This window comes from Ornithinimicrobium avium, assembly GCF_003351765.1.
GTDB classification, from domain to species: Bacteria; Actinomycetota; Actinomycetes; order Actinomycetales; family Dermatophilaceae; genus Ornithinicoccus; species Ornithinicoccus avius.
In genome coordinates this window covers 1,990,336-2,100,531 of sequence record NZ_CP031229.1, presented here as the reverse complement: position 1 = coordinate 2,100,531, position 110,196 = coordinate 1,990,336, and the positions used below count along the sequence as shown (strand labels likewise).

The following is a 110,196-nucleotide window of genomic DNA, read 5'->3' as shown; positions in this document are numbered from 1 at the left end:
CCTGCCCGTCGAGCAGGACCCGTCCGTCCTTCGGCCGCAGCAGTCTGGAGACGCCGCGCAGCAGGGTGGACTTGCCGCACCCGTTGGGGCCGACGATCGCGGTCACCCGGCCCTCGGGGACGGTCAGGTCGAGCTCGGGCACGACGGTGCGCGCACCGTAGCCCAGCGTGAGCCGCTCGGCGGTGAGGGTGGTCATCAGGAGGCCCTTTCACGGGTGAGGAGCCAGAGCAGGAAGGGGGCGCCGATCAGCCCCGTCACCACGCCCACGGGGATGTTGGAGCCGGGGAGGGCGTTCGCGCCGACATGGTCGGCGGCCACCACCACGACCGCGCCGACGAGCGCGGCCGCGCCGATGGAGGCCCGGCCGCCCAGGCGGCGGGCGATGGGGCCGGAGAGGAAGGCGACGAAGGCGACAGGACCGCAGACCGCGGTCGTGGCGGCGACGAGCAGCACGACGAGCAGCAGTGCCCTGGCCCGGACCGGCTGCGGCGGGGCGCCGACCCCGGCGGCGAGGTCGTCGCCCAGCTCGACCAGGTGCAGCTCCCTCGCGGTGGCCAGCAGGAGCGGGAGGGTGAGAGCCACGACCACGGCGAGGACGCCGATCTGCCTCCAGGTGATGCCGTTGAGGCTGCCCGTCAGCCAGACCATCGCCTCGCGGGCGCGGTAGACGTCGGCGCGCAGCAGCACCCAGTGCACGACGGAGGTGAGCATCGCGGTGAGGGCGACGCCGACGAGGATCAGCTGGGTCGGCGCGGAGCCCGGACGGGAGCCGGACAGCGTGAGCAGGGCCACGGCGACGGCCCCCGCGCCGACCAAGGCGGCCACGACCACCAACCCCGGCGTGCCGATTATCCGGTGGGTCCCCGCTGCGCGCTCGACGGCGCTACAGTGGGCCGCGGTGCGCCGGGAAGTCTGGTCGGCAGGCAATGTCACCGAGCCCAGGGAGACGACGATGTCGAGCACCGAGCACCAGCCGCCGGACCCTCCGGCCCGCCCGACCACGCTGGGCCGCGGCAGCTACGCCGAGACGCTGCGCGTGGCGGACCTGCTGCGCAAGGAGACCATCGGCGGGATGCTCCTCGTCGCGGCCGCCGTCGTGGCGATCGTCTGGGCCAACTCCCCGTTCGCGGGCAGCTACGTCGCGCTGCGCGACCTCGAGGTCGGCTACGAGCCGTGGCACCTGAGGCTGAGCCTGGGCGCCTGGGCCTCCGACGGGCTGCTGGCCATCTTCTTCTTCATGGTGGGACTGGAGCTCAAGCGCGAGGTGATGATCGGCGACCTGCGCCGCTGGGACCGGGCGGTCGTGCCGGTCGCCGCGGCCGTCGGCGGGGTGGTCGTGCCGGCCCTCGTCTACGTCGCGGTCAACCAGGGCTCGCCGGACGCCCTGGTCGGGTGGGCGGTCCCGACGGCGACCGACATCGCCTTCGCGGTGGCGGTGCTGGCGATCATCGGCTCGCACCTGCCGCCCGCGCTGCGGATCTTCCTGCTCACGCTCGCCGTCGTCGACGACCTCATCGCCATCCTCATCATCGCCCTCGTCTACTCCTCGGGGATCGAGCCGCAGATGCTGCTGTGGGCGCTGCTGCCGCTGGCCGCCTACGCCCTGCTCGCTCGGCGGCGGCGGCTGATCTTCCGGTCCGGCCAGCTGCCGGCCTGGCTGCTGCTCCTGCCGGTCGGTGCCGTGTTCTGGGCGCTGGTGCACGCCTCCGGCATCCACGCCACCATCGCCGGCGTCGTGCTGGGCTTCGCCGTGCCGGCCCGGCTGCGCCCCGAGGCCGGCGAGCCGGACGGCCCGGACGACCACGGTCTGGCCGAGATCTTCGAGCACCGGCTGCGGCCGCTGTCCGCGGGCCTGGCGGTGCCGGTCTTCGCCTTCTTCTCCGCCGGCGTCACCGTCGGCGGCTGGGACGGTCTGACCACCGCGCTGGCCTCCACGGTCACGCTGGGCATCGTCGCGGGCCTGGTCGTCGGCAAGATCGTCGGCATCACCGGCACCACCTACCTCGTCACCCGGCTGACCCGCTCCGAGCTGGACCCCTCGCTTCGCTGGATCGACGTCGTCGGCGTCTCCGCGCTGGGCGGCATCGGCTTCACCGTCTCCCTGCTCGTCGCCGAGCTCAGCTTCGGTGCCGGCACCGAGCTGGGCGACCACGCCAAGGTCGGCATCTTCCTCGCCTCGCTGGTCGCGGCGCTCCTCGGGGCCGCCGTCCTCACCGCGCGCAACCGCCACTACGCCCAGCTCGCGGAGGCGGACAGCGTCGACCTGGACGCGGACGGCATACCGGACGCCTATCAGTAGCCTGGCCGGATGCACCACATCCTGGTCGTCGAGGACGAAGAGGGCATCGCCCGCGTCATCGACCGCGGCCTGCGGGGAGCGGGCTACCGCACGACGGTCGTCGGCGACGGCCTGGCCGCGCTCGAGGCGGTCGCCGAGGCCGACGTCGACCTCGTCGTGCTCGACGTGGGCCTGCCCCGGATGGACGGCCTCACCGTGCTGAGGATGCTGCGCACCATGGAGGACCCGGTGCCGGTCATCATGTGCACCGCCCGCGACTCCCTCGAGGACACCGTGACCGGGCTGGAGAGCGGCGCCGACGACTACCTGGCCAAGCCGTTCCGTGTCGAGGAGCTGCTCGCCAGGGTCCGCGCCCGCCTGCGCCGCCCCTCCGGAGGCGGCGGCACCGAAGCCCAGCAGGTCTCGGCCGGCGGGGTCACCCTCGACCTCGTCGCGCACACCGCCGTCGTCGAGGGTGAGCCGGTCGAGCTGTCCGCCCGGGAGTTCACCCTCGCCCGCGAGCTGATGGAGCACGCCGGGCAGGTGCTCAGCCGCCAGCAGCTGCTCGACCGGGTCTGGGGCTACGAGGTGACCGGCGCCTCCAACGTCGTCGACGTCTACGTCCGCTACCTGCGCACCAAGCTCGGCGTCGCGCGGATCACCACCGTCCGGGGGGTCGGCTACCGCTTCGAGGGCTGAGCCCCGTCCATGAGAGCACTCTCACCGTCGTGTCATCGACGGCTCATCCGGCGGTAGTTCACTCGTCACCAGGTCGCATCCCCGCGGCCGGAGACGAGGAGGCGGACCATGGCCCCGACCACGACACACGCGAGCGAACCCCTGCGCGTCGTGTTCTACTCCCACGACAGCCAGGGCCTGGGGCACTTCCGCCGCAACCGGGCCCTGGCGCACTCGCTGTCCCGCCGCCTGCCGGTGCTGCTCGGCCGGCCGGTCACCGGCCTGCTGATCAACGGTGTCGCCGGGACCAGCGCGTCCTCGGTGCCGGAGGGCTTCGACGTCGTGACGCTGCCGGCGGTCGGCAAGTCCGGCCGCAGCTACGGCCCCCGCAGCCTGAGCGTCGGCCTGGCGGCGGTCACCTCGCTGCGCGGCTCGATCGTGCACGCCACCCTCTCCTCCTTCGCCCCGGACCTCGTCGTCGTCGACCGGCACGCGCTGGGCGTCGGCGGCGAGCTGGCCCCGGCGCTGGCCGACCTGCGCGCCGACCGGCCCGGCGCCCGCGTCGTGCTCGGCCTGCGCGAGGTCCTCGACGCCCCGCAGACCGTCGCCGCGGAGTGGGACCGCACCCCGCCGGAGGTCGTCCGCGAGCTGTTCGACGAGATCTGGGTCTACGGCGACCCCCGCGTGCACGACCTGCGCCGCACCGGCGAGCTGCCCGCCGCGCTGCACGACCTGGTCCGCTACCAGGGCTATCTCGCCCACGGCCGCGCCGAGGACCCGCCCGGCGTCGACCCCGACCGCCCCTACCTGCTCACCACCGCCGGCGGCGGCTCCGACGGGACCGCGCTGTGCCTCGCCGCGGCCGCGGCGCCGCTCCCGACGGGTCACAGCCACCTCGTCGTCACCGGCCCTCAGATGAGCGACGCGGACCACCGCCGGGTCGAGCGCGCCGCCGGCCCCCGGACCCGGGTCGTCCGCTCCGTCCCCGACGCCGCCGGCCTCATCCGCCGTGCCGCCGCGACCGTCTCGATGGCCGGCTACAACACGGTGACCGAGAGCCTGGCCACCACGGTCCCCGCCCTGCTCGTCCCGCGCGAGTGGCCCCGCCGGGAGCAGCTCATCCGCTCCCACGGCCTGGCCGCCGCGGGCGCCACCGACCTGCTGCGCCAGGGCGACCTGTCGTCCCGGGCCCTCGGCGCGTGGTTCGCCGCCCGCGCCGGCGACCGGATCGACCGCCGCCACCTCGACCTCAACGGCCTGGCCGCCGTCGCCCGCGCGGCCGCCGACCTCACCGCACACCCGTCCGTCCCCCACCAGGAGCAGCACCATGCCGTCGCCGTCTGAGCCCGCGCGCACCGCCTACCTCGTCAAGGTCTACCCCCGCTTCTCGGAGACCTTCGTGGTGACCGAGATCCTCGCCCGCGAGGCGGCGGGGGAGGAGCTGGCGATCTACGCACTGCGCCCCACGAGCGACACCCGCTTCCACCCCCAGCTCGCGCAGGTCCAGGCGCCGGTGACGCACCTGCCCCGGCCGCACCGGCTGTCGGTGGAGTGGGACGTCTTCGCCCGCGCGCAGGAGCAGCTGCCCCGCTTCGGGGCCCGGCTCGGCGAGCTCATGCCGCTGCTCGTGCGGATGGACGCCTCCGACGTCGCCCAGGCCGTCGACGTGGCGACGCGGCTGCGGCGCGACGGCATCACCCATGTGCACGCGCACTTCGCCTCCCTCGCCGCCCGCACCGCGATGGTCGCCTCGGCGCTGACCGGCATCCCCTACACCGTCACCACGCACGCCAAGGACCTCTTCCACGAGGACGTCGACCTGGTCCTGCTGCGCGAGGTGCTCGCCCGCGCGCACAACGTCATCGCGATCAGCGACTTCAACCGGCGCTTCCTGATCGACCTCGAGCCCGCCCTGGCGGACACCGTCCGGCTGGTGCGCAACGGGCTGGACCTGCCGCGCTTCGCCTACCGCGACCCCGCGCCTGCGCGCACCCCGCTGCGGGTGCTCGCGGTCGGCCGCCTGGTCCAGAAGAAGGGCTTCGCCCACCTCCTGCGCTCCCTCGCGCTGCTCCGCTCCGAGGGTATGGGGTGCAGCCTCCGCCTCGTCGGCGACGGCGAGCTGGCCGCGCCGCTCGCCGCGCTCGTGGACGAGCTGGGCCTGGGCGGCAGCGTCGAGCTGCTCGGTGCCCGCAGCCAGGCCGAGCTGGTCGAGGAGCTGGACCGGGCCGACGTGCTCGCCGCACCCTGCGTGGTGGGCGCCGACGGCAACGCCGACGGTCTGCCCACCGTCATCCTCGAGGCGATGGCCAGCGGCCTGCCCGTGGTCGCCACCGACGTCACCGGCATCCCCGAGGCCGTCACGCCCGGCACCGGCATCCTGCTCTCCCACGAGGTCGAGGGCCTGGAGGAGCGGCTCGCCGGGGCGCTGCTCACGGTGGCCGACCCGACCTGGCCCCGCGTCGAGGTCGCGCGCGCCGCGCGCACCCTGGTCGAGCGCGAGTTCGACACGGTCCGGCAGAGCAGGATGCTCGCCGAGCTGGAGGGCGCGGCCCGCGGCGGCGTGCTCGCGGAGGTGGCCCGGTGAACCGCGTCGCCTACGTCTGCGCCGACCCCGGCATCCCGGTCTTCGGGACCAAGGGGGCCAGCGTCCACGTCCAGGAGCTGGTGCGTGCCTGGCACGCCCGCGGCGCCGAGGTCGAGGTCTTCGCGGTCCGGCGCGGCGAGGAGGTCCCCGCCGACCTGGCCGACCTGCCGGTGCACGTCGTGGAGGTGACCAACGGTTCGGGCCCCGCGGCCCGCGAGGTTGCCCAGCGCGAGGCCGCCGCCGAGCTGGCCCGGCTGGTGACCGCGTGGGGCCCGGACGTCGTGCACGAGCGCTACTCCCTCTTCTCCACCGTGCTGCCGCAGGTGCGCGCGGCGCACCCGGTCACCGCGGTGCTGGAGGTCAACGCCCCGCTCATCGACGAGCAGCGCGACCACCGCGTGCTCGTCGACGAGGCCGGCGCCGGGCAGGCGCTCGCCGCCCAGCTGGCCGCCGCCGACGTCGTCGCCTGCGTCTCCGAGCCGGTCGCGGACTGGGTGCGCGGCCGGCTCGACGCCGCCGAGGACCGTCGTGCAGGAATGCCGTGTCACGGTGGTTCGCCCGCCGACCACCGTGTCACGGCAGAAGTGCACGGTGGTGCGGAGCACGCAGCGCCCGCCGTCGTCGTCACCCCCAACGGCGTCAACACCGACCGGATCCGCCCGGTCAGCCCCGAGACCGGCACCCTCGGCGGCCCCGTCGTCGTCTTCGTCGGCACGCTCAAGCCCTGGCACGGCGTCGAGGACCTGGTCCGCGCCGCCGCCCTCGCCCAGGTGCCGTGGCGGCTGCGGCTCGTCGGCGACGGCCCGCAGCGGGCCGGCCTGGAGGAGCTGGCCGGCGATCTCGGCGTCGACCTGGAGCTGGTCGGCGCACTCGCGCCCGAGCAGGTCCCCGCCGCCCTCGAGGGCGCGCTCGTCGCGGTCGCGCCCTACCCGGACTTCGGCGACCACTACTTCAGCCCGCTCAAGGTCTACGAGTACGGCGCCGCCGCCCTGCCCGTCGTCGCCTCCCGCCTCGGGCAGATCCCCGAGGTCGTCCGCGACGGCGTCACCGGCCTGCTCGTCCCGCCCTCCGACCCGGCCGCGCTCGCCGCCGCCGTCGACCGGCTGGCCGCCGACCCGGCCACGGCGCGCACCATGGGCGCCGCCGCGCGCGCCCTGATGGAGCAGCACCACTCCTGGGGCCGCGTCCTGGAGGCCACCCTGGCCCCCGTGCCGGCACCCGTCGCCTAGCCCCACCCCATACCCCGAGAGGAACCCCGTGGCACCGTCCACCCGACTGCGCACCTCCGCCCTGCGGCGGACCCTGGCCCTGGTCGGCCCCCACCTGGCCGGGCAGCGGCTGCTGCTCATCGGCGGCGTCGGCCTGCTGCTGCTCGAGGTGGCCTTCCGCGTGCTCGAGCCGTGGCCCACCAAGCTCGTCGTCGACGCGGTCACCCGCAGCCTGGGCGCCGACCTTCCCGGTGCCGGCCCGACGGCCAGCGTGCAGCTGCTCGTCGCGCTCGCGCTGGCGACCATCTCGATCATCGGCATGCGGGCGGCGTGCAACTTCGGCGCGACCGTGCTCTTCGCGCTCGGTGGCTCACGGGTGGCCACGGTGCTGCGCGCGCGGGTGTTCGAGCACGTGCAGACGCTGTCGCGGGGCTACCACGGCAGCTCGCGCTCCGGCGACCTCGTCCAGCGCCTGGTGACCGACGTCGGCCGGCTGCAGGACGTGGCGATCACCGCCGGCATGCCGCTGCTCGCCAACGTCGTCACGCTCGTGGCGATGCTCGGGGTGCTCACCTGGATCGACCCGGTGATGGCGCTCGTCGCGCTGCTCGCGGTCCTGGTGTTCGCGACCTTCTCGCGCCGCTCGACCCCGGCGATCACCAGTGCCGCCCGCAGGACCCGGCGCAGCGAGGGCGACCTGGCCAGCATCGCCCAGGAGACCCTCGGCGGGATGACGCACGTGCAGGCCTACGGGATGGAGGCCGACCGGGCCCGCCACTTCGGCGGGTCCAACCAGAAGTCCCTCAAGGACGGGGTGAGGGCCAAGCGCCTCGCGGCCGGCCTGGAGCGGCGCACCGACGTGCTCGTCGGGATCTCCACCGCGGCCGTCCTCTTCCTCGGCGGCACCCGAGTGCTGCAGGGCGCGATGACGCCGGGGGACCTGGTCATCGTCCTGACCTACCTCAAGACCGCGATGAAGCCGCTGCGCGACCTGGCCAAGTACACCGGCCGCATCGCCCGCGCCACCGCCTCCGGCGAGCGCGTCGCCGACCTGCTCGACGTGCGGCCCGAGATCGTCTCCCCCCCGGAGCCGGTCGAGCCGTGGGCCGTGAGCGGCGAGCTGTCGCTGTCGGCCGTGGACCTGGCCTACGAGCCAGGCGTGCCGGTGCTGTCCGGGCTGGACCTGACCGTGCGCCCCGGCGAGCACCTGGCTGTCGTCGGTCCCTCCGGCTCCGGCAAGTCGACCGTCGCCGCGCTCGTGCTGCGCCTGCTCGACCCCGACGCCGGGTCGGTGCGTCTGGACGGCGTCGACCTGCGCGAGGTCGACCTCGCCTGGCTGCGCTCCCAGGTCGCGCTCGTCCAGCAGGAGGCCGTGCTCCTCAGCGGGACGGTCGAGGACAACATCCGCCAGGGCCGCCCCGACGCGACGGACCGCGAGGTGCAGGAGGCGGCGCGGCGCGCGCGGGTGAGGGAGTTCACGGACTACCTGCCCGACGGGCTCCAGACACCGGTGACCGAGCGCGGCAGCAACCTCTCCGGCGGCCAGCGGCAGCGGATCTCCCTGGCCCGGGCGTTCCTGCGAGACGCGCCGGTCCTCGTGCTCGACGAGCCGACGACCGGGCTGGACCCCGACAACGTCGTCCTCGTCACCGAAGCGATCGCCGACCTGGCCCGCAGCCGCACCTGCCTCGTCATCACCCACGACGCCGCCACCGCGCGGCGCGCCGAGCGGGTGGTCGTCGTCGAGGACGGCCGCGTGACCTGGGAGGGCGACCCGCTCGACGCGCCGCTGGAGCGGGTGCTCGACGAGTCGGGTGCGCCGGTCGCGGCGCCGGTCGCCGCGGGGAGCGCGTCATGAGCCTGGCCGACCCGGGACTGGCGCTGGTCCTCGACCCGGGACGGCTGGCCGAGCTCGTCGGCCGGGAGGTGCGGGCGACCTACGTGCGGCCCAAGCTCGGCGTCTCCACCACCGCCGCCCTCACGAACCCCGACGGCACGCCGTGGGGCTGGGTCCGCACCCTCACCGGCGGGGCGGCCGCCAAGGCGGGGAAGGCCCGGCGGTCCGCCGAGGAGGCCGGTCTGGGGCGGGTCGTCGGCGAGGCGGACCTGCCCGGCCGTGACACGCTCGTCCAGTGGGGGCCCGTCGTCAGCGACCCGCGCCTGGTGGGGATCGCCGCGGCCCTGGACCCCGCGCCGGGGGACGTGCTGCGGCACAACCCGCTGCGTCGCCTCGTCGTCCGCGACGGTGACCGGGTCGTGCGGGTCACCTCCGCCGCCCACCGCTCCCGGCTCGCGCACGTCACCGACGACCTGGCCGCCGCGGGCGTCCCGGTCCTGACGTGCACCGCCGCGCCCGACGGCCGTCCGGCCGGGCGCCGGGTGAGCTGGTGGCCGTGGGTCGAGGGGACGGACGCCGCCTCGCTGCCGGACGGCGCCGAGGACGTGCTGCACGAGGCGGGCCGGGGCCTCGGGCGGCTGCACTGCGTCGACCCCGCGCGCGTCCGCGGGCTGGTGGTACGCGGCTGGGCGGAGGCGCTGGCGGCCGCGCGCTCCTCGGTCGAGCTGCTCGAGGAGGTGGCCTCGGGCGCTGCAGGCGGGGCGCGCCGGGTGCTGGACCGGCTGCCCGCCGACGTCCCGGCAGATGGGCTCGTGGTCTGCCACGGCGACCTCTCCCCGGACCAGCTGCTCGTGAGCGCCGGCTCCGGCGAGGTCGTCCTGACCGACCTGGACCGGGCCGTCGCGGCTCCCGCGGTGCTCGACCACGCCTCCCTCGTCGCGGTCGACCTGCTCGACGGCCGAGCCACCCTCGGCCCCCTCGCCCAGGGGTATGCCGGGACGGCCGGCACCCGCCCCAGCGCCCCCGGGCCCTGGGTCGCCGCGGCCCTGCTGGGGCGGATCGCCGAGCCGTGGCGCCACCAGGTGCCCGGGTGGCCGGGGGAGACCGTGCGGCGGGCGCTGCTCGCCGCACGGGTGCTGCCGGTGGAGGACGTCTGGGCCTTGCGGGAGCCGCTGCTGGAGGTGGCCCGGTGAGTGCGCCCGGTGCGCCCCGGGCCGTCCCGGCCAGCGTCACCGACGGTGGCGACGTCGTGACCGTGGCCCGGGCCTGGCCGGGACGCGAGGACCTGGTCACCGTGGAGGGCCGCGACCAGCACGGCCGGCTGCGGGCCGGGGCGCTCGACGGGACCGGCGCCGTGAGGCTGCTCCCGTACGGGACCGACGGGAAGCTGCCCGCGCTCGAGCCTCTCGTGGCTGCCGAGGCCGGCGGCGAGGCCGCCGAGCTCGTCGTGCACCGCGCCGGGCGGCGGGCCGTGGTGCGGCACGCGGGCGGCTACACGAAGGTGGTGCGGCCCGGCCGCGCGGCCGTCCTGGCGGCAGCCTCGCGCACCGGCGGCCTGCTCGCCGCCGCGGCAGGCCTCGGCGCGCCGCAGGTGCTGCACGAGGACCGGAGCACCGTCACCTGCGACGTCCTCCCGGGCCGGCCCGTGCACGCGCTGTCCGAGGAGCCGAGCTGGGACGCCGTCTGGGGCGGGTGGGCCGCGGCCTGGAGCCGGCTCCAGGACCTGGGGGCGGGGGCCGCGGAGGGGCTGGCACCGCACACCGACGAGGACGAGGCAGAGGTGCTGCGCACCTGGGCGCGCCGGGCCGGGGACGCCGGCGTGCTCCCGGGCATCTGGCAGGAACGGGTCGAGGAGGTCGCGCGGCGCCTGGAGGGGCAGGGCACCCCGGTGCGGCTGGCACCGACCCACCGCGACCTGCACGACAAGCAGCTGCTCTGGGACGGCTCGACGCTCGGTGTCCTCGACCTCGACACCGCCTGCCTGGCCGCGCCCGAGGTCGACCCGGCCAACCTCGCCGTGCACGCCGACCTGCGCCGGGCGCAGGGGCTCTGGGCCGCCGGCGCCGCCGCGACCGTGGCCCGCACCGCGCGCGACGTCGCGCTCGCCGGCGGCGCTGCCCCCGAGCGGCTGGCTGCCGCCGAGCTGGCGACCGTGGTGCGGCTGGCCTGCGTCTACGCCTTCCGGCCGGCGTGGCGCGGCGTGGTGCTGGAGTGGGCCGAGGCGCGCTGGTCGCGACCCGCGGATGAGAAAACTCTCATCGTCGTCTCATGGCGCTCTCCTGCCGAGGGCCCATGCTGGTCGGCATGAAGCTCATCGCCTCCGTCGCAGCCCTGGTCCTGACCGGCCTGGTGGCGGGCTGGCTCTGGCTGGGCGCCACCGCCGACGCGCGCGGCGACACGGCCGGCGTGGCGATCACCGGCACCGTGGACCCGGCCCGGATGAGCGGCGCCGCGCTGGTCGTGGACGGCACCGCGGCCGAGGACGGTCTGGACGCCGGCGTCGTCTCCGTGCTGCGGGCCTCCGCCGGCGAGCTGGTCGACCGCGCCGAGAAGCAGGTGAAGGCCGACAGGAAGGCCAGGGCGGATGAGAAGGCCAGGGCGGATGAGAAGGCCAGGGCGGACAAGAAGGCCGTCGAGGTCCAGCCCGCCCCGGTCAACCCCGGCGGCTGGTGCGAGTGGGACGACGACGGCTGGGAGTGCGACGACTACGACGACTGGGACGACGACGGCGACGACGACTGACCGATGGTCAGCCGCACCGGCGACACGGCCGGTGCGGCATACCCTGGGCGGGTGACCGCCCAGCCCGCCCGCCGCACGCTCCTGGTCGAGACGGTCCTGGTCCTGGGCGTCTCGCTGGGCGCCTCGGCCGTCTGGTCGGTCCTCTCGCTGATCCGCAAGCTCACCTACGAGGCGCCGCTGGCCGCGCAGACGACCAGCATGAACACCAGCGTCACCCCCGACCGTCCCTGGCTGGACCTGGCCTACAAGCTGGCCGGGATCGTCATCGCGCTGGTCCCGGTGCTCCTCGCGCTGCACCTGCTGGCCCGCGACTCCCGCCACCCGGGGGGGCCGCGGCACGCGATGGGGTTCGACCTGCGCCGACCGGTGCGCGACCTGCTGCTCGGGCTCGGCCTGGCCGCGGTGATCGGCCTGCCGGGGCTGGGCCTCTACCTGCTCGCCCGTGAGCTCGGCCTCAACACCACCGTGGCGGCCGCCAACCTGGCCGACGTGTGGTGGGCGGTGCCGGTGCTGGTCCTCGCCGCCGCCCAGAACGCGGTGCTCGAGGAGGTGATCATGGTCGGCTACCTCTTCAGCCGCTGGGCCCAGGCCGGCTGGGGCACCTGGACCGTCGTCCTCACCTCGGCGCTGATCCGCGGCAGCTACCACCTCTACCAGGGCTTCGGCGGGTTCATCGGCAACGTGGCGATGGGGCTGCTGCTGGGCTGGGTCTACACGCGCACGCGGCGGGTGATGCCGCTGGTCGTCGCGCACACCACCCTCGACGTGGTCGCCTTCGTCGGGTATGCCGTGCTCGCCCCCCGCGTCGACTGGCTCTAGGGCGGCCGGATCTGGTCGACCGGCCCCGGACGGGCCGCCCCGTTAGGCTGGAGGCATGACCAACGTCGCAGTCGTGCACCACCCTGCCGAGTCCCGCTTCATCGCGATGAGCGGCGAGGACGAGGTCGGCCGCCTGGACTACACGCTCAACGGTGGCACCGTCGACCTGCACCACACCGAGGTCGACACCGCCATGCGCCACCAGGGGATCGCCGGCCGGCTCGCCGAGGAGGCGCTGCGCGAGATCCGCGCGCAGAAGCTCCACGTGCGTCCCAGCTGCCCCTTCGTGCGCGCCTACATCGACCGGAACGAGGAGCACCAGTCGCTGCTGGAGCCCTCGCTGGTCCCCGAGGACGAGGGCCCGTGACCGACCCGCAGCCGCAGCCCGTCCCGATCCGGGACGAGGCCATCCGCCTGGGCCAGCTGCTCAAGCTGGGCAACCTCGTCCAGGACGGGGCGATGGCGCGCATGGTGATCGAGAACGGCGAGGTCACCGTCGACGGCGAGACCGTCCTGCGCCGCGGCACCCAGATCCGGGCGGGACAGGTCGTCACCTACGACGGACAGGCGGTCACGCCCGTCGGCGGATGAAGACGTGGCACGATCGGAGGATGAGCACCACACCAGTCGTCCTCACGATCGCCGGCTCGGAGGCCACCGGAGGCGCCGGGGCGCAGGCCGACCTGCGCACCTTCCAGGCGCACGGGGTCTTCGGCTGCGTCGCGCTGACCTGCATCGTCTCCTTCGACCCCAAGGAGGACTGGAACCACCGGTTCTCCGCCGTCGGACCCAAGGTCATCGCCGACCAGCTCGAGGCCATCACCGCCGCCTACCCCCGCGACCAGCTCGACGTGGTCAAGATCGGGATGCTCGGCACCCCCGCCACCATCGAGACGGTGGCCGGCGCGCTGCGCGGGCGCGGGTTCGGCCACGTGGTCCTCGACCCGGTCCTCATCTGCAAGGGCCAGGAGCCCGGCGCCGCGCTCGACACCGACGAGGCCCTCAAGGCGCAGGTCCTGCCGCAGGCCACCTTCGTCACGCCCAACCACTTCGAGACGATGTCGCTGTCCGGGATCGACGAGATCGGCACGGTGCCCGAGCTGGTCGAGGCGGCCCGCCGGATCCACGAGCGCTCCGGCGCGGTGGTGCTGGCCAAGGGCGGGGTGCACCTGCCCGGGGAGGAGGCGGTGGACGTCTACGTCGACGACGAGCGGACCGAGATCCTCGCCGCGCCCAAGCTCGGCGACGGCGTCCAGGTCGCCGGCGCCGGCTGCACGCTGGCGGCGGCCGTCGCCGCCCGGCTGGCCCTCGGGGACCGCCCCTTCGACGCGGCGCGCGCGGCCAAGGAGTTCGTCACCCGCGGCATCGAGCAGCGCCTCGCCAGCGACGCCCCCTACGACGTGGTCCGCCAGGGCTCCTGAGCGTGTCCCTCTCCCCGCGCGGCTCGACCGCGGTCGTCACCGGCAATCCCGGCAAGGGCTGGGTGATCATGCTCGTCGGCGGGGTGCTGGCGTGGATCTCCGGGCAGTCCTGGAGCGTGGGCCGCGGGTTCGGGGAGCCCTTCCAGCTGGTCATGGCCTACGGCACCCTCGTCGCGATCGCCGTCCCCGCCACGCTCGTGGCCGGCAAGACCTCGATGCCCTGGTTGCTCGGGATCGCCGGCATGCTGGGCATGACCACGCCCTGGTTCTTCGACCTGGCCGTGGAGTTCGAGGGCCAGGGCATCTGGGCCGCCTCGCTGGTGATCCTGGTGACCAGCTGGGCGGTCAGCTACGCCGCCTGCTGGGTCACCCGCGCGCTGCTGCGGTGGGCCGACCGGCACGGCTCCTGACGGGTCAGCGGCTGCGCAGCCACTCCGCCGCGATCGCGACGAACCGGTCGTTGGCCTCGCTCTCCCCGACCGAGACGCGCACGCCGTCGCCGGCGAACGGGCGCACGGTCAGCGCCCGGGCCTGGCAGGCCTGCGCGAACGGCACCGCGTCCTCGCCGAGCGGCAGCCACAGGAAGTTGCCCTGCGCCTCCGGGACCGTCCAGCCCTGCTCGCGCAGCGCCGCGACCACCCGCTCGCGCTCGGCGACGATCTGCTCGACCCGCACCTCGAGCTCGTCGTAGGCGGCCAGGCTGGCCAGCGCCGCCTGCTGCGCCAGGTCGCTGACGCCGAAGGGGGTGGCCGCCTTGCGCAGGGCGGTGGCGACCTCCTCGTGCGCCACGGCATACCCGACCCGCAGCCCGGCGAGGCCGTAGGCCTTGGAGAAGGTGCGCAGCACCGCGACGTTGGGGTGGTCGCGGTAGATCGCCAGCGCGTCCGGCACGGTGTCCTCGGTGGTGAACTCCAGGTAGGCCTCGTCGACGACCACGAGCACGTCCCGGGGCACCTTGGCCAGGAACTCCCGCAGCTCGTCCTCGCGCACGGCCGGCCCCGTCGGGTTGTTCGGAGTGCACACCACGACCAGACGCGTGCGGTCGGTGATCGCGGCGGCCATCGCGTCGAGGTCGTGGCGGGCCTCGGCGTCCACCGGCACCTGCACCGACGTCGCGCCGGAGAGGGCGACCACGATCGGGTAGGCCTCGAACGACCGCCACGCGTAGACGACCTCGTCGCCCGGCTCGCAGGTGATGCTGAGCAGGTGCCCCAGCACCGCGACGCTGCCGGTGCCGGTGGCCAGGTGCGAGGCGGGCACGCCGAGACGCTCGGACAGCGCCGCGGTCAGCGCGGTGACGCCCATGTCAGGGTAGCGGTTGAGCGAGGAGGCCGCCCCCGCGACCGCCTCCAGCACCGAGGGCAGCGGCGGGTAGGGATTCTCGTTGGAGGAGATCTTGTAGGCCGTCACGCCCTCCACCGGCGTGGGTGGCCGGCCCGGCGTGTAGGCGGGGACCGTCGCGAGGACGGAGCGCAGTCGGACGGGGCTGGCGGACGGCTCGGTCATGTCCTCAGGGTAGTGAAGGCGCTCCCGTGCCACGATGGGCCCATGAAGATGATCCTGACCATCGTCGCCAACGCCGTGGCCATCTGGGTCGCGGCCTACCTTCTCGACGGGATCCAGATCGGGGGAGAGGGCAGCCGCTTCTTCCTCACGCTGCTGGGCGTCGCCGTGGTCTTCGGAGTGCTCAACGCGATCGTCAAGCCGATCCTCAAGCTGCTCTCGCTGCCGCTCATCGTGCTCAGCCTGGGCCTGTTCCTGTTCATCCTCAACGCCCTGATGCTCGCGCTCACCTCCTGGCTGGCCGGGGCGATCGGGCTGGACTTCCACGTCGACAGCTTCTTCTGGGACGCCGTGCTCGGCGCGATCATCATCTCGGCCGTCTCGCTGGTGGTCGACATGCTGCTCCCGGACGCCAGGGACTGACGTGAGCGTCACCGGCGGACCGGTCGCCCACGAGATCCCCGGCGCGGACGGGCCCCTGCCCGGCCTGCTGTGGCTGCCGGACCACTCCTCCTCGGAGGCTCCCGTGCCCGGTCTGGTGGTCTTCCAGGAGATCTTCGGGCTCAGCGACTACGTGCGGTCCCGGTGCAAGGACCTCGCGACCCTGGGGTATGCCGTGCTCGCCCCTCAGGTCTACGCCCGCCTCGACCCGCCGGTGGAGTCCCTCGAGGACGACGCCGACGACCTGCTCGGCACGGCGATGGGCCTGGTCGGGCAGCTCGACTGGGACCTCGCGGTGCGCGACGGGCTCGCCGCCCGGGACGCGCTCGCCGCGCTGCCCGAGGTGCTGGCGGACCAGGTCGGGCTCGTGGGCTTCTGCTTCGGCGGCGGACTGGCCTTCAACGTGGCCGCCGCGGCCGCCCGGGCGCAGGTGCCGCCGGCCGCGCTGGTGAGCTTCTACGGCTCGGCGCTGCCGAACCTGCTGGGCCTGGCGGAGGACGTGCGGTGCCCGAGCCTGCACGTCTTCGGCACGCAGGACACCTACCTGCCGATGGAGACGGTCGAGCAGATCCGCGAGGCGGTCACCGGGGGCGGGACCCGCGAGGAGGTGCGCTTCGAGCTGCACGAGGGCGCCGGCCACGCGTTCGACAACCCCAACCCGATGTTCCACCACGAGGCCGCGAGCCGGGCCGCCTGGGCGCAGACGCAGGACTTCCTCGCGGACGTCCTGCCGACCCGCCGAGGTTCGGGGGTAACCTGACGACGAACAGCTGTCCCGTCACGCTGCGGCGTCTGCCGTGAGATGAAGGAGCCTGCGTTGAGCGACGAGGAAGTCGCGCGGCCCGCCGCGCCAAACACCCTCGAGGGCACCCAGCCCGACGGCACCCCCGCGCGGGGTGCGCACGAGCCGCCGGAGAAGGACATCACCGACGGCGGCCCGGACATGGTCCAGTTCCTGGACGGCGAGGGACGCCGCGTGCCGGTGACGGAGGTGAGCAGCCCCTACGCCGCCTACCTCGACGACCTCGACGACGAGGCGCTGAAGGGGATGCTGCGCGACCTGATCCTGGTGCGCCGCTTCGACGCCGAGGGCTTCGCGCTGCAGCGCCAGGGCGAGCTGGGCCTGTGGCCGAGCCTGCTCGGGCAGGAGGCCGCCCAGGTCGGCGCCGGCCGGGCGATGCGCCCCCAGGACTACGCCTTCCCGGGCTACCGCGAGCACGGCGTGGCGTGGTGCAAGGGGGTGCCGCCGGAGAACCTGCTCGGCATGTTCCGCGGGGTCAACCACGGCGGGTGGGACTCCGGGGAGCACAACTTCCACCTCTACACGATCGTCATCGGCAACCAGATGCTGCACGGGGTCGGCTACGCGATGGGCGTGCAGTTCGACGGCGACTACGCCACCGGGGACCCCGAGCGGGACACCGCGGTGATGGCGTTCACCGGCGACGGCGGGACGGCCCAGGGCGACTACAACGAGGCGCTGGTCTTCGCCGCGGTCAAGAACGCCCCGGTCGTCTTCTTCGTGCAGAACAACCACTGGGCGATCTCCCAGCCCAACGACAAGCAGTTCACCGTGCCGCCCTACCGGCGTGCCGACGGTTTCGGCTTCCCCGGCGTGCGGGTGGACGGCAACGACGTCATCGCCTCCTACGCCGTCTCGCGCGCCGCGCTCGAGCGTGCCCGCTCCGGCGGGGGACCGACGCTGATCGAGGCCTTCACCTACCGGATGGGCGCGCACACCACCTCCGACGACCCGACGAAGTACCGCATCTCCGCCGAGGTCGACATCTGGAAGAAGAAGGACCCGATCGACCGGATGAGGAAGTACCTGCTGGCCGAGGGCATCGTCGACGACGACTGGCTGGCCGCGGTCGAGGAGGAGGCCGACGAGCTGGCCCGGCGGATCCGGCACGCCTGCCAGACGATGCCCGACCCGCCGCACGAGGAGATGTTCACCTACGTCTACGCCGAGCAGCACCGGCTGGTCGAGCGCGAGGCGGCGGAGTTCGCGGCCTACCAGGCCGGCTTCGAGGACGAAGGAGAGAGATGACCAGCACCACCACCCCCGGCGCGGCGCCCGCCCCGACGTCCACCGCGCAGCGGACCACGATCGCCAAGGCTCTCAACGCGGGCATGCGCGCCGCCATGGAGCGCGACCCCAAGGTCCTGCTCATGGGGGAGGACATCGGCAAGCTCGGCGGCGTCTTCCGGATCACCGAGGGACTGCAGAAGGACTTCGGCGAGGACCGGGTCATCGACCCGCCGCTGGCCGAGTCCGGCATCCTGGGCACCGCGGTCGGCCTGGCGCTGCGCGGCTACCGCCCGGTGGTGGAGATCCAGTTCGACGGCTTCGTCTACCCGGCGTTCGACCAGATCGTCAGCCAGGTCTCCAAGATGCACAACCGTTCGCTGGGCAAGCTGAAGGTGCCGATGGTCGTGCGCATCCCCTACGGCGGGGGCATCGGCGCGGTCGAGCACCACAGCGAGTCCAACGAGTCCTACTTCGCGCACACCGCCGGGCTGCGCGTGGTCTCGGTGTCGACCACCGACGACGCCTACTGGATGATGCAGCAGGCGATCGCCTCGGACGACCCGGTGATCTTCTACGAGCCCAAGCGCCGCTACCACGAGCGCGGCGTGCTCGACCTGGGCGGCGGCGTGCCGGACCTGGCCGACGCGCCGCACCGCCTCGACGAGGCCGTCGTGCGCACCGAGGGCAGCGACGTCACCGTGCTCACCTACGGCCCGATGGTCAAGGTGGCGCTCGCGGCGGCGCAGGCCGCAGAGCTGGAGGACGGCCCCTCGATCGAGGTCGTCGACCTGCGCTCGCTCTCGCCGATGGACACCGACACGATCGAGGCGTCCGTGATCAGGACCGGCCGGTGCATCACGCTGTCGGAGGCGCCGACCTTCACCAGCATCCACGCGGAGATGGCCGCCTGGGTCCAGGAGCACTGCTTCTACCACCTGGAGGCGCCGGTGCTGCGGGTCGGGGGCTACAACATCCCCTACCCGCCCAGCCGGCACGAGGAGGTCTTCCTGCCCGACCTCGACCGGGTGCTGCACGCCGTCGACACCGTCCTGAACTACTGACCCACCGACCCCGCGGCCCACGTCGCCGCCGCTGACCGTCGCCGCCGCCCGAAGGAGTCCTCCATGCCGCAGTTCAAGCTCCCCGACCCCGGTGAGGGCCTCGTCGAGGCCACCATCATCCAGTGGAAGGTCGCTGTCGGCGACACGGTCAAGATCAACGACATCGTCGTGGAGGTCGAGACCGCCAAGTCCCTCGTCGAGCTGCCGATCCCGTGGGCGGGCGAGGTGACGGCGATCCTGGCGCAGGAGGGCGACGAGGTCGAGGTCGGCACCCCGATCGTCGTCATCGACAACGGCGACGGTGCCGGTCGGGACGGTGCCGGTCGGGACGGTGCGGACTCCGGTGCCGACGTCGACGCCGCGGCCCCCACCGGGGCCGAGGCGCAGGCCGCCGGCGCCGACCTGGTCCCCGAGGCGCCGGCCAAGCCGGAGCGCGAGGCGGTGCTCGTCGGCTACGGCGCGATCGAGACCGCGACCTCCCGCCGCCGGCGGCGGGGGACCGAGGCCGCCGCGGAGGAGGCCGACCAGGTCGGTGCCCCGCGCCGCGCCAAGGCCGCGCCGCCCGTGCGCAAGTACGCCAGGGACAAGGGCGTCGACCTCACCGCGGTGACGCCGAGCCGCGAGGACGGCGTCGTCACGAGGTCCGACGTGGACGCCTTCCTGCAGAGCGGTGCGGCCGCCGCGCCGGCAGCACCGAGACAGCAGCCGACCGCGCAGCCGACGGACCGGCCGACCCCTGCCCCGGTGGCAGCGGCCCCGGCGACGGGTGCGACGGCATACCAGCGTCCTGTCCTGGACCGCTCGGGTCCCCGCGAGGAGCGGATCGACATCAAGGGCGTCACCAAGATGATGGCGCAGGCCATGGTCGCCTCGAAGTTCTCCGCGCCGCACGTGACGGAGTTCATCACCGTCGACGTGACCCGCACGATGGAGCTGGTCGAGCGGCTCAGGAAGGACCGCGACCTGCGCGAGCTGCGGATCAACCCGCTGCTGATCCTGGCCAGGGCGATGACCATCGCGGTGCGCCGCAACCCCGGCATCAACGCGGCGTGGGACGAGGAGGCGCAGCAGATCGTGCGGCGCAACTACGTCAACCTCGGGATCGCCGCGGCCACCCCGCGCGGGCTGATCGTGCCCAACATCAAGGACGCCGACCTGATGGACCTGCGCCAGCTGGCCGAGGCGATGGCGGACCTGGTGGCCACGGCCAAGTCCGGCCGGACCCAGCCCGCCGACCAGTCCGGCGGCACCATCACGATCACCAACGTGGGCGTCTTCGGGGTCGACACCGGCACCCCGATCATCAACCCCGGCGAGTCGGCGATCGTGGCCTTCGGCGCGGTGCGGCGGATGCCGTGGGTCGTGGGCGAGGGCGCCGAGGAGCGCATCGAGCCGCGCTGGGTGACGCAGCTGGCGGTGGCCTTCGACCACCGGCTCGTCGACGGCGAGCTCGGCTCGAGGTTCCTGGCCGACCTGGCCGCGCTGATGGAGGACCCGGCCAGGGCGCTCGTCTGGGCCTGACGCACGTCGTCGGACGGCGGCGCCACCGCATACCCTTGCGCCCATGGCCTCCCGCCCCCGTCTCAAGGACCGCCTGTTCACGCTGCTGTGCACGGCCGGGGCGGCGGCGATCCTCATCGCCGGCGCGTCGCGCGGAAACCTCAAGGTGGGTCTGGTGGGTGCGGCGTTCTTCCTGGGCTACGGGGTGCTGCACTCCGTGACCCGGCGGCTGACGCCGGCGGCTCGGCTGCTCACCGGCTCGGAGGCGGACCGGGCCGAGCGGCTGGCGCAGTTCAGGGCGACGCGGCTGGCCGGTCAGGTGGCGCTGGCGCTGGCCGCGCTCGGGGTGGTGCTGGAGCTGGCGACCGGCTGGGTGCCGGCGCTGTGGGTGGCCGGCACGGCGCTGGTGATCGTCGGGACCTTCACCGCGGCGCTGTGGTTTCACGGGCGTCGGGCGGCACCGGCTCCGTCGCGTCGCTGACCTCCTCGACGGCCCCTCGCCCGAAGATGCGCGCCAGCTCCTCGCGCCGGTCCAGCGCGGCGCGGGCGCCCGCGGCGATGGCGTGGCGCGCCCGGTGGAAGTCGGTGATCTCCATCCCCTCGATCTGCGGGTCGAGCAGCAGGTCGGGCGGGTAGAACGAGAGCCGCGACATCGTCAGCTGCGCCTGCATGACGTCCACCGCCCGCATGACCTCGCGGAAGGACTCCAGCGCCGAGATCCGCAGCCGGCCGCCGTCCTCGGAGCCGTCGAGCTCGGTCAGCGGCGTGGCGTTGACGGCCAGCACCCGGCGCACGCCGTGCAGCAGCGCGCCGTCCACCGGGATCTGGTTGAGCAGTCCCCCGTCGACCATCAGGTCCTCACCGACGCGCACCGGCTCGATGGCGCCGGGATAGGCGGTGGTGGCGCGCAGGGCCCGGTAGAGGTCGCCGCTGCGCGCGTAGAAGATCCGCCCGTCGGTCAGGTTCGTCGCGGTGAGGACGAGCGGCAGCTCGAGCTCCTCGAAGGTCGGCGGCAGCAGGCCCTCCAGCCAGTGCATGAACGCGCGGGTGCTCAGCAGCCGTCCGGACAGCGGGCTCCAGCTGATCATCGAGCGCCAGCGCAGGTCGGTGGCGATCTCCTCCAGCTCGGCGGCGTCGTAGCCCGCGGCGACGAACGCCCCCACCAGCCCGCCCATGCTCGTCCCCGAGACGACGTCGGGGTGGATGTCGAGCTCCTCCAGCACGCGCAGCACGCCGATGTGGCACAGCCCGCGCGCGCCCCCGCCGCCCAGCACCAGGCCCATCTTCGCCTGGGGCGCCCGGTCCGTGCGCTCGCGGTGTGCCACGGCAGTCCTCCTAGGGGGTGATGACCAGCGCGTCGAGCAGCCGCCGGGCCAGGTCCTCGTCACCGACCACCTGGTATGCCGTCTCCTGCGTCGGCACGCGCCCGGCGGCCCGGCGGCCCAGGAAGAAGGTGGACAGCGCCACCGTCGTGGCCTGCTCCTCCGGCTCGGCCTGCTGGGGAGCGCCGTTCGGGGCGTCCTCACCCTCGGCCGCGTCGCCGGCGTGCCCGGTGAAGAGCTCGTGGGCGACCAGCCGGTCGTCGGCGTCCAGGCCGATCCGCACGCCGCCGCGGGCGGTGACCGGGCCGGTGCTCTCCAGGATGAGGACCGTGCCCGGCTCGGGCGCCAGCCGCTCCAGCACGATGCGCGGCAGCTCCCCGAGCAGGGTCTCCAGCAGCTGGCTCGCACCCGGGGAGTCCAGCGACCCGGGCCGGTCGACGACGCCGCGCAGGTCCTGCTCGTGCACCCAGACGTCGATGATCCGCATCCGGGTCAGCGCCTCGAAGGTGGACTGCCGGCCGCGCACCGAGCGGACCGGGGTGTCCAGCTCGAGGTCGGCGTCGTACATGCCGGCCGAGCGCACCTCCAGCAGCCCGCGCAGCTCCTCGACCAGGTCTGCGGGGGAGCGGTCGGCGCGGGCGAGGACCCCCTCCTCGATCCACACGCCGAAGGAGTTGCGCACGTGCTCGGGGTGGTCCACGGCGACCTTCGCCCCCTCCTCGGCCTCCTGGGTCCAGCCCTGGACGGGGTGCTCGGACCCGGAGAGGTAGTCCTCCACGTGCACCACGTGGGCCAGCACCTCGCGGGCGGTCCAGCCGGGGAGCACGGGGGTGCTCCAGTCCTCCTCGCGCAGGCCGTCGGCCACGTCGGCGAACGAGGTCAGGGTCTGGCGGTAGGCGGCCACCAGCTCGGTGAGGTCGGCGGGCGCGGCGGGGTGGACAGGCATGAGGACAGGGTATGCCGACGCCGCCCGGGCGTGGGGCCCGGGCGGCGTCGGCGGTGGTCGGGCCGCTCAGCCGGCGCAGGCGGTCTCGAGCTCGTCCTGGGCCGCACCGGAGTCGGCCACGTCGATCTCGGGGACGGTGATCTCCTCGTCGGTCGGGCTCTGGTCCTCGTCGGAGAGGACCGCGTCGGTCGCCTCGACGAAGGGGGCGTTGATGCGCTCCAGGAGGTCGGCCTGGTCGCCCTCCGCCTGCGCGCCCAGCTGCGTGATGCGCTGGTTGAGCAGGCTGATCTCGCCCCAGGAGGCGGGGTCGAGGGTGTCGCCGGAGGCGAGGAGGTCACGGTCCTTGGTGGCCCGGTCGGCCAGGGTCACCGCGCCGGTCTGGAAGAAGCCGGCGCAGACCGGGTCCTCCATCGCGGCGGCTGCCCCGGTGGTCTCCGCCCCGGCCTCGGTCGCCGCGCTGCTCGCGCTGGCGTCGGTGCTGGCACTGGTGGTGCTGTCGGTGGTGCTCCCGTCGCCGCTGCCGTCGGAGGAGCAGCCGGCCAGGACCAGGGCCATGCCGAGGGCGGCGGTCAGGGTGGTGCGTCGCATGTGTGTCTCCGTCTTCGTCTGTGTTCGCTCGTCTCGTCCTTGCGTCGCAGGCGAGGGTCGGCGCGCACGGCGGAGACGTCCGGATGACGCTGGAGCCGAGGCGTCGTCCTTGTCGTCTGCAACCATCCATTGTGACGGGTGGTCCTGGCAGGCGCACGGCGGGGTGGCCTCAGGATCGCGACCTAGCATGGGCCCCATGTCGAGCCCGCTGACCTCCACCGCGCCCCGCTGGCTGCTCGCGACGGTGGTGCTGGCGGTCGCGGTGCTGGTGGCGGTCCCGGTCGCGGCCGCGTCGGGCGCCACCACGCCCCTCGTCCTCGGCGACGCCGGGGCCGTCGTGCGGTGGGGGCAGCCGCTGGTGCGGATCCTGCACGACCTCGCCGCCTCGCTCACCCTCGGGCTGCTGCTCGTCGGTGGTCTCCTGGCCCGCGAGTCCACCGACGGGAAGGGCTTCCGGCGGACGACCGCGGCGCAGGGCGCCTTCGCCGGCGGCGTGGTCTGGATGCTGTCCGTGCTCGTCATGCTCTACCTGACCTACGCCGAGCTGGCCGGCACCCCGCCGTCCGCGCCGGGCTTCCTCGAGGACCTCATCGGCAACGTCTGGGCCCTGGAGGTGCTGCGGCTCCTGCTCGTCGAGGCGGTGATCGTCGCGGCGCTGGTGGCGTTGTGCGCCTACGCGAGCAGCCGCGCCACCCTGACCTGGGCCCTCGCCGTGGGTCTGAGCGCCCTGCTGCCGCTAGCGTTCACCGGTCACGCGAGCTCGACCCTGGGGCACGAGACGGCCGTCAACGCCCTGGCCCTGCACCTGGTCGGGATCACGCTGTGGGTCGGCGGGCTGCTGGCGATCGCGGTGCTGCTGCCGGTCCTCGGCCCGGCCCTGCCCGACACCGTCGCCCGGTTCTCGACGCTGGCGGCCTGGTGCTTCGGCGCCGTCGCGGTCTCGGGGATCCTGTTCGCCACGGTCTCCGTGGGCACCCCGGCCAACCTGTTCACCCCCTACGGCGCGGTCGTGGTCGCCAAGGTCACCCTGCTGCTCGTGCTCGGCGGCGCCGGCTGGCTGCAGCGCCGCCGGGTCGTGGCCCGGGGCGTCGACTCCCCGCCACGCTTCGCGCGGCTGGCCCTCGGCGAGCTGGTCCTGATGGGCGCCGCCGTCGGCCTGGGGGTGGTGCTCGGCCGCACCCCGACGCCCGAGCCGGTCGCCGTCGACGTGACCCCGGTCATCTCGCTCACCATGCACCCGATGCCCGAGCCGTGGAGCTGGGCCCGGATGTTCACGACCTGGCGCCCGGACTGGCTCTTCGTCCTCGCCGCTGTCGTCGCCGTGGGACTCTACGCGGCGGCGGTGGTGCGCCTGCGCCGGCGCGGCGACCGTTGGCCGCTGCACAAGCTGCTGCTGTGGACGCTGGGCTGGGCGGCCTTCGTCTACGTCACCAGCGGCGGGCCGGGGGTCTACGGCCGGGTGATGTTCTCGGTGCACATGGTCTCGCACATGGCGCTGATGATGGGGGTGCCGATCCTGCTCGTGCCGGCCAACGCCATCACCCTGGCGATGCGCGCGCTGCCCTCCCGGCGCGACGGGACGCTCGGCCCGCGCGAGCTGCTGCTCTCCGCGGTCCACTCGCGGTGGGCCTCCTTCGTGGTCAACCCGGTCGTCGCCGGGATGCTCTTCTTCGGCAGCCTGGTCGGCTTCTACTGGAGCGGCATCCTGGGCTGGGCGCTGAGCACCCACGCCGGGCACGTCTTCATGATCGTGCACTTCACGCTGGTCGGCTACGCCTTCGTCTGGGCCCTCGTCGGCACCGACCCCGGCCCGGCGAAGTGGCCGGCCCCGCTGCGGATGATCGTGCTGCTCGTCACGCTCGCCTCGCACGCCTTCTTCGGGCTGTCGATCTTCCAGGGCGGCTGGCTGCTGGCGCCGGAGTTCTTCAAGACCATCGACGTGCCCTGGGTGCAGGACCTGCTGGCCGACCAGCAGCTCGGCGGCGGCATCGCCTGGGGCCTGGGCGAGCTGCCCACGCTCCTGCTGATGCTCATGGTCGCGGTGGACTGGATGCGCCGCGACGAGCGCGACGCGGCCCGCTCGGACCGGCAGGCGGAGCGGGACCACGACGCGGAGCTCACCGCATACAACGCACGGTTGGCGCAGCTCGCCAAGCAGGACCGGACGGCCGGCCGGACCCGCTAGGCCCTCGGGACGACGATGCGCACCCGTGCCGGGGCACGGGTGCGCATCGTCGTCAGCCGGTGAGGGCTAGCCGCGGTCGAAGTCGTGGCTGGAGCCGACGACGTCGCCGGCCTTCCACTCCGCCCAGCCCGGGCGTCCCGCCATGAACGCCTCGACCTGCGCCTTGTCGGCCTCCAGCTTCGGGTCGTTCTTGAGGTACCAGCGGGTCTCGCGCGCGACCAGGCCGGAGAGCACCAGCAGGCCGACCAGGTTCGGCAGCGCCATCAGGCCGTTCATGATGTCGGAGAAGGTCCAGATGGGCTCCAGCTGCAGCGTCGCGCCGGCGAAGACGACCAGGGAGAAGACGATGCGGTAGGGCATCACCGTCCGGCGCCCGAAGAGCCGCTCCATGTTGCGCTCGCCGTAGTAGCTCCAGCCCAGGATCGTGGAGTAGGCGAAGAGCACCAGGCCGAGAGTCACGATCCAGTGGCCCCACTCGCCGGGCAGGCCGTGGGTGAAGGCCTCGCCGGTCATCAGCGCGGCGGAGATCTGCTCGCCGGTCTCCGGGTCGACGACCTTCCACGCGCCGGTGGTGATGATCGTCAGGCCGGTGAAGGTGACCACGACGAGGGTGTCGATGAAGGTCTGGGTCATCGAGACCAGGCCCTGGCGCACCGGGTGCGTCGTCTGCGCCGCGGCCGCGGCGATCGGGGCCGAGCCCAGGCCGGACTCGTTGGAGAACAGACCGCGGGCGACACCGTACTGGACCACGATCATGATGGCCGAGCCGGCGAAGCCGCCGACCGCCGAGGTGCCGGTGAAGGCGTCGGTGAAGATCAGGCCGATCGCGGCCGGGATGCTCTCGACGTTGGCGATGAGGATGTAGAGCGCCGCGGCGATGTAGAAGACGATCATGATGGGGACCAGGTTGGAGGTGACCCGGCCGATCGACTTGATCCCGCCGACCAGGACGACCAGAGTCATCACGGTCAGGATGACGCCGGTGATGGCCACCGGCAGCCCCCAGCTGCTCTCGACGTTGGAGGCGATCGCGTTGCCCTGCGTCATGTTGCCGATGCCGAAGGCGGCGATGGTGGCGAAGATGGCGAACGAGATGCCCAGCACCTTGCCGATCGGCCCCTTGATGCCGCGCTGCAGGTAGTACTGCGGGCCGCCGGACTTCTCGCCCGCCACGTCCGTGCCGCGGAAGCGGACGGCGAGGAAGGCCTCGGTGTACTTCGTGGCCATGCCGACCAGCCCGGTGATCCACATCCAGAAGAGGGCGCCAGGTCCACCGATGCCGATGGCGGTCGCCACACCGACGATGTTGCCGGTGCCGACCGTGGCCGCCAGCGCGGTGGTCAGCGCCTGGAACTGGCTGATGTCGCCCTCGGAGTCGGCGTCGCGACGCTTGAGGATGCCCAGCCGGAAGGCGGCTCCCAGCTTGAGGAACTGCAGCCCGCCCAGCCGGATGGTCAGGTAGAGACCGGTGCCGACGAGCAGCGGGATGAGCAGGAACGGTCCCCAGATGACTCCGGAGATCTCGTTGAGGACCTCCGTGACGGCGTCCCAGTTCATGTCGATCGGTTCCTTCCGACGGTGCGGCAGGGTCGTCCGTGACCCCGCGACTGCGGGACAGGCTACCGGGTGGCGTCCTCATCCGGAACCACCCGGTAGCGCCGCCGCGCCAGCGCCGGGTTGACCGACCGCACCTGGGTGAGCCGGTCCCGATCAAGGACTGCCACGCCGATCCCGGGCACCTCGCCGACCCCGGCGAGCGTGACTCCCGCCGGGTCGACCACCGCGCTGCCGCCGATACCGGTGCGCGGGGTCTGCCCGGCGGCCATCACGTAGGCGGTGTTCTCGACCGCCCGCGCCCGCACGAGCGTGGTCCAGTGGTCCTCCTTCAGGGGGCCCGGCACCCACTGCGCCGGCACCGCGAGGACGTCCGCGCCGGCGTCGACCAGCACCCGCGAGGACTCGGGGAAGCGCAGGTCGTAGCAGGTCTGCATGCCGACCCGGAAGCCGTCGACCTCGAGCAGTTCCGGCACGCCGGGCGTCCCGGGGACCACCCGGTCGGACTCGGTGTAGCCGAAGGCGTCGTAGAGGTGCACCTTGCGGTAGGTCGCCACGACCTCGCCCCCGCGCAGACCCAGCAGGGTGTTGTGGATGCGGTTCTCGCCCGCCTCCTCGTTCACCCCCACCACGACGGCGAGGTCGAGCGCGGCGACGATCTCGCGCAGGCGGGTGACGGTCGGCCCGTCGAGCGGCTCGGCGGTCTGCACCAGACGCTCGCCCATGTCGGGGACGGTGAACACCGCATACTCGGGGAGCACGACCAGTCGTGCGCCGCGCTCGGCGGCCCGGCGCAGGAGGGACTCGATCGTGGCGAGGTTCTCCGCGGTGTCCTGGGTCGGGGAGTACTGGGCGACGGCGACGGTCAGGCTCATGCCGCCATGGTCGCACCAGCGTGCGTCCGAGGGGCAGGGCCCCGCCTGCTGGGCTACCGTGAGAACCCACACCACGGAAAGGCGTCACACATGGGCATCGGCCTCGGCATCGTCCTCCTCGTCATCGGCGCGATCCTCGCGTTCGCCGTCGACTACGCGATCAGCGGCGTGGAGCTGCAGACGATCGGCTACATCCTGATGGCGGCCGGCGTGCTCGCGCTGCTGCTCGGCCTGGTGCTGAACACCCAGCGCACGAACACCACCCACCGTGAGGTGATCGACCGCAACGCCGAGGTGCGTCGCCGCGACATCGACGAGTGAGCACCACCCTCCAGGCGTCCGCGACGCTCGCGCCGTCGCGGGACCTGACCGGTGCGGCCGAGCGCTTCGCCGTCGTGCGCGACCGCGTCCACGGCAGGCTGCCGGGCTGGGCGCGAGAGCTCGTCCCGGCCACCGCCGTCGGCTTCGCGGCGCTGAGCGCGTTCACCTACGGGGTGGACCTGGTGCTGCTCGGCGTCGGGTTCGACCTGCTCGGCCTGCCCTACCCGGTGGCGGTGACGCTCGCGTATGCCGTCGCCCTCGCCCTGGCCTTCGTGCTCAACCGCCGGCTCAACTTCCAGGTGGGCGGGCACGTCGGCCGGCAGACCGCGCGCTACGTGCTCAGCGTGCTCGCCAACTACGCGCTGTTCATCCTGCTGCTGGCCAGCACGCTGGAGGCGGTCGGCGTCAACTACCTCCTGGCCCGGCTGACCGCCGGAGCCTGCGAGGCGGTCTTCATGTACCTGATGATGCGCCTCGTCGTCTTCCGCCAGCGCCGCTAGCCCGGCCCGGCGCTCAGAAGGCCTCCTCCGGCAGCTCCATCAGCGAGGTGTCGCCGGCGGTGACGATCCGTCGGTCGGCGCCCAGGCGCGGGAGCACCTCGGAGGCGAAGAACGTGGCGGCGGCCACCTTCCCCTGCAGGTATGCGGTGTCCTGCGGTCGCTCCCCGGCGTCCAGCAGGCGGGCGGCCACCTCGGCCTGGCGCAGCAGGAGCCAGCCGATGACGAGGTCGCCGGCGGCGAGCAGGAACCGCGAGGAGTGCAGGCCCACGGCATACACCTGCTCGGGGTCCTGCTGGGAGGCGATCGCCTTCCCGGTCATGAACTCGACCATCTGCTGGACCTCGCCGAGGGCGCGCAGGACCGCGCCGCGGACCTGCTCGAGCCCGTCGTCCACCTGGGCGGTCGCGGTCTGCATGACCTGGCCCGCCACATACCCCAGGGCGGTGCCCTGGTCGCGCAGGATCTTGCGGAAGAAGAAGTCCATGCCCTGGATCGCGGTGGTGCCCTCGTAGAGGGAGTCGATCTTGGCGTCGCGGACGTACTGCTCGATCGGGTAGTCCTGGAGGAAGCCCGAGCCGCCGAAGGTCTGCAGGGACTCGGTGCCGAGCAGCACGAACGCGCGCTCGGAGCCGCAGCCCTTGACCAGCGGCAGGAGCAGGTCGTTGACGCGCGCGGCGATCTCGGCCTCGCTGCCGGGCTCGACGGCCTCGTGCCCGCTGGCGCTCTGCGCGGCGTAGACCGTGTCCTGGAAGCTGGCGGTGTAGAGCATGAGCGCGCGCAGGCCCTCGGCGTAGGACTTCTGCAGCATGAGCGAGCGGCGCACGTCGGGGTGGTGGGTGATCGTCACGCGCGGCGCGGTCTTGTCGCGCATCCGGGTCAGGTCGGCGCCCTGGACGCGCTCCTTGGCGTAGTCCAGCGCGTTGAGGTAGCCGGTGGACAGGGTGGCGATCGCCTTGGTCCCGACCAGCATCCGGGCGTGCTCGATGATCCGGAACATCTGCGCGATGCCGTCGTGGACCTCGCCGAGCAGGTGGCCGACCGCAGGGTTGTCCTCGTCCTCGCCGAAGCGCAGCTCGCAGGTGGTGGAGACCTTCAGGCCCATCTTGTGCTCGATGTTGGCGACCTGCACGCCGTTGCGGCCGCCGAGCTCGCCGGTCTCCAGGTCGGTGATGTGGTGGTCGCTGACGATGAACAGCGACAGGCCCTTGGTGCCGGGACCGGCGCCCTCGGGACGGGCGAGCACGAAGTGGATGACGTTCTCGAAGAACGGCGCGGTGCCGCTGGTGATGAAGCGCTTGACGCCGCGCAGGTGCCAGGTGCCGTCGCCGGCCTTGACCGCGCTGGTGCGGCCGGCGCCGACGTCGCTGCCGGCGTCGGGCTCGGTGAGGACCATCGTGGCGCCCCACGGCTTGTCGATGAGCAGCTGGGCGAGCTGCTGCTGCTCGATCGTGCCGAGGCGGTGCAGGACGTTGGCGAAGGTGTAGCCGGAGGCGAACATCTTCACCGCCGGGTTGGCGCCCAGGAGGTACTCCGACATCGCCCAGCTCACGGTGGGCGGGGCGGCGGTGCCGCCGAGGCCGGGGTCGATCTCCAGGCGCCACCACTCGTTGTCGACCCAGGCCTGGTAGGAGGCGGTGAAGGAGTCCGGCATCGTCACCGAGCCGGTGGCCGGGTCGAAGACGGGCGGGGTGCGGTCGGACTCCACGAAGGAGGCGGCGATCGGCCCCTCGGCCAGCGTGGCGATCTGGCGCAGCGCGTCGCGGGCGGTCTGCTCGTCGAGGTCCTCGAACGGCGCCGAGCCCAGGATCTTCCCCCGCTCGAGCACGTCGAACAGCATGAACTCGGTGTCGCGCACGTTGCTCTTGTAGTGGCCCATGGCCGCCTCCCAGGTATCCGATACTCGCAGTACTACTTCTTGGTAGCAAGTGTCTCTCAGCACGCTGCGGAAGGCAAGGCCGGGATGCCGGTTCAGGCGGGCGGTGCGCCGAGCCGGGTGCGCACCGCCTCGCCGATGCACCACGCGGTGCGCTCCCACGAGGCGTCGGGCCCGTAGGTCGCCGAGAGGTCGACCACCTCGAGGCCCGCCAGCCGGTCGGCGGGCGCGTCCGGCCGCACCGTCCCGGCGACCACCAGGGGCCGTATGCCGTGTCGCTGCGCCTCCTCGGCGACGCCGCCCACGGCCTTGCCGTTGAAGGACTCGGCGTCCAGGGCCCCCTCGCCGGTGAGCACCGCGTCGGCGCGGGCCATCGCGTCGGCCAGGCCGACCTGCTCGGCGACCAGCTGCAGGCCCGGCACGAGGCGGGCGCCCAGGGCGACCAGTCCGCCGCCCAGGCCCCCGGCGGCGCCGCCGCCGGGGACGGCGGACAGGTCGACCGCATGCTGCACGGCATACCTGTCCTGGAGCGTGGCGAGCCGGTCGGTGAGCTCGAGGACCTGGGCGGGCGAGGCGCCCTTCTGCGGGCCGAAGACGCGGGCGGCGTCGGTGAAGAGGGTCTGGACGTCGCAGGCGCCGACGAGGTCGACCCCCAGGTCGGCGGGACGGCGGCCGGCGAGGCGCGCCAGGACGGCCTCGACCGCGCCGAGGCCGCCGTCGGTCGTCGCCGAGCCGCCGGCCAGCACGAGGCCGGAGGCGGCGGAGCACTCGAGGACCGCGGTGTCGCCGTCCAGCCGCCAGGCGGCGTGGACCGGCGTGCCGTCGGGGCCGGTGACGGTCGAGGTGCGGTTGCTGCCGCCGAAGGCGTCGAGCATGCCCTCGCCCCCGTCGGCCATCGGGAGGGCGACCACCTCCCAGCCCAGCGGTGCGGCGGCGTCGGCGACCGCGCGGACGACCTCGGGCGCGGAGAGGGTGCCGCGGAACTTGTCGGGGGCGACGAGGAGGACGGGGGACATGTGCGGGGCTGCCTCAGCCGAGCTGGGGCATGACCTCGGCGGCGACGAGCTCGGTGTGCGCGAGGTCGGACAGGTCGAGCATCTGCAGGTAGATCCGCCCGGCCCCGGTCTGCTCCTGCCACTGGCCGATGCGGTCGACGACCTCGGCGGGGGTGCCGGTGAGTCCGTTGGTGCGCAGCTCGTCGACGTCGCGGCCGATCGCGTCGGCGCGGTGGCGGATCTCGGACTCGTCGCGACCGACGCAGGCGACGAGGGCGACCGAGCGCAGGATGCTGGAGGGGTCGCGGCCCACGGAGCGGCAGGCGTCGTCGATGCGGCCGTACTGCCTGATCGTGTCCTCGACCGTCGGGAAGGACATGTTGAACTCGTCGGCGAAGCGCGCCGCGAGGGCGGGGGTGCGGCGCTTGCCGCTGCCGCCCATGATGATCGGCGGGCGCGGCTGCTGGGCCGGCTTGGGCAGCCCGGGCGAGTCGGTGACGGTCAGGGTCGTGCCCGTGTGGCTGAAGGTCTCGCCGGTAGGCGTGGCCCACAGGCCCGTGATCACCTGGAGGGCGTCCTCGAGCAGGTCGAAACGGCCGGGGGCGTCGGGGAAGGGGACGCCGTAGGCGGCGTGCTCCTTGGCGAACCAGCCCGCGCCGAGCCCCAGCTCCACGCGGCCGCCGCTCATCTGGTCGACCTGCGCGACCTGGACGGCGAGCAGGCCCGGGTGGCGGAAGGTGACCGAGGTGACGAGCGTGCCCAGCCGGATGGTGCTGGTCTCACGGGCGATCCCGCCGAGGGTGACCCAGGAGTCCGTGGGACCGGGGGCGCCGTCGCCGCTGCCCATGGCCAGGAAGTGGTCGGAGCGGAAGAACGCGGAGTAGCCGGCGTCCTCGGCGGTGCGGGCCAGGGCGAGCTGGTCGTCGTAGGAGGCGCCCTGCTGGGGCTCGGTGAAGATGCGCAGGTCCATGGCGTCAGTGTGCCTGGTGGCGCGGGGCGGGGCGAGGCGGGTGAGGGGTCTGTCCACACCCCCCTGTCCTGGTGGGTGCCTCTGCGGCACGTTGTGGATATTCGAACAGATGTCTGAGTCGGTTGCTAGGGTGTTGATCGTGGTCGAGATCTGGTGGTGGACCTGCGTGGTGTGCGGGTGTGCGGCGTTCGCGTGCTGAGGCGGACCTGGTCGTGGCGGTGCGGGGCGTGGTGGAGCGGGTGCAGGAACGCGAGCGGGAGCGGCGTGCCGGGCGTGGCGAGCCGCTGACCGGCGGGTCGCGGGCGCTGTCGCGGGGGGTGCGTCTGGCCGCGATCGGCGAGATCGAGGTGGCGCTGGGGTTCTCGGCGTGGGAGGCGGGTCTGCTGGTGCGGGCGGCCACGGCCGCGGAGCCGTTGGCGGGGATGGTGGACGCGGCGCTGCGTGCGGGGGAGACGACGTGGGTGCAGGTGCGCTGGTTCTACGAGAAGACGGCCTCCTTGGAGGATGACCGGCGGCTGCTGGTCGCCGCGGCCCTGTTCGGCGACGATCCTGGCCTGGCGGCGGGGGACCGGCTGGGCCCGGAGGGTGACCTGCACGGTCGGGCGTGGTCGGTGCCCTCGTTCCGGGCCGCGCTGGATGCTGAGGTCACGGCGTGCCGGGGCAGCGACGTGGCGGCCGAGCGGGCGGCCCGGGCGCGGGCCTACGCGGCGCGCCGGACGTGGACCAGGGTGCACGAGGACGGGGTGGCGACGCTCTCGATCCGGGGACCGGTGGCCTCGGTGCTGGCTGCGGGCCAGCGGCTGGAGCGTGGTGCCAGGGGCGTGAGGGCCGCCGGTGACCCCCGCACCCTGGGCCAGCTGGGTGTCGACGTGGGTCTGGGACTGCTGACCTACGCCACCGTCGCCCTGCACGGGTGCCCGGACAAGCAGCCCGACCCGGCCACCGACGCCGTGTCCGCCGACGCCGTGTCCGGGCACCCCGTGTCCGGGCACCCCGTGTCCGGCGGGGAGTCCGCTGGCGGCGTCCTGTTCGAGGAGGTCATCGCCCCGCAGGACATGGAGCTGCTGGCCCGGGTGGTCAACGGGCTGCCGCCGGTCGCCCTGCAGGTGGTCCTGCCGTATTCGACCCGGGACACCGGTCAGCAGGAGGCTGTCCACAACCGGCCCCACGGGGCGGGGCAGGACTGTGCCCGTCGCGGGCCGCCGGGGCGGTCCGGGCGTGGCCGGGTGGGTGAGGTGCTGGGTCCGAACCCGTTCTTCGTCTCCGAGGGCCACGCCCGGGAGCTGGCGCTGATGCCGGGCAGCACCCTGCACCGGCTGGTGGTGGACCCGCGTGATGGTCGGCTCGTGGAGCGGACGATCAAGGGCTACCGGCCCGACGCCGACATGCGTCGGCAGGTGGTCGCCGCGGACGTCTACTCCCGGGCCCCGGGGGCCAGGGCCCGGACCGGGGAGCTGGACCACGTCACCCCCTACGGCTGGGCCGGTGGTCCGACGAGCGAGGTCAACCTGGCGCTGCTGGCCAAGCGGCCCCACCGGTACAAGACCGAGGGGACCTGGCAGGTGGAGATCGGCGCCCGGCGGGACCTGACGTTCACGACCCTGCTGGGCCAGGTGGTCACGACCCGGGTGCACGACTACCGCACCTACCTCAGGCGGGTCCATCCCGATGACCTGGAGGATCGCCGGGACCTGGCCGGTCAGCTCCTGCAGGCCGCCCTGGCCGAACGGGCCGGGATCCAGGGCAGGCGCCGCGGCGACGGGCTCACGACGGAGCACACCGACCCCGACACCGGGCAGACCCGCCCCGGCCCCCGCCCCGACCAGCCCACCATCGACGACCTGCTCGGGGACGAGGACGCGTGACGCCGCCCCGGACGAGCACGCCTGACCCCGAGAGGCGGGCCGCCCGACGCGCGCAGGGCGACCCGCCGGCCTCAGTGCAGCCGCACCCGGGGGTCGAGCACGGCATACAGGACGTCGACCACCACGTTGGCGACGACGACGGCGGCGGAGGCGAACAGGACGATGCCGATGATGACCGGCAGGTCCTGCTGGTTGATCGCGTCGATGGCGGTCTTGCCCATGCCGGGCAGGGAGAACACGGTCTCGGTGACGACCACGCCGCCGAGCAGCGTGCCGACGTCGATCCCGAACTGGCTCACGACCGGCGTCAGCGCGGCGCGCAGGGCGTGGCGCAGCAGGAGCCGTCCCTCACCCATCCCCTTGGAGCGGGCGGTGCGGATGTAGTCCTCGCCGAGCACGTCGAGCATGGAGGCACGGGTCAGGCGCGTGTAGGTCGCCGCCGAGACCAGCGCCAGGGTGAGCCACGGCAGGATCATGTGCTGCAGCCAGGACACCGCGTCGTCGCTCAGCGCCACGTAGCCACCCGGGGGGAAGACCGCCCAGCCCACCATCGTGAGCCGGAAGTAGACGAAGTAGAGCAGCAGCAGGCCGAGGAGGAAGGTCGGCATCGAGTAGAAGACCAGCGAGAAGACCGTCAGCCCGCGGTCCAGCACCGAGCGGGGCCGGGCCGCCGAGATGATGCCGTTGGTCACACCCAGCACGATCCAGATGATCGCGCCGCCGATGACGACCGACAGGGTGATCGGCAGGGCCTGGGCGATGATGTGCGTGACCGGGACCTGGTGGTAGTAGTCGTACCCTAGGTCGCCGTGCAGCGCCTTCCAGATGAAGTCGAGGTACTGCTTCCACACGGGCTGGTCCAGGCCGAGCCGGTGGGTGATCAGCGCGACGGTCTCCGGCGGCGCCTGCCGCCCCGCCAGGGTCCGGGCCACGTCGTTGGGCACCAGGAAGAACAGGCCGAAGACCGCCATCGTGATCAGCCACATGACGAGCACGCCCAGACCGATCCTGCGGATCAGGAAACGCACCATGGTGGACCTCCTGCCTCAGCTCTTGACCGGTTCGCCGCGTGGGTCGAACGCGTCCCGGATGCCGTCCCCCAGCAGGTTGAACGCCAGGGTGGTGATGACCAGCGCGGCCCCGGGGAAGAACACGAACCACCAGGCGACGGTGTAGTAGCCCTGCGACTCGCTGATCATCCCGCCCCAGTCGGCGGTGGGCGGGGGCAGCCCGAGCCCGAGGAAGGACAGGGTGGCCTCGACCACGATGACCACGGGGACCAGCAGCGAGGCGTAGACGATGAGCGGCGCCAGCACGTTGGGCAGCACGTCGACGAACATGATCCGCAGGTTGCCCGACCCCAGCGAACGCGCCGCCTCGACGAACTCGCGCTCCCGCAGGGAGAGCACCTGGCCGCGCACGATCCTGGCCACCGAGGCCCAGCTGAAGAACCCGATGACCAGCACCGTCACCGTCAGGCTCGGCCCGGTGATCGAGACGAGGCTGATCGCGACCAGCAGGAAGGGGACGGAGAGCACCACGTCGACGAGGCGGGCCAGGACCGTGTCGACCAGACCGCCGAGGAAGCCGGCGGCCAGCCCCACCACCGTGCCGATGACCACCGTCAGGGCCGTCGCGGCCACGCCGACCAGCAGCGAGATCCGCGCGCCGTAGGCGATCCGCACCAGCAGGTCGCGCCCCAGGTCGTCGGTCCCCAGCCAGAAGGTGCTGTTCGGACCGCGCGGCAGCCCGTCGGGGCTCAGCCCGGTGTCGTAGAACTGCTGGTTGACCCCGTGTCCGGTGATCGTCGTCGTCACCGGCGCGAAGATCGCGATGAGCAGCACCAGCACGATGACCACCGCCGATCCCATCGCGACGCGGTCCCGGCGCAGCCGCTCCCACGCGAGCCGCCAGGGGCTGCGCCCCTGGATCGTCCGCTCCTCGACCGGCCTGGCTGCCTCCGGGGCCGGCTCGGGGACGGCCGCCGGCGTGCTCATCGCTCCTCGCCCCCGCCGACCACGTCCGGCGTCCTGAGCACCTCGCCGCGCTCCAGCGGGAAGAAGCAGGCGGCCCGGTGGTCCTCGGCGTCGTCGAACGTCGGCTCCAGCGGCGGCTGCGACAACGCGCACTCCGGGCGCGCCTTGGGGCAGCGGGTATGGAAGCGGCACCCGCTGGGCGGGTCCGTCGGGCTGGGCAGGTCACCGGTGAGCACGATCCGCTCGCGGCTGTCCGCCCGGTCCGGGTCGGGCACGGGCACGGCCGAGAGCAGCGAGCGCGTGTAGGGGTGGCGGGTGGAGGCGAAGAGCTCCTCGGTCGGGGCCACCTCGACGATCTGCCCGAGGTACATGACCGCGATCCGGTCGCTGACGTGCCGCACCACCGACAGGTCGTGCGTGATGAACAGGTAGGTCAGCCCCAGGTCGTCCTGCAGGTCGACGAGCAGGTTGATGATCTGCGCCTGGATCGAGACGTCGAGCGCCGAGACCGGCTCGTCGCAGACGACGAGCCGCGGCCGCAGGGCCAGGGCCCGGGCCACCCCGATCCGCTGGCGCTGCCCGCCGGAGAACTCCGCGGGGAAGCGGTTGTAGTGCTCGGGATTGAGCCCCACCAGCTCCATCAGGTCCTGCACCTTGCGCCGGATCTCCTGACCGCTGCCCAGCCGGTGGATGACGAAGGGGTCGGCGATGATCGACCCGACGCGGCGGCGCGGGTTCAGGGAGCCGTAGGGGTCCTGGAAGATGATCTGCACCTCGCGCCGCAGCTCGCGCAGCTGCGCTCCCTGCAGGACCGTCACGTCCCGCCCGTCGAAGAGGATCCGTCCCCCGTTCACGTCGTGCAGCCGGGCGATGCAGCGCGCCAGGGTGGACTTGCCGCAGCCGGTCTCGCCGACCAGCCCGAGCGTCTCGCCCGGGGCGATCTCCAGGGAGACGTCGTCGACCGCGTGGACGGTGCCGCCGGAGCCGCGACGCAGCCCGCCCCCCAGCGGTGCGAAGGTCTTGGTCAGGTGCTCCACCCGGAGCAGCGGGGTGCTCATGACTGCGTCTCCTTGGTGCTCGCGCTCTCCGTCTCCCGCTCCCGCTCACCGGGGGCGATGGTCAGCCAGCAGGCCGACCGGTGGGCCTCGTCGCCGTCGACGGGGAGCAGGTCGGGCTCGGACCGCCAGCAGTGCTCGTAGGCGAAGGGGCAGCGCGGCGCGAACGGGCACCGGTCCGGCGGGTCGATCGTCGAGGGCGGCGTGCCGTGGATCGGGGTGAGCCGGGTGCGGCCGCCGTCGTGCGTCGGCAACGAGGCCAGCAGCCCCTGGGTGTAGGGGTGCGCGGGGTGGTAGAAGAGCGTGCGGCGGTCGGTGCGCTCCATCGCCCGACCGGCGTACATGACCACGATCTGGTCGGCCACGTCCGCGACCACCCCCAGGTCGTGGGTGATCAGGACGATGATGGTGGTGCCGGTGTCCTCCTGCAGGCGGCGCATCACGCCGAGCACCTGCGCCTGCACGGTGACGTCGAGGGCCGTGGTCGGCTCGTCGGCGATGAGCAGCTCGGGCTCCAGGGCCATCGCCATCGCGATCATCACGCGCTGGCGCATGCCGCCGGAGAACTGGTGGGGATAGTCCCCGACCCGGTCCGCCGCGCGCGGGATGCCGACCCGGTCGAGCATCTCCACCGCCCGCCGCCGCGCCGCCGCCCGCGAGGTCCGCGGCCGGTGCAGCCGGATCATCTCCACGATCTGCCAGCCGACCGGGTAGTACGGGTGCAGGCTGGAGAGCGGGTCCTGGAAGATCATCCCGATCCGCGCCCCGCGGATCGTGCGCAGGGCACGCTCCGAGGCGCCGATCAGCTCGGTCCCGTCGAAGAGGGCCGACCCGCTGACGCGCCCGTCGCGCACCAGCCCGGTGATGCTCTGGGTCGCCACGCTCTTGCCGGACCCGGACTCGCCCACGACCGCCAGGGTGGTGCCGGCCTCGACGGTCAGGTCGAGGCCGCGCACCGCCTGGACGACGCCGTCGGCGGTCGGGAAGGACACCCGCAGGTCGCGCACCTCGAGCAGTGCCATGATCCTCCTCCTTCCCGTCCGTCGACCGGTGTATGCGGTCAGTCGCCCTGCTTGTCCGGGCTCAGCCAGACGTTGGTCGGGTCGTAGTTCTGGATCGCCGGCACGTAGACCGTGTTGTGCACCTGCGAGGCGTGGTAGTTCGCCTGCTGCGGGTTGGTGATCGGGAAGAACGCCGCGTCGGTCATGACCTGCTTGTCGGCCTTGGCCCACAGCTGCGCCGCCTCGTCCTGCGTCTTGGCGCTCTCGGCCTGCTTGATCAGCGCGTTGGTCGCCTCGGAGCTGTACAGGCCGAAGTTGCTGCCGACCGGCGGGAAGGAGGGCTCGCCGGAGAACAGCGGGTTGAAGAAGGACAGCGCGGCGTTGCCGTACCAGTCCGCGCCCCAGCCGGCGATCGCCATGTCCCACACGCCGCGCCTGGCCACGGAGGGCACCTGGAGGTACTTCGTGTAGAAGTCGGCGTTCGGCGAGGTGACGCCCTCCACCTTCACCCCTGCCTTGGAGAGCTCCTGCTGCACGGTCTGGAAGACCTTGGTGCTGCCCTCGGAGGAGTTGCGGTAGAGGATCTTGACCGTCATGCCGTCGGCGCCGGCGTCCTTGAGCATCGAGGTCGCCTTGGCCGTGTCGAACGGGTAGAGGTCGAACGGCGTCTCACCACCGACGATGCTGGTCGGCAGCACCCGGCTCAGCGGCGCGTTGACGGCCTTGCCGCCGAGCACCTGGATGAGCGAGGCGCGGTCGATCGCGTAGGACAGCGCCTGGCGCACCTGCGCCTTGCCCAGCGCCCCGTCGTTGTTCGGCGAGGCGGTGTTGAAGACGAGGTAGGGGTTGGACGAGGCCGTCGGCCCGATCGTCAGGTTCGGGTCCTTCTTGGACAGCAGCCCGGGCAGCTGCGAGGGCGGCGGGAAGTTGTCGAACTCCATGTCGGCGCTCGCGGTGCCGGTCTGCAGCTGCTGCTGCGTCGAGTCCTGGGTGACGGTCTCGTCGACGACGATCTTGTCCACGTAGGCCTTGCGGACCGGGTCGCTGGAGGCTTTCCAGGCCGGGTTGCGGGTGTAGACGATCTTCTTGGTCGGGGAGTAGGACTCCACCTGGTAGGGACCGTCGGAGATCGTGTGCTGGGCCAGGTCCGAGCTGCCCGGGACGTACTGGTCGTACTCCTTGGGCGCCGGCGAGAAGGCTGGCATCGTCAGCATGTCGACGAAGTAGGCCGCCGGGTGGGTCAGCGTGAAGACGACGGTGTGGTCGTCCTTGGCCTGCACGCCCGCGATGTCGTTGTTCTCGGCGTAGTTCGCGATCTCCTTGGCGCTGGTCCCCACCTTGGCGTAGCCGTCGCAGAAGGACTGGAAGCCCTTGATGAGGTCCTCGTAGTCCGGCAGCCCGCCGAAGGGCAGGGCCGGGTTGCAGGTGCGCTTGATGCCGCGCACGACGTCCCGCGCCGTGACCGGGCGCGCCGGCGAGGTGTTCCACATCGCGTCGGGGCGCAGCGTGATCGTGTAGGTGAGCCCGTCCTGGCTCACCCCGCCGTTGTCGGTGGTCGGCAGCTCGGTGGCCAGGTCCGGCACGGCGTCGGTCGTGTGGTCCGGCGTGGCCGGGTAGGTGAACAGCTGCCGGCTCCAGGGCCGCAGCGCCAGGTAGCCGATCGAGTAGTAGCTGATGTTCGGGTCCATGTTGTCGACGTCGCCGGCACCCAGCATGTTTAGGGTGCCTCCGGTCACGGCCTCGGCGGTGCTCTGGGCCGCATCGGTCGACCCCGCGTTGTCCGGCGGAGCCTGCCGAGCCGCCCCCCGAGGAGCACGCCGAGAGGGTGAGGCCGGCCAGGACCACGGCGGTCGCCAGCCTCCTGCTTCGCGTGAGCTGTTGCATCTTCGTCCTGCCTTCCTCCGCCCGGACCGGGCGGCTCTCCGGCCACGCTAGGAAGCACCCGGGCGCCCAGGAGCAGGATCGGGGCAAAGGTCGCAGGACCGTCACAGGAGCGTCATGTGCGGATCCCCGCGCATGACGACCGCGTGACGCTCCCACGACACTCCCAGCAGACGCGCAGGGTGTCGGAGCACGCTGGAGGCGTGGCCCGCACGGTGCTGCTCGTCGAGGACGATCCCAGGGTGCGCAAGGTGCTTGCGCTGGCCCTGCAGGACGAGGGGTTCGTCGTGCACCAGGCGGCCGACGGGGCGCAGGGGCTGGAGCGCGCGGAGGAGGAGCCGCCCGACGTCGTCCTGCTGGACCTCATGCTCCCCGACACCGACGGCTTCTCGGTCTGCCGTGCCATCCGCCGGCGCAGCGACATCCCGATCATCATGGTCACCGCGCGCACCGACAGCCACGACGTGGTCGCCGGCCTGGAGGCGGGCGCGGACGACTACGTCACCAAGCCGCTCGTCGCCAAGGAGCTCGCCGCCCGGATCCGGGCCCTGCTGCGGCGCTCCGAGCCGCACCCCGCAGCCGCCGCGGGCCGCACGCGGGTGCGGGCCGGCGACCTGGAGATCGGCCTGCAGGACGGCCTCGTGCGGCTCGCGGGGAAGACGGTGCCGGTGACGCGGACCGAGTACCGCCTGCTCGTCGAGCTCGCCCTCGCCGAGGGTCGGATCTGCTCGCGGGAGCACCTGCTGGAGCGGGTCTGGGGCTACGACTACTTCGGGGACAGCCGCATCGTGGACGTGCACGTCCGCCGCCTGCGCACCAAGGTCGAGGCCGACCCCGCCTCCCCGGAGCACGTCGTCACCGTGCGCGGGCTGGGCTACCGGCTGGCGGTGCGGCCCGAGGTATGAGGTCGCTCGGCCTGCGTGCCCGCATCTCGGTCAGCTTCGCGCTCCTGGGTCTGGTGCTCTCGGTCGGGATCTCGCTGTCCGCCTGGCTGGTGGTGCGCACCACCCTGATGACGGAGCGGACGACCAGCGCGGTCGCCGAGGCCACGGTCAACGCCCAGGCCACCGACCGCCAGCTCGCCCTCGGCCGGGTCTCGCTGCCGGTCATCCTGGACGGGCTGCCCGGGCAGGACTCCAGCGCGGTCCTGGTGCGTCACGGCCGGGTCTGGGCGAGCAGCAACCCGCACATCACGCCCGACCACCTGCCCGAGGACCTGGTCACCGCGGCGAGCCGCGGGGACGCCGGCACCACGACCTACCACGAACCCGCGCTGGGGCTGAAGGTGCTGGCGGCGGCCGAGCCGATGTCCCACGGGGACGTGCTCGTCGAGCTCTTCCCGCTGGACCCGCTGCACGCGACGGTCCGCAGGCTGGGGTGGACGCTGTCCGGCGCCGCGGTGCTGACGACCCTGGCAGCCGCGCTGCTCGGGCGGCTCGCCAGCGACCGCGCCCTCCGGCCGCTGACCGCGGTGACGGACGCGGCGCGCTCGATCGCCGGGGGCCGCCTCGACGCCCGGCTCAGGCCGACCGGCGACCCGGACCTGGACCCGCTGGCGGCCTCCTTCAACGACACCGCCCAGCACCTGGAGCACCGGGTCATCGCGGACGCCCGGTTCGCCGCGGACGTCGGCCACGAGCTGCGCACCCCGCTGACCACGATGCTCAACTCGGTCGAGGTGATCCGTCACCGCGCGGGGACGATGCCGCCGGAGGTGGCCGAGACTGTGGAGCTGCTGGCCGGCGACCTCGACCGGTTCCGCCGCCTCGTCGTGGACCTCCTGGAGGTCTCGCGGCACGATGCGGGGGAGTCGCTGCACCTGGAGCCGGTGGACCTGCCCGACCTGGTGCGCCGGGCCGCCGACCGCACCGCGGGCCGGGTGGTCACCACGGTCGCCCCGGACGCCGTCGGCACCCGGATGGAGGTCGACAAGCGGCGGCTGGAGCGGGTCGTCGTCAACCTGGTGGCCAACGCCGACACCCACGGCGGCGGCTGCACCGGCGTCCACGTCGCCCGCGACGGTGGTGCGGTGACGGTGACGGTCGACGACGCGGGGCCCGGGATCGCGCAGGCGCTGCGCGACCAGGTCTTCGACCGCTTCTCCCGGGGCCGGTCGACCCCCACGCCCGGTCTGGGCCTGGGCCTGGCGATCGTCCAGCGGCACGTGGCCGCGCACGCCGGGGAGGTGACCATCGGGACCTCGCCGGCCGGTGGCGCCCGCTTCGTCCTGCGCCTTCCGCCGGGCGGACCTGGACCGCCCGCGGTGGGGCGGGTAGCGCTCGGGCCGCCCGATGCAGGATGATGCGGTGCCATGACGACGTCGAGGACGACACGCACCCGCGCCCTGGTGGCCGCCCTGGCCACCACCGCCCTGCTGGCCGGCTGCAGCGCGGGCTCCGGCACCAGCACCCGGACCAGCTCCGGGAGCACGGACGAGGCACCGAGCACCGGCCCGGTCACCGCCGCACCGCCCGAGGGCGCCGGCGACGAGACCGTGCGCGTCGGTCTGGTCGCCGAACCGGCGAGCCTGGACTTCAGCACCGCCGACGGGGCGGCGATCCCGCAGCTGATGCTGGACAACGTCTACGAGACGCTGGTCACCGTCGACGTGGACAGCGGCGAGATCGTCGGCGCGCTCGCGTCCGACTGGGAGGTCAGCGACGACCGCCTGACCTACACCTTCACCCTCCAGGACGGAGTCACCTTCACCAGCGGGGCGGACTTCACCGCCGAGGACGCGAAGTTCTCCATCGAGCGCGTCAAGTCCGACGCCTGGACCCCCAGCCTGAAGTCCCAGATGGACGTCGTCGACACCGTCGAGGCTCCCGACGACACCACGCTCGTGGTGACCCTCGCGCGGCCCAGCAACAACTTCCTCTACGCGCTGACCACCCGCGTCGGCGCGATGTACGACACCGACGGCGTGGGCAACCTGGCCGAGGAGCCGGTCGGCACCGGCCCCTACACCTTCGTCAGCTGGGACCGCGGCTCCAAGATCACCCTGGAGCGCAACGAGGACTACCACGGCGACGAGCCGTACTTCAAGACCGTGGAGATGCACTACTTCAAGGACGCCAACGCGCTCAACAACGCCATGCTCACCGACGCGATCGACATCGTCTCCACGGTGCAGGCGCCGGAGTCGCTCTCGGAGTTCGAGGGCGGCGACTACCAGATCGTCGAGGGCACCACCAACGGCGAGGTCGTGCTGTCGATGAACCAGCAGGAGGGCAACCCGCTCGCCGACAAGAAGCTGCGGCAGGCGATCCGCTACGGCATCGACCACCAGGCCCTGATGGACACCTGCTGGGCCGGGCGCGGCACGCTCATCGGCTCGATGGTGCCGCCGACCGACCCCTGGTACGAGGACCGCACCGGTGACTACCCCTTCGATCCGGACAAGGCCGAGGAGCTGATCGCCGAGGCCGGCGCTGAGGGCCAGGAGCTGCGGCTGCGGATCCCGACCCTGCCCTACGCCGTCTCCTGCGGCACGGTGGTCGAGTCGATGCTCGAGGACGTGGGCCTGGACGTCACCATCGACGAGCTGGAGTTCCCGTCGGCCTGGCTGGAGACGGTCTACACCAACAAGGACTACGACATGTCGATCGTCGCGCACGTCGAGCCGCGCGACATGGCCAACGTCTTCGGCAACCCGGACTACTACACGACCTACGGCACCCCGCAGATCCAGAAGCTCTTCGAGGAGGCCGACAGCGGCACCGAGGCGGAGCAGGTGGAGAAGATGAAGGAGGCCGCCAAGGTCATCAGCGAGGACGCCGCGGCCGACTTCCTCTTCCTGCTGCCCAACCTCATGGTCGCCGACCCCGACATCACCGGGCTGCCGCAGAACGCGATCAAGGAGTCCTTCCCGCTGGCCGCGCTGGCCCGCGGCTGACCGGACCCGACCACCGACCCCCGGCTGCACGGCATACCCGATGCTCCTGAGAATGCTGCAGCGCCTGCTCGTGCTGGTGCTGAGCGTCGCGGTGGCCTCGGTGGTGGTCTTCGGGTTCATGCGGGTACTGCCCGGCGATCCCGCACGGGTGGCGCTGGGGCTGAACGCCAGCGACGAGGCGGTGGCGCAGATGCGCGCGCAGTTCGGGCTGGACCGGCCGCTGCTGGTGCAGTACCTCGACTGGGTGCGCGGGCTGGTGACGCTGGACCCCGGGATCGAGTTCGTGTCCAGGGCGGCGATCGGCCCGCAGATCGCCGACCGCCTCCAGGTGACGCTGTGGCTGGTGGTGTGCTCGATGGTGCTGGCCGTGCTCGTCGCGGTGCCGTTCGGGGTGTGGATGGCGGTGCGGCACCGGCACTGGGACGGCGTGGTCATGTCGGCGCTGTCGCAGGTCGGCGTGGCGGTGCCGGCGTTCCTGGCCGGCATCCTGCTCATCTCGGTCTTTGCGGTGCGGCTGGGCTGGGTGCCCTCGGGCGGCTGGGTGGTGCCCGCGGAGGATCCCGTCGGGTTCCTGCGGCGGCTGGTCCTGCCGGTGGTCTCGCTGTCGCTGGTCCAGGCCGCGGTGCTCGCGCGCTACGTCCGCTCGGCGGTGCTCGACGTGCTGCGCGAGGACTACCTGCGCACCGCCCGCGCCAAGGGGCTGCGGCCCGTGCAGGCGCTGGTGCGGCACGGCTTCCGCAACGCCGCGGTGCCGGTCGTGACCGTGCTCGGCCTCCAGCTGGCCACGCTGCTGGTCGGCGCGGTCGTCATCGAGCGGGTCTTCGTGATCCCGGGGCTGGGCTCGCTGCTGCTGGACTCGGTGGCCAAGCGCGAGCTGCTCACCGTGCAGGCGGTCGTCATGGTGCTCGTCGTCGCGGTGCTGCTCATCAACTTCCTCGTCGACGTGCTCTACCTGGTGATCGACCCACGGCTGCGGACGGGCGCGCGATGACAGAGGTCGTCGTCGAGGAGCCGACCGCCAGCGGCCGCGCGCTCAACCCCAGCCTGCTCATCGGCGGCAGCATCGTCGTGCTGATCGTGGTGGCGGCGCTGGTGTCCTACGTGTGGACGCCCTGGGAGCCGATGCGCGTGCTGCCCGTCGAGCCGTACCAGACGCCCAACGCCGAGCACTGGCTCGGGACCGACAAGCTGCGCCGCGACGTCTTCACCCAGATCCTCGTCGGCGCCCGCACCACGCTGGCCGTCGGTCTCGTCGCGGTCGGCGTGGCCGCCGGGGTCGGGGTCCCGGTCGGGATCGTCGCGGCGATGTCGCCGGGGTGGTTCGGGCAGCTGGTGATGCGCACCAACGACGTGCTGCTGGCCTTCCCGGCGCTGCTGCTCGCGATCATGTTCGCCGCGCTCTACGGCGGGTCGACACGGGTGGCGATGATCGCGATCGGGATCGCCACCATCCCCGCCTTCGCCCGGATCACGCGGTCGGGGGCGCTCGGGGTGATGAGGACCGAGTATGTCGTGGCGGCCCGGTCCGCGGGCCGCTCGCCCTGGGGCATCGCCTGGCGGCACGTGCTGCCCAACGTGGCCGGGCTCGTCATCGTCCAGGCCTCGGTGTCCTTCGCGATCGCGATCCTCGCCGAGGCGGCCCTGGCCTATCTCGGCCTGGGCACCCCGACCGGCCAGGCCTCGTGGGGGCGGATGCTCTACGAGGCGCAGACCACGCTGCGCTCCGCCCCGCACCTGGCCCTCATCCCCGGCGGCGCGATCGCTCTGTCGGTGCTCGGCTTCAACCTCTTCGGCGACGGCCTGCGCGACTGGCTCGACCCCAAGCTGGAGGGGCGATGAGCGGGCGCGTCTCCTCACTTCACGACGGAAATCGTAGAGTCTGCCGGATGTATCCGTCGTTCTCTACGACGTCCGTCGGGAAGTCGCGCGGGCCGGGGGAGGTGGTGCCGTGCTGAGCCCCGGCGAGCGGGTGGTGCTCGGGGTCGAGAGGCTGTCGGTGCAGACGGCCCGCACCCCGCTGCTGGACGACGTCACGTTCACGATCGAGCGGGGCGAGCGCGTCGGGCTCATCGGCGAGTCCGGGTCGGGCAAGTCCCTCACCGCGCTCGCGGTCATGGGGCTGCTGCCGGAGGGGCTGGGCGCGACCGGCGACGTGCGGCTGTCGGGCCGCTCCCCGGCGCGGCGCAACCTGCTCGGGGTGGGCGAGCGGGAGATGGCCCGGCTGCGCGGCGACTCGATGTCGATGGTCTTCCAGGAGCCGATGACCGCGCTCAACCCGACGATGCGGGTCGGGGACCAGGTCGCCGAGGTCATGCTGCTGCACCGCACCCAGCCCTCGCGCGCCGCGGCCCGCCGACGGGTCGTCGAGCTGCTCGGGCAGGTCGACCTTCCGGACGCGGCCAGCCTGGCCCGCTCTTACCCGCACGAGCTCTCCGGCGGTCAGCGCCAGCGCGTCGTGCTCGCGATCGCGCTGGCCAACGACCCTGCCCTGCTCATCTGCGACGAGCCGACGACGGCGCTCGACGTCACCGTGCAGGCCACCGTCCTCGACCTCGTCGTCCGCGGCGTGGAGGAGCGGGACGCAGCCCTGCTGTTCATCACCCACGACCTGGGCGTGGTGGCCACGGTGTGCGAGCGGGTGCTCGTCATGTACGGCGGCCGCATCGTCGAGGCCGGCCCGGTGCACGAGGTCTTCACCGACCCGCGGCACCGCTACACCCAGGGCCTCGTCGCGGCGAGCGACCTGACCGGAGCCGCGGGGCGCCGGGGCAGGGGGGCGCTGCCGACCATCCCCGGCTCGGTGCCGCCGGCCGGCGCCTTCCCGGAGGGCTGCGTCTTCCGCAGCCGGTGCGCCCACGCGACGCAGGTCTGTGCCACGCTGCCCCCGTGGACACCGCGCGGCGAGCACCCGGCCGGCGCGGCGGCATACGGCTATGCGTGCTTCCACCCGGCCGGAGGTGAGGGCGATGACGGAGACGACGACTGAGGCGGCCGTCGAGCTGCGCGGCGTCAACCGGGAGTTCCGGCGGCGGCGCACCTCGCTGCTGACACCGCCGCCGGTGGTGCACGCGGTGCGGGACGTGACCGCGACCGTCGGTCGGGGCGAGCGGTTCGGGATCGTGGGGGAGTCCGGGTCGGGCAAGTCGACGCTGCTGCGGCTGGTCTGCGGGCTGGACCGGCCCACGTCCGGGGAGGTGCTCGTCGACGGGCGTGCGGTGCACGACCAGCCGCCCCGCCGGCTGGGCTGGCTGCGGGAGCGGCTCCAGCTCGTCTTCCAGGACCCGATGAGCAGCCTGGACCCCCGGATGCGGGTGCGCGACATCGTCGCCGAGCCCCTCGTCGCGCAGGGCCGGCACCGCGGCAACCGGGAGCGCGTCGTCGAGCTGCTGGAGCGGGTGGGGCTGTCCGCGGACGCCGCCGACCGCTACCCGCACCAGTTCTCCGGCGGTCAGCGCCAGCGGATCTCGGTCGCGCGTGCCCTCGCGCCCGGCCCGGAGATCCTCGTGGCCGACGAGCCGGTCTCGGCGCTCGACGTCTCGGTGCGGGCGCAGGTGCTCAACCTGATCGACGAGGTGGTCGAGGGCTTCGACCTCACCCTGATCTTCGTCAGCCACGACCTGTCCGTCGTGCGGCACGTCTGCGAGAGGGTCGCGGTGATGCAGCGGGGCGAGTTCGTGGAGGTGGCGCCCACCGAGCAGCTGTTCTCCGCGCCGGAGCACCCCTACACGCGCTCGCTGCTCGCGGCCGTGCCCGACCTGCAGCAGGCGCTCGCCGGCCGCAGCGCGGAGGAGCTCGCCGCCGGGGTGGAGGGCGGATGAGGATCGCGCCCCCCGCCCTCTTCGGCGCCGCCGCCCTGTCCCAGCTGTGCGTGGGCCGGCGCCCCACCGCCCTGACCACCGTGGTCTGTGCCCCTCTCGTGCTGGCCGCCGGGTGGCTGGGTGCCGGCGCGGTGCTGGAGTTCGCCCGCCACGGCACCACGGTCGACCCCCGCACGCTCGACCGGACCTCGGCCCTGGTCCGCACCGGCCCGAACGCCGTCACCCGCAACCCGATGTATCTCGGGCTGGCCACCCTGCTGACCGCCCACGCGGTCGCGCGCCGCTCACCGCTGGCCCTGCTCCCGGTCGCCGGGTTCGTCGCGGTGGTCAGCGGCTGGCAGATCCCGGCCGAGGAGGCCGCGCTGACCGCGCGCTTCGAGGAGTATGCCGACTACGTCGCGCAGGTGCCACGCTGGCTGTGACCGCGGGCACCTCACTGCGCCGCCGCCCCCCAGGCGTCCGGGCGGGGGAGGGTGCGCAGCGCGCGGCTGCTGGCCACGGCGACCACCGCCAGCAGGCAGATGACGGCGCAGACCAGGAGCGTCGGGCGCAGCCCGAGCGTGGCCAGGCCCCACCCGGCAAGGACCGGCGCGAGCGGCGTGGCTCCCGCGCCGACCAGCTCGACGGCGCTCAGCACGCGCCCCACGACGCTGCGCGGGGTCTGGTGCATGAGATAGCTGAAGACGGCCGCGTTGGCCGCCGGCGCCCCCAGAACGCTGACGGTCAGGACCGCCAGCGTCGGCCAGAAGCCGGGCACGAAGGGCAGCGCGAGCATCGACAGGCCGGCCATGGACAGGCCCACCGTCGCCACCAGGCCGGAGGGGAGGCGCTGGACGAGCGGGCCGGCCACCGTCGCGCCGAGCAGCATGCCCAGGCCCAGCGCGGTGGAGACCAGCCCGATCCGCGCCGGGTCCTCGCCGGTGGTCGCCAGGTGGTAGAGCAGGGTGGCGATGGCGGCGTTGAGCCCCAGGTTGAGCAGGAGCGCGACTGCCATGATGCGCCGCAGCTCGGGCCGCGCCCACAGCCACCGCAACCCGGCGCTCACCTCCGCGCGGACAGGGCCGGGGTCGGCGACGGGGGCGGGCCGGAAGTCGCCGCGCAGCGCCAGCGCGCCCACCGCGCTGACGAGGTATGCCGCGGCCGTCGCCGCGAGCGCGGGCACCGCGCCGATCCCCAGCAGGACGCCGCCCAGCGGCGGAGCGCCCATCGACACCGCGGCGTCCCTGGCCTGGTTGGCTGCCGAGGCGGCGGGCAGGAGGTCGGGCCGGACCACCTGCTTGAGGGCGGCGTCCGAGGCGCCGCCCAGCAGCCCGGCCCGGACCCCGGCGAGGAGGTTGAGAGCGGCGAGCACGACGATGCCGAGCTCGAGCCGGGTCGCCACCAGCATCGCGACCATCACGACCGCAGCCATGACACCGCTGAGGACCATCATGCGCCGCAGGTCGTGGCGGTCGGCGAGCACGCCGCCGACCAGGGTGGTCGCGATCCGGCCACCGAGGCCGAGGGCGGCGATCGTGCCGGCGGCCGCGGTGCTGCCGGTCACGAGGACGACGATCAGCGGGACGAGGAAGAACTGGATCGAGGAGCCGAGCGCCTGACCGGTGTCGCCCACCAGCCAGACCCAGTAGGTCCGGGAGCGCCGAAGCGGGAGGGGGACGGCGGAGGCGGCCGGGGCCGGAGAGGCGGTGGTCGTGGTGCTCATGGGGGAGACACTAGACCCGCAAGGAAAAGTGCGCAAGAGTATTTGCGCAACTATTTTTGCGGGATGTGCTTAGGTGGGTGGCATGGCTGACGCGGACTCTCCACGTAGCGGGGCAGGGCCGCTGCAGCTCACCTCCCCGATGCTCAAGGCGATGTCCCACCCGCTGCGCCGCCGGATCCTCGAGCTCATGCACGAGGACGTCCCCCGGCGGGCCGCCGACCTGGCCGAGCTCCTGGACACCCCGGCCAACTCGGTCAGCTTTCACCTGCGCCAGCTGGCCAGGGCCGGGCTGATCGTCGAGGCCCCGGAGCACGCGCGGGACCGAAGGGACCGCGTCTGGGTGGCGGCGGGCCACGGCTACGTGGTGCCCACGCCGCAGGCGCGCGTCGGCCCCGAGGACGAGCTGGTCCTGCGCTCCTTCCTCGACCAGGAGGCGCTGGACCTGCACGACCTCATCGCCCGCCTCACCGCGTGGATACCCCACTGGAGCAGCGGCCGCGAGCAGGTCCCGCGCGCCACGTTGCAGACCGCGCTGCTGGAGCTCACCCAGGAGGACGTGACGTGGCTGTCCGAGGCGATCGGGGAGCTGATGGACACGGCGATCCAGCGGTCCCGGCAGCCCACGGACGAGCCGCGCACCCTCTGGCGGATGGTCGGTATCCTCGCCGACGACACCCTCCCACCGGCACCAGGAGACAGCCCGTGACCACCCAGCCCCGTCCGGCGCCCGGCCCCACCAACTCGCTCGTCGACGTCGCCGGGCTCGCCGTCGGGCACCACCAGAAGGTCGGCGACGGCTGGCTCACCGGTTCCACCGTCGTGCTCGCCCCGCCGGAGGGCGCGGTCGGCGGCGTCGACGTGCGCGGGGGCGGGCCGGGGACCCGCGAGACCGACCTGCTCGACCCGGTCAACCTCGTCGAGCGGGCGCACGCCGTAAGCCTGTCCGGAGGGTCGGCGTTCGGCCTGGCCGCTGCCGACGGCGTCATGCGCTGGCTCCTCGCGCAGGGCCGGGGCCTGCCGATGGGAGGGCCGGGCGAGCTGGTGCCGATCGTGCCGGGCGCGGTGATCTTCGACCTCGGTCGCGGCGGCCGCTGGGAGGCCGTGCCGGACGGCAGCTTCGGCGCCGCCGCCTGCCAGGACGCCCTGCGCGGCGCGCCGCCCGCCCTCGGCTCGGTCGGCGCGGGCACCGGCGCACAGGTGGCCGGCGGGCTCCGGGGCGGCGTCGGCTCGGCCAGCCTCGTGCTGCCCGACGGCGCCACCGTGGCGGCGCTCGTCGTCCTCAACGCGGTCGGCTCGAGCGTCGACCCGGCCACCGGCGAGCTCTACGGCGCCTCCCGCCTGCTGGCCCAGGACCTCGAGGGCCTCCCGGGGGTCCCGTCCGGCGCGCGGCTGCGCACGCCCGACGCCGCGGAGGTGGCCGAGGCCCGGGCCCGGGCGGCCGGGCCGGGACCCGGAGGCATGCCCCGCAGCCTGGCGACGACGATCGGCGTGGTCGCCACCGACGCCACGCTCACCCCGGCCCAGGCCCGGCGGCTGGCGATGAGCGGGCACGACGGGCTGGCGCGGGCGGTGCTGCCGGCGCACTCGATGTTCGACGGGGACACCCTGTTCGGGCTGTCCACGTGCGGACGGGAGCCGCTCGACCCGTTCGGCCTCCACCTGCTGCTGCAGGGCGCGGCCGACGTGGTGACCAGGTCGATCGTGCGGGCGACGCTCCTGGCCGGGACGGTCACGACGCCGGTCGGGACGTGGCGGTCCTACCGGGAGGCGTTCCCCGGCGCGCTCCGCCGAGGCCCGTGCTCCGCGGACCAGCCAGGGACGGCTGACCAGCGCCGTCGAACTCGTCCCCAGGGTGGCAGACTCCGGGGATGACCTCGCTCGACTACTCCCGGATGTTCCGGCTCGACGGGCGCCACGCGGTCGTCGTGGGCTGCGGCGGCATCGGCGCCGAGATCGCCGCGGGGCTCGCCGCGCAGGGTGCCACGCTCAGCTGCCTGGACAAGGACGGCGGGGTCGCGGAGGCGACCCAGGACCGGCTGGCCGACCCGAGCGGCCGGGCGCACGCGGCATACCCGGTGGACGTCCTGGACACCGCCTCGCTGCACCGGCTCGCCGGCGAGCTGCGCGACGTCGACGTGCTCGTCCTCACCGCGGCCGTCAACGTGCGCAAGCGGCTGCTGGACTACACCGCGGAGGAGTTCGACACGGTGGTCGGGCTCAACCTGCGGGCGACCTTCGAGACGGTGCGGGCGTTCGCGCCGCGGATGGTGGAGCGGGGCAGCGGCTCGGTCGTGGCCCTCACCTCGATCCGGGCGGTCGTCGTCGAGCCCGGGCAGGGGGTGTATGCCGCCACGAAGGCCGGCGTCATGCAGCTGGTCCGCACGTGGTCGGCCGAGCTCGGCCCCGCCGGCGTGCGGGTCAACGCGGTCGCGCCCGGGGTCGTCGAGACGCCGCTGACCCAGCAGATCCGCGACGACGAGCGGTGGGGCCGGGCGTATGCCGAGAAGTCGGCCCTGGGCAGGTGGGCGCGCCCCGAGGAGATGGTCGGCGCGGTCTGCTGGCTGGCCTCGGACGCGGCGAGCTTCGTCACCGGCTCCCAGGTGATGGTCGACGGCGGGTGGACCGCGGTCGACGGGAGGTTCACGCCGCCGTTCGGCTGAGGTCCGGCGCCGGGCTCCGGGTCCTCAGGAGTCCTCGCCGAGCAGCTTCTCGCCCCGGTCGCGCAGGTCCACCTTGCGGATCTTGCCGGTGACGGTCATCGGGAAGTCGTCGATCACCTGCACGTAGCGGGGGATCTTGTAGTGCGCCAGCCTGCCGGTGGCGAACTCGCGCACCGACTCCGCGGTGAGCGGCTCGCGGCCCTGCTTCATCCGGACCCAGGCCATGAGCTCCTCGCCGTACCTCTCGTCGGGGACGCCGACGACCTGGGCGTCGAGCACGTCGGGGTGGGTGAGCAGGAACTCCTCGATCTCGCGCGGGTAGATGTTCTCCCCGCCGCGGATCACCATGTCCTTGATCCGCCCGGTGATCTCGACGAAGCCGTCCTCGTCCATCACGCCGATGTCGCCGGTGGCCATCCAGCCGTCGCGCACGACCTCGGCGGTCTTGTCCGGCTGCTCCCAGTAGCCGAGCATCACCGAGTAGCCCTTGGTGCAGAACTCGCCCGCCACGCCCCGGGGCACGACCTCCCGGGTGACCGGGTCGACGATCTGGATCTGAAGGTGCGGGGCAACCCGCCCCACGGTGCCCGTCTTCTTCTCGAAGGGGTCCTGCGGCGTGGTCTGGGTGGACACCGGCGAGGTCTCGGTCATCCCGTAGCAGATGGTCAGGTCGGTCACCCCGGCCTCGATCAGCCGCCGCATCACCGACGCGGGGCACAGCGAGCCGGCCATGATGCCGGTGCGCACGGTGGCCAGGTCCGCCTCGGAGAACTCCTCGCCCCCGTCGATCAGCTCGAACATCGAGATGAACATGGTCGGCACGCCGTAGAGCGAGGTGCAGCGCTCCTCGCGGACCGTGCGCAGCGTCACCGCCGGGTCGAACCCCGGGCCGGGGATCACCATGCAGGCCCCGTGCGAGGTCGCCGCGAGGTTGCCCATCACCATCCCGAAGCAGTGGTAGAAGGGCACGGGTATGCAGATCCGGTCCGCCTCGGTGTAGGAGCAGCCCTCGCCGACGAAGAAGCCGTTGTTGAGGATGTTGCGGTGGGACAGGGTGGCGCCCTTGGGGAAGCCGGTGGTGCCGGAGGTGTACTGGATGTTGATCGGGTCGTCGGCGGCCAGCGTGGCCGCGACCTCGGCCAGCCGCTCGGCGGTCACCTGCGTCGCGGCACCGGCCAGCTGGTCCCAGCTCTCCTGGCCGATGACGACGACGTGCTGCAGGTCGGGGCACTCCCCGCGCACCTCCTCGACCATCGCCGGGTAGTCGCTGGACCTGAAGCGCTGCGCGACGACGACCATCTTCACGCCGGACTGGTTGAGCACGAAGGCCAGCTCGTGGGTGCGGTAGGAGGGGTTGATGTTGACCAGGACCGCCCCCATCTTGGCGGTGGCCAGCTGGACGATCGTCCACTCCGCGCAGTTGGGCGCCCAGATGCCCACGCGGTCGCCGGTGCGCACGCCGGTGGCCAGCAGGCCGCGCGCGAGCCGGTCGACGTCGCGCTGCAGCTCCCCGTAGTCCCACCGCCGCCCGCTCGCCACGTCGACGAGGGCCTCCCGGTCGTGGTGGGTGCGCACCGTGCTGTCGAAGTTGTCCCCGATCGTCTCCTCGATGAGGGGTATGTCGTCCGCCCCCCGCGCGTAGGAGAGCTCCGGGGTCGCCGCCTGCGTCTGCGTCATGGCCCCATCCTGCCCTCCTGCCCCCGGACGTCAAGAGGGTGCAGCGACACGGCATACTGCACTGGCATGACCGTCATCCCACCCGCGGACCCCGCCCGCGAAGCCCGGATCCGGGAGCTGTCGCGGGCCCACGTGCTCACCTCCTGGTCGGCGCAGAAGGCGATCGACCCGCTGCCGCTCGCCGGCGGAGAGGGCGCGTGGTTCTGGGACTACCAGGGCCGCCGCTTCCTCGACTTCAGCAGCCAGCTGGTCAACGTCAACCTGGGCTACCAGCACCCCGGCCTGACCGCCGCCATCCAGGAGGCCGCCGGCCGGATCACCACGGTCGCCCCGAGCTTCTACGAGGAGTCGCGCGCCGAGGCGGCCGCCGCCGTGGCGCAGGTGGCGCCAGAGGGCCTGGAGAAGGTGTTCTTCACCAACGGCGGCGCGGAGGCCAACGAGAACGCGATCCGGCTGGCGCGCCAGCACACCGGCCGGCACAAGATCCTGGCCGCCTACCGCAGCTACCACGGTGCGACCGCGGGCGCGATCGCGCTGACCGGGGAGGCGCGCCGCTGGGGCTCGGAGCCGGCGATCCCGGGCGTGGTGCACTTCTGGGGGCCGTTCCTCTACCGCAGCGAGTTCTACTCCGCCGACGAGGAGCAGGAGAGCGAGCGCGCGCTGGAGCACCTGCGCCGCACCGTGCTGGCCGAGGGGCCGCACACCCTCGCCGCGATCATCCTGGAGACCGTCGTGGGCAGCGCCGGGCTCATCCCGCCGCCCCCCGGCTACCTGCAGGGCGTGCGCGACCTGTGCGACGAGCACGGGATCATGCTGATCCTCGACGAGGTGATGGCCGGCTTCGGCCGCACCGGCGCCTGGTTCGCGCTCGACCACTGGGACGTGCGCCCCGACCTGCTCACCTTCGCCAAGGGCGTCAACTCCGGCTACGTCCCGCTCGGCGGCGTGGTGATGTCGCAGGAGATCGCGGCCTCCTTCGACGAACGTCCCTACCCCGGGGGGCTCACCTACTCCGGCCACGCCCTGGCCACCGCCTCGGCGGTCGCGGCGATCCGCATCATGCGCGAGGAGCGCACGATGGAGAACGCCACGCAGGTGGGGCAGACCGCGCTCGGCCCCGGCCTGCGCTCGCTCGCCGACCGCCACGAGGTGGTCGGCGACGTCCGTGGCCTGGGTGTCTTCTGGGCGGTTGAGCTGGTCGCCGACCGGCGCACGCGCGAGCCGCTGGCGGCGGACCGGATGAAGGCCCTGCAGCAGGCGTGCGTCAGACGCGGCCTGTGGCCGATGGTCAACGCCAACCGCGTGCACGTGGTGCCTCCGTGCGTGATCAGCCCCGCCGAGGCCAAGGAAGGCGTAGCCCTGCTGGACGAGGCGCTCGCCGAGGTGACGTCGTGACCGCCCCGGGCGTGGACGAGCCGGCGCTGGTCGAGGCGCACGTCTCGGTCCCGGACGCCGAGTCGGCCCAGCGCATCGCCAGCGACCTCGTGGCCCGCCAGCTCTCGGCGTGCGTGCAGGTGCTCGGGCCGATGGCCTCGGTCTACACGTGGAAGGGCGAGGTGCACCAGGCTCAGGAGTGGCTGCTGCTGGTCAAGACGACGGCGGAGTCGTTCGCGCGGGTGACCGAGGTGGTGGTGCAGCAGCACCGCTACGACATCCCCGAGGTGGTGGCGGTGCCGATCACGCACGCGCTGGCGGAGTATGCGACGTGGGTGCGGAACAACTCCGACGGGATCGACGACGCGGAGCTGATGGGCGACTGACGGACCGTCGGTCGTGCTGGAGCGGGCGACGAGAATCGAACTCGCGTATTCAGCTTGGGAAGCTGATGTTCTACCATTGAACTACGCCCGCGAAGGCTGTCCGGCCAGGACCGGAGAGCCCATACTAACCGGCGCGTCCGCCCCCTCCAAGCCGACCCCCGTTAGGGTAGCTGCGTGCTCCTCTCAGACCGTGACATCCGCACCCAGATCGACTCCGGGCGGGTCGTGCTCGACCCGTGGGACCCCCGCATGGTGCAGCCCTCCAGCGTGGACGTCCGGCTGGACCGCTACTTCCGGCTGTTCGACAACCACAAGTACGCGGTCATCGACCCGGCGCAGGAGCAGCCCGAGCTGACCCGGCTGGTCGAGGTCGAGGCCGGCGAGTCCTTCGTGCTGCACCCGGGGGAGTTCGTGCTCGGGTCGAGCTATGAGCAGGTGACGCTGCCCGACGACGTCGCCGCCCGGGTCGAGGGCAAGAGCTCCCTGGGTCGGCTCGGCCTGCTCACCCACGCCACCGCCGGCTTCGTGGACCCCGGCTTCACCGGGCACGTCACCCTCGAGCTGTCCAACGTGGCGACGCTGCCGATCGTGCTGCACCCGGGGATGAAGATCGGCCAGCTGTGCTTCTTCCAGCTCAGCTCGCCCTCGGAGCACCCCTACGGCTCCACGGAGCGGGGCAGCCACTACCAGGGCCAGCGCGGACCCACCGCGAGCCGCTCCTTCGACAACTTCCACCGCACGCCGGTGTCGGGCTGACCGGACGGAGCATGAAGCACCGGGTCTTCCGGGGGGCCAAGCGGCGCGGCGGTCGACGTGCCGCGTCGGCACGCAACGCGCTCGGGCGTGCCCAGGCGCGCACGACGAGCGCCGCCATGCTCGGCGTCGTCCTGCTCGTGCTGGCCGACGCCGGACCGGCCGGCGCCGGGGCGGCCGGCGCCGTGGCCGGGCCCGGCAGCGGTGCGCGGTCGGCCGCGCTCACCTCCCCCGCGCCGGGTCCCGGGCCGGTCGTGGCCGCACCGCCGAGCGACGGTGGGTGCGGCGCGGCCGGCACCGCGCAGATCGACGGGACCGTCGGTGCGCTGCTGCTGGACCTGCAGCAGCTGATGTGCAGCCCGCTGGGCCCGGCCGCGGGTCTGCCACCGACCCCGCTGGAGGCGGAGGAGCCGCAGCGGCTCTACGCGCTCGTCGACGCGGACCGCGCCGTGCGGCCGCTCACCTACGCCCCGGACGACCTCGTCCCGCTGCGAGGAGGGCTCTATGAGGCGCGCCGCGAGGTCGCCGAGCAGCTGGACCGGCTGCTCGCGGCCGCCGCGGAGGAGGGGCACACCCAGCTCGTCGTCCAGTCCGGCTTCCGCTCCTACGACGACCAGGCCGGCAGCCACGAGGACTGGGTGCGCCGGGTCGGACCGCAGCGGGCCGAGCGCGTCTCGGCGCGGGCCGGGCACAGCGAGCACCAGCTGGGCCTGGCGGTCGACCTGACGGGGCCGTGCGGCTTCTCCTGCACCGGCGAGACCACGGACGAGCGCTGGGTGGCCGGCAACGCCCACCGTTTCGGCTTCGTCGTCCGCTATCCGCAGGGCGGGCGGGCGGTCACCGGCTACAGCTACGAGCCGTGGCACCTGCGCTACGTCGGGCCGCGGGCGGCCTGGGGGATGCACCTGCGCGGCGAGGCCTACTGGGAGCGCTTCGCCGACCTGGCGCTGGAGTCGGCCGCGAGCCTGCCGGGCTAGCTGCGAGCTGCAGCTGCTGGCTGCTGGCTCAGGCGACCGGCTCGGGAGTCTCCTCCTCGGCGGCCTCCGGCTCCTGGCCGCGCCGGACCGCGGCGAGCAGCATCTGTGCGACGTCGACGACCTCGACCTCCTCGCGCGCGCCCTGCGACTGCTTCTCGGTCAGCCCGTCGGAGAGCATGACCCGGCAGAACGGGCAGCCGATCGCGATCCGGTCCGCGCCGGTGGCCAGCGCCTCCTCGGTGCGGTTGAGGTTGATCCGGGTGCCGAGCTTCTCCTCCATCCACATGCGGGCGCCGCCGGCGCCGCAGCAGAAGGACTTCTCCCCGTGGCGCGGCATCTCGCGCATCTCCACGCCGGGCAGCGCGCCGAGCAGCTCGCGCGGCGGGGCGTAGACCTGGTTGTGCCGACCCAGGTAGCACGGGTCGTGGTAGGTCACCGTGGACGCCGTCGAGGCGACGCCGGAGGTGTCGGCAGCGTCCGGGCGGTGCACCGGGGTCAGTCGCTTCTCGCGCACCAGCTTGTTGAGCAGCTGGGTGTGGTGGACGACCTCGAACTGGCCCCCGACCTGGGGGTACTCGTTCTTGATGGTGTTGAAGCAGTGCGCGCAGGTCACCACGATCTTGGTCGCGTTGACCTCCTTGAGGACCTCGACGTTCTGCATCGCCAGCATCTGGAAGAGGAACTCGTTGCCGGCGCGCCGAGCCGGGTCGCCGGTGCAGGTCTCGCCGTCGCCCAGGACCGCGAAGGAGACGCCCGCCGTGTGCAGCAGCTCGGCCACCGCGCGGGTGGTCTTCTTGGCGCGGTCCTCGAAGGCGCCCGCGCAGCCGACCCAGAACAGGTAGTCGACCTCGGCCATGTCCTCGACGTCGCCCCCGGCCATCGGGACCTCGAAGGGCAGGTCCTTGGCCCAGTCCATCCGCAGCCGGGCGTTCATGCCCCACGGGTTGCCCTTGTTCTCGAGGTTCTTGAACAGCCCGCCCAGCTCGGTGGGGAAGGCCGACTCGATGAGGGTCTGGTAGCGGCGCATGTCCACGATCCGGTCGACGTGCTCGATGTCGACGGGGCACTGCTCCACGCAGGCGCCGCAGGTCGTGCACGACCAGAGGACGTCCGGGTCGATGACCGCGCCGCCGCTGGGGACCGTCGGGTCTCCCTCGGTGGCTCCCACCAGCTCGCGCTGGGCCGCCTCGACGGCCGAGGTGGGTATGCCGTGCAGCGCGTCCGGCCTCGGTCCGTCGCCGAGCTCGGCGAAGGCGGTGGCCGCTGCCTCGCGGTGCTCCTCGTCGGCCAGCAGCCAGGGCGCCTTGGCGTGGTGGTGGTTGCGCAGGTTGATGACCATCATCTTCGGCGACAGCGGCTTGTCGGTGTTCCACGCCGGGCACTGCTCCTGGCAGCGGCCGCACTCGGTGCAGGTGGAGAAGTCGAGCAGGCCCTTCCAGGTGAAGTCCTCGACCTTGCCGGCGCCCAGGGCTGCGTCCTCGTCCAGGTCCTCGATCGCCTCGAAGTCGACCGGCTCGCCGCCGACCGAGATCGGCGCCAGCTCGGCCAGGCTGGTGCGACCGTCGGGGTGCCGCTTGAACCAGATGTTGAAGAAGGCCAGGAACCGGTGCCAGGCGATGCTCATCGTGGGCACGAGCGCCACGGTGAGCATCCAGGTCATCGAGATGACGATCTTGACCAGCGCGACGACGACGATGGCGGTGCCGAGCGCGGCGGCCGACATCCCGGAGAAGAGGGAGCCCACCCATCCGGTCAGCGGGAAGTGCGCCAGCGTGGCCCAGGGTTCGCCCTCCGCCCGGCCGAGCGCGTACTCCATACCCCGCAGGAGGACGATGCACACGCCCACGCCGAGGATGACCGCCTCGACGAAGTAGGCCTCCCAGAACGTGGACCCCCAGAACCGCGAGCGGCGGCCCTCGCCACGCGGGTGGCGCAGCTGGCGGACCACGATGAGCACGAGGATCCCGACCACGGCGGCCCAGCCGAAGAGCTCGGCGATCCACTCGTAGGGGGGCCAGTGGCCGATGACCGGGAGCGCGAACTCCGGGTCGAAGAGCTGGCCGTAGGCGGTGACCAGGGTGAGCACGAGCAGGCCGAAGCTGACCATGACGAACCAGTGCGCCACCGCGACGACCGGCTTGCGGGCCATCCTGGTGTGGCCGAGGAACTCCCGGACCAGCGTCACCGTCCGGGTGCCCGGCTCGTCGGTGCGCCCCTCGGGCTGACCGAGACGGAACTTCGTCACGAAGCCGGCGATCGTGCGGACGAACAGCGCGACCGCGGCCAGGGTGAGGAGGCCCGCGACGACGATGGCGATGACCTGGAGGGTGTCCATAGGAAGAGGGTAGTGGTCCGGGGCGACAGACGTGGCCGAAGGGGCGCCCCGCACGGAATAACTCGAAGTTGCATGATGTATAACCGACAGGCTCTCTGTCCGCAAGACCCCGACGAAAGGTTCCACCCGTGCCCGTCCACGACGACATCACCCAGACGATCGGCCGGACCCCGCTGGTCCGCCTCAACCGCCTCACCGAGGGACTTCCCGAGGGCACCCGCGTGCTGGTCAAGCTCGAGTCGGCCAACCCCGCGGGCTCGGTCAAGGACCGGATCGGCGGCTCCATCATCGACGCGGCCGTGGCCAGCGGCGAGCTGAAGCCGGGCGGCACGATCGTCGAGGGCACCTCGGGCAACACCGGGATCGCGCTGGCGATGGTCGGGGCGGCCCGCGGCTTCCGGGTGGTGCTCGCCATGCCGGACACGATGAGCAAGGAGCGCCGCGCGCTGCTGCGCGCCTACGGGGCCGAGCTGGTCCTCACCCCCGGTGCAGAGGGCATGAAGGGCGCGGTGGCCAAGGCCGAGGAGATCGCCGCGGCCGAGGGCGGGGTCAGGGCGCGGCAGTTCGCCAACCCGGCCAACGTGCAGGTCCACCACGACACCACCGGCCCGGAGATCTGGGAGGACACCGGCGGTCAGATCGACGCCTTCGTGGCGGGGGTGGGGACCGGCGGCACGCTCACCGGGGCCGGCGGCTACCTCAAGGAGCAGAAGGGCGACCTCCACCTCGTCGCCGTCGAGCCGTCCGACAGCCCGATCCTGGCCGGCGGCCAGCCCGGCCCGCACAAGATCCAGGGCCTGGGCGCCAACTTCGTCCCGGAGATCCTCGACACGCAGCTCTACGACGAGGTGATCGGCGCCGGCCTGGAGGACTCCGTGAGCACCGCCCGCGCACTGGCCACCAAGGAGGGCATCCTCAGCGGCATCTCGGCCGGCGCCAACGTCTGGGCGGCGCTGCAGGTCGCCCGACGGCCGGAGTTCGCAGGCAAGACGATCGTCTCCGTGGTCTGCGACGTCGGCGAGCGCTACCTGTCCACGGTGCTGTTCGAGGGGCTGACCGACTGATGGCCCTTCTCGGGCGCCTCCTGGGTGGTGTCCGGGAGGACCTGGACGCCGCCGTGGCACGGGATCCCGCGACCTCGAGCCGCCTGGAGATGGCGCTGGCGTCGCCGGGCCTGCACGCGGTCTGGACGCACCGCGTCTCGCACGCGATGTGGAAGGCCGGGGCGAGGCTGCCCGCACGGCTGCTCTCGCAGGCGGCCCGGGCGGCGACCGGGGTGGAGATCCATCCCGGTGCGCAGATCGGACGGCGCTTCTTCATCGACCACGGCATGGGCGTGGTCATCGGCGAGACCGCCGAGGTCGGCGACGACGTCATGCTCTACCACGGCGTGACGCTGGGCGGCCGCTCGATGGAGCCGGTCAAGCGCCACCCGACCCTCGGCGACGGCGTCACCGTCGGCGCAGGCGCGAAGATCCTGGGGGACGTGCTGCTCGGCCACGGCGCGCAGGTCGGTGCCAACGCCGTCGTCACCAAGGACGTGCCGTCGATGGCGGTCGCCACCGGCATCCCGGCCAAGGTCCGCCGGCTCGATGCGGCGGCCGACCCGCAGGCCACGCTCTACGACGACCCGGCCATCTGGATCTAGCCAGGACAACCAGCAGCCTGACGCAGAAGGCCCGCACCCTCGCCTCGAGGATGCGGGCCTGCTGCGTCGGCGGACGGCCGGCCGGTCAGGCCTGCGCGTCGCCGTCAGGACGGAAGGCGTCGGTCGGTCCCAGCTTGGACTCGTCGACCTGCAGCCCGTCCTGCGGGGAGTAGGAGCCGGTCGCGTTCTCGTAGGTGCCGTCGGCGGCCAGGGACTCGTGCCCCGTGACCTTGCTCTTGACCTCGTCGACCTTGGCCTTCGCCTGCTCGCCGAGGGTGTGCGCCACCTCCGGCGCCTTGGCCTTGGCCTCCTCGACCTTGGTCTGGACGCGCGGGTCGGTCCACAGCTTGTTGGCCTGGTCGGCGAGCTGGTCGTAGCGCTCACGCCCGGCGCGCGCCCCGAGGACGTATCCGATCCCTGCGCCGATGAGCAGCCAGAGCTTGTTCATGGTGACTCCCTTCCGTGGGTCAGTTCTCACCACGACACTACAAGGCGCCGGGCGGGCGGTCCTGCCGGGACGCCGGCGGAGGGTGTGGGATTCGAACCCACGGAGGTTTCCCTCGGGCGCTTTCAAGGCGCCTGCACTCGGCCGCTATGCGAACCCTCCGGGCACCGGCGGCTGCGCCGGTGTCGTCCCGATCATCCCACGCGCGGGAGCGGCCTGCGGAGCCAGCCCGGCACCAGCGCGCCGGCCCGCGTCCTCAGTCGCAGACCGCGCCGACGTCCTCGAGCTTGTCCGGCGGCGTGGTGGTCCCTGGGTCCTGCGGGCCCGGCGCGGTCGTCGTCTGCCGGTCGCCGTCGGTCGGGGAGGCGGTGGCGGTGCTGCTCCCGCTGTCGCCGGGGGTGGCCGGCGCCTCCGGCGCCGGGTGGATGGCCTCCCAGACCCGGGCCCGGATGTCGGAGAAGTTGGGGTCGACCGTGTCGGTGTTGGACTCGGTGAAGGGCAGGCTCTTCATCGTCGCGCCCTGCACGAGGAGGGTCAGCTCGGCCCAGGTCGGCAGGTCCTGCCGGGGGATGTCGGTCACCACGTTGTCGCCCACCGCGCCGATGATCTGCGGGTAGCGCTGGAGCAGCGTCATCGGCTCCACCTGGTGCACGACGGCCGCGACGATGCAGCGCTGGCGGCGCATCCGGTCGTAGTCGTCGGTGGTCACGCGGGAGCGGGCGTAGCCCAGCGCCTGCTTGCCGGTGAGCCGCTGGGTTCCCGGCTGCAGCCACTCCACCTTGCTGCTGGTGTCGAGCTGGATGTTCCCCTGGGCGTTGGTGAAGGTGCGACCGTTGATCGGGATCGGGTCCTTGACCGTGACCAGCACGCCGCCGATCGCGTCGACGAGGTCGGCGAAGCCGTCCAGGTTGACGATCACCGTGTGCTGGATCGGCAGCCCCAGGACCGTCTCCAGCACCTCGCGGGTGGCCGTGAGCCCCGGGTCGGGGTCGCCGGCGAACCAGTCGGGGTGCTCCTCGGCGGTGAGGTCTGCCAGGGTCCACACGGCGTTCATCAGGCACTGGTTGCCGCAGTCGTAGCCGTTGGGGAAGAGCTGGTGCAGCGGGCTGTCGCGCGGGAAGGGCACCTTCTGCAGGTTGCGCGGCACGGAGAACAGGACGGAGTCGCCGGTGTGGGTGTCGATGCTCGCGACGATCATCGTGTCGGTCCGGGTCCCCTCCCGAGCCTCCGCGGCGTCCGAGCCGAGCAGGAGCACGTTGACCCGGGGCAGGTCGGCCCACGGGTCGTCGGGCGGGCCGAGCGCCGAGGTCGGCTCGACCCCGTCGGGGGAGCTGGGAGGCCGCGCGAAGACCTTGTCCATCGCCGCCAGGTGGCTGTCGACGTAGCGGACCGCCAGGGCGGCCGGCGCGCTGACCGCCAGGCAGAGCACGGCCGTGAAGACCGCCAGCACCGCCCGCTGGCCTCCGGTCGAGCGGCGCGGCCGGCTGGTCAGCGCGGTGAGGGCGATCGCGGCCACCCACACCAGGGTCCCGGCCAGCAGGCACCACAGGACCGTCCGCAGCAGCCTGCTGTCGGCGGCCGTCTCCAGGGCGGTCGCGGTCAGCCCGTTGTGCCGCACCACGAGAGCCAGCGCGACGGTGCCGAGCACCAGGAGGGAGACGATGAGCAGCCCCAGGCGGCGGCGCCGCGTCCCGATCAGCCCCGCCCCGGGCACCAGGGCGCTGAGCGCGGTGAGCCAGAGCGCACGGCCCAGGGTCCGTCCGCGGCCCTCGCGGTGGTCGACCCACTCGGCGCGGGACCCGAAGACGGCGTGCGAGCCGGTTCGGTCGCGGCGGGCGTTCATCAGGTGCGGTGGCCTTTCGTGACTGTCGGGGACCCCCCTGTCCTACCAGGCTCGGCTGGTGAGGTCCTGGGAGCCCGGTTTGGGTACCGGCGTCGCCGAAGGGTACATTGTGACCCGATCTGGAGGCGTCGCCTAGTCTGGTCTATGGCGCCCGCCTGCTAAGCGGGTTTGGGGTTTATAGCCCCATCGAGGGTTCAAATCCCTCCGCCTCCGCCGGTCACGCGCACGACCCCCGGCCGCTCTCGGACCGGGGGTCGTGCCAGGTCCGGACCGGGTCACGACTCACGTCGGGGTGTCGGCGTCCGGCTCGTCGGTGGTCGGGTCGTTCGCGGCGTCGGAGCGGGCGCCCGGCTCGACGCCGTCCCGCTCGGCACCGGGCTCCTCGTGCTCCCGGTCACCCTCGACGGCGTCCGCCTGCCGGTCGGCGCGCTCCACCTCCGCCGGACCGGACCGGCGGGCCCGCTCCTCGATCGCGTCGATGTCCTCGGTGAGGTCATCGACGCCCGGCGGCACGGGCTCCTCGTTGAGCAGGGGAGGACCCGAGCGCGGGATCGGGTCCTGCCCGGGGACGATGCCCATCTAGACCTCCTGACCGGCCAGGCGCTCCTGCAGCGCCGCCAGCTCCTCGCGCAGGGCTGCCGGGAGCTCGTCACCGAACTTGTCGAACCACTCCTGGATGAGCGGGATCTCAGCCTCCCACTCCTGGGGGTCGAACGCGAGCGCTGCCGCCAGGTCCTCCTCGGACAGGTCCAGCGCCTCGGTGTCGAGGTCCTCGGGACGGGGCAGCAGGCCGATCGGGCTCTCCTGCGCCCCGACCCGGCCCTCGATGCGGTCGAGCATCCACTTCAGGACGCGGGAGTTCTCGCCGAAACCGGGCCAGAGAAAACGGTCGTCCTCGTCGCGGCGGAACCAGTTGACGAGGAAGATCTTCGGCAGCTTGTCGGGGTCGGCGCCCTCGCCCAGCGCGAGCCAGTGCTCGAAGTAGTGGCTGGCGTTGTAGCCGATGAACGGCAGCATCGCCATCGGGTCGCGCCGCACCACGCCCACCTCACCGGTTGCCGCGGCCGTCGTCTCCGAGGACAGCGTCGAGGCGATGAAGGTCCCGTGCTGCCAGTCGCGCGCCTGGGTGACCAGCGGCACGGTGGTCTTGCGGCGGCCGCCGAACATGATCGCCGAGATCGGCACGCCGCGCGGGTCGTCGTACTCCGGCGCGATGGTGGGCACCTGCCGGATCGGCGTGCAGAAACGGCTGTTGGGGTGCGCGGCCTTGACCTGCGACCCCGGGGTCCAGGGGTTGCCGTGCCAGTCGGTCAGCGCGGCCGGCTCCTCCTTGGTCATGCCCTCCCACCAGACGTCGCCGTCGGGGGTGCGGGCCACGTTGGTGAAGATGGAGTGGCCCTGCTCGATGGTGTCCATCGCGACCGGGTTCGTGCCGCGGCCGGTGCCCGGCGCGACGCCGAACAGACCGAACTCGGGATTGACGGCATACAGCCGACCGTCCTGCCCGAACCGCATCCAGGAGATGTCGTCGCCGACCAGCTCGGCGCTCCAGCCGGGCATCGTGGGCTGGATCATCGCCAGGTTGGTCTTGCCGCACGCGGAGGGGAAGGCACCGGCGACGTAGTGGACCTCGCCGTCGGGGCTGGTGAGCTTGAGGATGAGCATGTGCTCGGCCAGCCAGCCCTCGTCGCGCGCCATCACCGAGGCGATGCGCAGGGCGTAGCACTTCTTGCCCAGCAGCGCGTTGCCGCCGTAGCCCGACCCGTAGGACCAGATCGCGCGCTCCTCGGGGAAGTGGACGATGTACTTGGTCTCGTTGCAGGGCCAGGGGACGTCGTCCTCGCCGTCGGCGAGGGGCGCGCCCACGGAGTGCAGCCCCTTGACGTAGGCGGCGTCCGTCTCCTCCATCCTGGCCAGGACGTCGCTGCCGATGCGCGCCATGATCCGCATCGAGGCCACGACGTAGGGGGAGTCGGTGATCTCGACGCCGAACTTGGGGTCCTCGGCGTCCAGGTGGCCCATGACGAAGGGGATGACGAACATCGTGCGGCCCCGCATGGAACCCTCGAAGAGCGGCCGCAGGGTGTCCTTCATCTCCTGCGGATCCATCCAGTTGTTCGTCGGGCCGGCGTCCTGCTCGCGGCGGGAGCAGATGAAGGTGCGTCCCTCCACCCGCGCCACGTCCTGCGGGTCGGACAGGGCCAGGTAGCTGTCGGGCTTCTTGTCCTCGGCCAGCCTGGTGAAGGTCCCCGCCTCCACCAGCGTCGCGTTGATCTGCGCGCTCTCCTCCTGCGACCCGGTGACCCAGACGACCGCCTCCGGCTGCGTGTGGTCGGCCACCCCCTTCACCCAGGCGTCGAGCTCGGCGTGCGTCGTGCCGCCGGTGATCTCCATCTGCTGCTGCATTCGGGTCCCTTTCCTGGCCTCGCTCGCCAGTCGGTGGTGAGGCCGCTCTGCCTCTCTGCCTCAACCGTAGCGCTCACGGCTGGGTTCTCCCTGCTGGGGTGGCGGGGACGGCTGCGTCGTTGCTCAGACCGGGCCCGGCCGATTTCGTCGGTGCCGGGGAGATCCGCTAGTGTTGTCCCTCGTTGCGCCCGTAGCTCAACGGATAGAGCATCTGACTACGGATCAGAAGGTTAGGGGTTCGAATCCCTTCGGGCGCGCGCTGTGTTGAGACAGTGAGGAAGGCCCCCTGCGGTGCAGGGGGCCTTCCGCTGCGCTGGGGAGGTATGCGGTGCTCGCGCGGGTCGGGCGGGCAGGCCGGTCCTGCTCACCGGGCGGACTCGATCCACCGCCGCATCCCGGTCAGGCCCTCGCGGATGCGCTCCTGCGACAGGCCGGAGTAGGCCAGGCGGATGTAGCTGCGGTCCTCGCCCGGCTGCGGCCGGCCGAAGTGGTTGCGGGTGCAGAAGCTCACGCCGGTGCGGTGCAGCGCCTGCTCGGCGAAGTCGGCCAGGTCCTCGGCGCCGACGAGGCCGACGGCCTCGGTGACGTCGGGGAAGAGGTAGAAGGTCGACTGCGGGACCTCGACCGACATGCCCGGGGTGGCGTTGACGATCTCGCACGCGGCGTCGCGGCGGCCACGCAGCACCTCGAGCATGTCCTGCACCGGCGCCTGGGTGCCCTGGAGCGCGGCGATGCCGGCCCACTGCACGTAGTGCGTGGTGCACGACTCGTCGTTGGTGTTCATCGTGGAGAAGACCCGGCTGAGCTCGACCGGCGCCACCGCGGCGCCGAGGCGCGAGCCGGTCATCGCGAACTTCTTGGAGAAGGTGTAGAGGATGACGGTGCGCTCGGCCATCCCCGGCAGGGAGGCGATCGAGGTGGACACGCCCTCGTAGCGCATCTCGAAGTAGGCCTCGTCGGAGAGCACCCACAGGTCGTGCTCGACCGCGAGCTGGGCGATGGCCTCCCGCTCGGCCTGGGTCGACTCGGCGGAGATCGGGTTCTGCAGGTCGTTGTAGATGATCGCGACGGTCCGCTCGGTGAGCAGGCTGCGGACCTGGTCGAGGTCGATCGCAAAACCGGTCTCGGTCGGCAGGTAGCGGTAGGCCTTCGCCGCGCCGCCGTGGTACTCGATCTGCGACTCGTAGATCGGGAAGCCCGGGTTGGGGTAGAGCACCTCGTCGCCCGGGTTCATCACCGCCTGGACGAACTTGGTGATGACCGGCTTGCCGCCGGTCATCACGGTCACGTTCTCGGGGGAGTATGTGGTGCCGCGCCGGGCGCCGACGTCCTCCGCCAGGGCCGCGCGCAGCTCGGGGACGCCCGCGCCGGGGCAGTACCCCGTCCGCCCGTCGGCGATCGCGGCGTTCATCGCCTCCACGATGTGCGGTGCGAGGGCGACGTCGAGGTCGCCGAGGTGGAAGGGGTAGATCTCGTTGCCGCGCGCCTTCCAGTCCGCGGCCGCCGCGGCGACCGCGAAGGCCGTCTCCGTGCCGAGGTTCTCCAGCCTGCTGGCCGTCCGCACGCCCATCACGTCCCTCGCGTCGAGCCGTCGTTGGCCGTTCAGACTAGTCCACCTCCCCGCCACCGGTGGCGGGGACCGGCGTGGCGGTGCAGACTACGGGCACCGGTCCGCGCAGCCGTGCGGACCCCGGCACCAGGAGGCGGTCCATGACCGAGCAGGACACCGGCGTCCGGGCGGGCGGCAGGGACTACGTGCTGGGTCAGGCGGTGCTGCTCGCGTCGGTGGCCGCCCTGGGCGGCTTCCTCTTCGGCTTCGACACGGCCGTCATCAACGGCGCGGTCAACGCGATGCGCGACGACTTCGGGATGGGCTCGGTCCTGACCGGCTTCGTGGTCAGCTCCGCCCTCCTGGGCTGCGTCCTGGGCGCCTACCTCGCCGGCCGGCTCGCGGAGCGGTTCGGCCGGATCCGCGTCATGGTGCTCGCCGCGTCGATGTTCTCCGTCTCGGCGATCGGCTCCGGTCTGTCCTTCGGCGCGTGGGACATGATCGGCTGGCGGGTGATCGGCGGGCTCGGGGTCGGTGCCGCCTCGGTCATCGCCCCGGCCTACATCGCCGAGATCTCGCCGGCCTCGATCCGGGGCCGGCTCGGCTCGCTGCAGCAGATGGCCATCGTCACCGGGATCTTCGTGGCGCTGCTGTCCGACTACTTCCTGGCCAGCGTCGCGGGCGGCTCGGACGCGGCGCTGTGGGGCAGCGTGGCGTGGCGCTGGATGTTCATCGCCGAGCTGGTCCCGGCGGTGGCCTACGGCGTGCTGGCCCTGACCATCCCCGAGTCGCCGCGCTACCTGGTCAGCAAGGGCGAGACCGAGCGGGCCCGCGAGGTGCTGGGCCGGGTGATGCTGCGCGGCATCCCGGAGCGGATCAAGGAGATCCAGCGCACCGTGCGTCGCGAGGCGCGCGCCTCCCTGTCCGACCTGCGCGGGAGCACCGGCAAGGTGCTGCCGATCGTGTGGATCGGGATCGGGCTGTCGGTCTTCCAGCAGTTCGTCGGCATCAACGTGATCTTCTACTACTCCTCGACGCTGTGGCAGGCGGTCGGCTTCACCGAGGAGGACGCCCTCACCCAGACGGTCATCACCTCGGTGACCAACATCGCGGTGACGATCGTGGCGATCGCGCTCATCGACCGGATCGGCCGCCGCCGGCTGCTGCTCATCGGCTCGGCCGGGATGCTCGTCTCGCTCGGGACGATGGCGTGGATCTTCGCCACCGCCCACCGGGTCGAGCAGGACGGCCAGCTGGTCCCGGTGCTCTCCGACCAGCAGGGTCTGGTGGCGCTGGTGGCCGCCAACGCCTTCGTGGTCTTCTTCGGCATGTCGTGGGGCCCGGGCGTCTGGGTCCTGCTGGGCGAGATGTTCAACAACGCGATCCGGGCCACGGCGCTCGGCATCGCGGCGGCGGCGCAGTGGCTGGCGAACTTCGCGATCTCGATGAGCTTCCCGGTGATGGCCGACGTGGGCCTGGGCTTCGCCTACGGCTTCTACACGCTGTTCGCGCTGCTGTCCTTCTTCTTCGTGCTCAAGTGGGTGCCGGAGACGAAGGGCAAGGAGCTGGAGGACATGGACTGAGCGGGGCTCGGGCCTCCTCGCTCAGACCTCGTCGGCGGTGGTGCTGGTCGGGTCCCACCTCAGGACGCCCTCGTCGGCCCAGCCGCGGTCCTTGACCGCCTCGCGGGCCTCGGCCTTGACGGGGCCGGTGAGCCGGTCGAGGTAGAGGTAGCCGTCCAGGTGGTCGGTCTCGTGCTGCAGGCAGCGGGCGAGCAGGCCCTCGCCCTCGACGACGACCTCGTTGCCGTCCAGGTCGGTGCCGGTGACGCGGGCGCGCGGGTGGCGGGCGAGCGGGAACCATTCGCCGGGCACGGACAGGCAGCCCTCGCCGTCCTCCTCGGGGTCGAGCGGGGCAGGCGTGCCCAGGCGCTCCAGCACGGGGTTGACCACGACGCCGCGCGCGTTGGGACCCTCAGGCACCGGGCAGTCGTAGACGAAGATGCGCAGCCGGGAGGCCACCTGGTTGGCGGCCAGGCCCACGCCCTCGGCGGCCTCCATGGTCTCGAACATGTCGGCGACCAGGGTGCGGACCTCCTCGGTCACCTCCCGGACCTTCTTGGTCGGGGAGTGCAGGGCCTTGTGCCCGATGACGGTGATGGGACGGACTGCCATGGCGAGGATTCTAGGGCCGGGGTTCAGCGGGCCGGACGGATGGTGCCGCTCACCTCGGCCAGCCCCACCACGGTGCCCTCGGGACCTGGCGCGGTCGCGGTGATGGTCACCGTGTCGCCGTCCTCCAGGAAGGTCCGGGTCGTCCCGTCGTCGAGGGTCAGCGGCTCGGCGCCGGACCAGGTCAGCTCCAGCAGGCTGCCGCGCGTGTCCTTCTGCGGTCCCGAGGTGGTGCCCGAGGCGAACAGGTCGCCGCTGGTCAGGGCGGCTCCGTTGACGGTCAGGTGGGCCAGCATCTGGGTGGGCGACCAGTACAGCTCCCGGTAGGGCGGGCGGGAGACGACGGTGCCGTTGATCGCGACCTCCATCGTGACGTCGAGGCCGAACACCGACCCCGGCGAGCCGCGCAGGTAGGGCAGCGGCTCGGGGTCCTGCACCGGCAGCGGCACCCGGGCGGCGTCCAGGGCGGCCATCGGCGTGATCCACGCGGCGATGGAGGAGGCGAAGGACTTGCCGAGGAACGGGCCGAGCGGCACGTACTCCCAGGCCTGGATGTCCCGCGCGGACCAGTCGTTGAACAGCGCCACCCCGAAGAGGTGGTCGAGGGCCCCGTCGACCTCGACGCGCGAGCCGACCGGCGTGGACCCGCCGACGACGAAGCCGAGCTCGGCCTCGATGTCCAGCCGCACGCTGGGGCCGAAGACCGGTGCCGGGTCGTCCTTGCCCTTGCGCTGGCCGGTGGGCCGCACGACGTCGGTGCCGGAGACGACGACGGTGGAGGAGCGGCCGTGGTAGCCGATCGGCAGGTGCTTCCAGTTGGGCGTCAGCGCCGCCCCGTCCGGGCGGAAGATGCGGCCCACGTTGGTGGCGTGCTGCTCGCTGGCGTAGAAGTCGACGTAGTCCCGGACCTCGAAGGGCAGGTGCACCTCGACCCGGTCCAGCGGGTGCAGGTGCGCGCCGAGCTGGTCCCGGCCGGCCTCGTCGACCAGCCGCTCCTGCAGCCAGCCGCGCAGCCCGGCCCAGGCCTGCGGCCCGAGCTCGAGGAACGGGTTGAGGGTCGGCCCCCGCAGCGCGGCCGCCCACGGCGTGCCCGCCGCCGCGGCCCGCAGGTCGAGCGCGTGGTCCCCGACCCGCACCCCCAGCCGCACGCCGGCCGCGTCCCCGGACGGGCTGATCGCGCCGTAGGGCAGGTGGTGCGGGCCGAAGGGATGGTCGGCGGGCAGGTCGAGCGGCGAGGTCACGTGGTCTCCTTCTCGGGGATCTCTTCGGGTATGGCGTGCGGTCAGGTCAGCAGGCCGAGGTCGAGGAGGTCGTGGACCGGGTCCAGGACGCCGCAGCAGCCGAAGGAGACGAACCGGCGCCGCAGCAGGGCGACCGCCTCCTCCTCCAGGCCGCGGACCAGCGCGGCGAGCTCCTCGGCGTCGCGCAGCTCCAGCGTGGCCACCAGCTCGGGCAGCGCGGCGCCCTCCTCCAGGTGGTGGACCGCGACCAGGACGTTGAGCGCGCCGTGCTCGTCCGTGCCGGCGACGGTGGTGTGCGCCACGGCACGGTGCAGCCCGCCGGTCAGCTTCAGGGCCAGCCCGCGGGCCCGTGCGCCGAGCAGGAACCCGGCCAGCTCCCCCGGCGTGGGCGGGGGCGCGGCGGAGGTCGCCTGGGTCCGCAGCTTGGCCAGCACGGCCACCGGGCTCTCGCCCGCGGCGGCAGCGAGGTCGTCGAGCGCGGCCTGCTGGGCGGCCGGGTCGCGGGTCACCTCGACGGCGACGCGCACCCCCAGGTCCAGCGCCCGGCGCCAGCGACCCGCCTCGTCGTCGTGGGCGAGCTCGACGCCGACGACCTGCACGTGCGGGCTGCCCCGCAGCGCCCCGACGGCGCCGACCAGGTCCGCCAGGGGCGTCCCGGCCCGGGCGACCACGGTCACGTCGACCGGCTTCGACCCGTGGGCGGTGCCGGTCCCGAGGTCCTCGGCCGGGGGCAGCTGCGCCGCCGCCGCGACCAGCTGCTCCGCGCCCGGGGTGCCGATCAGCAGCGGACCCAGCAGGTCGGCATACCTGCCCTCGCGGAGCGCGAGGTGCTCCGCCCACGCGTCGGGGACGCTCGCGCAGCCCGGCGGGAAGACGGCCGCGTCGTCGATCCACCGGTGGAAGACCGAGCGGGGCGCCGACGGCATTGACATGCCCGGCACGCTACTGCATCGTGACGAGGGAGAGGACGCTGCCGTCCGACATGCGGACAGTGGTCGTCGGACCAGCCCCACCCAAGGATCGGAGCCCCCCATGGCGCACTACCGCAGCGTCGGCGACGTCCCGCCGAAGCGGCACACCCAGCACCGCGACGAGCAGGGCAACCTCTACTACGAGGAGCTGATGGGGGAGGAGGGATTCTCCAGCGACTCCAGCCTGCTCTACCACCGCAACATCCCCTCGGCGATCGCCGACGCGAAGGTGTGGGACCTGGGCGAGATGTCCACCGTGCCCAACCACCCGCTGCTGCCGCGCCACCTGAAGCTGCACGACCTGGAGTTCGGGGGCGCGGACGTGGTCACCGGCCGCCGGCTGGTCCTGGGCAACGGCGACGTGCGGCTGCTCTACGTGGTCGCCGACACCCCCAGCCCCTACTACCGCAACGCGATCGGCGACGAGGTCGTCTACCTCGAGCGGGGCGGCGCCCGGGTGGAGACCGTCTTCGGCTCCTTCGAGGTCGGGCAGGGCGACTACGTCGTCGTCCCGCGGGCGACCACCCACCGGTGGGTCCCGCGGGTCGAGGGCGACGAGGGGTATGCCGAGCCGCTGCGCGCCTACGTCATCGAGGGCAACAGCCACATCGGCCCGCCGAAGCGCTACCTGTCCCGGTACGGCCAGCTGCTCGAGCACGCGCCCTACTGCGAGCGCGACCTGCGCGGGCCCGACGGTCCGCTGCTGGCCGAGGACACCGGCGCCGACCGGGAGCAGCCCACGGACGTCTACGTCAAGCACCGCGGCGGCGGGGAGCGCAGCACCGGCGGGCTGGTCGGCACGGTCTACACCTACCCCTACCACCCCTTCGACGTGGTCGGCTGGGACGGCTGCCTCTACCCCTACGTGTTCAACGTCTCCGACTTCGAGCCGATCACCGGGCGGGTGCACCAGCCGCCGCCGGTGCACCAGGTCTTCGAGGGGACCAACTTCGTGGTGTGCAACTTCGTGCCGCGCAAGGTCGACTACCACCCGCTGTCGATCCCGGTGCCCTACTACCACTCCAACGTGGACTCCGACGAGATCATGTTCTACGTCGACGGCGACTACGAGGCCCGCAAGGGCTCGGGCATCGGCAAGGGCTCGATCTCGGTGCACCCCGGCGGGCACGCGCACGGGCCGCAGCCCGGCGCGACGGAGAAGTCGATCGGCGTGGACTACTTCGACGAGCTGGCCGTCATGGTCGACACCTTCCGGCCGCTGGAGCTGGGCGAGGCCGGCCGGGAGGTCGATGACGGGCGCTACGCTGGGTCCTGGGGCCGTGGGCTGGCGCCCGGCGGCGCGCAGTCCGGCGAGGGCGAGATCTTCTCGACCAGCTGACCGGGCTGCCACCGTGGCGGGACCTCACCCGCCCTACTCCCAGGGCGTGGGGTCCGGGTCGACCGCGACCTGCCGACGGGTCGACTCGCGCGCCCGCCGGGCCTCGTCGTCGACCCACTCCCAGTCGGTGGGCAGCTCGTGCCGGTCGACGGCCTCCCAGCCGCGGTCGGGGCTCACGTGCTCGTCGAAGGCCTCGGTCACGGCGCGCCGACGCTCTCCCTCGTCCCGGCCCTGGGCGAAGATCGTCGCGCAGATCCGGCGGTACTTCTCGTCGGGGTCGGGCAGGTAGTCGATCTCGCGCAGCGCCTGGTCCTGCCCGGCGGACTCGAGCACGAAGCGCCCGTAGCCGAGCAGCCGGCCCGGCACGGACCGCCCGTAGTTCATGTCGGTGACCTTGGTCAGCGGCATCATCGCCACCCGCTGGGTGATGAACCCGTAGACCAGCAGCATCCGCCGGTCGGTGGCCACGAACCACTCGTTGTGCCACTCCAGCAGCCGCCACAGCGCCCTCCCGGCGACGGCGAACCACACCAGCCACAGGAAACCGCCGGCCCGCACGGCCGGCCCCTCGAGCGAGGCCGTGACCGCCGCGACCGCCACCAGGGAGAGCAGCATGGTGGCGAACGGCTCGGCCAGGCGCGCCCAGTGCTGGCGGGTGGCCACCACGGGGATCTCGTCGTCCAGCAGGTAGCGGTCCAGGATCCGTCTGCTGATCCGGACCGACTCCTGCGGAGGGGGCTGCGGCACGAGGGAGCCCGTCAGGAGCCCATCAGGCTGTTGAAGAACCGGCCGATGTTCAGGATGCTCTGGCTGATGATGTCCCAGACGGCGCGCAGGATGTCGGCGGCCCGGTCGGGGTTGGTGATGATCGCGTAGATCAGGAACCCCCACACCAGCCAGTGCAGGATCTTCTTGACCGTGGGCGGCATGGGAGTCCTCCAGGATTGCGGGCAGATCTGTGGCCAGTGTGACAGACGGGACGAGGTATGCGGTGCCGCCCCGTGCGTGTCGCCGCACCCGGGGTGCGCCTCACCCGGGCAGCAGCCGCGCCGAGACCGGCCCGGCCTCGACCGTCATCGCCTCCCCGTCGCGCAGCGCCTCGAACGTCCCGGCCCCCACCAGGACGACCGGCACCCGCAGCGCGTACAGCTCCTCGGCGACGATCGCGCCGAGCGCGACGACCGCGTCCGGCTCGGTGAGCAGGACCGCCGCGGGTCCGGCGCCGCTGCGCAGCAGCTCGGCGAGCACGCTGGAGCTCGAGCTGGACCCGCGCCCGGAGGTCATCGCCAGGACCCGGCCGGTCACCACGGCGCCGACCTGCGGGTGGTGCCGGTCGACGACGGTGCCGCCGGCGTCCACGCCGCCCCAGAAGGACAGCGGCAGGTCCAGCCGCAGGACCCGGCCGGAGCCGGAGCCCGGGTGCAGGGTGCGGCCGGTGCGGACCTCAGCCGAGGAGTCCATCGTCGAGCACCACCTCTCCGGCGCGCGCGGAGGCGAGGCACTCCTGCAGCGAGGCGATGACCACGTCGACGCCCAGGTTGCCCGGGGCGTAGTGCGCCCACTTGCCCGAGGTGGTCAGCACCACGCGGTCGTCGGGGTCGAGGATCGAGGTGACGTAGGTGCAGGTGTCCACCACGATCCGCACCCCGGCGCGCTCCAGCTCCTCGACGTGGCCCGCCGCGCGCGCCCGCTCCAGGACGCTGCGGCCGGTGGAGAGGTAGAACGCCACCCGCGGGTCCAGGGGTGCGCCGGCGCGCAGCCCGTCGGCCAGCGCGGCGATCTCCGCGAGCGAGGCGTGCGGGGTGCCCAGGCTCACGGCGTCCAGCCGGGTGCCGCGGGCGGTCGACAGCTCGGCCCGCGCCGCCCGCAGGTCGACGGAGGTGACCGTGAGGGTCGGCACGGAGCCGCCCTGCAGGGCGGCCTCCAGCGTGGGCGCCTCCGGGGTGAGGCCGACGACGTGGAAGAGCGCCACACCGCCGGAGGACGCGGCGGCCGCACCGAACGCCTTGAGCCGGTCCTCGTCGGTGCCGGCCGGCAGCCCGAGCAGCACCGGGTTGGTCCCGGCGCCGCAGCGCAGCCCCACGAGGTAGCCCAGCAGCGGGTAGGTCAGGTCGAGCGCCAGCGCCTTGTCGCCCAGGGCGCGGCAGTCGACGACGAGCCCGCCGCGCCTGTTCCCGGTCAGGTGCAGACCGGCGTGCGGGGCGCGCCCCGTCACCGCCGCGCAGATGTCCAGGAAGTCGCCGTAGCGGTCGGTGCGTGCCCCGAGCACGGAGTTGGCGAAGACGATGGCGTTGGACTCGGCCCAGGCCACGTGCTCGCCGCGGGCCGGTCGCGCGTCGAGCTGGTAGGGCGCGCACGTCCAGGTGGTGCGCGCCCCCAGCGCCACGTAGGCGTCCATCAGCGCACGGCCCTCCTCGGCGACCTCCTGCTCGTGCTCGGTGCGGCGCCGGACCATCCCCGGGTGCACGAGGTCCAGCGAGCCGACGTTGAGCGTGGTGGGCACCCGCACCCGCGCGCCGAGGTCGAGGAGCCGGCGGGCGAAGTCCAGCCCGGCCCGCCCGTGGTAGAGGCAGCTGTCGATGTGGGCGCCGGAGATCTCGACCAGGCCGGCGGCGCCGCGCACCCTGGCCACGGCCACGACGACGCGCATCGCCATCGCCACGCCCGGCCCCTCGCGGCCGTCGAGCATGCCGCGCTCGGTGTCGGTCAGGCTCGGTCCGCCCGACCGTGCTCCGGTCACCGGCCCTGCAGCAGCGGGCTGGCCGCCATCCGGTCCAGCGCCTCGTCCACCTGCGCGGTGGACCCGGCGAAGGACAGCCGCACCCTGCGGTGTCCCTCACGGGTGTCGAAGTCCACGCCCGGGGTGATCGCGACACCGCAGTCGGCCAGCAGGTCCCGGCACCAGGCCACCGAGTCGTCGGTGAGATGGCCCACGTCGCACCAGGCGTAGAAGGCGCCGTCCGGCGGGGCGTAGTCGCGCAGGCCCACCTCGGGGAGGCGCCGCAGAAGCAGGTCGCGGGTGACCGCATACCTCTGGCGGTGCCCCTCGAGCTCGGCGCGCGCCTGCGGGGAGAGGGCGCCGAGGGCGGCGTACTGGGAGACCGTGGGCGGGCAGATGTTGAGGTTGCCGGTGAGCACCTCCAGCGGACGGCGCAGGGCGGGCGGGGCGAGCAGCCAGCCGACCCGCCAGCCGGTCATCGAGAAGAACTTGCTGACCGAGCCGACGACGACCGCCTCGCGCGAGGTCTGCCAGGCGCTCGCCGTCGGGCGGCCGTAGGACAGGCCGTGGTAGATCTCGTCGCTGACGAGCAGCGTCCCGTGCCCCTCGCACCAGCGCGCCAGGGCAGCCAGCTCCTCGGGGTCGATGATCGTCCCGGTCGGGTTCGCCGGCGAGGCGACGATGAGCCCCGCGGGCGGCTCGTCGAGGGCGGCGAGCATCTCGACGGTCGGCTGGTAGCGCGTCTGCGGACCGCAGTCCAGCTCCAGCACCTCGCACCCGAGCGCCTGCAGGCTGTTGCGGTAGGCCGGGTAGCCGGGCCTGGTCATCGCCACGGTGTCGCCGGGGTCGAACGCGGCGAGGAAGAGGGTCGTGAACGCGCCCGAGGACCCGGGGAAGGTGACGACGTCCTCGGGGGAGACGTCCACGCCGGTGGTCTCCCGGTGGTGGTCGGCGATCGCGTGGCGCAGCGGCAGGATCCCGGTGGACTCGGTGTAGCCGAGCACCTGGGTCGTCGTGGCGGCGACGGCGGCGTCCAGGGCCGGCCCCGGTCCGGGCGTGGAGGGCTGCCCGGCGCAGAGCATGATCACGTCGCCGTGGCTGCGCTGGCGCTGCGCGGCGGCCTTGAGCACCTCCATGACGTAGAACGGCTCGACGGCTGACCGTCGCGAGACCCGCATCGTCAGATCACGCCGTAGAGCCGGTCCCCGGCGTCGCCCAGACCCGGCACGATGTAGCCCTTGTCGTTGAGGCGCTCGTCGATCGCGCCGGTGACGACGGTGACCGGGGCGTCCACGTCGCGCAGGTCGGCCTGGAGCCGCTGGATGCCCTCGGGTGCGCTGAGCAGGGTGATCGCGGTGATGTCGTCGGCGCCCAGCTCGACGAGGAAGCGGATCGCGGCGGTCAGGGTCCCGCCGGTGGCCAGCATCGGGTCGAGGACGTAGCACTGCCGGCCGGTGAGGTCCTCGGGCAGCCGGTTGGCGTAGGTGGTCGCCTCGAGCGTCTCCTCGTTGCGGACCATGCCGACGAAGCCGACCTCGGCGGTCGGGACCATGCGCATCATCCCGTCGAGCATCCCCAGCCCGGCGCGCAGGATCGGCACGACGAGCGGCTTGGGGGTGGCCAGGTGGATGCCGGTCGTCGGACCCACCGGGGTCTGGATGTCGAACGGCCTGACCCGCACCTCGCGCGTCGCCTCGTAGGCCAGCAGGGTCACCAGCTCGTCGGCCAGCCGGCGGAAGGTCGGCGTGTCCGTCCTCTTGTCCCGCAGGTAGGTCAGCTTGTGGGCGATGAGCGGGTGGTCGGCAACGTGGACGCGCATGGGTCAGACTCTAGGTTGTGACCGATGCGCAGGACCACCCCGCCGCACCGCTGCCCGGATGGGCCCCCGACAGGTATGCGCAGTGGGTGCGTCTTGCGCTCGCGGAGGCGAGGACGGTCGGCGGGTCGGGCGACGTGCCGGTCGGTGCCGTCGTGGTCGGTCCCGACGGTGCCGTGCTCGGTCGGGGCCGCAACGTGCGCGAGCGCGACCACGACCCGACCGGCCACGCCGAGATGGTCGCCCTCCGCGAGGCGGGCGCGGCGCTCGGCTCGTGGCGGCTCGACGGCTGCGGTCTCGTCGCCACCCTCGAGCCGTGCGCGATGTGCGCCGGAGCCTCGGTGCTGGCGCGGGTGGACCGGGTCGTCTTCGGCGCGTGGGACGAGAAGGCCGGCGCCTGCGGGTCGGTGTGGGACCTGCCCCGGGACCGCCGCGCGCTGCACCGTCCCGAGGTGGTCGGCGGCGTCCTGGAGGAGGAGTGCGCCGCTCTGCTGCTCGACTTCTTCGGGCAGCGCCGCGGCTGAGCGCCGCGGCTTGGCGGGGCGGCCCGGACGGGTCCTCGCGGTTTGGGACGTCGTCGCCCCCTCGGGTAGCCTGTCCGGCGGTGGCGTGTCCGAGCGGCCTAAGGAGCACGCCTCGAAAGCGTGTGAGGGCGCAAGTCCTCCGTGGGTTCAAATCCCACCGCCACCGCCAGCCATGGCCTTGAGTCGCGACATCCCTGACGTGCGGTGTCGCGACTCAAGGCGTTGCGGTGGCTGATCCGCCCCCCCGTCCCATTGACAATGTGTCAATAACTGGGATGCTGAGGAGCGATGTGCATCGTCGAGAGGGCCGCATGAACTACGAACAGATCACGTATGCCGTCGCCGACCGGATCGCGACCATCACCCTCGACCGTCCCCAGGCGCGCAACGGCTACACGATCCAGATGGCCGACGAGCTCGCCGACGCCGTCCGCCGGGCCGGCGCCGACGACGACGTCCGGGTCCTGGTCCTCACCGGCGCGGGGGACGACTTCTGCGTCGGCGCCGACCTCAGCGGCGGCACCCTCGACGTCACCGACGGCGCCGACGACGGCGCCTGGGTCGAGCCGGCGACGCGCGCCACCCGCCCGATGTTCGCCCTCGAGAAACCGGTCATCGCCGCCGTCCGCGGCGCAGCGGTCGGCGTCGGGTCGACGATGATCCTCGCGGCGGACTTCCGGTTCGCCTCGACCGACAGCCGCTTCGGCTTCGTCTTCGCCCGCCGCGGGATCTACCCCGAGGGGGGCTCGACGTGGTTCCTGCCGCGGATCGTCGGCCTGGGCGCGGCCCTGGACTGGATGGTCACCGGCCGCCTCGTCCCGGCCGAGGAGGCCCTCGCGAAGGGGCTCGTCACCGCGGTCCACCCTCCGGACGAGGTCCTCGACCGCGCCTACGACCTGGCCCGCGAGATCGTCGCGTCGACCTCGGCGGTCTCGGTTGCGGTCATCCGTCAGGCACTGCTGCAGATGAGCGCCCTGGACTCGCCCGAGGCAGCCTTCGACCTCGACTCCAAGCTCATCGCGAGCTGCGCGGGGAGCCCGGACGCCAAGGAGGGCGTCATGTCCTTCCTGGAGCGACGCCAGGCCCGCTTCCCGGGCCGGGTCGGCAGCGACCAGCCCGCCTTCCTGCCCTGGCATGCCGGCCGGGCACGATGAGCACCGGGCACGATGAGCACCGGGCACGATGAGCACCGGGCACGATGACCACCGGGCGGTGGGGAGCCCACGCGTGAGGGCGGCCAGCACGGCGCGCACCCGCCTCGAGCCCGACGAGCGACGCGAGCAGATCCTCAGGTGCGCGATCGAGCTCTTCGGCGAGCACCCCTATGCGGCGGTGTCGACAACCGAGATCGCCGCCGCGGCCGGGGTGACCCGTGGGCTGCTGCACCACTACTTCGGCACCAAGCGCGAGCTCTACGTCGAGGTCGTGCGAGAGATGCTCATCGTGCCCCGGATGGTGGTGCCGGAGGATGTCGGGCCCGGCCTCGACGAGCGCATCGACGCCTGCGTCACCTGGCTGCTCGACATGGTGACCGGGCACGGTCTGACCTTCGTCGCCGTGGCGGGGGCCGAGGGCGTCGGCGACGACCCGGAGATCGAGCAGCTGCTCCTGCGGGCCGACGACATCGCCGCCCGACGCCTGCTGCAGCTGCTCGGCGTCGACGAGGACCTCCTCGACACGCCTCGGGTCGGCGGCCTGGGCCGGGCCTATGGCGCCATGGTCAAGGGTGCCATCCGCGAGTGGGTGCGTGAGGGGAGCCTGTCCCGAGCCGATGTCCACCAGCTGCTCCGACGCACCCTGCGCACCATCATCACCGAGCTGGTCCGAGAGCCCGGGCCCGCCCAGGCCCCCCCGGGGCCGTGACCCGGCCGGTCGTCCGCCGGCCGGCGTCGCGACCCCGCCCGGCGGCGTACCGGGTGGATGCGCCCCTCACTATTGACATTGCCAATTAAGGCCCATCCTTGAGCCCAGGGGCCGACCCCGTCACACGATCCGGAGGTTCTCACCGTGTCTGCACGATCGCGCTGGAGCGACGACGACCTCGAGGACGTCCGCCACCTCGTGGCGACCTACTTCGCCAAGGACGTGCTGCCCTCGGCGGCCCGTCATCTCGAGCAGGGCCATCCGGACCGCGAGCTCTACCGGCGGGCCGGCGAGGTCGGAATCCTCGGCATGTCCGTCCCGGCGGCCTACGGCGGCGGTGGCGGGACCTTCGCCCACGAGGCCGTCCTGATCGAGGAGCAGGTGCGCGCCGGGGACGTCTCGATGGGCTTCGCCGTCGACGTCGGTATCGCCGCGCACTACCTGGCCGCCTATGCGACCGAGGAGCAGAAGCTGCGCTGGCTGCCCGAGGTCTGCCGCGGCGAGTCCGTCCTGTCCATCGCGATGACCGAGCCGGGCACCGGCTCCGACCTGCAGGCGATCACCACGCGGGCCGTGCGCGAGGGCGAGGAGTACGTCATCTCCGGCGCCAAGACGTTCATCTCCAACGGCCACCTGTGCGACCTGGTCATCATCGCGGCGCGCACCGGCGAGGCCGGCGCGGCGGGCATCTCGCTGATCGTCGCCGAGGTCGACGACGACACCCCGGGCTTCACCCGCGGCCGGATCCTGGGCAAGATGGGGCAGAAGGGGCAGGACACGGCCGAGCTGTTCTTCGACGGGTTGCGCGTCCCGGCCGGCAACCTGCTCGGGCCGACGGAGGGTCAGGGCTTCTACCAGCTCATGGAGCAGCTGCCGCAGGAGCGGCTCATCACCGCGGTCATCGCCCAGGCGTCGATCGAGTCCGCCGTCGCCAAGACGATCGACTACACCAAGGAGCGCCACGCCTTCGGCAAGCCGCTCCTCGCCCTGCAGAACACCCGCTTCGAGCTGGCCGAGTGCGCCACGATCTCCCGCGTCTGCCGCACCTTCCTCGACGACTGCATCGAGAAGCACGTCGCGGGGCAGCTCGACGCCACGACCGCCTCGATGGCCAAGTACTGGATCTCCGACCAGGCCACCATCGTCGCCGACCGGTGCCTGCAGCTCTTCGGCGGCTACGGCTACATGGACGAGTACCCGATCTCCCACATCTACACCGACGTCCGCGTCCTGCGGATCCTGGCCGGAGCCAACGAGGTGATGAAGGAACTCATCGCCCGTTCGCTCTGATCACTACCTGAAGGGACCGCACGTGAGCACCAGCAGCACGAACCAGAGCCCGGACGCGTTCGTCTACGACGCGATCCGCACGCCGCGGGGCCGCAACCGCGGCGGCTCGCTGCACGGCACCAAGCCGGTCGACCTCGTCGTCGGGCTCATCGACGAGCTGCGCGAGCGCAACCCGGGCCTGGACCCCCAGCGCATCGACGACGTCGTGCTCGGCGTCGTCTCGCCGGTCGGCGACCAGGGCTCGGTCATCGCCCGCACCGCGGTGCTCGCGGCCGGTCTGCCCGACACCGTCGGCGGCGTCCAGCTCAACCGCTTCTGCGCCTCCGGTCTGGAGGCCGTCAACACCGCCGCACAGAAGGTCCGCTCCGGCTGGGACCACCTCATCATCGCCGGCGGCGTGGAGTCGATGTCCCGCGTGCCGATCGGCTCCGACGGCGGCGCGTGGGCGATGGATCCCGCCACCAACTACGACACCTACTTCGTGCCCCAGGGCATCGGCGCCGACCTCATCGCCACGATCGAGGGCTTCGGCCGCGAGGAGGTCGACGGTTATGCCGTGCGCTCCCAGACTCGCTCGCCGCCCTCAGACCCTCCTTCGCCGCGATGGGGGAGGCAGGAGGCTTCGACGCCGTCGCGCTGCAGAAGTACCACGCCGTCGAGCGGATCAACCACGTCCACACAGCCGCCAACTCCTCGGGCATCGTCGACGGTGCGGCCCTGGTGCTGGTCGGCTCCGAGCTGGTCGGCTCCGAGCTGGGCCTCACCCCACGGGCTCGCATCGTGGCCACAGCGACGAGCGGCGCCGACTCGACGATCATGCTGACCGGCCCGACGCCGGCCACCCGCAAGCTGCTGGCGACCGCTGGGCTGGGCGTCGACGACATCGACCTCTTCGAGATCAACGAGGCGTTCGCCTCGGTCGTGCTGAAGTACCAGCGGGACCTCGGGATCCCCGACGAGAAGCTCAACGTCAACGGCGGCGCCATCGCCATGGGTCACCCGCTCGGAGCCACCGGCGCCATGCTCCTCGGGACCATGGTCGACGGGCTCGAGCGCCGTGGCGCGGAGCGCGCCGTCCTCACGCTCTGCATCGGCGGCGGCATGGGCGTGGCGACGCTCGTCGAGCGCGTCTGAGCGCCCCGTCCGTCCAGACCCTCCGACCTGCAAGGAGCGACACACATGGCTGACACGGTCCACTGGCACCAGGATGCCGACGGCATCGTCGTCCTCACCCTCGATGACCCCAACCAGTCCGCGAACACGATGAACGCCGACTACATCGCCTCGATGCGCACGGTGGTCGACCGGCTCGTCGCCGAGAAGGACTCCGTCACCGGCGTCATCCTCACCTCGGCCAAGAAGACCTTCTTCGCCGGTGGCGACCTGCGCGCCCTGTCCCGCGCGACGAAGGACGACGCGCAGCGGGTCTTCGGCGAGATCACCGAGATCAAGGCGCAGCTGCGCACCCTGGAGACCCTGGGCAGGCCGGTCGTCGCCGCCATCAACGGGGCCGCCCTCGGCGGTGGCCTCGAGATCGCCCTGGCCTGCCACCACCGCATTGCGGCGGACGTGCGCGGCTCGCAGATCGGCTTTCCCGAGGTCACCCTGGGCCTGCTGCCCGGTGGTGGCGGCGTCGTGCGCGTCGTCCGGATGCTCGGCATCGCCGACGCCGTCACGAAGGTGCTCGCCCACGGGCAGCGCTTCACGCCGGCGCAGGCCCAGGAGATCGGCCTCGTCGACGAGGTCGTCGGCTCGGTCGAGGAGCTCGTGCCGGCCGCCAAGGTCTGGATCGGCCAGAACCCCTCGCCCGTCGCGCCGTGGGATGCCAAGGGCTACACGATCCCCGGTGGCACTCCCGCGACTCCGGCCCTGGCAGCCAACCTGCCGGCGTTCCCCGCCAACCTGCGCAAGCAGCTCAAGGGTGCCAACTACCCCGCGCCGCGCGCCATCCTCGCCGCAGCGGTCGAGGGCGCCCAGGTCGACTTCGACACCGCCTTGACCATCGAGTCGCGCTACCTCGTCGAGCTTGTCACCGGCCAGGTCAGCAAGAACATGATCCAGGCGTTCTTCTTCGACATGCAGCACATCAGGTCCGGTGGCAGCCGCCCCACAGGTCTCCCCAAGCACGAGGCCAAGCGGGTTGCGGTGCTCGGCGCCGGCATGATGGGCGCCGGCATCGCCTACGTCTGCGCGAAGGCCGGCATCGAGGTCGTGCTCAAGGACGTCTCGCAGGAGGCTGCCGAACGTGGCAAGGCTACTCGGCGGCCCTCGTGGACAAGGCTGTCTCCCGCGGCAGGTCGACCCGTGAGCAGGGGGACGCGCTCCTCGCCCGTCTCACCGCGACGGCAGATCCCCAGGCCCTGGCCGGGGCCGACCTCGTCATCGAGGCGGTCTTCGAGAGCGTCGAGGTCAAGCACCAGGTCTTCCAGGAGATCGAGGACATCGTCGAGCCGGGCGCAGTCCTCGGCTCGAACACCTCCACCCTGCCGATCACCAGCCTCGCCGAGGGTGTCAAGCGCGCGGAGGACTTCATCGGCCTGCACTTCTTCTCGCCGGTCGACAAGATGCCGCTCCTCGAGATCGTCGCCGGCGAGAAGACCAGCGAGGAGACGCTGGCCAAGGCCTTCGACATCGCCGTGCAGATCAAGAAGACCCCCATCGTCGTGGGTGACCACCGGGGCTTCTTCACCAGCAGGGTCATCGGCACGTTCCTCAACGAGGCCATCGCCATGGTCGGCGAGGGCGTGCCCGCGGCCAGTGTCGAGCAGGCCGGCCTGCAGGCCGGCTACCCCGCGGCACCGCTGCAGCTGGCCGACGAGCTCAACCTCTCGCTGATGAGCAAGATCCAGAAGGAGACCAAGGCCGGCCTCGAGGCCGGCGCCGCCGACGGCGCCCGCGCCTACGAGCACCACCTTGCCTACGACATCGTCGATGACCTGCTCGCCGCGGACCGCAAGGGCAAGCTCGGCGGCGCGGGCTTCTACGACTACGTCGACGGCAAGCGCACCAACCTGTGGCCCGGCCTCGCCGAGAAGTTCGGCAACACGACCGAGCTCCCCTTCGAGGACATGAAGGAGCGGATGCTCTTCGCCGAGGCCCTCGAGACGGTCAGGTGCTTGGACGAGGGCGTGCTGCGCAGCGTGCCCGACGCCAACGTCGGCTCGATCCTGGGCATCGGCTTCCCCGGCTGGACCGGCGGGGTCGCCCAGTACATCAACGGCTACCAGGGCGGCGTGCCCGGCTTCGTGGCCCGCGCCGAGGAGCTCGCCGCGCGCTACGGCGCGCGCTTCACCCCGCCCGCCTCCCTCGTGGCCAGGGCCGAGGCCGGTGCGCGCCTCGAATGACCCCTCCAGTCGGTGCGCCGCCGTACCGACCCACCCGCACCAGCACGACCCGCACAGCAGGACCCGCACCAGCACGACACAGGCAACAACCCACACTGCAGCAACACGTCAGAAAGAGGAGGCCAGGATGTACCTGACCCAGGGACTGCACAGAGCCGTTCAGTCGACACCGAACAAGGCAGCAACGATCTACGGGGACCGTGTCCGCACCTTCGCCGAGCACGCGGACCGGGTCGCCCGCTTCGCCGCCGGTCTGCACGCCGTAGGCGTCGAGGCGGGTGACCGGGTCGCGATCCTGTCCCTCAACAACGACCGCTACGCCGAGTACCTCCTCGCCGTGCCGTGGGCAGGGGCCGTGGTCAACCCGGTCAACATCCGGTGGAGCCCGGCGGAGATCATCTACTCGCTCAACGACTCGCAGACCAAGGTCCTGCTCATCGACGACGCGTTCGCCCCGATGGCCCCCGCCCTCAAGGCCAACGTGCCCTCGCTCGAGACGATCATCCATTGTGGTGACAAGGAGCTGCCCGAGGGGACCATCTCCTACGAACAGCTCGTGGCCGACAACGAGCCGGTCGAGGACGCCTTCCGCAAGGGTGAGGACCTCGCCGGGGTCTTCTACACCGGTGGCACGACGGGCTTCCCCAAGGGCGTCATGCTCAGCCACACCAACCTGGTCACCTCAGCCCTGGGCACCATCGCCAGCGGTGAGCTGCTCGGCGTGGGCGCGGTCTTCCTGCACGCCGCCCCGATGTTCCACCTCGCCGACCTTGCGGCCTAGGCCGGTCAGGTCACCTTCGGCGGCACGCACGTCATGGTGCCGTTCTTCGAGCCGGCGGCGGTCCTCGCGGCCGTCCAGGATCACCAGGTCACCGACATCCTGCTCGTGCCGACGATGATCCAGATGCTCGTCGACCATCCGGACGTCGCCAAGTACGACCTGTCCTCGATGAACCGCATCCTCTACGGCGGCTCCGTCGTCTCCGAGGGTGTTCTCAGGCGGACCCTCTCCCTCTTCCCCGGCATCCGCATGACGCAGGCCTACGGCATGACCGAGGTCGCCCCGGTCGGGGCCCTGCTGCTCCCGGACGACCACCGCGACCAGTACCTCCGCTCCGCCGGCCGCGCGGCGCTGCACACGGAGATCAAGGTCATGGCCACCGACGGCAACACGGTGCCGGCCGGCGAGGTGGGCGAGATCTGCATCCGTGGCGCCAACGTCATGCTCGGCTACTGGAACAAACCCGAGGAGACCCAGGCCGCACTACGCGACGGGTGGATGCACACCGGTGACGCGGGCTACCTCGACGCCGACGGCTACCGCTTCGTCGTCGACAGGATCAAGGACATGATCGTCACCGGTGGTGAGAACGTCTACTCCGCCGAGGTCGAGAACGCCCTGTCCAAGCACCCTTCCGTGGCCGCGTCCGCGGTCATCGGCCTGCCCGACGCGACGTTCGGCGAGAAGGTCCACGCCGTCGTCGTCCTCGTGCCCGGCGCCGCGGTCAGCGACGACGAGCTCCACGCGCACTGCAAGGAGCTGATCGCCGGCTACAAGATCCCGCGCAGCTACGAGTTCGTCGAGGCGCTGCCCGTCAACGGTGCGGGCAAGGTCCTCAAGCGTGACCTCCGGGCCGCGCACGAGGCCCGGGCCGAACCCGTCCCCGGCCCGTAGTCCCTGCATCTCGGCACCGGTCTGGCGACGGGCGCCAGGGATCCGCCTGCCCGGGACCCGGGTCGGCGATCACGCCGAGGCGAGCAACGCGCCGAGGATCACCATCATCCACAGGAGCCCGATCAGGCCCAGGACGGTGCCGATGATGCCCAGGATCATGCCGGCCCGGATGCTGGAGCCGTTGATGTAGGGGCGGCCCGAGGCGTCGATCTCCCTGAGCGCGCGGTGCCCCATCACCCAGGCGAACGGCCCGAGGATCTGCATGAACGTCACGCTGAGGATGCCCAGCACCAGGATCGTCGTGCCGCGCGGGTGCAGGTTCTGCGCCGGCGGCCCCCACGGGGCGGCCGGCGCCGGGCCGGGCCGGTAGCCCTCGGCCGGCGAGGCGTAGGGGTCCACCGGCTCCTGCGGCGCGGTCGGCCACTGCGGGTCGACCTGCCTGCTGCTGCTCTTCGGTAGCGGCGGCGGCTCGAAGTAGGTCATGGTCCCAGCCTAGCTAGGAGACGTCGACCAGCTTGCCGCTCCTCGACAGCTCGGGGTCGGTGCAGGATGACAGGTCGAAGCAGCAGGGCCGGCGCTTGCCCGCGCGCAGCTTGTCGACCGTCACCTCGACCCGGCGCTCGCGCGTGGTGGCGCTGCGGGTCGAGGTGACCCAGCGCACCCACTCCCACCGGGCCATCGGCGTGATGTCGGTCCAGGTGCCGGCGCTGTCGGGGGCATCGGACAGCGCCGCGTCCAGGTCCTCTGGAACCTCCGGCTCGGGCCACACCCTGGTCGGCGTCAGCGCGCCGTGCACCCCGTCCCCGGCTTCCAGCGAGAGGGCCTCGCGCAGCTTCTCGTCCACCGAGATCCAGTGGCCCTTGCGGCCGTCCGGCTCGAGCACGGTCATGAACGCGTGCCCGCCGATCTGCGCCTCGACGGCGACCTGGCCCCGCGACGGCAGTGCCTGGCTGGCGCTCTGTGGAAGGGTCAGCAGGATGCGTTCGCCGACCTGCTGGGCGACGGCGTCGAAGGTGATGCTCATGGGGAGGACGCTAGCCGCTGGCCGCGGCAGCGGTCTTCTCGATTCCTGACCGGTCGGCCCCCAGCCCGAACCAGCTGGTCACGCCGCCGGCCGCCATCAGCACCGCGCAGGCGATCATCGAGGCCCGGTAGCCCGACGTCATGGCGACCGGGTCCAGGTAGGCCTCGCCGGAGAGCCCGGCCAGCACCGGCAGGGCGGCCACCGCCAGCAGCGACCCGGCCCGGGCGACCGCGTTGTTGATCCCGCTGGCCACGCCTGCGTGGTCGTCCGGCGCGGCGGCGAGCACCGCCGTGGTGAGCGGGGAGACGAGCAGCGCCATGCCGAGGGAGAAGACGACGAGGCCCGCGAGCACGTCGTACCAGCGGGTGCCCGCACCGGCGCCCAGGAGCAGGACGAGGCCGAGCGCGCAGACGAGCGGGCCGACGCTCATCGGGACGCGCGGGCCGATGCGCGAGGCGAGCCGCCCGGCCCACGCCGACAGGAGCATCAGCGCGAGGGTCAGCGGGACCGAGGTGAGGCCGGCCGCCAGGGCCGACCAGCCCGCCGACACCTGCAGCTGGAGCACGAGCACGAAGAAGACCACCCCGAGCGCACCGTAGACCAGCAGCGTCATCGCGTTGGCCGCCGAGAAGACCCGAGAGCGGAACAGGCCCAGCGGCATCAGGGGGTCGCGGGCGCGGTGCTCGACGACCACGAAGCCGACGAGCGCGGCCACCGCGAGGGGGCCGGCGACGAGCACCGTCCGCAGGTCGGAGGCGTAGGTCAGGGCCCAGGTGAGCGCTCCGAGCCCGACGACGGCCAGCCCCGCGCCAGCCGCGTCGAAGCGTCCCGAGTGCGGTGCCCTCGACTCCGGCGCGGCCCACCAGGCCAGGATGATGACCACGAGGCACAGCGGGACGTTGATCGCGAACACCCACCGCCAGCTGGCGTGGTCGACGATCCAGCCGCCGACGAAGGGGCCGACCGCCGCGGCGATGCCGGACATCCCCGCCCAGGTGCCGATCGCCCCTCCGCGGTCCTGCGGACGGAAGGAGGACTGGATGATCGCCAGCGCCCCGGGCGTGAGGAGCGCACCGCCCACCCCCTGCACGAAGCGCATCGTGACGAGCTGCTCCGGGTTCTGGGCGAGCGCGCAGGCCAGTGAGCCGACCAGGAACCAGCCCATCCCCACGTGGTAGATCCGCCGCCTTCCCAGCCGGTCGCTGAGGGCACCGCCGACCAGCACCAGCGAGGCGAGCGCCAGCAGGTAGCCGTTGACGACCCACTGCAGCTGCTCCAGGGAGGCGCCGAGGTCGGAGCCGATGACCTTGAGCGCGACGTTGACGATCGACCCGTCGAGGATCGCGATCCCCGACCCGATCGTGACCGCCGCCAGCGTCACCCGGCCCCGGGTGCTGGACACGGCCAGGAGCTCGGCCCCGGCAGGCGGGGGCGACGTGCCCGACATACCCGCCATTGTGCACCCGCCGGTCCTCAGCCGGACCTCGCAGGCGGAGGACGGCCCCCGGGAGCCTCATCGCGCCCAGGGGCCTTGTGTCATCCGCGCACCCCGGTAGCCACGCCACCGCCGACCTGTCCCACGGGCGGAGGGGAGCGCTGCCGCGCCGAGACCCGTCCGGGGGCGGCCAGGCAGGCCGGCCGTCGTTCGCGCCCGACCGGCCGAGCGTCCCGGGCAGGCGGCACCGGTCGCCGGGGCACCGGCGGACGCAGGCCCTGGATCCCGGTCATGCCCGGGTCGCAGTCGGCGACGATCGCGTCGAACTCGGCGCGCAGCCAGTCGTCGTCGGCGCAGACGATCTGCCAGAACTCCTCGGCCAGCCTCTCGTCCGGTCGGACGGTGCCCTGGTCAGGGGTCGCCGCGCGGAGGTACGGCATCTCGACCACCCCTGCCGGTCAGGCGTTGATCGCCTGCCGCTCGGCGGAGCCGCTGGAGATCTCCTGCGCCTGACCGTCCCGCGAGCCGGAGGAGATGCTGATCCGGCGGGGCTTGGCCTGCTCGGCGACGGGGATGCGCAGCGTCAGGACACCCGCGTCGTAGCCGGCCTGGATCCTGCCGGTATCGAGGTTGTCGCCGAGGACGAGCTGGCGGCTGAAGACACCGCGGGGGCGCTCGGCGGCGAGCATCTCACGCTCCTGGTCCAGGACGGGCCGCTCGGCCCGGACCGTCACGACGTTGCGCTCGACGTCCAGGTCGATCGACTCCGCCCGCATCCCGGGCAGGTCGAGCTCGACCACGAACGAGTCGCCCTCGCGCCAGGCGTCCATCGGCATCGCCGAGGGCCTGGCGAAGGTGCCGTCCGTGCGACCGAGCATCTGCTGGGACAGGCGGTCGAGCTCGCGGAACGGGTCGCTCCGCATGAGGAGGGGAACCATCGTGGACTCCTTTCGTCGACGTGTGATCTTCATCTGGCGACTGCCCATAACCTCAGGCAGTCACTACAGATTTAATAGCACGGGATGACGTAGGATGCAAGTCCCCGGAGGAAAGTTTCGTCTCGAAGGTGGAGGAGCGCCGGAGTGACCCAGGACCTCAACGCCCACGACCCGGCCCGCGGTGTCTACGGGATCTCGGTGGCGGCCGAGCTGGTCGGCATGGCTGCGCCGTCCCTGCGTCTGTACGAGTCGCACGGACTGCTCGAGCCGGACCGCACCCCCGGGGGGACCCGCCGCTACAGCGTCGACGACCTGGAGCGGTTGCGCACGATCGCCGAGCTGCTCGAGGACGGGGTCAACCTCACCGGGATCTCGATGATCCTGCGGCTGCGGGAGGAGAACGACCAGCTCCGCGAGGAGAACCGGCGGCTGACGGTCAGCCGTTGAGCTGTGCGGCCGCCGCGGCGATGTCGTCCAGCTCGGTGCGGATCGAGCGCTCGGTGAGCTTCAGGCCCAGCGGGCCGACGACCCGCAGCGCGAGCCGCTGCAGCCGGGAGGGGTCGTCCACGGTCGCCTGGAAGGTCGCGGTCAGCAAGGTGCCCGCGGACTCGTCGAGGGACTCCAGCAGCAGCGTGGTGCGGTAGGTCGTGCTGGCGTCGACCGTCTCGGTGACGGTGCGCCGCAGCGGGTCGTTCTCGACGACGACGAGCTCCTGGGTGTCGGAGGCGCCCATCATCCGGCGGGTCTCGCGCCACCGGGTGCCGACGGCGTAGGGGCCGTCGGTGATGACGTGCAGGTCGGTGACCTGGGAGAGCCGGCGCTGGGCCTGGTCGAGGTCGGTGATGACCTCCCACACGACCGCGGGCGGGGCGGGGATGCGCCGGCTGAGGGTGACCTCGTGGGACATGGCTGTCAGCCTTCCTCGGAGGGGTCGGCGTCGGAGGGGTCGGCGTCGGAGGCGCCGGCGGCTGGCAGGTCCTCCCACTGCGCGCCCAGCACCAGGTCGACGACCGCGGAGTCGCGACCGTCGTCGACGAGCTCGACCGACCCGGGCAGGTCGGCCCGCAGCAGCTCGGCCTCCTCGATGCCCTTGGGGCCGTGCCGGATCACACCGACGCCGGGCACGTCGGCGCCTTCCGGGTCGTTGGCGACGGTGGCGACCGAGTAGCCCCGCTCCCGCAGCGACTCCCCGGCGCGGCCCGCCGCCCCGGGGATCCCGCCGGCGTTGTAGACGTTGACGCTCACCTCGGCGACGGTCATCGCCGGTGGGGGAGCCGAGACCGCGGACGTGGCGGCCGCGTCACCGCTGCCGCCGGGCGTGCTGATCCAGCCCTGCACGAATGCCATCGCCAGCCCGAAGACCACCAGCAGGGCGAGCAGCAGCCCGCTGATGACCAGCGCGGCGCGGCGGCGTGCCCGGCGGGCGGCCGTCGACATGCCGGCGGTACGCACGTATCCCACGTCGGCTCCTCTCCGGCGTCCGAGGCTAGCGACCGGGGGCCGCGTCGAGGTCGAGGACACGCCCGTGGACCACGGGTCGGCCCTGCAGGGCGGCCCGGAGCGCCCGGTGCAGGCCGTCCTCGAGGTACAGGTTGTCCTGCCACCTGACCACGTGGCAGAAGATGTCGCCGTAGAAGGTGGAGTCCGGCGAGAGCAGCACCCGCAGGTCCAGCTCGGCGCGGGTGGTCACCAGCTCGTCCAGACGGAGCATGCGCGGGGGCAGGTGCGCCCAGTCGCGCGCGTCGTCCAGCCCGTGCGGCGGGTAGGGGCGCGCCTCGCCCACGCCCTTGAAGATCATGGCGCGCAGTCTAGAGTCTGGCGTTGTGAGCGAGCAGAGCAGCAGCCAGATCGACCGGATCCGCCAGGGTTACGCCTTCACCGGCCCGAGCATCGTGCTCGGCGGCGCGGTGCAGGACGAGGAGGTGGTCCCCGACGCGGTCGTGCGTCTGCCGCTCGGGTCGATGAACCGCCACGGACTCGTCGCGGGCGCGACCGGCACCGGCAAGACCGTCACCCTGCAGGTGCTCGCCGAGCAGCTCTCCGACGCCGGCGTCCCGGTCTTCCTCGCCGACGTCAAGGGCGACCTCACCGGCCTGGCCACGGCTGCCGGCGGCGGCGGCAGGATCGAGGAACGGATGACCTCGCTCGCGCAGGACTGGACGGGCACCGCATACCCCGTCGAGCTGCTCAGCCTGGGCGGACAGGGGGTCGGCACCCCGGTGCGCGCCACCATGACCGCGTTCGGGCCGACGCTGCTGTCCAAGGTGCTCGGCCTGAACAAGACGCAGGAGTCGAGCCTGGGCCTGGTCTTCCACTGGGCCGACCAGCAGGGGTTGGCGCTGCTCGACCTGCCCGACCTGCAGGCGGTCATCCAGCACCTGGTCTCCGACGAGGGAAAGGGCGACCTCAAGAGCCTGGGCGGCCTGGCCACGTCGACCGCCGGCGTCATCCTGCGCCAGCTGGTCGCGCTGTCGGCCGCCGGCGGCGACGTCTTCTTCGGCGAGCCGGAGTTCGACACCAGCGACCTGATGCGCACCACCGACGACGGCAAGGGCGTCATCAGCTGCCTCGAGCTGCCCGGCGTCCAGGACAAGCCGGTCGTGTTCTCCACCTTCCTGATGTGGCTGCTGGCCGACCTCTTCCAGGACCTGCCCGAGGTCGGAGACCCGGACAAGCCCACGCTGGTCTTCTTCTTCGACGAGGCCCACCTGCTCTTCGACGACGCCTCCGACGCCTTCCTGAAGTCCGTGGAGCAGGCGGTGCGGCTGATCCGCTCCAAGGGCGTCGGCGTCTTCTTCGTCACCCAGACGCCCACCGACGTGCCGGACAGCGTGCTGGCCCAGCTGGGCAACCGGGTCCAGCACGCGCTGCGCGCCCACACACCCAACGACGCCAAGGCGCTGCGCGCGACGGTCTCGACCTACCCGACGAGCGACTACGACCTCGCGGAGGTGCTCACCTCGCTGCGCACCGGTGAGGCGATCGTGACCGTGCTCTCCGACGAGGGCGCCCCGACGCCCGTCGCGCGGACGATGCTCCGCGCCCCGCAGGGGCAGATCGGCCCGTCGGAGAAGTCCGTCCTCGACGGCCTGGTCGCCGCCTCCCCGCTGGGGACGAAGTATGCGGAGACGCTCGACCGCGAGTCCGCCTACGAGGTGCTCACCGCCCGGTTGCAGAAGGCGCAGGAGGAGGCCGAGGAGTCCTCTGCGGCGCCGGCCGCGGCGCCGGCGGACGAGGGCTCGGGCAGCCGGTCCAGGTCGCGCAGCGCCAAGGAGGACGAGAGCATCGTCGAGCAGGTCGTCGGGTCCTCGGCGTTCAGGTCGATGCTGCGCTCCGCCGGCACCGTCATCGGCCGCGAGATCACCCGGTCGATCTTCGGGACCGGCAAGCGGCGCCGCTGACGGCGCCGCTCGGCCGGCCCTGGCCGCCTCAGAGCGAGACGAGCAGCAGCGTCGTGGCGAAGACCAGGCCGGAGGCGAGCAGGACCACGGTGGTGTAGCCCAGGATGTCCCGCATCTTCAGCCCGGCGATAGCCAGCAGCGGGATCGCCCAGAAGGGCTGGATCATGTTGGTCCACTGGTCCCCGTAGGACACCGCCATGATGGTGATCGCGGGGTCCACCCCGAGCTCGCCGCCGGCGCCGAGCATGATCGGCCCCTGCACGGCGAACTGGCCGCCGCCGGAGGGGACGAAGAAGTTGACCAGTCCCGCGGACAGGAAGGCCAGCAGCCCGAAGGTCGTGGGGGTGGAGACCGCCACGAAGGCGTCGGTGACGACCAGGACCAGGCCGGAGGCCGTCATCATGCCGAGGATGCCGGCGTAGAGCGGGAACTGCAGCAGGATCTCGCCGACGTTGGAGGCGGCGTCCTTGGTGAGGCGGATCAGCTCGAAGGGGTTGCGGACCAGCAGCAGGATCAGTGCCAGGAAGGACCAGTTGACGGTGTCCAGGGTCAGCGTCCCGCCGCGGCCGAAGTGCATCGCGAGGTAGGCCACGAGAGACAGGCCCACGAGCAGGGTCGGTAGCCGGCTGGCGTCCACCCGGTCGGCCGGGGTGAGGACCTCCTCCTGACCGTCGTCGGTCTTCTCACGGGCGTCGACGGTCAGCTCGACCACCCGGTCGCCCTCGCGCGGGGCCACCATGTAGAGGGCCAGCGCGACCACCACGATGGCGACCAGCGCCGCGATCATGTTCCAGGAGGAGAAGACGGTCTGGCTGATCGGCAGCGGCTTCCCGCCGAGGGATTCCATCAGGAAGGACCCCTCGGTGGCGGCGGTGAGCGGGCCGGAGGCCGAGTAGCCCATGTGCCAGACGACGAAGCCGGCGAAACCGGAGGCGACAAGCATGGGGAAGTGCAGCTTCATCCCGCGCTCGCGACCCTGGTAGGCCACCTCGCGGGCGAGCAGCCCGCCGACGACCAGGCCCAGGCCCCAGGTGATGAGGCTGGCGAGGGCGGCGACGACGAAGACGAAGACGTAGGCGAACAGCGGGGTCCTCGGCACCCGGGCCAGGACGCCCAGCAGCCTGCGGACGGGGCCGGTGCTGGCCAGGATGTGGCCCAGCAGGAGGATCAGGGCCATCTGCGTCATGAAGGCCAGCAGGCCGGCCAGGCCGTCGCCCCACTGGACCACGAGGTCCGCCGGGCCGGTGTCGGTCAGGATCAGCGCCATGACGGCGACGATGAAGGTCAGGGCGATGGAGAAGACGAGCGCCGAGGGGATGAACCGCTCGACCACGTTGTTGACGGGCCTCATGGCCCGCGACAGCGGGGTGCCCTCCTTGCGGGAGGCCTCGGTGGGGCTGGGTGCGCTGGGCATGGGGATGCTTCCTCCGGCTCGGGACAGGGTCGGGTCACCTCACCCTAGCCAGCCCGGATTTCCGGGCCGCCCGTGTCCTCGGGTATCCTCACCGGCGGAGGATTCGCATAGCGGCCTAGTGCGCACGATTGGAAATCGTGTTGGGATAAAACCCTCGGGGGTTCAAATCCCCCATCCTCCGCCACCGCGGCCCCCGACCGTCACCGGTCGGGGGCCGCGTCGTTTTGGTGGCCCCCCAGCGGTCGCCTAGACTGTCAGCGGACCCCTCGTGCGGTGGTACCTCACTGAACTCCCCCAGGGCAGGAATGCAGCAAGGGCAGGTGAGCTCTTCCAGGTGCGCGAGGGGTTCTTCATGCCCTGGTGCCGCCGGGCAGCAGGACCGTCGCAAGGGTGCGGCGCGTGCGACCCGGCGTCTCGCGGTGCTCCATGCGAGCGGTGATCGTCTCCCGCAGCTCGGCGACCATCTCCTCCAGCTCAGCGTCGGTGAGCCACATCGCCGCCTCCCGGTAGCTGATCCCGTCCCGCGCCGGGTCGATCTCCTCCCGCTCCAGGTAGCTCTCGAACCGGCCGAGGAGGCTGGCGGTGAACGTGGTGAACGCCCGCCGGTGCTGATCGCGGGTCATCGAGCGGGCCGCGTCCGGACCGACCCGCGCCGCCTCGACCTGCACCGCATACGTCCGCTCGGCGGTGCCGCGGACGGACCGTTCGCGGACCACCCGCAGGACGCCGGCGTCGGCGAGGCGGGCGACGTGCCGGTAGAGCGAGGCCGTCGGCACGTCGGGCAGCCGCTCGGCCATCTGCGAGGTCGTCAGCTCCTCCCCGGCGAGCAGCAGCTGGAGCACCCGCAGGCGCACGGGATGGAGCAGCAGATCTGCGGTGGAGGAGGTCATGGACGAGAAACTATCATGTCTGATAATATTCATCAATGATGAGAACCAAGGGGTCGCCCGACCCGCCGTTCCTGGTCCTCCAGAAGGAGCCACCATGGCGCTCGCCTCCCGTCGCACAGCCGACGTCACCTTCACCTCCGCCGGCCTCGGGCTGAGGGGCACCGTCGTCCTGCCCGGGGAGGCGCGGGACGGCACGACCTGGCCGGCCGCGCTGATCCTGCCGGGCTCGGGCCCCATCGACCGCGACGGCGACCACAGGCGGATGCCGCTGGGCATCAGCCGGGCGCTCGCCGAGTCGCTGGCCGACCACGGGATCGCCTCGCTGCGCTACGACAAGCGCGGCACCGGCAGCTCGCAGGGGGAGTGGCTGAGGACCGGCCTGCTGGACAACGTGGACGATGCCCGGGCCGCACTGCAGCTGCTCGCCGAGCAGCCCGGCGTGGACCCGCAGCGGATCGTCGTCGTCGGCCACAGCGAGGGAGCGATCCTGGCCACCTACCTGGGTGCCGACCCCCGGGTCGCCGGGCTGGTGCTGCTCTCCGGCACCGCTACCCCCGGCAAGGAGCTGCTCGCCTGGCAGACCCGGCAGCTGGCGGACTCCCTGCCGCGGCCGCTCAGGGCGGTCCTGCGGCTGCTGCGTATCGACATCGTGAAGCGTCAGGCCAGGAACGTCGCCAAGCTCGAGGCGAGCACCGCCGACGTGATCCGGCTGGACGGCGCGAAGCAGAACGCGAAGTGGCACCGCGAGCTGCTCGCCTACGACCCGGCGCCCCACCTAAGCGAGACCACGGTGCCCGTCCTGGCCATCACCGGCGCCAAGGACCTGCAGGTCAGACCGGCCGATCTGGAGAGGATCGTCGAGCTCGTCCCGGGCGACGTCGAGACCGAGCTCGTGCCCGACCTGACGCACATCCTGCGCCGGGACGAGCAGGACGCCTCCTTCGCCCGCTACAAGAAGCTGGTCAAGCGGCCGGTCGACGCGGAGGTCCTGGACCGGGTGGCCGGGTGGATCCTGCGCAGCACCGACCCGCAGCGCCGTGAGCAGGTCAGGGGCGCAGCATCACCTTGATCGCGCGGCGCTCGTCCATGGCCGCGTAAGCCTCGGCGACCTCGTCCAGCGGCAGCGTCAGGTCGAACACCCTGCCGGGTCGATCTCGCCGGCGAGCACGTCGTCGCGCAGCTGCTCGAGGTAGGCGCGCACAGGGGCCACCCCGCCGGCCAGTGCGACGTTGCGGCGGAACATGGACGTCACCGGCACCTCGACCCCGTGCGGCACCCCGACGAAGCCGACGGTCCCGCCGGGCCGCACCGAGGCGAACGCCTGGTCCATCGACCCGCCCGTGCCCACGCACTCCAGCACCCGGTCGGCGCCGACGCCGTCGGTCAGCTCCATGATCCGCGCGGCGCCCTCCTCGCCGCGCTCGGCCACCACGTCGGTCGCGCCGAACTCGCGCGCCACCGCCTGCCGGGAGGCGTGGCGGGACATCGCGACCACGCGGCCTGCGCCGAGCCGGGCGGCGGCCAGCACGGCGGACAGCCCGACCGCACCGTCGCCGACCACGGCCACGGTCTCGCCCTCCCGCACACCGGCGGAGAGGGCGCAGTGCCAGCCGGTGCCCATCACGTCGGACAGCGCCAGCATCGAGGCCAGCTGGTCCTCGCCGGGGACCTCGGGCGTGGCCACCAGGGTGCCGTCGGCATAGGGGACCCGCAGCACCTCGGCCTGGCAGGCGGCGGTCGGCTCTCCGTCGCCGTCCAGGCCGCCCCAGCCCTGGCCGCCCAGCACGCAGGAGGTCTGCACGCCGTTCCGGCAGTGCGCGCAAGTCCCGCAGGAGTAGCGGAAGGGGGCGATCACGAACTGGCCCGGCCGCACGGTCCGCACCTCGGCACCGACCTCTTCGACGATCCCGACGAACTCGTGGCCGATGCCCCGAGGCTCGCTGACCTCGTTGATCCCGCGGTAGAACCACAGGTCGGAGCCGCACACGCAGGTCGCGGTGACCCGCACGACCGCGTCGGTGGGACGCAGGACCGTCGGGTCGGGGACCTCCTCGAGGCGGACGTCGTGGGGGGCGTGGAGGATCGTGGCGCGCATGGGGTCATCATGTCAGGGGTGCGGTAGCGTCCAGCGTATGCCGTTCGACGTCGCGTCCGAGGTGGGTCGCCTGCGCCAGGTGATCGTCCACCGACCCGGTCTGGAGATGCACCGCCTGACGCCGGAGAACAAGGAGCAGTACCTGTTCGACGAGATCCTCTGGGTCGAGCGCGCGCAGGAGGAGCACGACCACTTCGTGCGGGTCATGCAGGAGCGCGGCGTCGTCGTCCATCACCTCGACCAGCTGCTGCGTGAGACCCTGGCGGTCCCCGCCGCCCGCGCGCAGATCCTCGACCACTCCCTCGACGAGCGCCACACCGGCCCGCTGGGCGCCGAGGCGCTGCGCGTGATGTTCGACAAGATGGCGGACGCCGAGCTCGCCCGCCACCTGATCGGGGGGATCACCAAGGCCGAGGTGCTCGACCGCATACCCCACCCGCAGTCCCTGACCATCGACCAGCTGGACCTGCACGACGCGGTCCTGGCCCCGCTGCCCAACCACCTCTTCGCGCGGGACACCTCGGCGTGGGCCTACGGCGGCGTCGCGGTCAACTCGATGCACAAGAAGGCGCGGCGCCGCGAGACGGTCCACTACGCCGCCATCTACCAGCACCACCCGCTGTTCAGGGACGCCGGGATGGACTGGTGGACCGAGGGCGTCGACGACGGTCCCGCGACGGCGGAGGGCGGCGACATCCTCGTCCTCGGCAACGGCGTCGTGCTCGTCGGGCTCTCCGAGCGCACCACCGCGATGGGCGTCGAGCGGCTCGCCCGGCGGATGCTCGGGTCGGGCCGGGTCAGCACGATCGTCGCGCTCGACATGCCCAAGGCGCGCGCTGTCATGCACCTGGACACGGTGATGACGATGATCGACCCCGAGACCTTCACCCGCTACCTCGGCCTGCCGGACCTGCCGTCGTGGACGATGACGGCCGGCGAGGAGGACGGCAACGGTGGGGTGGACGTCATCATCGAGCGGCACGCCCCCGAGGACATGATGAAGGTGGTCGGGCACGCGATGGGCGTGCCCAAGCTGCGGATCCTCGCGGCCGACCAGGACCCGCGGGCCGCCGCGCGCGAGCAGTGGGACGACGGCTGCAACGTGCTGGCCCTGGAGCCGGGGGTGGTCGTCGGCTACGAGCGCAACACGGTGACCAACGACTACCTGCGCGCCAACGGGGTGGAGGTCCTCGAGATCTCCGGCTCGGAGGTCGGTCGGGGCCGCGGCGGTCCCCGCTGCATGTCCTGCCCCGTCGAGCGCGACCCGCTTCCCTGAGCCCGCTCCCGACAGGTCGTCCAGGTATGCCGCCGCGCCGCCGCGTCGACGTCGCCGCCGGGGAGGAGGCCCTGGGGGTGTGGCTCGCCGCGCAGACCGCGGAGCGCGGCGCGCCCGCCGTGCCGCGCCAGGTGCTCGCCACCGCGGTGCGCTACACCGCGGAGGAGCTGTCGGTCCGGGCACCGGGGCGGTCCGTGGAGGTCCGCGTCCCGCCGTTCGCCGCGGTGCAGTGCATCGAGGGCCCGCGGCACACCCGGGGGACGCCGACCAACGTCGTGGAGACCGATGCGCAGACCTGGCTGGAGCTGGTGACGGGCCGGCTCACCTGGGCGCAGGGTGTGGCGAGCGGCGCCGTCCGGGCGTCGGGGCAGCGGGCGGACCTCACGGCCTACCTGCCCCTGGGGTGAGACCGCCGCGCTCGACTCAGCCGTCCTTGAGCCGGCCCCACCCGTGCCAGCGGTCGATCTGCACCCACGCGCTGACGCGCCCCCTGTCGCGCACGCGGTAGGGGTGGCCGGTGTAGTGCTCGGAGAGCCGGTCGATGTCGACCAGACCCGCGTCCTCGACGAGCTCGACGACCCGGCCGAGGATGCTCACGTGCGTGATCCAGTCCTCGGGATCGAGCGCGCTCAGCGCCACCCGGGGGTCGTGGCGCAGGTGCGCCAGGCGCCGCCGCCCCTCGTCCATGTTGACCAGGATCCGGCCGCCCTCAAGGAGGTACCAGGTCGGGGTCGAGACCGGTTGGCCGTCGGCGCGCACCACGCTGATCGTCGCGTGGTTGGGTGCGGCGAGGAAATCTGTGACGGCGTCGGGCAGGGGAGGCGTGGGCATGCACCGACCGTAGCGTGAGGGACACTGGAGGGGTGGTGGACGAGGACGACAAGGTGACGGACGGCGAGCCGGGGCGTGAGCGCGGAGGGCAGCACGGGACAGGACGCCAGCCCCCCGGCGAGATCCTGGTGCCGGTGCGGCGCCGGCCGGACATGGTGCGCTTCCTCGTCGCCGGCGGGTTCCTCGGCTTCGTCGTGGGGGCGTTCGTGGGGCGCTACGGTCCCGATGCTCCCAACAGCAGCGCCTTGCAGGAGCTCATCCTGCTGGGCGCCACCGGCCTGCTCGTCGGGCTGCTCCTGGGCTCGGCGGCCTACCTGCTCGCCGACCGCCGCTCCTCGCGGCGCTGAGCAGCGGCCCGCGAGCGTGCAGCGGGCTCAGCCCTGCGGCAGCTCGCAGCCGTCCGGCCCGCAGGCCGCCGCGTCCTCGCCGGTCGTCCCGGCCGGGCCGACCCTCTGCAGCACGGGGCGGCGCTCGGACCACGCCTGCTGGAGCGCGCCGGCGAAGACCTCGGTCGGCTGCGCCCCGGAGATCCCGTAGCGTCCGTCGACCACGAAGAACGGCACGCCGTTCGCGCCGTAGGCGCGGGCCTGCTCGACGTCTGCGGTGACGGCTGCGTCGTACGCGTCGCTCTCGAGGACCTCGGCGACCTCCGTGGCCCCCAGGCCGACGCCCTCGGCGAGCGTGGTGAGCACGGCGCGGTCGGTCACGTCCTGGGCCTGCACGAAGTATGCGTCGAGCAGGGCCTCCTTCAGCCGCCCCTGCAGCTCCGGGCCGCCCTTGTCGAGCGCGAGGTGGATGAGCCGGTGGCCGTCCCGGGTGTTGAGGTGCAGCGTCCGCCCGAGCTGGAGGTCCAGCCCCTCGCCCGCGGCCGTCTCACTGACCCGCTCCTGCATCGCGGCGATCTGCTCCGGGCCGCCGCCGTACTTCCTGGCCAGCGCCGTGGTCGAGGTCTCCACCGGCGGCACCGGGGCGGAGGGGTCGAGCTCGAAGCTGTGCCAGACCACCTCCACGTCGTCGGCGTGCTCGAAGCCGCCGAGGGCGGACTCCAGGCGGCGCTTGCCGACGTAGCACCACGGGCAGGCGATGTCGGACCAGACGTCGATGCGCATGGACGTGTCGGGCGAGGAGGTGGGAGCCATGTCCTCGACAACGGTGCGTGACGCGTCAGCATTCCGCCGGGCCGGCCGGTCGGCTGTGGAATGATGGGCGCGTGGCACGCGCTGACGGACGTCTCTCGCACGACCTCCTTCCCGGCGAGCGGCTTCCCCAGGACGCCTGCGGGGTGTTCGGGGTGTGGGCCCCCGGCGAGGAGGTCGCCAAGCTCACCTACTTCGGCCTCTACGCCCTGCAGCACCGCGGCCAGGAGGCGGCGGGCATCGCGACCAGCGACGGTCGCCGGCTGGTGGTCTACAAGGACATCGGCCTGGTCAGCCAGGTCTTCGACGAGGCCGCGCTGGCCTCGCTGCAGGGTCACCTGGCGATCGGGCACTGCCGGTACTCCACGACCGGCCGCAACACCTGGGAGAACGCCCAGCCCACCCTCGGCGGCAGCGGCGACCACACCGTCGCGCTGACCCACAACGGCAACCTGGTCAACACCGCCGCGCTGCGCGACCTGCTCGCCGAGGCGCACGGCGGTCAGCTGTCGAGGTCCGGCGGCGAGGTCGGCCGCGGGAGCACCACCGACACGGCCATCCTCACCGGGCTGCTCACCGCGGACGAGGACCTGCCGCTGGAGGAGTCGGCGATGCGGGTGCTGCCGCAGCTGCGGGGCGCCTTCAGCCTGGTCTTCTGCGACGAGACCACCCTGTATGCCGCGCGCGACCCGCAGGGGGTCCGCCCCCTGGTCCTGGGCCGCCTCGAGCGCGGCTGGGTGGTCGCCTCAGAGACCGCCGCCCTCGACATCGTCGGCGCCGCAGTCGTCCGGGAGGTCGAGCCGGGCGAGCTCATCGCCATCGACGAGAACGGCCTGCGCACCCGGCGCTTCGCCGAGGCCGCGCCCAAGCGCTGCGTCTTCGAGTGGGTCTACCTCGCCCGTCCGGACACCACGATCGCCGGGCGCGAGGTCTACGACGCCCGGGTCGAGATGGGTCGGCGTTTGGCCGGCGAGCACCCGGTGGAGGCGGACCTGGTCATGCCGACACCGGAGTCCGGCACCCCGGCCGCGATCGGCTACGCCGAGGCGTCGGGGATCCCGTTCGGGCACGGGCTGGTCAAGAACGCCTACGTCGGGCGGACCTTCATCGCGCCCAGCCAGACCATCCGCCAGCTCGGCATCCGGCTCAAGCTGAACCCGCTGCGCGACGTCATCCGGGGCAAGCGGCTCGTCGTGGTCGACGACTCCATCGTGCGCGGCAACACCCAGCGCGCCCTGGTCCGGATGCTGCGCGAGGCCGGGGCGGCCGAGGTGCACGTGCGGATCTCCTCGCCGCCGGTGCGCTGGCCCTGCTTCTACGGGATCGACTTCGCCACCCGGGCCGAGCTCATCGCCGCGGGGCTGGAGGTGGAGGCGGTCTGCGCCTCGATCGGCGCGGACTCGCTGGGCTACATCAGCGAGGACTCGATGATCGAGGCCACCGCACAGCCGCGGTCCGCGCTGTGCACCGCCTGCTTCTCGGGCACCTACCCGATCGAGCTGCCGGACACCGACAAGCTGGGCAAGGACGTGCTCGAGCTGCCCTTCCCGGTGGAGTCCGAGCCCGACCCGGACAGCGTGCGGATCGGCGCGCTCGACGTCGAGGGCGTCCGCGTCACCGCCGGCGCCGGCGGGGCCGACGCGGTGCGCCGGCCCTGACCTGCACCACATACTGACCAGAACTGTCCGCACACCTTGCCCGAGGGGACGCCCATGACCGCGCCGGACCGCCAGCCGATCACCTACGCCAGCGCCGGCGTCGACGTCCACGCCGGGGACAGGGCCGTGGAGCTGATGAAGGAGTCGGTGGCCCGCGCGACCCGTCCGGAGGTCGTGGGCGGGCTCGGGGGCTTCGCCGGGATGTTCGACGCGTCGGCACTGAGGCACATGCGCCGGCCGGTGCTGGCCACCTCCACCGACGGGGTCGGCACCAAGGTCGCGATCGCGCAGGCGATGGACGTGCACGACACGATCGGGCAGGACCTCGTCGGCATGGTCGTCGACGACATCGTGGTCAGCGGCGCGGAGCCGCTGTTCATGACCGACTACATCGCCTGCGGCAAGGTCGTGCCCGAGCGGATCGCGGCGATCGTCTCGGGGATCGCGCGCGGCTGCGAGCTGGCCGGCGTCGCGCTGGTCGGCGGGGAGACCGCAGAGCATCCCGGGCTGCTCGGGCCCGAGGAGTACGACGTGGCGGGCGCAGCCACCGGCGTCGTCGAGCACGACGACGTCCTGGGGCCGCACCTGGTGCGGCGCGGCGACGTGGTGCTGGCGATCCCGTCCTCGGGCCTGCACTCCAACGGCTACTCCCTGGTGCGGCGCGTGGTCGCCGCGGCCGGCTGGGCCTGGGACCGGCACGTCGAGGAGCTGGGACGCACCCTGGGCGAGGAGTGCCTGGAGCCGACCCGGATCTACACCCGGCCCCTGCTGGACGTGGTCCGGGCCGGGGTGGGGCTGCACGCGCTGTCGCACGTGACCGGCGGCGGGCTGGCCGCCAACCTGGCGCGCGTCCTGCCCGCGGGGGACCTGGCGACCGTCGAACGGGTGTGGACGCCGCCGGCCATCTTCTCGCTGGTCCAGGAGCTGGGGCAGGTGCCGCTGGCCGACCTGGAGCAGACGCTCAACATGGGCGTCGGGTTCGTGGCCGTCGTCGCGCCCGAGGGGGTGACGCGGACCAAGGAGGTCCTGTCCGGCCACGGCATCACGGCGTGGGAGGTCGGGGCGGTGGGCGACCCGTCGACGGCGGACCGCTACGACGAGCCGGTCGTCCAGGGCGCGAAGGGCGTCGACGGGGGAGCGGTGCAGATGGTGGGGACCTACCCGGGCTGAGCCGCCTGGCGCCGGTAGGGAGGGGGGCTCACTGCACCCCGATGTCCTCGTTCCACAGCTCGGGGTTCTCGGCGATGAAGCCGGCCATCATCGCGGTGCACTCGGCGTCGTCCAGCACCACCACCTCCACCCCGCGCTGCCGCAGAAGGTCCTCGCCGCCGTAGAAGTTCTGGTTCTCCCCGATGACGAGCCGGGGGATCTTGTAGAGCAGGACCGCGCCCGTGCACATGTCGCACGGGGACAGCGTCGTCGCCATCGTCGCCCGCGCGTAGGCCGAGGCCGGAAGCCGGCCGATGTTCTCCAGGCAGTCGGTCTCGCCGTGCCGGATGGCGCTGCCCTGCTGGACGCGCCGGTTGCGGCCGGTGCCCACGATCCGGCCGTCGACGGCCAGCGCGGCCCCGATCGGCACCCCTCCCTCGCCCAGCCCGGTGCGGGCCTCCTGGAGCGCGGCGGCCAGCAGTTCGGCGTCGTTCATGTCTCCTCCGTCCGCATGGTCCCAGTATGAGCGTCGAGATCCGTCCGTGCCGACCCCGTCAGAACGGCGGGGGAGGGTCGGTGGGGCGGTCTTCCTCGGGCGGGTCGTCGTGCTGGGGGGCGTCGGTCCGACCGAGGGCTGTGTCCTCCTGCGGCCCCTCGGTAGCGCGTTCGGCGGTGGTGTCCGTGGCGCTCTTGACCCAGTCGTGGTGGTCGAGGATGTGCTGGCGGTCGGTGGCGAGGAGTTTTTTGGGGGTGGGGGTGCCCGGGCGGGGACCGGGGATCGTGCGGCCGGTGCTGGAGGTGTGGCGGAGCACGACGGCCTCGCGCAGGCGCTGGAGCGCGGCGCGGCTGTGCGGGTCGAGGTCGAGGTCGGGTCGTCGTCGTCGGCCTCGAGCCGGTGACCTGGTCCGCGTCGGGCCAGGGCCGCGTAGACGAGCAGCGAGGCCAGGTAGCGTTCGTCGAGGAGCTGGTCGTCGTGCGTGCCGTCACCACGTGTCCCGCCGGGGCTGCGGCCGGCGGGGGTCCCGTCACCGGGGCTGCCGCCACCGGCGGTCTCGCCACCGAGGACCCAGGTGGAGAACTGTCGGTAGTCGTAGGTGCGGGTGCGGTAGATCCGCCCCCAGAACGAGGTCCAGGTGACGTTGCGGGCGGCGTCCATCTCGGCGTCCCAGAACTTCTCGGTCTTGATGGCGTGGAAGGGCACGTCGAGCGTCTGCAGGTTGCGCTCACTCGTGGCGCCGCCGATGAGGTACTCCACGACGTGGTCGAGCTGGGAGCTGCCCGCAGGGGTCGTCGACCCGGGTGCCCGCGACGTCACGTCCGCGGCGCGCAGCTGGGCACGCATCGCCGCGTCGGGGGCGTAGGCGGTCACGCTGCGCTCCAGGCACCGGCCGTCGGCAGGGTCGGTGAGGAGCCGGTAGATGGTCGTGCCCGGTCGCCCGAGGATGCGTCTGATCTCCGCGGCGGACAGGTAGCGGCCGTGGCGACCCAGGATCTGTCCGACCTGGCCCGGCGGACCGGGCGGTGCCGCCGGTCCGGGGACGCCCAGGGCCGTGCCCGGAGGACAACCGGACGGTGCCATGCCATCACGGGCAGTCGCACCGCTGGCAGCGTCAGGAGCGCCGCTGGTGTCGGGGGTGCCGGTCGCGTCCCGCTCCTGACTGGTCCCGAAAGTATCCACCGGCGTGGGGTTGACGACGCCGGGGCCGATCAGAGCGGCGGTGCCGGTGAGGGCGTCCCAGGGGATGACCACCTGGACCTCGTGCGCGGGGGTGCCGGAGAGGACGTCGACGAGCCGTTCGACGTCGTGGGGGGTGATCAGGCTGGGTTCGTCGCCGAGGTCGGGCAGGTCCAGGGTGCCGTGCAGCAGCAGCGAGCGGGCGATGTCGGAGCGCAGCTGGGACTCGGTGCGAGGGTCCCCCTCCCGCCGCGCCCTGGCGGCGAGATCTGCCAGGCGCCCCACGCAGCCGATGATCGAGATCGTGTCTCCGGTGATGACCAGCTTGGCCGTCCCTTCGTCGTCGGTCTCGGCGTAGGCGTCCCGGTTCTTGTGGGCGGACTGACGCTTGCGCTCCTGGGCCTCCGGGTCTGCGCTCTCCTGGCGCAGCGCCTCGCGCTCGAGCGCCCGGTAGAATTCCTTCTTGGCCCAGGGCAGGGTCGACAGCTCGCCCTCGGGGGTCAGCCGCTCGACGGCAGCCTCGGCAGGACCGGCATCCGTGGCGAAGAGAGCGCGGGCCACCGCGCCGGCCTGCTCGTGCGGCATCCGGGCGCACCGGCGCCACCACGCGACGACCAGGTCCAACCGGGCGATGCCGGCCACGAGGGCCTGGTCGACCGCCCTGCGGGAGACCTCCGGCGCCAGTGCGATCGCGACCCGCTCCCTCGCAGTGCCCCTCCCCTCACCGGTCAGCGCGGAGATCTCGAACGCCGGCAGGGACTTGCACCGGCCCCGCCACCGCTCACGCGCGGTGCGCGAGAGCTCCTCCGGGTCGGCGACCTCCTTGAGCCTCAGCTGCTCCTCCCCGGTCCGGGCGGCAAGCTCCCGCGAGGCGTGCAGCACCGCTGCCTCCGCCGCCGCGCTCAGCCGGTGCGCCGCCTGAAGGGCGTCCAGCGCGGCGGCACTGCTCATCTGCTGACGGTCGAACGCGTCCACCAGCGGGTCGAGCAGCTCCGCGATGTCCTCGGGGAGCCGGTCCGCCGCGGTCTCGGGCAGGATCCCCTGGAGACGGTCCAGCCCGATCGCGGCCCGGTCGGCCCACGCGCCCGGCACGAAGGCGCCCAGGGCAGCGAGGTCGAGCCGGGCGCGCTCGGCGACGCCCTCGACCAGCACCCGCCCCCAACGCTCGTCCTCGGTGTCCATGTCCGCCCCCGGACCTTCTCGACCGGCCTCCTGGTGAGGTCGACCTCGTGGAACAAGGCTAGAACATCCGTACGACATACTCGGAGATTTCCACAGCGTGTCGTACAGATGTCTGAGAGGACCGGGGCGTGTGGACGACGTCCCCGGGACGCCCGGGCGGCTACCCGCCCTCGGGCGTGACCAGCACCCAGAGGGTCGTGGCAGCGCGGTCGCCGACGTAGCCGCTCCACCGCGTCCTCGCGCTGTCGGAGGTCAGGACCGTGCGCACCTGTTTCTTGTCGGGCTCGACCAGCACCACGCTGCGGGCGGGGACAGCGGTGTCGATCTGCATCGAGTTGACCACCGTGTTCACCGGCACGCCGTCGAAGACCCACGCGCCTCCGGTCACCTCGTCCGCGCTCGACTGGTCGCCCCCGTGCCACATCGTCAGCCGGTCGCCCTCGATCGGGGCCGGCGCGCACCCGGCCGCCTCGACGTCCGCCCAGTTCACGTCCTCGCCGAGGGACGCCTGGCAGGTCTGCAGCTCGAAGGTCACCGTCTGGAAGTTCATCAGCCGGTTGTAGGCGAAGATGCTCAGCAGCGCGATGACCGCGAAGCCGACCGCGAGCATCACCCAGCCCCGGTTCCGGCCGGCGCTGCCGCGCACCGTCGCGTCCTGGTGGGTCCAGGCAGCCTCGTGCCGCGCTCGCGCCACCGCGTCCCTCCCGTCGTCCGCCACCGGTGATCACCACCGGTCGTCCGGTGTCCAGACTACGTGCTCGGGCCGCGGCCGCCGACCCGATTTCCCCGGGGTATGTGGTGTCGCCGGCGGGTGCGCCGGTCACCCGGTGCGGGTCCGGCTCAGCCGACCTCCGCGTCAGCCATCGTGCCGATCTGGGTGCCGGTCTGCACCGCCCACAGCTCGGCGTAGGGGCCGGGCCGGGACACGAGCTCGTCGTGGGTGCCCGCCTCGACGACGCGCCCGTCGGCCAGCACCCAGATCCGGTCGGCGTGACGCACCGTGGAGAGCCGGTGGGCGACCATGACCGTGGTGCGCCCCTGGCTGACCTCGGCCAGCGAGCGCTGGATCGCGGCCTCCGTCTCGTTGTCCACCGCAGAGGTGGCCTCGTCGAGGATCAGCACCGCCGGGTCGCGCAGGATCGCCCGGGCCAGCGCGAGCCGCTGGCGCTGGCCGCCCGAGAGCGTCACGCCGCGCTCCCCGACGTGGGTGTCGTAGCCGTGCGGCATCGCCTCGATGAAGCCGGCCGCCTCCGCCTGGACCGCCGCCCGCACGACCTCCTCGAGGCAGGCCCCGGGACGGCCGTAGGCGATGTTGTCCGCGACGGTGCCCTCGAAGAGGAACACGTCCTGGGACACGTAGCCGATCCGTCCGCGCAGCCCTTCCCAGGTCAGCTCGCGCAGGTCGAGCCCGTCGAGACAGACCTGCCCCGAGCGCGGATCGGTGAAGCGCAGCAGCAGTCGCAGCAGCGTGGACTTGCCGGCCCCGGTCGGTCCGACGACGGCGTGCACCTCGCCCGCGGGGACCACCATGGACACGTCGTGGAGGACGTCCGGCCCGTCGGCATACCCGGCGCTCACGTCGCGCAGCTCGAGCCGGCCGGACACCGACGCCGGCGAGCGCTGTCCCGGCAGGGTCACCGGCCGCTCGTCCAGCAGCGCCAGGATCCGCCGCACCGAGGCCATCGCCCGCTGGTAGAGGTCGAGCACCTCGCCGACCTGGGTGAGCGGCCACAGCAGCCGCTGCGTCATGAAGACCAGCACCGAGTAGAGGCCGAGCTCCAGCCGCCCGTCCAGCGCCATCCACCCGCCCAGGAGCAGCGTCATCGTGAAGCCGACGAGGATCGCCATCCGGATCAGCGGGACGAACGCCGCCGAGGCCCGGATCGCCTCGGCGTTGGCCAGCCGGTAGGCCTCCGAGGCCTCCCGCACCCGCTCCAGCTCGCGCTCCTCGGCGGTGAACGACTTGATCGTCGACATGCCGCCGAGGTTGGCCGAGACCAGCCCGCTGATGCGGGCGACGGCGGCGCGGACCACGGCATACCTCGGCTCGAGGCGACGCTGGAACCACAGCGAGCCCACGATGATCACCGGGATCGGCGCGAACGCCAGCAGCGTCAGCGTCCAGCTGCTCAGCGCGAACACCGCGCCGACCAGCACGACGTTGAGCGCCAGCTGCCAGAGCTTGTCCACCCCGGTGTCCAGGAAGCGCTCGAGCTGGTTGACGTCGTCGTTGACCACCGCGAGCGTGGTCCCGGTGGCCCGTGACTCGTGCCAGGCCATGTCGAGACCCTGGACGTGCCCGTAGGCCTCCAGCCGCAGGTCGTGCTCGACCTGCTGCGCGAGGTTGCGCCAGGTGAGCGCCGCGAGGTAGTCGAAGGTCGACTCCAGCACCCAGACGACCGCGTTGATCACCGCCAGCGCGAGGATCTGGTCGCGCCGGTCGGCGATGCCCAGGAGCGTGGCGACGAAGGAGTCCGAGCCACGCACGACCACGTCGATCGCCGCACCGATGAGCAGCTCGGGCATGACGTCCATGACCTTGCGGCACGTGGACAGCACGAACGCCAGTACCACGCGGGCGCGGTACTGCCGGTAGCGGACCCACAGCTGGGTCAGCGGGTGGTGCTCGGGATGCGGTGGTGGGGCGCTGGAAGACTCCGTCGACCCCACGTCAGCCGTGGCCGCGCGAGTGCCAGGAACCCTCGTCCTCGTCCTCCGCGCCGTAGGCGGAGTAGTCGGCGTAGGGGTCGTCTTCGTCGTCACCACCGTCGTCGTGCGTCGGCGAGCTGTCATAGCTGTGGTCGCCGTGTTCGCCGCGGAGCTCTCGCTCCAGGGCGGTGAGGTCGGTGTCCGGAGCTGAGTACTTCAGCTTCCTGGCCACCTTGATCTGCTTTGCCTTGGCCCGGCCGCGCCCCATGGCGTGACCCCCTTGCATCGTGTCTGCCGGGGCGGCATCGCTGGCTGACGAATCAGGTCGCGGAGCCTGCCCGGGGATTGTGTATGTTCGTGGTGCCTAGGCTACATGAGACCTGGCTCACCCTCGCCATCGACCCGCGCGACCAGCAGGTATGTGGTGCGCCCGGGTCCGCCCCGGTCCGCTCACCCGCGTCCGCGGGTCCAGGTGCGCGCCAGCAGGCCCAGCAGGCCGAGCGCCGCGAGGATCACGACGACCCAGGCCCACACGGGCAGCCCGCCGGCCCCGTCGGAGGAGTCCGGAGCTGCCGTGATGCCGGCGTCGTCGCCGGCGCCGGCGCCGGTCGTGGTCGGTGCGGCAGAGCTGCTCGCGGCCGCGGACGTCTGCGCGTCGCTGGCCCCCGCCTCGCTGCTCCCCGCCTCGCTGGTCGCCCCGGACGTCTCCGTCGCCTCGAAGGCGAACGTCCCGGAGATCGGGTGGCCGTCCTGGCTGGTGACCCGCCAGGTCACCTCGTAGGCACCGGCGGGCAGGTCGGACCGGAGCTGCTGGGTCACCTCGCTGCCGCTCACCTGCGGGTCGCCCTCGCCCACCGTCTCCCCGTCCGGGCCGGCGACGAGCACCTGGGCGCCCACGTCGGCGACCTCGCCGGAGAAGGTCAGCACCACCTGCCCGGGCGCCTGCTCCACGGTGGCGCCGTCGGTGGGCTCGGTGCCGGTCAGCTGGTCGTGCGCCGACGCGCTCCCGGC

Annotated in this window: 109 protein-coding genes, 6 tRNA genes, 1 other RNA gene and 3 pseudogenes (2 of these 119 cut by a window edge); 66 read left to right on the top strand and 53 right to left on the bottom strand. The window is 72.7% G+C overall.

Annotated features, from left to right (window positions below; translation table 11 throughout):
* On the bottom strand, positions 1-196 hold the 5' end (the start) of the coding sequence (locus tag DV701_RS09665; RefSeq protein WP_114928115.1) for an ABC transporter ATP-binding protein. 656 nt of this gene lie to the left of the window's left edge; 196 of the gene's 852 nt are visible here — the first part of the coding sequence; its start codon is at positions 194-196; its stop codon lies beyond the left edge, outside the window.
* Positions 196-933, bottom strand: a complete 738-nt coding sequence (locus DV701_RS09660) for an iron chelate uptake ABC transporter family permease subunit (RefSeq protein ID WP_162802938.1) — start codon at positions 931-933, stop codon at positions 196-198. Before DV701_RS09660 ends, DV701_RS09665 begins: the two co-directional genes overlap by 1 nt.
* Before the next feature lie 19 nt (positions 934-952).
* On the opposite strand from DV701_RS09660, the gene nhaA reads away from it, so the two are divergent.
* The 14 genes from nhaA (at position 953) to DV701_RS09590 (ending at position 13,977) form a co-directional block, all read left to right on the top strand.
* Positions 953-2,299 (top strand): Na+/H+ antiporter NhaA, encoded by a 1,347-nt coding sequence (gene nhaA / locus DV701_RS09655; protein WP_114928113.1) that lies wholly within the window; start codon positions 953-955, stop codon positions 2,297-2,299.
* Positions 2,300-2,308: 9 nt separating this feature from the next.
* Positions 2,309-2,977 carry a response regulator transcription factor gene (locus DV701_RS09650; RefSeq protein ID WP_114928112.1) on the top strand — a complete coding sequence of 223 codons (669 nt, stop codon included), beginning with the start codon at positions 2,309-2,311 and terminating at the stop codon, positions 2,975-2,977.
* A gap of 108 nt (positions 2,978-3,085) precedes the next feature.
* Complete coding sequence (locus tag DV701_RS09645) at positions 3,086-4,300, top strand: glycosyltransferase family protein (protein WP_114928111.1); 1,215 nt, start codon at positions 3,086-3,088, stop codon at positions 4,298-4,300.
* Positions 4,284-5,540 carry a glycosyltransferase gene (locus DV701_RS09640; protein WP_114928110.1) on the top strand — a complete coding sequence of 419 codons (1,257 nt, stop codon included), beginning with the start codon at positions 4,284-4,286 and terminating at the stop codon, positions 5,538-5,540. The genes DV701_RS09645 and DV701_RS09640 overlap by 17 nt, the downstream gene beginning before the upstream one ends.
* Positions 5,537-6,769: a glycosyltransferase family 4 protein gene (locus tag DV701_RS09635; RefSeq protein ID WP_114928109.1), complete on the top strand. Its 1,233-nt coding sequence runs from the start codon at positions 5,537-5,539 to the stop codon at positions 6,767-6,769. Before DV701_RS09640 ends, DV701_RS09635 begins: the two co-directional genes overlap by 4 nt.
* A 28-nt stretch (positions 6,770-6,797) precedes the next feature.
* Positions 6,798-8,606, top strand: a complete 1,809-nt coding sequence (locus DV701_RS09630) for an ABC transporter ATP-binding protein (protein WP_114928108.1) — start codon at positions 6,798-6,800, stop codon at positions 8,604-8,606.
* The gene (locus DV701_RS09625; RefSeq protein WP_114928107.1) at positions 8,603-9,778 is read left to right on the top strand and encodes a phosphotransferase enzyme family protein; all 1,176 of its coding nucleotides are present in this window, start codon (positions 8,603-8,605) and stop codon (positions 9,776-9,778) included. Before DV701_RS09630 ends, DV701_RS09625 begins: the two co-directional genes overlap by 4 nt.
* Positions 9,775-10,893 carry a hypothetical protein gene (locus DV701_RS09620; protein WP_114928106.1) on the top strand — a complete coding sequence of 373 codons (1,119 nt, stop codon included), beginning with the start codon at positions 9,775-9,777 and terminating at the stop codon, positions 10,891-10,893. Before DV701_RS09625 ends, DV701_RS09620 begins: the two co-directional genes overlap by 4 nt.
* The gene (locus DV701_RS09615; RefSeq protein ID WP_162802724.1) at positions 10,890-11,327 is read left to right on the top strand and encodes a hypothetical protein; all 438 of its coding nucleotides are present in this window, start codon (positions 10,890-10,892) and stop codon (positions 11,325-11,327) included. The genes DV701_RS09620 and DV701_RS09615 overlap by 4 nt, the downstream gene beginning before the upstream one ends.
* 51 nt (positions 11,328-11,378) lie before the next feature.
* Positions 11,379-12,146 carry a CPBP family intramembrane glutamic endopeptidase gene (locus DV701_RS09610; protein WP_228254966.1) on the top strand — a complete coding sequence of 256 codons (768 nt, stop codon included), beginning with the start codon at positions 11,379-11,381 and terminating at the stop codon, positions 12,144-12,146.
* Between the two features lie 55 nt (positions 12,147-12,201).
* Complete coding sequence (locus DV701_RS09605) at positions 12,202-12,513, top strand: GNAT family N-acetyltransferase (protein ID WP_114928103.1); 312 nt, start codon at positions 12,202-12,204, stop codon at positions 12,511-12,513.
* The gene (locus tag DV701_RS09600) at positions 12,510-12,737 is read left to right on the top strand and encodes an RNA-binding S4 domain-containing protein (RefSeq protein WP_114928102.1); all 228 of its coding nucleotides are present in this window, start codon (positions 12,510-12,512) and stop codon (positions 12,735-12,737) included. The genes DV701_RS09605 and DV701_RS09600 overlap by 4 nt, the downstream gene beginning before the upstream one ends.
* Before the next feature lie 20 nt (positions 12,738-12,757).
* Complete coding sequence (locus tag DV701_RS09595; protein WP_228254965.1) at positions 12,758-13,567, top strand: bifunctional hydroxymethylpyrimidine kinase/phosphomethylpyrimidine kinase; 810 nt, start codon at positions 12,758-12,760, stop codon at positions 13,565-13,567.
* A gap of 2 nt (positions 13,568-13,569) precedes the next feature.
* Positions 13,570-13,977: a hypothetical protein gene (locus tag DV701_RS09590; protein WP_114928100.1), complete on the top strand. Its 408-nt coding sequence runs from the start codon at positions 13,570-13,572 to the stop codon at positions 13,975-13,977.
* Positions 13,978-13,981: 4 nt separating this feature from the next.
* Here the strand turns inward: DV701_RS09590 and hisC are convergent, their stop codons facing one another.
* On the bottom strand, positions 13,982-15,073 hold the full coding sequence (gene hisC, locus DV701_RS09585; RefSeq protein WP_114928099.1) for a histidinol-phosphate transaminase: 1,092 nt from the start codon (positions 15,071-15,073) through the stop codon (positions 13,982-13,984).
* A 42-nt stretch (positions 15,074-15,115) separates the two neighbouring features.
* Between hisC and DV701_RS09580 the strand changes: the two genes are divergently transcribed.
* The 6 genes from DV701_RS09580 (at position 15,116) to DV701_RS09555 (ending at position 20,585) form a co-directional block, all read left to right on the top strand.
* On the top strand, positions 15,116-15,493 hold the full coding sequence (locus tag DV701_RS09580) for a phage holin family protein (protein ID WP_114928098.1): 378 nt from the start codon (positions 15,116-15,118) through the stop codon (positions 15,491-15,493).
* Between the two features lies 1 nt (position 15,494).
* Positions 15,495-16,271: a dienelactone hydrolase family protein gene (locus DV701_RS09575; protein ID WP_228254964.1), complete on the top strand. Its 777-nt coding sequence runs from the start codon at positions 15,495-15,497 to the stop codon at positions 16,269-16,271.
* Positions 16,272-16,328: 57 nt separating this feature from the next.
* Positions 16,329-17,561, top strand: coding sequence for a pyruvate dehydrogenase (acetyl-transferring) E1 component subunit alpha (pdhA, locus tag DV701_RS09570; RefSeq protein WP_407669309.1), 1,233 nt, complete (start codon positions 16,329-16,331; stop codon positions 17,559-17,561).
* Entirely contained in the window at positions 17,558-18,604 is a 1,047-nt protein-coding gene (locus tag DV701_RS09565) for an alpha-ketoacid dehydrogenase subunit beta (protein WP_114928096.1), read from the top strand. The genes pdhA and DV701_RS09565 overlap by 4 nt, the downstream gene beginning before the upstream one ends.
* A 63-nt stretch (positions 18,605-18,667) precedes the next feature.
* Positions 18,668-20,125, top strand: a complete 1,458-nt coding sequence (locus tag DV701_RS09560) for a dihydrolipoamide acetyltransferase family protein (RefSeq protein WP_114928095.1) — start codon at positions 18,668-18,670, stop codon at positions 20,123-20,125.
* A gap of 43 nt (positions 20,126-20,168) precedes the next feature.
* Complete coding sequence (locus tag DV701_RS09555) at positions 20,169-20,585, top strand: hypothetical protein (RefSeq protein ID WP_114928094.1); 417 nt, start codon at positions 20,169-20,171, stop codon at positions 20,583-20,585.
* On the opposite strand, the gene DV701_RS09550 is transcribed toward DV701_RS09555, so the two are convergent.
* From DV701_RS09550 to DV701_RS09540, 3 genes are all read right to left on the bottom strand, one after another.
* Positions 20,527-21,429, bottom strand: a complete 903-nt coding sequence (locus tag DV701_RS09550) for a patatin-like phospholipase family protein (protein WP_202863489.1) — start codon at positions 21,427-21,429, stop codon at positions 20,527-20,529. The genes DV701_RS09555 and DV701_RS09550 overlap by 59 nt on opposite strands.
* Before the next feature lie 10 nt (positions 21,430-21,439).
* A complete protein-coding gene (locus DV701_RS09545; protein ID WP_114928093.1) occupies positions 21,440-22,372 on the bottom strand; it encodes a maleylpyruvate isomerase family mycothiol-dependent enzyme in 933 nt (310 codons plus the stop codon).
* Between the two features lie 66 nt (positions 22,373-22,438).
* A complete protein-coding gene (locus DV701_RS09540) occupies positions 22,439-22,960 on the bottom strand; it encodes a hypothetical protein (protein ID WP_114928092.1) in 522 nt (173 codons plus the stop codon).
* A gap of 196 nt (positions 22,961-23,156) precedes the next feature.
* Between DV701_RS09540 and DV701_RS09535 the strand changes: the two genes are divergently transcribed.
* A complete protein-coding gene (locus DV701_RS09535; protein ID WP_114928091.1) occupies positions 23,157-25,145 on the top strand; it encodes a cytochrome c oxidase assembly protein in 1,989 nt (662 codons plus the stop codon).
* 66 nt (positions 25,146-25,211) lie between these two features.
* Here the strand turns inward: DV701_RS09535 and DV701_RS09530 are convergent, their stop codons facing one another.
* Positions 25,212-26,702: an alanine/glycine:cation symporter family protein gene (locus tag DV701_RS09530; RefSeq protein ID WP_114928090.1), complete on the bottom strand. Its 1,491-nt coding sequence runs from the start codon at positions 26,700-26,702 to the stop codon at positions 25,212-25,214.
* 62 nt (positions 26,703-26,764) lie between these two features.
* Positions 26,765-27,574 carry a carbon-nitrogen hydrolase family protein gene (locus DV701_RS09525; protein ID WP_114928089.1) on the bottom strand — a complete coding sequence of 270 codons (810 nt, stop codon included), beginning with the start codon at positions 27,572-27,574 and terminating at the stop codon, positions 26,765-26,767.
* 90 nt (positions 27,575-27,664) lie between these two features.
* Between DV701_RS09525 and DV701_RS09520 the strand changes: the two genes are divergently transcribed.
* Together DV701_RS09520 and DV701_RS09515 are read left to right on the top strand one after the other, a co-directional pair.
* Positions 27,665-27,895, top strand: a complete 231-nt coding sequence (locus DV701_RS09520) for a DUF6458 family protein (protein ID WP_114928088.1) — start codon at positions 27,665-27,667, stop codon at positions 27,893-27,895.
* On the top strand, positions 27,892-28,395 hold the full coding sequence (locus tag DV701_RS09515; RefSeq protein WP_228254963.1) for a GtrA family protein: 504 nt from the start codon (positions 27,892-27,894) through the stop codon (positions 28,393-28,395). The genes DV701_RS09520 and DV701_RS09515 overlap by 4 nt, the downstream gene beginning before the upstream one ends.
* 13 nt (positions 28,396-28,408) lie before the next feature.
* Here the strand turns inward: DV701_RS09515 and DV701_RS09510 are convergent, their stop codons facing one another.
* The 3 genes from DV701_RS09510 to DV701_RS09500 all read right to left on the bottom strand — a co-directional run bounded on the left by DV701_RS09510 (position 28,409) and on the right by DV701_RS09500 (position 32,233).
* Positions 28,409-30,271, bottom strand: a complete 1,863-nt coding sequence (locus DV701_RS09510; protein ID WP_114928087.1) for an acyl-CoA dehydrogenase — start codon at positions 30,269-30,271, stop codon at positions 28,409-28,411.
* 92 nt (positions 30,272-30,363) lie between these two features.
* The gene (locus DV701_RS09505; RefSeq protein WP_114928086.1) at positions 30,364-31,284 is read right to left on the bottom strand and encodes a glycerate kinase; all 921 of its coding nucleotides are present in this window, start codon (positions 31,282-31,284) and stop codon (positions 30,364-30,366) included.
* A 13-nt stretch (positions 31,285-31,297) separates the two neighbouring features.
* Positions 31,298-32,233, bottom strand: a complete 936-nt coding sequence (locus tag DV701_RS09500) for an LLM class F420-dependent oxidoreductase (RefSeq protein ID WP_114930976.1) — start codon at positions 32,231-32,233, stop codon at positions 31,298-31,300.
* A 179-nt stretch (positions 32,234-32,412) separates the two neighbouring features.
* Here DV701_RS09500 and DV701_RS09495 point away from each other — a divergent pair, with 179 nt between their 5' ends.
* Complete coding sequence (locus tag DV701_RS09495) at positions 32,413-34,098, top strand: hypothetical protein (protein WP_114928085.1); 1,686 nt, start codon at positions 32,413-32,415, stop codon at positions 34,096-34,098.
* A 71-nt stretch (positions 34,099-34,169) separates the two neighbouring features.
* Here DV701_RS09495 and DV701_RS09490 read toward each other — a convergent pair whose 3' ends face one another.
* From DV701_RS09490 to DV701_RS09470, 5 genes are read right to left on the bottom strand one after another with little or no spacing between them, the layout of a single operon-like run.
* Entirely contained in the window at positions 34,170-35,129 is a 960-nt protein-coding gene (locus DV701_RS09490; protein WP_114928084.1) for an ABC transporter permease, read from the bottom strand.
* 15 nt (positions 35,130-35,144) lie between these two features.
* On the bottom strand, positions 35,145-36,095 hold the full coding sequence (locus DV701_RS09485; RefSeq protein WP_114928083.1) for an ABC transporter permease: 951 nt from the start codon (positions 36,093-36,095) through the stop codon (positions 35,145-35,147).
* Positions 36,092-37,132 (bottom strand): ABC transporter ATP-binding protein, encoded by a 1,041-nt coding sequence (locus tag DV701_RS09480; RefSeq protein ID WP_114928082.1) that lies wholly within the window; start codon positions 37,130-37,132, stop codon positions 36,092-36,094. The genes DV701_RS09485 and DV701_RS09480 overlap by 4 nt, the downstream gene beginning before the upstream one ends.
* On the bottom strand, positions 37,129-38,151 hold the full coding sequence (locus DV701_RS09475) for an ABC transporter ATP-binding protein (RefSeq protein ID WP_114928081.1): 1,023 nt from the start codon (positions 38,149-38,151) through the stop codon (positions 37,129-37,131). The genes DV701_RS09480 and DV701_RS09475 overlap by 4 nt, the downstream gene beginning before the upstream one ends.
* Positions 38,152-38,189: 38 nt before the next feature.
* Positions 38,190-39,866, bottom strand: a complete 1,677-nt coding sequence (locus DV701_RS09470; RefSeq protein ID WP_162802937.1) for an ABC transporter substrate-binding protein — start codon at positions 39,864-39,866, stop codon at positions 38,190-38,192.
* Positions 39,867-40,214: 348 nt separating this feature from the next.
* Between DV701_RS09470 and DV701_RS09465 the strand changes: the two genes are divergently transcribed.
* The 8 genes from DV701_RS09465 (at position 40,215) to DV701_RS09430 (ending at position 48,146) form a co-directional block, all read left to right on the top strand.
* Positions 40,215-40,916 (top strand): response regulator transcription factor, encoded by a 702-nt coding sequence (locus tag DV701_RS09465; RefSeq protein WP_114930974.1) that lies wholly within the window; start codon positions 40,215-40,217, stop codon positions 40,914-40,916.
* Positions 40,913-42,313, top strand: a complete 1,401-nt coding sequence (locus DV701_RS09460; RefSeq protein ID WP_114928079.1) for a sensor histidine kinase — start codon at positions 40,913-40,915, stop codon at positions 42,311-42,313. Before DV701_RS09465 ends, DV701_RS09460 begins: the two co-directional genes overlap by 4 nt.
* 9 nt (positions 42,314-42,322) lie before the next feature.
* The gene (locus DV701_RS09455) at positions 42,323-43,906 is read left to right on the top strand and encodes an ABC transporter substrate-binding protein (RefSeq protein WP_114928078.1); all 1,584 of its coding nucleotides are present in this window, start codon (positions 42,323-42,325) and stop codon (positions 43,904-43,906) included.
* 40 nt (positions 43,907-43,946) lie between these two features.
* Positions 43,947-44,897: an ABC transporter permease gene (locus DV701_RS09450; RefSeq protein WP_114928077.1), complete on the top strand. Its 951-nt coding sequence runs from the start codon at positions 43,947-43,949 to the stop codon at positions 44,895-44,897.
* Positions 44,894-45,745 carry an ABC transporter permease gene (locus tag DV701_RS09445; protein WP_114928076.1) on the top strand — a complete coding sequence of 284 codons (852 nt, stop codon included), beginning with the start codon at positions 44,894-44,896 and terminating at the stop codon, positions 45,743-45,745. Before DV701_RS09450 ends, DV701_RS09445 begins: the two co-directional genes overlap by 4 nt.
* Positions 45,746-45,854: 109 nt before the next feature.
* Complete coding sequence (locus DV701_RS19240) at positions 45,855-46,892, top strand: ABC transporter ATP-binding protein (RefSeq protein ID WP_324616581.1); 1,038 nt, start codon at positions 45,855-45,857, stop codon at positions 46,890-46,892.
* A complete protein-coding gene (locus tag DV701_RS19235; protein ID WP_114928075.1) occupies positions 46,873-47,724 on the top strand; it encodes an ATP-binding cassette domain-containing protein in 852 nt (283 codons plus the stop codon). The genes DV701_RS19240 and DV701_RS19235 overlap by 20 nt, the downstream gene beginning before the upstream one ends.
* A complete protein-coding gene (locus DV701_RS09430) occupies positions 47,721-48,146 on the top strand; it encodes a methyltransferase family protein (RefSeq protein WP_114928074.1) in 426 nt (141 codons plus the stop codon). The genes DV701_RS19235 and DV701_RS09430 overlap by 4 nt, the downstream gene beginning before the upstream one ends.
* A gap of 11 nt (positions 48,147-48,157) precedes the next feature.
* Here the strand turns inward: DV701_RS09430 and DV701_RS09425 are convergent, their stop codons facing one another.
* Positions 48,158-49,426 carry an MFS transporter gene (locus DV701_RS09425; protein ID WP_114928073.1) on the bottom strand — a complete coding sequence of 423 codons (1,269 nt, stop codon included), beginning with the start codon at positions 49,424-49,426 and terminating at the stop codon, positions 48,158-48,160.
* An 82-nt stretch (positions 49,427-49,508) separates the two neighbouring features.
* Here DV701_RS09425 and DV701_RS09420 point away from each other — a divergent pair, with 82 nt between their 5' ends.
* The 3 genes from DV701_RS09420 to DV701_RS09410 are packed head-to-tail and all read left to right on the top strand — an operon-like array spanning position 49,509 to position 52,086.
* Positions 49,509-50,132 (top strand): winged helix-turn-helix domain-containing protein, encoded by a 624-nt coding sequence (locus DV701_RS09420; protein WP_114928072.1) that lies wholly within the window; start codon positions 49,509-49,511, stop codon positions 50,130-50,132.
* Positions 50,129-51,298, top strand: a complete 1,170-nt coding sequence (locus tag DV701_RS09415; RefSeq protein WP_114928071.1) for a P1 family peptidase — start codon at positions 50,129-50,131, stop codon at positions 51,296-51,298. The genes DV701_RS09420 and DV701_RS09415 overlap by 4 nt, the downstream gene beginning before the upstream one ends.
* The gene (locus tag DV701_RS09410) at positions 51,295-52,086 is read left to right on the top strand and encodes an SDR family NAD(P)-dependent oxidoreductase (protein ID WP_114928070.1); all 792 of its coding nucleotides are present in this window, start codon (positions 51,295-51,297) and stop codon (positions 52,084-52,086) included. The genes DV701_RS09415 and DV701_RS09410 overlap by 4 nt, the downstream gene beginning before the upstream one ends.
* Positions 52,087-52,110: 24 nt before the next feature.
* On the opposite strand, the gene DV701_RS09405 is transcribed toward DV701_RS09410, so the two are convergent.
* Positions 52,111-53,763 carry an AMP-binding protein gene (locus DV701_RS09405; protein WP_114928069.1) on the bottom strand — a complete coding sequence of 551 codons (1,653 nt, stop codon included), beginning with the start codon at positions 53,761-53,763 and terminating at the stop codon, positions 52,111-52,113.
* A 66-nt stretch (positions 53,764-53,829) separates the two neighbouring features.
* Between DV701_RS09405 and DV701_RS09400 the strand changes: the two genes are divergently transcribed.
* Together DV701_RS09400 and cutA are read left to right on the top strand one after the other, a co-directional pair.
* Positions 53,830-55,158: an aspartate aminotransferase family protein gene (locus DV701_RS09400; RefSeq protein ID WP_114928068.1), complete on the top strand. Its 1,329-nt coding sequence runs from the start codon at positions 53,830-53,832 to the stop codon at positions 55,156-55,158.
* A complete protein-coding gene (cutA, locus tag DV701_RS09395) occupies positions 55,155-55,523 on the top strand; it encodes a divalent-cation tolerance protein CutA (protein WP_228254962.1) in 369 nt (122 codons plus the stop codon). Before DV701_RS09400 ends, cutA begins: the two co-directional genes overlap by 4 nt.
* 17 nt (positions 55,524-55,540) lie before the next feature.
* On the opposite strand, the gene DV701_RS09390 is transcribed toward cutA, so the two are convergent.
* Positions 55,541-55,614 (bottom strand) — tRNA-Gly (locus tag DV701_RS09390).
* An 83-nt stretch (positions 55,615-55,697) separates the two neighbouring features.
* Here DV701_RS09390 and dcd point away from each other — a divergent pair.
* Together dcd and DV701_RS09380 are read left to right on the top strand one after the other, a co-directional pair.
* Positions 55,698-56,279 carry a dCTP deaminase gene (gene dcd / locus DV701_RS09385; protein ID WP_114928067.1) on the top strand — a complete coding sequence of 194 codons (582 nt, stop codon included), beginning with the start codon at positions 55,698-55,700 and terminating at the stop codon, positions 56,277-56,279.
* 11 nt (positions 56,280-56,290) lie between these two features.
* Positions 56,291-57,253 carry a M15 family metallopeptidase gene (locus tag DV701_RS09380; protein WP_114928066.1) on the top strand — a complete coding sequence of 321 codons (963 nt, stop codon included), beginning with the start codon at positions 56,291-56,293 and terminating at the stop codon, positions 57,251-57,253.
* Positions 57,254-57,281: 28 nt separating this feature from the next.
* On the opposite strand, the gene DV701_RS09375 is transcribed toward DV701_RS09380, so the two are convergent.
* Complete coding sequence (locus tag DV701_RS09375) at positions 57,282-59,588, bottom strand: (Fe-S)-binding protein (protein ID WP_114928065.1); 2,307 nt, start codon at positions 59,586-59,588, stop codon at positions 57,282-57,284.
* Between the two features lie 128 nt (positions 59,589-59,716).
* Between DV701_RS09375 and cysK the strand changes: the two genes are divergently transcribed.
* The gene (gene cysK, locus DV701_RS09370) at positions 59,717-60,652 is read left to right on the top strand and encodes a cysteine synthase A (protein WP_114928064.1); all 936 of its coding nucleotides are present in this window, start codon (positions 59,717-59,719) and stop codon (positions 60,650-60,652) included.
* On the top strand, positions 60,652-61,236 hold the full coding sequence (gene epsC, locus DV701_RS09365) for a serine O-acetyltransferase EpsC (protein WP_114928063.1): 585 nt from the start codon (positions 60,652-60,654) through the stop codon (positions 61,234-61,236). The genes cysK and epsC overlap by 1 nt, the downstream gene beginning before the upstream one ends.
* A gap of 85 nt (positions 61,237-61,321) precedes the next feature.
* Here the strand turns inward: epsC and DV701_RS09360 are convergent, their stop codons facing one another.
* From DV701_RS09360 to DV701_RS09350, 3 genes are all read right to left on the bottom strand, one after another.
* Positions 61,322-61,684 carry a YtxH domain-containing protein gene (locus DV701_RS09360; protein WP_114928062.1) on the bottom strand — a complete coding sequence of 121 codons (363 nt, stop codon included), beginning with the start codon at positions 61,682-61,684 and terminating at the stop codon, positions 61,322-61,324.
* Between the two features lie 76 nt (positions 61,685-61,760).
* Positions 61,761-61,843 (bottom strand) — tRNA-Ser (locus tag DV701_RS09355).
* A gap of 94 nt (positions 61,844-61,937) precedes the next feature.
* Positions 61,938-63,524, bottom strand: a complete 1,587-nt coding sequence (locus DV701_RS09350; RefSeq protein WP_114928061.1) for an LCP family protein — start codon at positions 63,522-63,524, stop codon at positions 61,938-61,940.
* Positions 63,525-63,645: 121 nt separating this feature from the next.
* Here DV701_RS09350 and DV701_RS09345 point away from each other — a divergent pair.
* A tRNA-Ser gene (locus tag DV701_RS09345) sits at positions 63,646-63,737 on the top strand.
* Positions 63,738-63,806: 69 nt separating this feature from the next.
* Here the strand turns inward: DV701_RS09345 and DV701_RS09340 are convergent.
* Together DV701_RS09340 and DV701_RS09335 are read right to left on the bottom strand one after the other, a co-directional pair.
* Complete coding sequence (locus DV701_RS09340; protein ID WP_114928060.1) at positions 63,807-64,103, bottom strand: hypothetical protein; 297 nt, start codon at positions 64,101-64,103, stop codon at positions 63,807-63,809.
* On the bottom strand, positions 64,104-65,930 hold the full coding sequence (locus tag DV701_RS09335) for a phosphoenolpyruvate carboxykinase (GTP) (RefSeq protein WP_114928059.1): 1,827 nt from the start codon (positions 65,928-65,930) through the stop codon (positions 64,104-64,106).
* A 184-nt stretch (positions 65,931-66,114) separates the two neighbouring features.
* Between DV701_RS09335 and DV701_RS09330 the strand changes: the two genes are divergently transcribed.
* A tRNA-Arg gene (locus tag DV701_RS09330) sits at positions 66,115-66,187 on the top strand.
* A 107-nt stretch (positions 66,188-66,294) separates the two neighbouring features.
* Here the strand turns inward: DV701_RS09330 and DV701_RS09325 are convergent.
* A complete protein-coding gene (locus DV701_RS09325) occupies positions 66,295-67,500 on the bottom strand; it encodes a pyridoxal phosphate-dependent aminotransferase (RefSeq protein WP_114928058.1) in 1,206 nt (401 codons plus the stop codon).
* Between the two features lie 140 nt (positions 67,501-67,640).
* On the opposite strand from DV701_RS09325, the gene DV701_RS09320 reads away from it, so the two are divergent.
* Positions 67,641-69,062: a sugar porter family MFS transporter gene (locus DV701_RS09320; protein WP_114928057.1), complete on the top strand. Its 1,422-nt coding sequence runs from the start codon at positions 67,641-67,643 to the stop codon at positions 69,060-69,062.
* Positions 69,063-69,083: 21 nt separating this feature from the next.
* Here the strand turns inward: DV701_RS09320 and def are convergent, their stop codons facing one another.
* Genes def through DV701_RS09305 form a run of 3 tightly spaced genes read right to left on the bottom strand, consistent with a single transcriptional unit; the run spans position 69,084 to position 71,823 of the window.
* The gene (gene def, locus DV701_RS09315; protein ID WP_114928056.1) at positions 69,084-69,653 is read right to left on the bottom strand and encodes a peptide deformylase; all 570 of its coding nucleotides are present in this window, start codon (positions 69,651-69,653) and stop codon (positions 69,084-69,086) included.
* 23 nt (positions 69,654-69,676) lie between these two features.
* Positions 69,677-70,891 carry a fumarylacetoacetase gene (gene fahA, locus DV701_RS09310; protein WP_114928055.1) on the bottom strand — a complete coding sequence of 405 codons (1,215 nt, stop codon included), beginning with the start codon at positions 70,889-70,891 and terminating at the stop codon, positions 69,677-69,679.
* 41 nt (positions 70,892-70,932) lie between these two features.
* Positions 70,933-71,823, bottom strand: coding sequence for a hypothetical protein (locus DV701_RS09305; protein ID WP_162802936.1), 891 nt, complete (start codon positions 71,821-71,823; stop codon positions 70,933-70,935).
* Positions 71,824-71,923: 100 nt separating this feature from the next.
* On the opposite strand from DV701_RS09305, the gene DV701_RS09300 reads away from it, so the two are divergent.
* Positions 71,924-73,201, top strand: coding sequence for a homogentisate 1,2-dioxygenase (locus DV701_RS09300; protein WP_114928053.1), 1,278 nt, complete (start codon positions 71,924-71,926; stop codon positions 73,199-73,201).
* A gap of 33 nt (positions 73,202-73,234) precedes the next feature.
* Here DV701_RS09300 and DV701_RS09295 read toward each other — a convergent pair whose 3' ends face one another.
* From DV701_RS09295 to upp, 6 genes are all read right to left on the bottom strand, one after another.
* Entirely contained in the window at positions 73,235-73,948 is a 714-nt protein-coding gene (locus DV701_RS09295; RefSeq protein WP_114928052.1) for a PH domain-containing protein, read from the bottom strand.
* Between the two features lie 11 nt (positions 73,949-73,959).
* Entirely contained in the window at positions 73,960-74,130 is a 171-nt protein-coding gene (locus DV701_RS18445; protein WP_202863488.1) for a hypothetical protein, read from the bottom strand.
* Positions 74,131-74,230: 100 nt separating this feature from the next.
* The gene (locus DV701_RS09290) at positions 74,231-74,662 is read right to left on the bottom strand and encodes an aconitase X swivel domain-containing protein (protein WP_114928051.1); all 432 of its coding nucleotides are present in this window, start codon (positions 74,660-74,662) and stop codon (positions 74,231-74,233) included.
* Positions 74,646-75,941, bottom strand: coding sequence for an aconitase X (locus DV701_RS09285; protein ID WP_228254961.1), 1,296 nt, complete (start codon positions 75,939-75,941; stop codon positions 74,646-74,648). The genes DV701_RS09290 and DV701_RS09285 overlap by 17 nt, the downstream gene beginning before the upstream one ends.
* On the bottom strand, positions 75,938-77,098 hold the full coding sequence (locus DV701_RS09280) for a pyridoxal phosphate-dependent aminotransferase (protein WP_114928050.1): 1,161 nt from the start codon (positions 77,096-77,098) through the stop codon (positions 75,938-75,940). Before DV701_RS09280 ends, DV701_RS09285 begins: the two co-directional genes overlap by 4 nt.
* Before the next feature lie 2 nt (positions 77,099-77,100).
* Positions 77,101-77,739: a uracil phosphoribosyltransferase gene (gene upp / locus DV701_RS09275; RefSeq protein ID WP_114928049.1), complete on the bottom strand. Its 639-nt coding sequence runs from the start codon at positions 77,737-77,739 to the stop codon at positions 77,101-77,103.
* A 17-nt stretch (positions 77,740-77,756) separates the two neighbouring features.
* On the opposite strand from upp, the gene DV701_RS09270 reads away from it, so the two are divergent.
* The 11 genes and pseudogenes from DV701_RS09270 to DV701_RS18770 all read left to right on the top strand — a co-directional run bounded on the left by DV701_RS09270 (position 77,757) and on the right by DV701_RS18770 (position 86,432).
* The gene (locus tag DV701_RS09270) at positions 77,757-78,260 is read left to right on the top strand and encodes a nucleoside deaminase (RefSeq protein WP_407669308.1); all 504 of its coding nucleotides are present in this window, start codon (positions 77,757-77,759) and stop codon (positions 78,258-78,260) included.
* 79 nt (positions 78,261-78,339) lie between these two features.
* Positions 78,340-78,429: transfer RNA gene (locus DV701_RS09265), tRNA-Ser, on the top strand.
* Between the two features lie 142 nt (positions 78,430-78,571).
* Positions 78,572-79,414, top strand: coding sequence for an enoyl-CoA hydratase-related protein (locus DV701_RS09260; RefSeq protein ID WP_114928048.1), 843 nt, complete (start codon positions 78,572-78,574; stop codon positions 79,412-79,414).
* Between the two features lie 73 nt (positions 79,415-79,487).
* The gene (locus DV701_RS09255; protein ID WP_202863487.1) at positions 79,488-80,123 is read left to right on the top strand and encodes a TetR/AcrR family transcriptional regulator; all 636 of its coding nucleotides are present in this window, start codon (positions 79,488-79,490) and stop codon (positions 80,121-80,123) included.
* 144 nt (positions 80,124-80,267) lie between these two features.
* Entirely contained in the window at positions 80,268-81,413 is a 1,146-nt protein-coding gene (locus DV701_RS09250) for an acyl-CoA dehydrogenase family protein (protein ID WP_114928046.1), read from the top strand.
* 22 nt (positions 81,414-81,435) lie between these two features.
* A complete protein-coding gene (locus DV701_RS09245) occupies positions 81,436-82,236 on the top strand; it encodes a thiolase family protein (RefSeq protein ID WP_267874109.1) in 801 nt (266 codons plus the stop codon).
* Complete coding sequence (locus DV701_RS19435; RefSeq protein WP_267874108.1) at positions 82,194-82,547, top strand: hypothetical protein; 354 nt, start codon at positions 82,194-82,196, stop codon at positions 82,545-82,547. The genes DV701_RS09245 and DV701_RS19435 overlap by 43 nt, the downstream gene beginning before the upstream one ends.
* 45 nt (positions 82,548-82,592) lie before the next feature.
* Positions 82,593-84,025: pseudogene (locus DV701_RS19230) on the top strand (3-hydroxyacyl-CoA dehydrogenase NAD-binding domain-containing protein); the annotation flags it as partial.
* A gap of 117 nt (positions 84,026-84,142) precedes the next feature.
* A complete protein-coding gene (locus tag DV701_RS19365; RefSeq protein WP_407669369.1) occupies positions 84,143-84,757 on the top strand; it encodes a 3-hydroxyacyl-CoA dehydrogenase family protein in 615 nt (204 codons plus the stop codon).
* A 127-nt stretch (positions 84,758-84,884) separates the two neighbouring features.
* Positions 84,885-85,982, top strand: a pseudogene (locus DV701_RS18775) (AMP-binding protein); the annotation flags it as partial.
* The gene (locus DV701_RS18770) at positions 85,980-86,432 is read left to right on the top strand and encodes an AMP-binding enzyme (RefSeq protein WP_324616626.1); all 453 of its coding nucleotides are present in this window, start codon (positions 85,980-85,982) and stop codon (positions 86,430-86,432) included. The pseudogene DV701_RS18775 and the gene DV701_RS18770, both read left to right, overlap by 3 nt.
* A gap of 69 nt (positions 86,433-86,501) precedes the next feature.
* On the opposite strand, the gene DV701_RS09230 is transcribed toward DV701_RS18770, so the two are convergent.
* The 5 genes from DV701_RS09230 to DV701_RS09210 all read right to left on the bottom strand — a co-directional run bounded on the left by DV701_RS09230 (position 86,502) and on the right by DV701_RS09210 (position 89,829).
* Positions 86,502-86,915: a DUF4190 domain-containing protein gene (locus tag DV701_RS09230; protein WP_202863484.1), complete on the bottom strand. Its 414-nt coding sequence runs from the start codon at positions 86,913-86,915 to the stop codon at positions 86,502-86,504.
* A gap of 13 nt (positions 86,916-86,928) precedes the next feature.
* Positions 86,929-87,456 carry a YdeI/OmpD-associated family protein gene (locus DV701_RS09225; RefSeq protein WP_114928045.1) on the bottom strand — a complete coding sequence of 176 codons (528 nt, stop codon included), beginning with the start codon at positions 87,454-87,456 and terminating at the stop codon, positions 86,929-86,931.
* A gap of 10 nt (positions 87,457-87,466) precedes the next feature.
* Complete coding sequence (locus tag DV701_RS09220; protein WP_114928044.1) at positions 87,467-88,903, bottom strand: MFS transporter; 1,437 nt, start codon at positions 88,901-88,903, stop codon at positions 87,467-87,469.
* 89 nt (positions 88,904-88,992) lie between these two features.
* The gene (locus tag DV701_RS09215) at positions 88,993-89,331 is read right to left on the bottom strand and encodes a hypothetical protein (RefSeq protein ID WP_162802935.1); all 339 of its coding nucleotides are present in this window, start codon (positions 89,329-89,331) and stop codon (positions 88,993-88,995) included.
* 18 nt (positions 89,332-89,349) lie between these two features.
* On the bottom strand, positions 89,350-89,829 hold the full coding sequence (locus DV701_RS09210; RefSeq protein ID WP_114928042.1) for an Hsp20/alpha crystallin family protein: 480 nt from the start codon (positions 89,827-89,829) through the stop codon (positions 89,350-89,352).
* A gap of 144 nt (positions 89,830-89,973) precedes the next feature.
* On the opposite strand from DV701_RS09210, the gene DV701_RS09205 reads away from it, so the two are divergent.
* Positions 89,974-90,276: a MerR family transcriptional regulator gene (locus tag DV701_RS09205; protein WP_228254960.1), complete on the top strand. Its 303-nt coding sequence runs from the start codon at positions 89,974-89,976 to the stop codon at positions 90,274-90,276.
* Here DV701_RS09205 and DV701_RS09200 read toward each other — a convergent pair.
* From DV701_RS09200 to DV701_RS09190, 3 genes are read right to left on the bottom strand one after another with little or no spacing between them, the layout of a single operon-like run.
* A complete protein-coding gene (locus tag DV701_RS09200) occupies positions 90,266-90,736 on the bottom strand; it encodes an SRPBCC family protein (RefSeq protein ID WP_114928041.1) in 471 nt (156 codons plus the stop codon). The genes DV701_RS09205 and DV701_RS09200 overlap by 11 nt on opposite strands.
* 5 nt (positions 90,737-90,741) lie before the next feature.
* Positions 90,742-91,290 carry a LytR C-terminal domain-containing protein gene (locus tag DV701_RS09195; protein ID WP_114928040.1) on the bottom strand — a complete coding sequence of 183 codons (549 nt, stop codon included), beginning with the start codon at positions 91,288-91,290 and terminating at the stop codon, positions 90,742-90,744.
* A gap of 25 nt (positions 91,291-91,315) precedes the next feature.
* Positions 91,316-91,627 (bottom strand): type II toxin-antitoxin system VapB family antitoxin, encoded by a 312-nt coding sequence (locus tag DV701_RS09190; protein WP_114928039.1) that lies wholly within the window; start codon positions 91,625-91,627, stop codon positions 91,316-91,318.
* Here DV701_RS09190 and DV701_RS09185 point away from each other — a divergent pair.
* A complete protein-coding gene (locus tag DV701_RS09185; RefSeq protein ID WP_114928038.1) occupies positions 91,626-93,230 on the top strand; it encodes a helicase HerA-like domain-containing protein in 1,605 nt (534 codons plus the stop codon). The two genes, DV701_RS09190 and DV701_RS09185, sit on opposite strands and share 2 nt — an antisense overlap.
* Before the next feature lie 28 nt (positions 93,231-93,258).
* Here the strand turns inward: DV701_RS09185 and DV701_RS09180 are convergent, their stop codons facing one another.
* Entirely contained in the window at positions 93,259-94,581 is a 1,323-nt protein-coding gene (locus DV701_RS09180) for a short-chain fatty acid transporter (RefSeq protein ID WP_114930960.1), read from the bottom strand.
* 159 nt (positions 94,582-94,740) lie between these two features.
* Here DV701_RS09180 and DV701_RS09175 point away from each other — a divergent pair.
* Together DV701_RS09175 and ffs are read left to right on the top strand one after the other, a co-directional pair.
* Positions 94,741-94,828, top strand: a tRNA-Ser gene (locus DV701_RS09175).
* Positions 94,829-94,901: 73 nt separating this feature from the next.
* An RNA gene (gene ffs / locus DV701_RS09170) (signal recognition particle sRNA small type) lies at positions 94,902-94,998 on the top strand.
* Here the strand turns inward: ffs and DV701_RS09165 are convergent.
* Positions 94,995-95,534, bottom strand: coding sequence for a helix-turn-helix domain-containing protein (locus DV701_RS09165; RefSeq protein WP_114928037.1), 540 nt, complete (start codon positions 95,532-95,534; stop codon positions 94,995-94,997). The genes ffs and DV701_RS09165 overlap by 4 nt on opposite strands.
* Positions 95,535-95,628: 94 nt before the next feature.
* Between DV701_RS09165 and DV701_RS09160 the strand changes: the two genes are divergently transcribed.
* A complete protein-coding gene (locus DV701_RS09160; protein WP_114928036.1) occupies positions 95,629-96,603 on the top strand; it encodes an alpha/beta hydrolase in 975 nt (324 codons plus the stop codon).
* On the opposite strand, the pseudogene DV701_RS09155 reads toward DV701_RS09160, so the two are convergent.
* A pseudogene (locus DV701_RS09155) lies at positions 96,581-97,629 on the bottom strand (zinc-dependent alcohol dehydrogenase family protein). The gene DV701_RS09160 and the pseudogene DV701_RS09155 sit on opposite strands and share 23 nt — an antisense overlap.
* A gap of 37 nt (positions 97,630-97,666) precedes the next feature.
* On the opposite strand from DV701_RS09155, the gene DV701_RS09150 reads away from it, so the two are divergent.
* Both DV701_RS09150 and DV701_RS09145 read left to right on the top strand, forming a co-directional pair.
* The gene (locus DV701_RS09150) at positions 97,667-98,905 is read left to right on the top strand and encodes an arginine deiminase (protein ID WP_114928035.1); all 1,239 of its coding nucleotides are present in this window, start codon (positions 97,667-97,669) and stop codon (positions 98,903-98,905) included.
* A gap of 26 nt (positions 98,906-98,931) precedes the next feature.
* Positions 98,932-99,312, top strand: coding sequence for a sterol carrier family protein (locus DV701_RS09145; RefSeq protein ID WP_114928034.1), 381 nt, complete (start codon positions 98,932-98,934; stop codon positions 99,310-99,312).
* 16 nt (positions 99,313-99,328) lie between these two features.
* Here DV701_RS09145 and DV701_RS09140 read toward each other — a convergent pair whose 3' ends face one another.
* Positions 99,329-99,736: a PPOX class F420-dependent oxidoreductase gene (locus DV701_RS09140; RefSeq protein ID WP_114928033.1), complete on the bottom strand. Its 408-nt coding sequence runs from the start codon at positions 99,734-99,736 to the stop codon at positions 99,329-99,331.
* Positions 99,737-99,768: 32 nt separating this feature from the next.
* Between DV701_RS09140 and DV701_RS09135 the strand changes: the two genes are divergently transcribed.
* Positions 99,769-100,083: a hypothetical protein gene (locus DV701_RS09135; protein ID WP_162802934.1), complete on the top strand. Its 315-nt coding sequence runs from the start codon at positions 99,769-99,771 to the stop codon at positions 100,081-100,083.
* A 27-nt stretch (positions 100,084-100,110) separates the two neighbouring features.
* On the opposite strand, the gene DV701_RS09130 is transcribed toward DV701_RS09135, so the two are convergent.
* On the bottom strand, positions 100,111-100,875 hold the full coding sequence (locus tag DV701_RS09130; RefSeq protein ID WP_202863483.1) for a DsbA family oxidoreductase: 765 nt from the start codon (positions 100,873-100,875) through the stop codon (positions 100,111-100,113).
* Between the two features lie 71 nt (positions 100,876-100,946).
* On the opposite strand from DV701_RS09130, the gene purF reads away from it, so the two are divergent.
* Positions 100,947-102,530 (top strand): amidophosphoribosyltransferase, encoded by a 1,584-nt coding sequence (gene purF / locus DV701_RS09125; protein ID WP_114928031.1) that lies wholly within the window; start codon positions 100,947-100,949, stop codon positions 102,528-102,530.
* 54 nt (positions 102,531-102,584) lie between these two features.
* Positions 102,585-103,700 carry a phosphoribosylformylglycinamidine cyclo-ligase gene (gene purM, locus DV701_RS09120; RefSeq protein WP_114928030.1) on the top strand — a complete coding sequence of 372 codons (1,116 nt, stop codon included), beginning with the start codon at positions 102,585-102,587 and terminating at the stop codon, positions 103,698-103,700.
* A gap of 28 nt (positions 103,701-103,728) precedes the next feature.
* On the opposite strand, the gene DV701_RS19220 is transcribed toward purM, so the two are convergent.
* The 5 genes from DV701_RS19220 to DV701_RS09095 all read right to left on the bottom strand — a co-directional run.
* Entirely contained in the window at positions 103,729-106,536 is a 2,808-nt protein-coding gene (locus DV701_RS19220) for a nucleoside deaminase (RefSeq protein ID WP_324616579.1), read from the bottom strand.
* Positions 106,537-106,696: 160 nt separating this feature from the next.
* On the bottom strand, positions 106,697-107,254 hold the full coding sequence (locus tag DV701_RS09110; RefSeq protein WP_114928029.1) for a hypothetical protein: 558 nt from the start codon (positions 107,252-107,254) through the stop codon (positions 106,697-106,699).
* Between the two features lie 122 nt (positions 107,255-107,376).
* Positions 107,377-109,110: an ABC transporter ATP-binding protein gene (locus tag DV701_RS09105; protein ID WP_202863751.1), complete on the bottom strand. Its 1,734-nt coding sequence runs from the start codon at positions 109,108-109,110 to the stop codon at positions 107,377-107,379.
* A 97-nt stretch (positions 109,111-109,207) separates the two neighbouring features.
* Positions 109,208-109,453, bottom strand: a complete 246-nt coding sequence (locus tag DV701_RS09100; RefSeq protein ID WP_114928027.1) for a DUF3073 domain-containing protein — start codon at positions 109,451-109,453, stop codon at positions 109,208-109,210.
* Between the two features lie 182 nt (positions 109,454-109,635).
* Positions 109,636-110,196: the 3' portion of a copper resistance CopC family protein gene (locus tag DV701_RS09095; RefSeq protein ID WP_114928026.1), read on the bottom strand. The gene runs 96 nt beyond the window's last position; the window shows 561 of its 657 coding nt (coding positions 97-657); its start codon lies off the right edge, out of view — the gene reads right to left on this strand; the stop codon is at positions 109,636-109,638.

Bases quoted from the DNA above. Each gene is read 5' to 3' on its own strand.
- DV701_RS09560 (WP_114928095.1), top strand. From the start codon at position 18,668: ATGCCGCAGTTCAAGCTCCCCGACCCCGGTGAGGGCCTCGTCGAGGCC.
- DV701_RS09100 (WP_114928027.1), bottom strand. From the start codon at position 109,453: ATGGGGCGCGGCCGGGCCAAGGCAAAGCAGATCAAGGTGGCCAGGAAG.
- DV701_RS09455 (WP_114928078.1), top strand. From the start codon at position 42,323: ATGACGACGTCGAGGACGACACGCACCCGCGCCCTGGTGGCCGCCCTG.
- DV701_RS09180 (WP_114930960.1), bottom strand. From the start codon at position 94,581: ATGAGGCCCGTCAACAACGTGGTCGAGCGGTTCATCCCCTCGGCGCTC.
- DV701_RS09460 (WP_114928079.1), top strand. From the start codon at position 40,913: ATGAGGTCGCTCGGCCTGCGTGCCCGCATCTCGGTCAGCTTCGCGCTC.
- hisC (WP_114928099.1), bottom strand. From the start codon at position 15,073: ATGACCGAGCCGTCCGCCAGCCCCGTCCGACTGCGCTCCGTCCTCGCG.
- DV701_RS09445 (WP_114928076.1), top strand. From the start codon at position 44,894: ATGACAGAGGTCGTCGTCGAGGAGCCGACCGCCAGCGGCCGCGCGCTC.
- DV701_RS09505 (WP_114928086.1), bottom strand. From the start codon at position 31,284: ATGTCCCCCGTCCTCCTCGTCGCCCCCGACAAGTTCCGCGGCACCCTC.
- DV701_RS18770 (WP_324616626.1), top strand. From the start codon at position 85,980: ATGCTCGGCTACTGGAACAAACCCGAGGAGACCCAGGCCGCACTACGC.
- DV701_RS09280 (WP_114928050.1), bottom strand. From the start codon at position 77,098: ATGCGGGTCTCGCGACGGTCAGCCGTCGAGCCGTTCTACGTCATGGAG.
- DV701_RS09220 (WP_114928044.1), bottom strand. From the start codon at position 88,903: ATGTCGGGCACGTCGCCCCCGCCTGCCGGGGCCGAGCTCCTGGCCGTG.
- DV701_RS09500 (WP_114930976.1), bottom strand. From the start codon at position 32,233: ATGGACCTGCGCATCTTCACCGAGCCCCAGCAGGGCGCCTCCTACGAC.
- DV701_RS09260 (WP_114928048.1), top strand. From the start codon at position 78,572: ATGAACTACGAACAGATCACGTATGCCGTCGCCGACCGGATCGCGACC.
- DV701_RS09160 (WP_114928036.1), top strand. From the start codon at position 95,629: ATGGCGCTCGCCTCCCGTCGCACAGCCGACGTCACCTTCACCTCCGCC.
- DV701_RS09145 (WP_114928034.1), top strand. From the start codon at position 98,932: ATGCCGCCGCGCCGCCGCGTCGACGTCGCCGCCGGGGAGGAGGCCCTG.
- DV701_RS09475 (WP_114928081.1), bottom strand. From the start codon at position 38,151: ATGGCACTGCTCGAGGTGCGCGACCTGCGGGTGTCCTTCCCGACCGCC.
- DV701_RS09335 (WP_114928059.1), bottom strand. From the start codon at position 65,930: ATGCAGCAGCAGATGGAGATCACCGGCGGCACGACGCACGCCGAGCTC.
- DV701_RS09425 (WP_114928073.1), bottom strand. From the start codon at position 49,426: ATGAGCACCACGACCACCGCCTCTCCGGCCCCGGCCGCCTCCGCCGTC.
- DV701_RS09350 (WP_114928061.1), bottom strand. From the start codon at position 63,524: ATGAACGCCCGCCGCGACCGAACCGGCTCGCACGCCGTCTTCGGGTCC.
- DV701_RS09165 (WP_114928037.1), bottom strand. From the start codon at position 95,534: ATGACCTCCTCCACCGCAGATCTGCTGCTCCATCCCGTGCGCCTGCGG.
- purM (WP_114928030.1), top strand. From the start codon at position 102,585: ATGACCGCGCCGGACCGCCAGCCGATCACCTACGCCAGCGCCGGCGTC.
- DV701_RS09595 (WP_228254965.1), top strand. From the start codon at position 12,758: ATGAGCACCACACCAGTCGTCCTCACGATCGCCGGCTCGGAGGCCACC.
- DV701_RS09320 (WP_114928057.1), top strand. From the start codon at position 67,641: ATGACCGAGCAGGACACCGGCGTCCGGGCGGGCGGCAGGGACTACGTG.
- DV701_RS09210 (WP_114928042.1), bottom strand. From the start codon at position 89,829: ATGGTTCCCCTCCTCATGCGGAGCGACCCGTTCCGCGAGCTCGACCGC.
- upp (WP_114928049.1), bottom strand. From the start codon at position 77,739: ATGCGCGTCCACGTTGCCGACCACCCGCTCATCGCCCACAAGCTGACC.
- DV701_RS19220 (WP_324616579.1), bottom strand. From the start codon at position 106,536: ATGGACACCGAGGACGAGCGTTGGGGGCGGGTGCTGGTCGAGGGCGTC.
- DV701_RS09640 (WP_114928110.1), top strand. From the start codon at position 4,284: ATGCCGTCGCCGTCTGAGCCCGCGCGCACCGCCTACCTCGTCAAGGTC.
- DV701_RS09485 (WP_114928083.1), bottom strand. From the start codon at position 36,095: ATGAGCACGCCGGCGGCCGTCCCCGAGCCGGCCCCGGAGGCAGCCAGG.
- DV701_RS09520 (WP_114928088.1), top strand. From the start codon at position 27,665: ATGGGCATCGGCCTCGGCATCGTCCTCCTCGTCATCGGCGCGATCCTC.
- DV701_RS09290 (WP_114928051.1), bottom strand. From the start codon at position 74,662: ATGGACTCCTCGGCTGAGGTCCGCACCGGCCGCACCCTGCACCCGGGC.
- DV701_RS09615 (WP_162802724.1), top strand. From the start codon at position 10,890: ATGAAGCTCATCGCCTCCGTCGCAGCCCTGGTCCTGACCGGCCTGGTG.
- DV701_RS09535 (WP_114928091.1), top strand. From the start codon at position 23,157: ATGTCGAGCCCGCTGACCTCCACCGCGCCCCGCTGGCTGCTCGCGACG.
- DV701_RS09490 (WP_114928084.1), bottom strand. From the start codon at position 35,129: ATGGTGCGTTTCCTGATCCGCAGGATCGGTCTGGGCGTGCTCGTCATG.
- DV701_RS09420 (WP_114928072.1), top strand. From the start codon at position 49,509: ATGGCTGACGCGGACTCTCCACGTAGCGGGGCAGGGCCGCTGCAGCTC.
- DV701_RS09405 (WP_114928069.1), bottom strand. From the start codon at position 53,763: ATGACGCAGACGCAGGCGGCGACCCCGGAGCTCTCCTACGCGCGGGGG.
- DV701_RS09130 (WP_202863483.1), bottom strand. From the start codon at position 100,875: ATGGCTCCCACCTCCTCGCCCGACACGTCCATGCGCATCGACGTCTGG.
- DV701_RS09300 (WP_114928053.1), top strand. From the start codon at position 71,924: ATGGCGCACTACCGCAGCGTCGGCGACGTCCCGCCGAAGCGGCACACC.
- DV701_RS09230 (WP_202863484.1), bottom strand. From the start codon at position 86,915: ATGACCTACTTCGAGCCGCCGCCGCTACCGAAGAGCAGCAGCAGGCAG.
- DV701_RS09340 (WP_114928060.1), bottom strand. From the start codon at position 64,103: ATGGGCATCGTCCCCGGGCAGGACCCGATCCCGCGCTCGGGTCCTCCC.
- DV701_RS09380 (WP_114928066.1), top strand. From the start codon at position 56,291: ATGAAGCACCGGGTCTTCCGGGGGGCCAAGCGGCGCGGCGGTCGACGT.
- DV701_RS09215 (WP_162802935.1), bottom strand. From the start codon at position 89,331: ATGCCGTACCTCCGCGCGGCGACCCCTGACCAGGGCACCGTCCGACCG.
- DV701_RS18445 (WP_202863488.1), bottom strand. From the start codon at position 74,130: ATGCCGCCCACGGTCAAGAAGATCCTGCACTGGCTGGTGTGGGGGTTC.
- nhaA (WP_114928113.1), top strand. From the start codon at position 953: ATGTCGAGCACCGAGCACCAGCCGCCGGACCCTCCGGCCCGCCCGACC.
- DV701_RS09400 (WP_114928068.1), top strand. From the start codon at position 53,830: ATGACCGTCATCCCACCCGCGGACCCCGCCCGCGAAGCCCGGATCCGG.
- DV701_RS09190 (WP_114928039.1), bottom strand. From the start codon at position 91,627: ATGATCTTCAAGGGCGTGGGCGAGGCGCGCCCCTACCCGCCGCACGGG.
- DV701_RS09150 (WP_114928035.1), top strand. From the start codon at position 97,667: ATGCCGTTCGACGTCGCGTCCGAGGTGGGTCGCCTGCGCCAGGTGATC.
- DV701_RS09360 (WP_114928062.1), bottom strand. From the start codon at position 61,684: ATGAACAAGCTCTGGCTGCTCATCGGCGCAGGGATCGGATACGTCCTC.
- DV701_RS09555 (WP_114928094.1), top strand. From the start codon at position 20,169: ATGGCCTCCCGCCCCCGTCTCAAGGACCGCCTGTTCACGCTGCTGTGC.
- DV701_RS09375 (WP_114928065.1), bottom strand. From the start codon at position 59,588: ATGGACACCCTCCAGGTCATCGCCATCGTCGTCGCGGGCCTCCTCACC.
- DV701_RS09410 (WP_114928070.1), top strand. From the start codon at position 51,295: ATGACCTCGCTCGACTACTCCCGGATGTTCCGGCTCGACGGGCGCCAC.
- DV701_RS09580 (WP_114928098.1), top strand. From the start codon at position 15,116: ATGAAGATGATCCTGACCATCGTCGCCAACGCCGTGGCCATCTGGGTC.
- DV701_RS09645 (WP_114928111.1), top strand. From the start codon at position 3,086: ATGGCCCCGACCACGACACACGCGAGCGAACCCCTGCGCGTCGTGTTC.
- DV701_RS09530 (WP_114928090.1), bottom strand. From the start codon at position 26,702: ATGAACTGGGACGCCGTCACGGAGGTCCTCAACGAGATCTCCGGAGTC.
- DV701_RS09480 (WP_114928082.1), bottom strand. From the start codon at position 37,132: ATGAGCACCCCGCTGCTCCGGGTGGAGCACCTGACCAAGACCTTCGCA.
- DV701_RS09625 (WP_114928107.1), top strand. From the start codon at position 8,603: ATGAGCCTGGCCGACCCGGGACTGGCGCTGGTCCTCGACCCGGGACGG.
- DV701_RS09305 (WP_162802936.1), bottom strand. From the start codon at position 71,823: ATGTCAATGCCGTCGGCGCCCCGCTCGGTCTTCCACCGGTGGATCGAC.
- DV701_RS09540 (WP_114928092.1), bottom strand. From the start codon at position 22,960: ATGCGACGCACCACCCTGACCGCCGCCCTCGGCATGGCCCTGGTCCTG.
- DV701_RS19365 (WP_407669369.1), top strand. From the start codon at position 84,143: ATGGTCGGCGAGGGCGTGCCCGCGGCCAGTGTCGAGCAGGCCGGCCTG.
- DV701_RS19235 (WP_114928075.1), top strand. From the start codon at position 46,873: ATGACGGAGACGACGACTGAGGCGGCCGTCGAGCTGCGCGGCGTCAAC.
- DV701_RS09140 (WP_114928033.1), bottom strand. From the start codon at position 99,736: ATGCCCACGCCTCCCCTGCCCGACGCCGTCACAGATTTCCTCGCCGCA.
- DV701_RS09510 (WP_114928087.1), bottom strand. From the start codon at position 30,271: ATGGGCCACTACAAGAGCAACGTGCGCGACACCGAGTTCATGCTGTTC.
- DV701_RS09650 (WP_114928112.1), top strand. From the start codon at position 2,309: ATGCACCACATCCTGGTCGTCGAGGACGAAGAGGGCATCGCCCGCGTC.
- DV701_RS09545 (WP_114928093.1), bottom strand. From the start codon at position 22,372: ATGCCTGTCCACCCCGCCGCGCCCGCCGACCTCACCGAGCTGGTGGCC.
- DV701_RS09185 (WP_114928038.1), top strand. From the start codon at position 91,626: ATGGCGCGCAGTCTAGAGTCTGGCGTTGTGAGCGAGCAGAGCAGCAGC.
- DV701_RS09430 (WP_114928074.1), top strand. From the start codon at position 47,721: ATGAGGATCGCGCCCCCCGCCCTCTTCGGCGCCGCCGCCCTGTCCCAG.
- DV701_RS09605 (WP_114928103.1), top strand. From the start codon at position 12,202: ATGACCAACGTCGCAGTCGTGCACCACCCTGCCGAGTCCCGCTTCATC.
- DV701_RS09225 (WP_114928045.1), bottom strand. From the start codon at position 87,456: ATGAGCATCACCTTCGACGCCGTCGCCCAGCAGGTCGGCGAACGCATC.
- DV701_RS09200 (WP_114928041.1), bottom strand. From the start codon at position 90,736: ATGTCCCACGAGGTCACCCTCAGCCGGCGCATCCCCGCCCCGCCCGCG.
- def (WP_114928056.1), bottom strand. From the start codon at position 69,653: ATGGCAGTCCGTCCCATCACCGTCATCGGGCACAAGGCCCTGCACTCC.
- DV701_RS09565 (WP_114928096.1), top strand. From the start codon at position 17,558: ATGACCAGCACCACCACCCCCGGCGCGGCGCCCGCCCCGACGTCCACC.
- epsC (WP_114928063.1), top strand. From the start codon at position 60,652: ATGGCCCTTCTCGGGCGCCTCCTGGGTGGTGTCCGGGAGGACCTGGAC.
- DV701_RS09450 (WP_114928077.1), top strand. From the start codon at position 43,947: ATGCTCCTGAGAATGCTGCAGCGCCTGCTCGTGCTGGTGCTGAGCGTC.
- DV701_RS09325 (WP_114928058.1), bottom strand. From the start codon at position 67,500: ATGGGCGTGCGGACGGCCAGCAGGCTGGAGAACCTCGGCACGGAGACG.
- DV701_RS09525 (WP_114928089.1), bottom strand. From the start codon at position 27,574: ATGAGCCTGACCGTCGCCGTCGCCCAGTACTCCCCGACCCAGGACACC.